The sequence below is a fragment of the Geodermatophilus obscurus genome, from assembly GCF_900115395.1.
GTDB lineage: Bacteria > Actinomycetota > Actinomycetes > Mycobacteriales > Geodermatophilaceae > Geodermatophilus > Geodermatophilus obscurus_B.
Map to the genome: position 1 here is coordinate 115,344 of NZ_FOWE01000006.1, position 115,343 is coordinate 230,686.

Below are 115,343 nucleotides of genomic sequence, written 5' to 3' on the forward strand. Positions count from 1 at the left end.
TCGGCTCCTCCGGGGAGGACCGCACCGCCGTCCTCGTCGCCCAGCTCGAGCACGGCACCATCGGCACCGCCGCCGCGGTCGAGCGGGTGCTGCGCGAGGACGTCCTCGGGCCCGAGCAGATCGCGGCCGCGGAGGCCGGCGAGCGCGTCCGCGAGCTCGCCGCCGAGGTGCTGGCCGACGCCGTGGTGGGGGAGTGGGCCGCCGGCGTTCTGCCGCCGATCGTCCGCCGGGAGCTGGTGCAGCCGTTCGCCACCGCCGTCCCCGACGCCCGGACGCGGGGAGCCGGCACCGACCTCGGGCCGGCCACGCCGGAGCTCTCCTCCCTGTTCGCCACCCTCGCCGCGCTCGACGCCCGCGGCCGGGAGCGCTGGCGCACCGCCGTCGACGACGGCCGGGCCGAGCAGCGCCCGTGGGCCGCCGCCATGCACGAGGCGTCCTGGGCCGCGCACGTCTCCGGCCGCACCCGCACGCTGGCCACCGCCCAGCTGCTCGCCGTCCGTGCGTTCGCCGCCGCCGGGTTCGACGCCCGCGACGGCGCCTCCGGCTCGTGGAACGCCCTCGCCGGCGTCGTCCAGGGGCTCACGATGGGCGACCTGCTCGACAGCAGCGCGCTGGGCGTCCTCATGGCGCCCTGGCACCGCGTCACCGGCCGCTAGCCCCGCCGCGCGCCCGGGCCCGCCCGTGGCGGCGGTCGCCGCCCCGGTGTCGACATCGCAGTCGTGGTCGCCGACACGCGACGACGCGCCGCCGCGGGCGGCACGTACTGCTCAGTCGGCCGGGCGCGACGCCGCGGCCACGCGCGCCCCGGGACGACCGACCGCCGCCGGCGGCGCGTCGCCCGCGACCGGGCGGGGTCCGCGCTGGTCAGGCACCCGCCTGCCCCGACGGCCGCGGGCGGCCGGGTCGACATGTGCCCGCGCGCCCGGTGGTGACCGCACACCGCCGTAACGGTTGCGCGCCCCGCGTCAACACGGCGCCCGGGGCGGCCGACAACTCCTGGGACAGGTGGTGCGGGCGGGACGTCCGGGACCGCCGCGGACCGGCTCCGGGGCTGACCTTGAAGCGCCCCGCGCCGGTGCCGAGACCCCGATGAACGGCCGCCGGTCGTTGCCGGCTGGAGCAGGAGGACGTGCGTGGACCCGATCCGGGTGCTGGTGGTCGACGACTCGGTCGTCGTCCGCAAGATCGTCACCGACGTGCTGTCCTCGGACCCCGCCATCGAGGTGATGGGGTCGGCGGTGAACGGCAAGCTCGCCCTGGGCAAGGTCGAGGCGCTCAAGCCCGACCTGGTGACGATGGACATCGAGATGCCGGAGATGAACGGCATCGAGGCGGTCCGGGCCATCCGCGCACGCCGCAACCGAGTGCCGATCGTCATGTTCAGCACGCTGACCGAGCGCGGCGCCTCGGCGACCCTCGACGCGCTCTCCGCCGGCGCGAACGACTACGTGACCAAGCCGGCCAACGTCGGCAGCGTGGCGCAGTCGATGGAGAGCGTGCGCGAGCAGCTCATCCCCAGGATCAAGGCCCTCACCGGCCGCCCGGCCGGTCCCGGCGCGGGTGCCGCCCGCCTGCCCGCGGCCCCCGTCGCGGCCCGCCCGCCGGCGCCCCGGACGGCGCCGACCAAGGCCCCCGCCGTGCTGGTGATCGGCTCCTCCACCGGCGGCCCCGAGGCGCTGGCCCGCGTGCTGCCGGCCCTGCCGGCGAGCCTGCCGGTGCCGGTCCTGCTCGTGCAGCACATGCCGCCGGTGTTCACCCGCCAGTTCGCCCAGCGCCTCGACCGGCTGAGCGCGCTGCGCGTGGTCGAGGCCGTCGACGGCACGCCGCTGCGGCCGGGCACCGTGCACCTGGCCCCCGGCGACCACCACCTCACCGTCCGCGGCAGCGGCCGCGGCGCCACGACGACGCTGTCGCAGGGCCCGCCCGAGAACTTCTGCCGCCCCGCGGTCGACCCGCTGTTCCGCTCCGCGGTCACCGCCTACGACGGCGCCGTCCTGTCCGTGGTGCTCACCGGCATGGGGTCCGACGGGCGCGCCGGTGCGTCGGCGATCCGCGACGCCGGCGGCACCGTCGTCGTCCAGGACCAGGCCACCTCCGTCGTCTGGGGCATGCCCGGCGCCGTCGCCACGGCCGGCCTGGCCGACGAGGTGCTGCCCCTGGACCGGATCGCCGAGGCGATCACCCGCCACCTCGCCCGCGCCCTGCCCGCCCCCCTGACCCTCGCGACGGGAACCGCACGATGACCCTCACCGCCACCCGTTTCGACTGGGTGCGCCAGCTGGTGCACCGGGAGAGCGCGATCGTGCTCGCCCCGGGCAAGGAGTACCTGGTGGAGGCCCGGCTCCTCCCCCTCGCCCGCAAGATGGGCCTGTCCGACGTCGACCAGTTCGTCGACACCGTGCGCAGCCGCCCGCGGCCCGACGACACGCGGTCCATCGTCGAGGCGCTCACCACCAACGAGACCTCCTGGTTCCGCGACGGCGACCCGTTCACCGCGCTCACCTCGACGGTGCTCCCGGCGCTGCAGGCCGCCCGCGGACCGGCCGAGCGGCTGCAGATCTGGTCGGCGGCCTGCTCCAGCGGCCAGGAGCCCTACACGATCGCGATGCTGCTCGAGGACGCGATGCCCAGCGCGGCGTCGCGGGTCTCGATCACCGCCACCGACATCTCCCGCGAGATGGTCGAGCGGACCCGCGCCGGGCGCTTCAGCCAGCTCGAGGTCAACCGCGGCCTGCCCGCGCCGATGCTGGTCCGCCACCTGCAGCGGGCCGGCAGCGAGTGGGAGGTCGCGCCGAACCTGCGCCGGATGGTCACCGCCCGCGAGTGCAACCTCGCCGCCCCGCTGCCGCGGATGGGCCCCTTCGACGTCGTGTACCTGCGCAACGTCCTCATCTATTTCGACCTGCCTACCAAGCAGGCGATCCTCCGCCGGGTGCGCGAGCTCATGCGCCCCGACGGCTGGCTGTTCCTCGGCGCCGCCGAGACGACGCTCGGCGTCGACGACTCCTGGAGCCGCGTCGTCCTCGGCCGGACCTCCGCCTACCGCCCGCTGAAGGGGGCATGACCGTGCGCGCTCTGGTGATCGACGACTCCCGCGCCATGCGGCGCATCGTGACCGGGACCCTCGAGGGGTTCGGCTACGAGACGCGCCAGGCCGGGAACGGGCAGGAGGCGCTCGACGTCCTGCGCGAGGGCTGGCTGCCCGACCTGTGCACGATCGACTGGAACATGCCGGTGATGGACGGCCTGCAGTTCGTCAACGCCGTCCGCGCCAACCCGGCCTGGCGGACGCTGACCCTGATGATGGTCACCTCCGAGAGCGAGCACGGCCAGATCGTGCGCGCCCTGGCCGCCGGCGCCCACGAGTACGTCATCAAGCCGTTCACCGCCGACGCGATCCGCGACAAGCTCGCGCTGCTCGGCCTGCTGCCGCAGGAGGCCTCGCTGTGACCCACCCGACCGACACCGGGGTGCGCCGCCGTGCCTCCGACCGGCCGCCGGCCCTCGCCGACCTGCTCGGCGAGGCCACGGTCCTGGAGATCACCGAGCAGGCCTGGACGGCCCTGGTCGGCGAGGACGAGGTGCTCGTCCCGCTGCCGGCCCCGCTGCCGGCCGTCACGCGCAGCTCCTGGGTCGAGATCGTCGGCCCGTGGACCGGCACCGTGGTGCTGACCTGCGGCGCCGACACCGCCGTCGAGCTCACCGGCGCCCTGCTGCGTGAGCACGCCCCCGCCGTGCTCGAGGACGAGGACGTCGACGACGCCCTCGGCGAGCTCGCCAACGTGGTGGGCGGCAACGTCAAGGCCGTCCTCCCCGGACCGTCCGTCCTCGGCCTGCCCGAGGTCGGCACCACCCCACCCGCCGGCCGCGAGGCCAACACCTGCCGCGTCGCCGTCCTGTGGCGCGGCCAGCCCCTGACCGTCTCCGTGCAGTCCCCCGCCGTCTAGAGACACGGCCCGACCGAGAGAACGAGGTGCCCCTGTGAAGATCCTGGTCGCCGACGACAGCCGCGTCATGCGGCAGATCGTCATCCGCACCCTGCGGCAGGCCGGTTACGACGACCACGACATCGTCGAGGCCGAGGACGGCCGCGACGCCTACGACAAGGTCCGGTCGGAGAACCCCGACCTGGTCCTGTCGGACTGGAACATGCCCAACATGACCGGCCTGGAGTGCCTGGAGGCGCTACGCGGCTCGGGCTCGGCGGTGCCCTTCGGCTTCGTCACCTCCGAGGGCTCGGCGGAGATGCGGCAGAAGGCCGCCGACGCCGGCGCGCTGTTCCTCATCGCCAAGCCGTTCACCGAGGAGACCTTCCGCGAGAACCTCGAGGGGGTGCTGGCGTGACCGCGCCGCTGACGGTCGTCCTGCCGGACGCCAAGGCCGTGAAGGACATGCTGTCGGGCCTGGTCGGCAAGCCGGTGGGCGTCGCCCCCGGCGCCCCGGTCACGCCGACCGAGAAGGACCCCGTCTCGGTGGCCGTCTACGTCAGCCCGACGATGGCCGTCAACGCCCTGTGCGTCATGGACCTGCCCCTGGCCGCCTGGACCGGCGGCGCGCTGGCCCTGCTGCCGCCCGGTGGCGTCCAGGACGTCGTCGAGGAGGACGGCGAGCTCACCACGATGCTCACCGAGGCCCTCCACGAGGTCGTCAACGTCCTGTCGGCGCTGTTCAACGTGCCGGGTGCGCCGCACTCGAAGCTGCACGCCTCGTACGCGCCCGGCGACGACCTGCCGGGCGACATCGCCGGCATGCTCGCCGCCTTCAACCGGCTCGACCTCGCCGTCGACGTCCCCGGCTACGGCAAGGGCCGGCTCTCGCTGGTCGTCCCCTGACACGGTCGTCCTACCCGCATGACCGCCCCGGGGCGGCGCAGGGACTCCCGTCCCCGCCGCCCCGGGTGCACCCACCTCACGGCCCGGCCAGCCACGACAGCGTGCGGCCCCGCGACCAGCAGCGGCCGACCACCTCCGTCCGCAGGGCCGACCCCTCCGACACCGTCACACCGACGGTGCTGTGGCCGGAGGCCGGGCGGTCGCCGAGCGTCGGCACCCCCGGCGCCACCGCGACGCCCTCCACCGACACCCACGCCACGGCCCGGCCGGCCGCGGCCTCCTCGAGGCGGTGCCGGAAGCGCTCCCGGCCAGTGGGCGACAGGCCCGACAGCACCCACGTCGTCGTGACGACCGGCAGGGCGTCCCCGGGCACCCGGGCGAGGGCGTCGGGCAGCACCTCGACGACGTCCCCGCGCAGCAGCAGCGGGGGATCGCCCGCCGCCAGCGCCAGCTCCGCGGCGAGCCGCGCCGCCTGCTCCGGCCGGTCGGGCGGCAGGCAGGCGCGCAGCCACCGGGCGTCGTCGGCGTCGGTGACGTCGAGCGGGGCGCGGTCGACGCCGACCCGCGCCACGACCGCCGGGAGCGCGTTCCCCGGGACGGGCCGCGCACCCACGACCGACGCCGACAGCTGCACCGGCGACGAGGGGTCGCCCAGCCGCCGCCCGTCGTCGTAGGCGATGCCGACGCGGTCGGCATGGAGCCGGAGCCCGGCCGCGCAGCCCACGTCGACCAGCCCCACGGCCTCCGCCCCGGCCCGGCGCGCCGCCTCGGCGAGGGCCGGGTACAGCACGGTGCAGGGGCCGGTGCCGTCGGTGCGCACCCGCCGGCGCGCCACGACGGCGCCCACGTCGCCGGTCATCCGCAGCAGCGTGTCGACCGCCGCACCCGCGGCCGCGTCACCGTCGGCGGCGGCGAGGGCCGCGGCGAGCACCGGGGCGCGTCCGGCGAGCGCGAGGTCGTGCAGCGCGGCGAGGACCACCGCCGGGTGCCGCCCGCGCGCCGGCAGGGTCCCGATCGCCCGCAGCGCCTCCTCCGACGTGCCGAGGGCGACGGCGACGCGTCCCCGCAGCGGCGAGGTCCCGGCGGCGTCGGCCTCGCCGGAGCGGCGGTAGACCTCGGCGAGCGTGCGGGACCGGCTCATGCGCGGTGGCCGTCAGGCGGTGGTCGCCGCCCAGTCCTCGTCCGTCATCGGCAGGCAGGCCCAGACGTGCTTGCAGCCCTGCGCCACGTACCAGCCGTGCGCCACCGACAGGCGGGCCACCAGGTAGAGGCCCAGGCCGCCCTGGGCCGGGTCGCGGTCGACCGCCGGCGTCGGCGAGGTGTCCGCGTCGCGGTCGCTCACGTCGAGCAGCCACCCGCCGGTACCGGCGACCACGGTCGCCACGACCGGCCGTTCCCCGTGCCGCAGCGCGTTGGACGCCAGCTCCTCGAAAGCGAGGACCAGCCGGTCGACGACGGGGTCCTCGCCGTCGCGCCGCAGGCCGAGGGAGGTGAGGTGGTCGCGCAGGTCGGCGCGCGCGGCGGGGAGCTCGGACACGTCCTCGAGGTCCCGGCGCCACGGCCGGCCGTGCCCGGCGGGCAGTGGCCGCACCGGCCACGTGAGTCGGCCCATGACCTCTCTCCGTCGTCGCCCCGTCCCGTTCCCGACGTCTCCGGGGTGCCCAGCCTCCCGTCGGTTAACCCCCTCGGGCCCCTCCGGAGGCAGGTGGCCCTCGACACGGGGGACCGGCTCAGGACCGGGCGTCGCCCCCGACGGTGACGGCCACCAGCGCGACGTCGTCCTGCGGCGTGCCCTCCAGCAGGCGGACGAGCAGCTCGTCGCACAGCTCCGGCAGCGGCCGCCCCGCGAGCTCCGCGAGCACCCGGTGCAGGCGGGCCGTGCCCTCGTCGAGGGTGCTCCCGCGCCGCTCGACGAGCCCGTCGGTGTGCAGCAGCACCGTGGACCCCGGCGGCAGCGCGAGGCTCCACTCCCGCCGCTCGGCGGTGGCGTCCACGCCGAGCATCAGGTCCCCCTCGTCGTCCCCCAGGGCCGTCACCCGTCCCTCCGGGGACACCAGCACCGGCGGCGGGTGCCCGGCGTTGGCCCAGCGCAGGCGGGTGGCACCGGCCTCCAGCCGGGCCACGGCCGCGGTGGCCAGCGTGCCGGGGTGCATGGTCGCCATCGCCTCGTCCAGGCCGCGCAGCACCTCGGCCGGCCCGGCGCCGCGGGAGTGCGCGATCCCCCGGACCAGCCCGCGCAGCTGCCCCATCGCGGCCGCGGCGGCCGTGTCGTGCCCGACGACGTCGCCGATGACCACCACCGCGTCGCCGTCGGGGTGCCGGAAGGCGTCGTACCAGTCGCCGCCCACCCGGGCCGCCTCGGCGGCCGGCACGTAGCGCACCACCACCTCGACGCCGGGGAAGGCCGGCGGCGCGGTCAGCAGGCTGCGCTGCAGCGCCTCGGCGAGCTGGATCTGGCGGCTCTGCCGGCCCACGCGGTCGATCGCCCGCCCGGCCTGCGCGGCCACTGCCCGCACGGTCGCGAGGTCCTCGGGGCCGAGCTCCCGCCCGGGGTCGAGGTAGAGGGAGAGGACGCCGACGGTGCGCGACTCGGCCGGCAGCGGCAGCACCAGCACCGACTCGGCGCGCAGGTCCTGCAGCATGCCGCGCGACCGGTCGTCGGACATGAGCCCCAGGACGTCGGCGACCCGGGCCGACACCGGCGTCCCCGACGCCAGCGCCTGCCCCACGGGCGACGACGGCGGCAGGGTGTCCAGCCGCACCCGCGCGTAGCGGGCGAGCAGGTCGCGGCGCTCGGGGTCGGCGTGCCACGAGCCGACGTCGCGGGCGCGGCCCTCCCGGTCGACGACGGTGACCACGCAGCCGTCGGTGAGCACCGGGACGACGAGGCGCGCGAGCCGGCCCAGCGCGGAGACGCCGTCGAGCGCCCCGGACAGCTCGGCGGCCACCCGGACCAGCAGGGTCGCGCGCGCGGTCGCCCGGTCGGCGCGCTCCTGCACCGTCCGGCGCTTGGACACGTCGGAGACCGTCAGGGCCAGGCCCTCCGCCGCCCGCGCGGCACGGACCTCGAACCAGCCGCCGCCGGCGAGCACGGTGACCGGCTCGCCGGAGTCCGCGGCCTCGGTCCCGGCGGCGTGCAGGGCCCGCCCGGTGCCGCCGGGCACCTCGGTCAGGACCCGGCCGAGCAGGTCGGCCTGCAGGTGCCCGAGCAGGCGCTCGGCGGCCGCGTTGAGCCAGGTCAGGCAGCCCTGCGGGTCGAGGGCGAGGACGGCGGCCGGGAGCCGGTCGACGAGCGCCGCGAGCGCCGCCGGGTCGCCGGGCGGCGGCGTGCGGCGGGGCAGCGGGACCGTGGGCATCGGACCGGGCACCCCGCCGGGCAGGGGGACGAGCGGTTCGGCCATCGTCAGCGGTCCTCCCGGCGCCGTCGGGGCGTTGTCAGCTCCCGCGGCCACCCCGTGATCGTGGCGGCTGCCGCCCGCGCTGCCAACCGCCCGCTGCGCCGTGCCGGTCACCAGGACGGGGTGCGCCGCCTCCCGCCCGGGACCCGCCGGGGCGCGGATGCGGCAGCATGTGCCCCCGTGATCGGGGAGGGGGCGGCACCGCCGCCGGGCGACTTGCTGGTGCAGGCCGTCGAGGGGATGGACCGGCCGCTGTTCGTCCTCGACGAGGAGTGGCGGTTCGCCTACGTCAACCCCGCCGGCGCCGCCGTCCTCCGCCGCGACGTCGCCGGCCTGACCGGCCGGGTCGTCTGGGAGGAGTTCCCCGACGCCGCGGGGAGCGCCTTCGAGGACGTGCTCCGGCAGGTGCGCGTGACGGGCGCCCCGGGCACCGCCGAGGCCCTCTACGCCCCGCTGGACAGCTGGTTCCGCGCCGACGCCTTCCTCACCCCGGCCGGCCTCGTCGTCACCTACGACGACGTCACGGGGCGCCGGCGGGTGGAGGAGGAGGCGGCGGCGGCGATCGCCGCCCGCGAGCAGGCCGCCGCTGCAGCCGCGGCCGCCGCGGAGGCCGAGGCCGCCGGGCGCCACCTCGTGCTGCTCGCCGACGTCAGCGAGGCCATGACCGCCAGCACCGACGTCGACGAGGCCGTCGCCCGCTTCGCCGGGCTCGTCGTGCCGCTGCTGGCCGACTGGTGCCTGGTCAGCGTCGTCGACCCCGACGGCACCCGCCGCGACGTCGGCCGCGCCCACAGCGACCCCTCGATGGTCGAGGCGATGCACCGCTACGCCGACCTGCGGGTGCGCACCAACCGGCCGACCGCACCGGTGCCGACGGCGCTGGCCAGCGGCCGGCCCGTGGTCATCCCGCACCTGACCGACGACGACGTCGTGGCGATGACCGCCGACGAGGCGAGCCGAGCCGCCCTCGCCCCGCTCCGGGTCTCCGCCGTCGCCACCTTCCCGCTCCTCGCCCGCGGGGAGCTCTTCGGCGCGTTCACCCTGGTCAACGGGTCCGAGCGCGGGCCGCACACGGAGACCGAGCTGCGCACCGCCGAGATCGCCTCCCGGCGGGCGGCGCTGGCGCTGGACAACGCCCGCCTGGCCGGCGCCGCGCAGCGCATGGCGCAGCGGCTGCAGCGCAGCCTGCTGTCCCCGCCGGTGCAGCCCGACCACCTGCAGCTCGCAGTCCGCTACCGGTCGGCCACCCGCGGGGTCGCCATCGGCGGCGACTGGTACGACGCGTTCCTCCAGCCCGACGGCGACACCGTCCTGGTGATCGGCGACGTCATGGGCCACGACATCGAGGCCGCCGCGGCCATGGGCCAGGTCAAGACGCTGGTCCGCGGCATCGCCTTCGACCGCCTCGAGGAGCCGGCCGGGGTGCTGCGCCGGGTCGACCACGCCCTGGTGGGCCTCGCCGTCCCGGCCATGGCCACCGCGCTGGTGTGCCGGGTGGAGCAGGACGCCGCCGACCACGGGGCGGGGCTGCGCCGGCTGCGCTGGTCCTCGGCCGGGCACCCCGACCCGATGATGCTGCTGCCCGACGGCACCGTGCAGGACCTCAGCGCGCCGGTCGGGCCGCCGCTGGGCATCGGCTGGCGCGGCCCGCGCGCCGACGGCCGGGTGGCCGTGCCGGAGGGCGCGACGCTGCTGCTGTTCACCGACGGTCTCTTCGAGCGCCGCGGCAGCTCCCTCGACGAGGGCCGCGACCAGGTGCGCACGCTGCTGGCCGCCGTGGCCGGGCTCTCCCTCGAGGCGCTGTGCGACCGGCTGCTGACGGCGATGGTGGGGGAGGGCGCCGAGGACGACGTCGCGGTGCTGGCCGTCCGCGCGCACCCGACGTCGGGGGAACGGCCGGCCGAGGTCGGGCCCGAGGTGCTGCCCGGCGGCCGGACCTAGGTGCGGGTGGCCGCGGCGCGGACCGCGCCGGCGATCGCGGCCACGCCCTGCTCGGTCCACAGGATCGAGTAGTGGTCGGTGTCGGGGACCTCGTGGGCGGTGATCCCGGACGGCTCCAGCCCCAGGCCGGCGAGCCGGACCTCGTCGTAGAGCCCCGGCCGCTGGCCGAGCAGGCCCCGGGTGGCCCACAGCAGCGTCGCCGGAACCGGCAGGGACGCGGTGGCCTCCAGCACCCGCTCGTTGAGCAGCACGTCGCCGCCGTCGACCCGCACCGCCTCGGGCACGACCGCGCTGCGCAGCGGCACCTCGTCGGGGACGAGGTCGCGGGCGAGGAAGGCGGCCACCGCCGGCACGTCGACCCACGGGCCGACGGCGGGGTGCCCCGCCCAGAACGACCGGACGGCGGCGAGGTCGGGGAAGGTCGTGGTCAGCCGGGCCAGCGAGGGGCCGAGCAGCGCGGCGAGCTTGGCGTCGACGTCGGCTCCGGGCGGCTCGGGGAGGGCCAGGCCGCCGTCGACGAGGACCAGGCCGTGCACCCGGTCGCGGGCGGTCCCGGCGGCGGCCAGGGCCGCGACGAAGGCGCCCATCGAGTGGCCGACGAGCACGGTGGCGTCGGCGCCTGCGTCGCGGTCGGCGCCGAACCGGTCGAGCAGCGTGGCGACGTCGTCGGCGTGCCGGTTCAGGCCGTACGGGCCGGGGAGGCCCGCCGACCGCGCGCGGCCGCGCAGGTCCGGGGCGAGCACCTCGAACTCGCCGGCCAGCGCGGCGGCCACCGGCGCCCAGGCCATGGCGTTGGCGGTGATGCCGTGGACGAGGACGGCGATGGGGGAGCCGGGGGCGTCGGCGCCCCAGTGCAGGGCCGCGAGCTCCCCGCCGTCGACCGGGACGCTGACCTGCACGGGTTCACGCACGCCCCCACCCTGCCCGCTCAGGCGCCGACCCGCCCGATCGGCAGGACACCCCCGCCCAGCAGACCCCACGGTCCCGCTTCGACGGCTCCCGGCACGGGCCGCTGGTGCCCTCCCCCGGCCGGGCCGACCCTCGACGCGGGGTCCTGCCGACCGGCACAGTGCGCACGTGCGCGCCCTCGTCCTCACCGGGCCCGGCCGGCTCGCGTGGCAGGAGGTGCCCGACCCCGCGGTCGAGCCGCACGGGGCCCTCGTCCGGCCGCTGGCGGTCGCCCGGTGCGACCTCGACGCCCCCATGGCCGCCCTCGGCATCTTCCCCGGCCCGTTCCCGGTCGGGCACGAGGTGGTGGCCGAGGTCGTCGAGGTCGGTGCCGACGTCGCGCTGCGCCCCGGCGCGCGGGTGAGCGTGCCGTTCCAGGTCTCCTGCGGCGCGTGCGGGCCGTGCCGGTCCGGGCGGACCGCAGCGTGCAGCACGTATCGGGCCCCCGCCGGCGCGGCCTACGGGTTCGGCCCGCGCGGTGGCGGTCACGGCGGGGCGGTGGCCGACCTGCTCGCCGTCCCGCACGCCGACCACGCGCTCGTCCCCGCACCGCCGGAGCCGTCCGACGTGGCGCTCGCGACCCTGCCGGACAACGCCGTCGACGCCTGGCGCACGGTCGGGCCGCAGCTGCGGGAGCGCCCCGGTGCCGACGTGCTGGTCCTCGCCGGCGCGGTGCCCTCCATCGGGCTCTACGCCGTCGCGCTGGCCCGGGCCCTGGGTGCCCGGCGGGTCCGCTACGTCGACGACGACGCCGGCCGGTGCACCGCGGCGGCGGGGCTGGGCGCGGAGGTGACCCGGCGCGAGGGCCCGTGGCCGCGGCGGTACGACCGGGCCGAGGTCGTCGTCGACGGCACCGCCGACCCGGCCGGCCTGGCCTGCGCGGTGCGCTCGGCGGAGGACGAGGGGCTGCTCACCGTCGTCGGGATCGTCTTCGGCGAGGTGTCCCTGCCCCTGCTGGAGATGTACACCCGCGGGATCACCGTGCACCTGTCGCGGGCCGACTCCCGGCGGCACCTGCCGGAGGTCCTCGCGCTCGCCGCGTCGGGGGCGTTCGACCCGCTGGCGGTGCCGACCACCGTGGTGTCGTTCGAGGACGCCGCCGACGCGTGGCTCGAGCCCGCGACCAAGCTCGTCCTGCGCCGGTGAGCGCCCGGCGCTCCCGCCGGGGACCGTCCGGATCCCCACACTGCCCTCGTGTCCGTGCAGGCGGCTCCAGGGAAGGGGCGCCGAGGGACGATGTGCGGATACGTGCACCTTCCGGTTCCGGAAGTACCTGTGAGCGCACACCGTCCGGTCGCCGGCCCGTCCCGGGAGCGGGCCGGGGCGCTAGTCGGGGTGGCTCAACAGGTAGCGGCCGAAGTGCGGCACGGTGAAGGCGATCTGCCCGCGCTCGGCGGAGTAGACGAGGCCCTTCTTGATCAGCGAGTCGCGCGCCGGGGACAGCGACGCCGGCTTGCGGCCCAGCGTCGCGGCGACCTCCGACGTCGCCACGGGGGCGCCCGACGGCCCGCCCAGCTCGGCCATCGCGTGCATGTACTCGCGCTCGGCGGGCGTGGCGCGGTCGTAGCGGGAGCCGAAGAAGCCCACCGCCAGCTCGGCCTCGGCCACCGGCGCGGCCATGGCGACGTCGGCGGCGGTGACGGGGGAGGCCGCGGCGACGTCCCAGGTGACCTTGCCGTAGGCCTGCACGAAGTAGGGGTAGCCGTCGGCGGCGGCGTAGAGGGCGTCGAGGGCGGCCGGCTCGAAGGTGACGTCCTCGCGTTCGGCCGGCGCCAGCAGCGCCCGGTCGGCCGCGGGCCGGTCGAGGCGGTCGATGCGCAGGTAGCGGAACAGCCGCTCCGAGTAGCTCTTCGACGCAGACAGCACCGCCGGCAGGTGCGGCAGCCCCGCGCCGACCACGATCAGCGGCGCGCCCTGCTGGGACAGCTCGTGGCAGGCGGCGCAGATGGCCGAGACGTCGGGGGCCTGCACGTCCTGCATCTCGTCGATGAACAGCGCGATGCCCTTGCCGACGTCGGCGGCCAGCCCGGCGGCGTCGCTGAGCAGCTCGACGAGGTCGATCTCCATGTCGCCGGAGTCGGCCCGTCCGGTCGACGCCGGGACGTCGATGCCCGGCTGCCAGCGGTCGCGCAGCTTCGCGTCGGCCGGGGTGAGCCGCTGGGCGAAGGCCTTGAGCGTGCCGAGGACGGCGTCCATCGACTCCTGGTCGGGGTGGCGCAGCTCGCGCAGCGCCATGTGCAGCGCCGAGGACACCGGCCGGCGCAGCGACTGGTCCGGCCGCGCCTCGATCTTGCCGGTGCCCCACCCGCGGCCGATCGCCGCCGAGCGCAGCTGGTTGAGCAGCACCGTCTTGCCGACGCCGCGCAGCCCGGTGAGCACCAGCGACCGCTCGGGGCGGCCCCGGGCGATCCGCTCCAGGACGACGTCGAAGGCCGACAGCTCGTCGTCGCGACCGGCCAGCTCGGGCGGGCGCTGGCCGGCACCGGGCGCGTAGGGGTTCCGCACGGGGTCCACGTCGAGCACCGTATGACCCCGTCTAGCCGTTAGCCTAGAGATCGGTAGAAGACGGTAGTGCGTGTCGGCTCCCGCGCAGGTGCGCGGACGGGCGCGGGAGAGGGGTGTCTGCCGCTCTCTAGCGCCGACGCGAGAGAGGCGTAGAGGCGGGCAGAGGCAGGGAGTTGCCAGGGAGCGCGGCTAGCGTGGCGGCCGTGATCAGGTTCGCGCTCAAGGTCGTCCTCATGGCGGTCGTCTTCTACCTCGTCGCCCGCTACGTGCCGGGCATCGAGGTGCAGACCAACCCCAACGCGGTGCTCGGCATCTCGGTCACGTTCGCCTGGCTGGCGCTGCTGTTCGCGGTGGTCAACGCGGTCGTCGGGCCGGTCCTGCGGTTCCTGTCCTTCCCCGCGATCCTGCTGAGCCTGGGCCTGTTCCTGCTCGTCATCAACGCCGCGCTGTTCGGCCTCACGGCCGCGCTGTCGAGCCGCCTCGACGTCGACGGCTTCGGTGCCGCCGTCCTCGGCGGCCTGTTCGTGGCGCTGGCCAGCTGGTTCCTCGACCTGGTCCTCGACCGCCGGTGACGGGGACCTCCCCGCCCCCCACCACGCCGGGCCGCAGGGTCGCCATGACGGCCGTCCCCGGCCGCACTAGCGTCGGGTGACATGAGCACCACCGGCGTGGACACCGTCGTCCCGAGCCGACCGGAGGACGGTGCCCCTCCGGGGCTGGTCGCCCTCGAGGCCGCCAACGACCGCAAGCGCGAGCTCCTGGCCGAGGCCGCCGACGCCGCCGTCGGCGCCCTGGAGGGCGGTCCGGGGCTGCCCGCCGGCTGCGGCCGGGCCGACCTGCCGGCGCTGCTGCAGCGCTACTACTGGAGCGAGCCGCCCGCCGAGGTCCTCGGTCACGCACCCGACGACCTCGCCGCGCTGGCCCTGCGCCACCTGCGGGTGGCCGCGGTCCGCGCCCAGGGCGCGGCCACCGTCGTCGTCGAGCGGCTCGGGGACGGCCGCGGGCTGCTGATGACCGTCACCGACGACATGCCCTTCCTCGTCGACTCGGTCACCGCCGAGGTGGTGCGCCAGGGCGTGGGCCTGCAGCACGTCGTGCACCCGGTGGTCGTGGTGCGCCGCGACGTCTCGGGGGCGCTGCGCGCCTTCTGTGACAGCCAGGGCACCGACGCCGCCGCGTGCGGGCCCGACGCGCTCGCCGAGTCGTGGATGGCCGTCGTCCTCGACGGCCCGCTCGACGACGAGGCCGCCGCCGACCTGGTCGCCGGGCTCCGCACCGCGCTGGCCGACGTCCGCGCCGTCGACGAGGACGCCCCGCGCATCGCCGCCCGCGCGCTGGAGCTGGCCACCCGGCTGGAGGAGATCGGCACGGTCGACACCGGCGACCCCGCCGACGACCCCGCCGAGGTGGCCGCGCTGCTGCGCTGGCTGGCCGACGGCAACCTCGTCCTGCTCGGCGCCCGCGAGGTGGAGGTCGGCGAGCGCGTGTGCGCCGTCCCGGGGACCGGGCTGGGGGTGCTGCGCAGCGACACCGCGGCGGGCCTGCCCGAGGCCGCCGGGCCGCTGGGGTCGACCCTGGTCACCGTCACCAAGGCCGACATCCGCTCGACGGTGCACCGACGCGCCTGGCTCGACCTGGTCGCGGTCACGCTCCCCGGCGAGGACGGCGGCCCCGCCCGCCAGCACCGCCTGGTCGGCCTGCTCCCCTCGGCGTCGGCCGCGGCCGGCGTGCGGGACGTGCCGCTGGTGCGCCGCCGGGTCGACGAGGTGGTGGCCGGCTCCGGCGTGCCCGCCGACAGCCACACCGGCAAGGAGCTCGTCGGCGTCCTGGAGACCCTGCCGCGCGACGAGCTGTTCCAGGCCTCGGCCGGCGAGCTGCTGCCGGTGGCGATGGCCGTGGTCTACCTGCAGGAGCGCCGCCAGACCCGGCTGTTCCTCCGCCGCGACCCCTACGGCCGGTTCTGGTCGGCGCTGGTCTACGTGCCGCGGGACCGGTACACGACCGAGGTCCGGCTGGCGATGCAGCGGATCCTGCTCTCGCGCCTGGGCGGCCGCGAGATCGAGTTCACCGCCCGATCCACCGAGTCGGTGCTGGCCCGGCTGCACTTCGTCGTCCGGGTGCCGGTGGGCCGCGGCGGCGCGCCGGCGCTGCCCGAGGTCGACGCCGAGGCGCTCCAGCAGGAGCTGGCCGCGGTCGCCCGCAGCTGGACCGACGACCTCGCCGAGGCGCTCGCGGCTACCCACGGCGCCGGCGCCGAGCAGGTGCTGGCCCGGGTCGCCGACGCCTTCCCCGGCTCCTACCAGGAGGACTTCCCGGCGACGACGGCCGTCGAGGACCTGGCCCGCCTCGACGCCCTGCAGCCCGGGGAGCTGGGCCTGCGGCTGCGGCGTCCCCGCGGCGCCGGCGCGGCCGAGCCGCGGCTGACCGTCTACCGCGTGGGTGAGCGGCTGCTGCTGTCCGACGTGCTGCCGGTGCTGCAGAACATGGGCGTCGACGTCGTCGACGAGCGGCCCTACGAGATCGACCGGATCGGCGCCCGGCCGGCCTGGATCTACGACTTCGGCCTCACCGTCCCCGGCGGGGAGCTGCCCTTCCCCGGCTCGCTGCCCGAGCGGTTCACCGAGGCCGTCGCGGCCGTCTGGCGCGGGGACGCCGAGGACGACGGCCTCGGCGCGCTGGTGCTGCTGGCCGGGCTCAACTGGCGGCAGGTCACGGTCGTGCGGGCCTACGTGCAGTGGCTGCGCCAGGCCGGGCTGCCCTTCGGCCAGGACTACGTCGAGACGACGCTGGCCGCCCACCCCGACGTCGTCGCCCGGCTGGTCGCGCTGTTCGAGACCCGCTTCTCGCCCGACCGCGAGTCCGGCCGGGAGCGCCGCCAGGCCGACCTCGCCGCGTCGCTGCGCGAGTCGATCGGCCGGGTCGACTCCCTCGACGCCGACCGGGTGCTCAGCAGCCTGCTCGCCGCCGTCACCGCCACCCAGCGCACCACCTACTACGCCGCGTCCCCCACCCGGTCCACCCCGCTGGCCGTCAAGCTCGACCCGCACGCCGTCCCCGACCTGCCCGAGCCGCGGCCGGCCCGCGAGGTGTTCGTCAGCTCCCCGCGGGTGATGGGCGTGCACCTGCGCTTCGGGGCGGTCGCGCGCGGCGGGCTGCGCTGGTCCGACCGGCGCGAGGACCTGCGCACCGAGGTCCTCGGTCTGGTCAAGGCGCAGATGGTGAAGAACACCGTCATCGTCCCGACCGGCGCCAAGGGCGGCTTCGTCGTCCGCAACCCGCCACCGGAGGGCGCCTCCCGCGAGGAGGTCCTGGCCGAGGGGCAGGCCTGCTACCGGCTGTTCATCGGCGCTCTGCTGTCGCTCACCGACGACATCCGCGGCGGCGCCGTCGTGCCGCCGGAGCGGGTCGTCCGGCACGACGGCGACGACGCCTACCTCGTCGTCGCGGCCGACAAGGGGACGGCGACCTTCTCCGACCTCGCCAACTCCGTCGCGCTCGAGCGAGGGTTCTGGCTGGGTGACGCGTTCGCCTCCGGCGGCTCGGTCGGCTACGACCACAAGGCCATGGGCATCACCGCCCGCGGCGCGTGGGAGTCGGTGACCCGGCACTTCCGCGAGCTCGACCTGGACGTGCAGAGCCAGGAGTTCACCGTCGTCGGCATCGGCGACATGTCCGGCGACGTGTTCGGCAACGGCATGCTGCTGTCGGAGCACATCCGGCTGGTGGCGGCCTTCGACCACCGGCACGTCTTCGTCGACCCGACGCCGGACGCCGCGACGTCCTCCGCCGAGCGGCGGCGGCTGTTCGACCTGCCGCGCTCGTCGTGGGCCGACTACGACCCGACGCTGATCAGCGCCGGGGGAGGGGTGTGGCCGCGGACGGCGAAGGCGATCCCGGTGAGCGGGCCGATGCGCACCGCGCTCGGCCTAGACGACGACGTCGACACGCTGACCCCGCTGGAGCTGGTGCGGGCGGTGCTGCTCGCGCCGGTGGACCTGCTCTTCAACGGTGGCATCGGCACCTACGTCAAGGCCGCGACCGAGAGCCACGTCGACGTGGGCGACAAGGCCAACGACGCCGTCCGGGTCGACGGCGGCGAGCTGCGGGTGCGCGTGGTGGGGGAGGGCGGCAACCTCGGCCTGACCCAGCGCGGGCGGATCGAGTACGCGCTGGCCGGCGGCCGGGTCAACACCGACGCCATCGACAACTCCGCGGGTGTGGACACCTCCGACCACGAGGTGAACATCAAGATCGGGCTCAACGGGGTGGTCGAGGCCGGCCGGCTCGACGCCGAGGGCCGCGCGGCGCTGCTGGAGGAGATGACCGACGAGGTCGCCGCCGCCGTCCTCACCGACAACCACGCCCAGAACGCCACCCTGGCGACGGAGGTCGCCTCGGCGCGCAGCCTGCTCGACGCGCACGGGCGCTTCATCCGGCACCTGGAGCGCACCGGCCGGCTGGTGCGCGCGGTGGAGGCGCTGCCCGAGGACCGGGCGCTGACCCAGCGGCGCCGCGACGGCCACGCGCTGACCGGCCCGGAGCTGTCGGTGCTGCTGGCCTACGCCAAGCTCGAGGTCGGCGACGCCGTCCTGCACAGCGACCTGCCCGACGACCCCGCGCTCGACCGGCTGCTGCAGGAGTACTTCCCCGCCCCGCTGCGGCAGCGGTTCCCGGAGGCCGTGGACGCCCACCCGCTGCGCCGGGAGATCGTCACCACCGCGGTGACCAACCGGGCGGTGAACCTGGCCGGGGTGACCGGGCTGTACCGGCTGGCCGAGGAGACCGGCCTGGACCTCGCCACCGTCGTCCGCGCGCACGCGGTCGCCCGCGCGGTGTTCGACGTCGACCGGCTGTGGGACGCCGTCCGGCCGCTGGACAACCGGGTGCCCGCGCCGGTGCAGGTCGAGCTGCGCACCGAGGCGACGCGGCTGGCCGAGCGGGCGGCGCGCTGGCTGCTGCGGCTGCCCGAGCTCACCACCGGCCGCCCGCCGGGCGGCATCGCGGCCGTGACCGAGCGGTTCGCCGCGCCGGTGGCCGCGGTGCGCGCTGGCCTGCCCGGCTGGCTGCTCGGCGACGAGGCCGCCGCCCACGCCGCGCGGGCCGAGCGGCTGCGCGCCGCCGGGGTGCCCGCCGACCTGGTGGAGGAGGCCGCCGCGGCGGCGCTGCTGCCGGGGGCGCTGGACCTCGTCGTCGTCGCCGAGCGGACCGGGGCGCCGATCGAGCTGGTCGGGCAGGTGGCCCAGGAGCTGGCCGAGCGGCTGTCGCTGGTGCCGCTGCGCGAGCTGGTCATCGCCCTGCCGCGGGACCACCGCTGGCCGTCGATGGCCCGCGCGGCCCTGCGCGACGACCTCGCCGCCGAGCAGGCCGAGCTCGCCGTCGAGGTGCTCAGCGGGCGGGGGAGCGGCGGGGACGCCGCCTCGGCGGATGCCGCGGGGCTCGTGGGCGCCTGGGTGGACGGCTGGGACGCCACCCAGCGCCGCGCGGCCGCCCAGCTCGCCGACATCGCCGCCGGTGAGAGGCACGAGCTGCCCGAGCTGGTGGTCGCCGTCCGCACCCTGCGCGGCCTCCGCGGCCGGTAGGAGCGGCTCGGAACGGTGACGTGACGGAACGGAACCGGTCCGTCACACCGGTGGCCGACCGGCCGCCCGCCGACCGGACTCCGCGGGAGTCGTCGGGTGGTCGGGTCTGACGTGGCTCACGGTGGGGTCCCGCGCGGCGGTGCGCCCGCGGGATCCCGCGACGAGAGGGTGGACATGGACGACTCCAGGACGGGCCGGCGGCTGCGGACGCTGACGGTGGTGGCGGTGGCGGGCGGCACGCTCGCGCTGCTGCCGCTCACCGGGGCACTCGCCACGGGCGACGGCGACGGCGGTGGCCACGGCGGCCGGGGTGGGGACGGCGGCCACCACCCCCACCAGCAGCCGCGCAGCGTGATCTTCGTCAACGGCGACGGCATGGGCGCCGCCCACCGCGAGGCCGCGCGCCTGGACCAGGAGGGCTTCGACGGACAGCTGGCGATGGACGGGCTCCCGATCGCCGGCCTGCAGACCACCGACGCCCGCGACCCCGAGGACACGGTCACCGACTCCGCCGCCTCGGCCTCGGCGTGGGCCACCGGCGTGAAGACGTACAACGGCGCGATCAGCGTCGACCTCGACGGGAACCCGCTGCCGACCATCGGGCAGCAGGCCGAGGAGGCCGGCCTGGCCGGTGGCATCGTCACCACCGCGCAGGTCACCGACGCCTCCCCGGCGGCGTTCTTCGCCAACAGCGCCCAGCGCGCCGCGCAGGACGACATCGCCCGCCAGTACCTCGAGGTCAGCCGTCCCGAGGTGATCCTGGGCGGCGGCGAGGACTGGTGGCTGCCCGCCGGCGACGAGGGCACCTACCCACCGCGGACCGGCGACGAGGAGGACCCGGAGGTGTCCCGCAGCACGCAGGGCGACCTGGTCGCGCAGGCCCAGGGCCTCGGTTACGAGTACGTCAGCACCGCCGAGGAGTTCGCGGCCGCCGACTCCGACCTGCTGCTCGGCCTCTTCGCCAACGAGGAGATGTTCCAGCAGCGGCCCGAGGGGGAGGGCGACGAGTTCGACCCGGTCGTGTCCCTCGCCGACATGACCACCCGGGCCCTCGACGTCCTCTCGCAGGACGAGGACGGCTTCTTCCTCCTCGTCGAGGAGGAGGCCGTCGACGAGATGTCCCACAACAACAACGCGGCGCGGATGCTCGAGTCGATGCGCTCCCTCGACGCCGCTGTCGAGGTGGCGCGGGCCTACGTGGCCGAGCACCCCGACACCCTGCTCATCGTCACCGGCGACCACGAGTGCGGTGGGCTGTCGATCGAGGACGTCGACGGCGAGGACGAGAGCGGCCCCGGCGGCACGCTGCCGCAGGAGGTCGCGGTCGAGGGCGAGACGGAGTCCGGCGAGGACGGCCCCTTCGTCGTCGCGGGCACCGACGGTGCCTACGACTTCGCGCTCGACTGGACGACGACCGGGCACACCGGCGTCCCGACCGTCGTCACGGCGGAGGGCCCGGGCAGCGAGGAGCTCACCGGCTACTACCCGAACACCCACCTGTACGACGTCATGACCTCGGTGCTGTTCGACTGAGGACCCCGGCCGGAGCCCGGGGCCGGTGCCGAGCCGGTCCCGGGCTCCCCCGGACGGAGGACGCCCGGGCAGGAGTGCACACCGCCGACGGGCGACCGCTGCACGACCGTCACGGAACGGACACCTGTACCGCCGACCCTGGCCCCCGGAACACCCCGCACCCGGGAGGCCCGATGGACGCCCCGACCGCCGCTCCGATGCCCGCCGCTCCGATGCCCGCCGCTCCGATGCCCGCCGCTCCGATGCCCGCCGCTCCGACGCCCGCCCTGACCCCCGTGCTGGCCCGCACCGCCGTCCGGGCCGCCACCGCGACCTGGGGCGGTGACCGGCGCCGCCAGCGGCTGCTGGTCTGCACCGCCGCCGAGCTGCTCACCGCCCGGGGGCTGCGCGTGCGCGTCGTCTCCTCGCCCACGGCCTGGCCGCGCGGCCCGCGCCTGGTGGTCGCCAACGCCTCGTGCTGGACCGACGTGCTGGCGCTGGCCACCGTCGTCCCCGGCACACCGGTGGTCGACGCCGCGCTCGTGGACAGCCCGCTGCTGCGCTCGCTCGCCCGCCGCGGCGGGCTGCTCGTCGACGACGGCAGCGGCGCGGTCCGCGGCGAGGTCGCCGAGCTGCTGCGCCGCGGCGCCACCGTCACCTCCCACCCCGGGGGCGCGGCCGCCGACGGCGAGCCCGGCCGCTTCCGCGCCCGCGCGGTGGCCGCCGCCGTCGACGCGCAGGCCGTCGTCTGCCCGGTCGCGGTGCGGCAGGTCGGGGACGTCGTCGAGGTCCACCTGCTGCCCGCGCTGCAGCCCGGCGGCGACGCCCGCGCCCTGGCCTCGCTCGCCGAGTACGCGGTGGCGCACGTGCTCGAGGACGGCGCGCGCGTGGCGCCCGCGGCCCGGCCGCCACGCCGTCGCAGGACTGTCCGCGCCCGTTCGGGGTACGGCCGCGCCCGTCCCTGACCCCACCGGAGGAGGCTCCCGTGCAGCCCGACACCCTCGTGGACCGCGACGGCGCCGACGACGGCGCGCCCCCGGTCCGGGTGCCGGCCACGGCCGAGGTCCTCGACCTGTCGAAGTGGCGGCTCAACGCGCTGCCCGACGTGAACAGCGACGAGGACTGGGACGACGACCGCGAGCTGTTCGGCCCCGACGGCCTGCGGGTCGAGACCTGGCGCGAGGGCTACCCCTACACCGAGCGCATGGAGCGCCGGGAGTACGAGATCGAGAAGCGCCGGCTGCAGATCGAGCTGCTCAAGCTGCAGGGCTGGGTGAAGGACACGGGGCAGAAGCTGGTCATCGTCTTCGAGGGCCGCGACGCCGCGGGCAAGGGCGGCACCATCAAGCGCGTCACCGAGCACCTCAACCCGCGCGGGAGCCGCGTCGTCGCCCTGGACAAGCCGTCGGAGCGCGAGCAGAACCAGTGGTACTTCCAGCGCTACGTGCAGCACCTGCCCGCGGCCGGCGAGATCGTGCTGTTCGACCGGTCCTGGTACAACCGCGCCGGCGTCGAGCGGGTGATGGGCTACTGCACCGAGGAGCAGTACCAGCAGTTCCTCGTCCAGGCGCCCGAGCTGGAGCGGATGTTCGTCGACAGCGGCGTCCTGCTGTTCAAGCTGTGGTTCTCCGTCTCGCGCGGCGAGCAGCGCTCCCGCTTCATCGTCCGCCAGATCGATCCCGTGCGGCAGTGGAAGCTCTCGCCCACCGACCTGGCCAGCCTCGACAAGTGGGACGCCTACACCGAGGCCAAGGAGGCGATGTTCCTGCACACCGACACCGCCCACGCGCCGTGGACGGTGATCAAGAGCAACGACAAGAAGCGCGCCCGGCTCGAGGCGATGCGGCACGTGCTGTGCCGGCTGGACTACGAGGGCAAGGACTGCGACGTCGTCGGTGACCCCGACCCGCTGATCGTCGGCGCGGCCGCCGACGTGCTGGAGGAGCACGCCGACACCGCGGTCGCCCCGCCGCTGCCGCGGTACGCGCGCCGCTGACCGGTTCCATACCCCCCCGTCTGCGGCTCTCTAGCCGGGGAACGAGAGAGCCGCAGACGGCCTCAGAGAGGTGGCCGCCGGCGACCGTGCCCGGTGGCCTGCTCGACGGCGTGCGCCATCTCCAGCAGCCGCCGGTCCGCGCGCGGCGCGGCCACCATCTGCAGGCCCACCGGCAGCCCGTCGTCGGTGAAGCCGCCCGGCAGGGATAGCGCGGGGCAGCCGGTGGCCGAGACCAGCGTGCAGGAGCGCATCCAGCCCAGGTAGTCCGCCTGCGGGACGCCGGCGACCTCCGCCGGGTACTCCTGCTCGACGGGGAAGGGCAGCACCTGCGTGGTCGGCGCGAGCAGCACGTCGTGGGTGTCGAAGAAGCGCACCACCCGCTCGTGCAACCGGGTGTGGGCGAGCTCGGCGCGGGCGACGTCGGCGCCGGTGAGCGCCGCCCCGACCGAGGCGTTGCCGCGGATGGCGGCCTTCACCTGCTCCGGCGAGCGGCGGACGACGTCGCCGAAGGTGGCCTCGAACAGCCAGGCCCGCAGCGTGCCGAACACCTCGTCGGCCTCGCGGAGGTCGGGGCAGGCCTCCTCGACCGTGGCGCCCAGCGACTCGAGCACCGGCAGCACGCCGCGCAGCACCGCCGGGATCGCCGGGTCCACCGGCACCAGGCCGCCGAGGTCGGGCGCCCAGGCCACCCGCAGGCCGCGCAGGTCCTCCGGCAGCGCCGCGGCGAACCCGGCGGGGTCGTCGGACAGCGAGATGGGCACCCGCGGGTCCGGCCCGGCGATCGCCGACAGCGTCAGCGCGACGTCGGCCACCGTGCGGCCCATCGGCCCCTGCACCGACAGCGTCGACCAGCCCATCGCGGCCGGCCAGGTGGGCACCCGGCCGGGTGTGGGCCGCAGCCCGACGACGTTGCAGAACGCGGCCGGGTTGCGCAGCGAGCCGCCCATGTCGCTGCCCTCGGCCAGCGGCACCAGCCCGGCCGCCAGCGCCGCGGCCGCGCCGCCGCTGGAGCCGCCCGCCGACAGCCCGTGCCGCCAGGGGTTGTGCGTCGCGCCGAACAGCGTGTTGAACGTGTGCGACCCGGCCGCGAACTCGGGCACGTTGGTCTTGCCCACCCGGACCGCCCCGGCCAGCCGCAGCCGCTCGACCACCAGCTCGTCGCGCGCCGGGACGGTGTCGGCGTGCAGCGGCGAGCCCCAGGTGGTGCGCATGCCGCCGGTGGCGTGGGTGTCCTTGTGCGCCACCGGGAGCCCGTGCAGCGGCCCGACCTCCTCCCCGGCCGCGAGCGCGGCGTCGGCGGCATCGGCCGCGGCCCGGGCACCCTCGACGTCGAGGGTGACGATCGCGTTGACCTGCGGGTCGACCCGCTCGATCCGGGTCAGGTGCGCCTCGAGCAGCTCGCGCGCCGACACCTCCCGCGCCCGCACCAGGGCGGCCAGCTCGGTGGCCGGGCGCAGGCAGAGGTCGTCGTCGGCGGCGCGGTCGGCGGCGCGGTCGGCGGTGCGGTCGGCGGTGCGGTCGTCGTGAGCGGCGGAGGTCACCGGGGGAGGGTGCCACGGCGGGCGCCGTCGGGCGGCACGATCACCGCGTGGAGCCCGTGATCGAGGTGACGACGAGCGGGGACCCGGCACTGCTGGCGCTGGTGGCGGCGCAGGAGCGGGAGGTGATGAGCCGCTACGGCGTGGCGGACGCCGGCCCGGGCCTGTCCCCGGACGCCGCGTGCCTGCTCGCACGCCTGGAGGGCCGTCCGGTCGGGTGCGTCGCCCTCGGGTCGCTGGGCGGTGGCGTCGGCGAGGTCGAGCGGATGTACGTCGACCCCGCGGCCCGCGGGCACCGCATCGGACGCCTCCTGCTGCAGGGCGTCGAGGACCTGGCGGCCGCGCGGGGGGACCGGCTGCTACGCCTGGAGGCCGGCACGGAGCAGCCGGAGGCGCTGCGGCTCTACCGCGGCAGCGGCTGGCGGGAGATCCCGTGCTACGGGTACTTCCGGGACGACCCGACCACCGTCTGCTTCGAGAAGTCCGTCGCCCCCACCGGCCACGTCCCGGCCGGCTGACGACCACCCCGGGAGTCGCCGCGGTGCACGCGCCGGGGACGATCGGGCCCATGACCCCTGAGGCGGAGACGACCCCCGAGGCGGAGCCGACCCCCGAGGCGGGGACCGCCCCGACCGCACCGGACGAGGGGGCCACCTTCGCCGACCTCGGCCTGCGCCCGGAGCTGCTGGCGGCGCTGTCCCGGCTCGGTTACGAGGAGCCCACGCCGATCCAGCGCGAGGCGATCCCGCCGATGGCGGCCGGCCGCGACCTCCTCGGCCAGGCGGCCACCGGCACCGGCAAGACGGCGGCCTACGCGCTGCCGGTCCTGCAGCGCCTGCCCGACGAGCGCCCCGGCGGCGACCCGCTGGCGCTGGTCCTCGTCCCGACGCGCGAGCTGGCCATCCAGGTGTCGGAGGCGCTGCACCGGTACGGCCGCGACCTCGGCGCCCGGGTGGTGCCCGTTTACGGCGGGCAGCCGATCCCGCGCCAGCTGCGCGCGCTGGAGGCCGGGGTCGACGTCGTCGTCGCCACCCCCGGCCGAGCGCTGGACCTCCTGCAGCGCGGCAGCCTGCGCCTGGGCGGCGTGGCCACGGTGGTGCTCGACGAGGGCGACGAGATGCTCGACATGGGCTTCGCCGAGGACCTCGAGGCGCTGCTCGACGAGGTCCCCGAGGAGCGGCAGACGGTGCTGTTCAGCGCCACCATGCCGCGCCGGCTCGACAGCATGGCCCGCCGCCACCTGCGCGACCCGCTGCGCATCCAGGTGGCCCGCGAGGTGCCCACGGAGGGGGAGGCGCCGCGCGTCCGGCAGACGGCGTTCGTCGTCGCCCGTGCCGCCAAGGCCGCCGCGCTGGGACGGGTGCTCGACGTCGAGAGCCCGACGGCGGCGATCGTCTTCTGCCGCACCCGCGACGAGGTCGACGACCTCACCGAGACGCTCAACGGCCGGGGCTACCGCGCCGAGGCGCTGCACGGCGGGATGAGCCAGGAGCAGCGCGACCGCGTGATGGGCCGGCTGCGCGGCGGCACCGCGGAGCTGCTGGTCGCCACCGACGTCGCCGCCCGCGGCCTGGACGTCGAGCAGCTCACCCACGTCGTCAACTACGACGTCCCGGCGGCGGCGGAGACCTACGTGCACCGCATCGGCCGGGTGGGCCGGGCCGGGCGCGAGGGCGTGGCTATCACGCTGGTCGAGCCGCGGGCGCACCGCATGCTCAAGACGATCGAGCGGGTCACCGGCGCCCCGATCAAGGTCGAGCGGGTGCCCACCGTCGCCGACCTGCGCGCCCGCCGGCTCGAGCTCACCCGCGCCGCGCTGCGGGAGAGCCTGCTCGGTGACGACCTCGAGCGCTTTCGGGGCGTCGTCGAGACGCTCACCGACGAGTTCGACGTCATGGAGGTGGCGCTCGCCGCGGTCAAGCTCGCCCACGAGGCCACCGGCGGGCCCGACGACGAGGAGGAGATCCCCGAGGTCACCCTGCGGCCCGAGCGGCCCCGGCGCGACGGCGACCGCGGCGACCGCGGTCAGGGGCGGCCGCCGCGGGGCCGGTCGGGCCCGGGCGGGGACACCGAGCGGCTGTTCATCGGTGCCGGGCGCAGCGCCGGCGTCCGCCCGGGCGACCTGGTCGGCGCCATCGCGGGGGAGACCGGGCTGCGCGGCCGCGACGTCGGGGCGATCGAGATCGCCGAGCGGTTCAGCCTGGTCGAGGTGCCCGCGGCGTCCGCCGACGAGGTGATCGCCGCGCTGAAGGCGAGCTCGGTCAAGGGCCGCAAGGTCACGGTCCGCCGGGAGCGGTCCCCGGCCTGAGCGCCGCTCCGGTGACCACGCGCGCATGCCGGGCCACGCTGCGTGCGTACGGGCCGCGCGCCGGAGCCCGATCGGCGTGGCCGGCCGCCAGGCGGTGTGGTCCGGATCACACTCGTGCCCCTGTGAGCCGCCGCCCAGGGCGGTGGGTCGCAGGCGAGCCGGCGCAGCAGCGCGCCGGCCGCCGACCGGGAGGAGCGTCCGTGGCAGGCAACAGAGCGGTCATGTACATGGGTCCGGGCAAGGTCGAGGTCGCCGACCTGGACTACCCGGGGTTGGAGCTCAAGGAGGGGCCGGGCGTCAACCCGGCGAACGTCGGCCGCAAGACGCCGCACGGGGTCATCCTGCGGACGGTGGCCACCAACATCTGCGGCAGTGACCAGCACATGGTCCGCGGCCGCACGACCGCGCCCGAACGTCTGGTCCTCGGCCACGAGATCACCGGGGAGATCGTCGAGAAGGGGTCCGACGTCGAGTTCCTCGAGGTCGGCGACATCGTCAGCGTGCCCTTCAACATCGCCTGCGGGCGCTGTCGCAACTGCAAGGAGGGCAAGACCGGCATCTGCCTCAACGTCAACCCCGACCGCCCGGGCTCGGCCTACGGCTACGTGGACATGGGCGGCTGGACCGGCGGGCAGGCCGAGTACGTGCTGGTCCCGTACGCGGACTGGAACGCGCTCAAGTTCCCGGACCGCGACCAGGCGCTGGCCAAGATCCGCGACCTGACGATGCTGTCGGACATCTTCCCCACCGGCTACCACGGCTGCGTGACCGCCGGGGTGGGCACCGGCTCGACGGTCTACATCGCCGGGGCCGGCCCGGTGGGGCTGGCGGCGGCTGCCTCAGCCCACCTGCTGGGCGCGGCGGTGGTCATCGTCGGCGACCTCAACGCCGACCGGCTCGCCCAGGCGCGCAGCTTCGGCTGCGAGACCATCGACGTCTCCAAGGGCGACCCGAAGGACCAGATCGCCGAGATCCTCGGCGAGCCCGAGGTCGACTGCGGCGTGGACGCCGTGGGCTTCGAGGCCCGCGGGCACGGCGAGGGCGCGCAGCAGGAGGCGCCGGCGACGGTGCTCAACTCGCTCATGGACATCACCCGGGCCGGCGGTGCGCTCGGCATCCCCGGGCTCTACGTGACCGGCGACCCAGGTGCGGTCGACGACGCCGCCAAGGTGGGCGCGCTGTCGATCCGGCTGGGGCTGGGCTGGGCGAAGTCCCACGCCTTCACCACCGGCCAGTGCCCGGTCATGCGCTACAACCGCCAGCTGATGATGGCGATCCTGCACGACCGGGTGCAGATCGCGAAGGCGGTCAACGCCGAGGTGATCCCGCTCGAGGACGCCCCGCGCGGCTACCAGGAGTTCGACCAGGGCGCGGCGAAGAAGTACGTGCTGAACCCGAACGGCCTCGTCCCCGCCTGATCCGGGGCCGGGGGAGGAGCTGGAACGGCCCTCCTGCCCCCTGCCGCGAGCGGTGGGGGGCGGTGAGGTGCTGGAACGGCCCCCTCGCAGGGGCCCGCCGCGAGCTCGCGAGCGGTGGGGGGCGGTGAGGTGCTGGAACGGCCCCCTCGCAGGGGCCCGCCGCGAGCTCGCGAGCGGTGGGGGGCGAGGGGGTCCTTCCTCAGCGCCGGATGGGGCCGGCCGGGTCCTCGGGGACGACGTCGGGGATCCGGTTCGGGCCGGCGACCAGCGGCCGCGGGACGTCCTGCCGGTGCAGCCGGACCGCGACGAGGGCGACGTCGTCCTCCGGCGTGCCGTCGACCAGGCGGTGCAGGACCTCGTCGAGCAGCTCCTGCAGCGGACGGTCGGCCAGCTCGCGCAGCGCCTCGCGCAGCCGGGCCATGCCGGCGTCGAGGTCGGCGTCGCGCCGCTCGATGAGCCCGTCGGTGAACAGCAGCACGGTCGAGCCGCGGTCGAGGGTGACCACCGACTCCTCCCGGCGGGTCGCCGGGTCGACACCCAGCAGCAGGTCGCCGCGCCAGGACGCCAGCTCGGCCACGCTGCCGTCGGGGTTGGTCACCAGCGGCGGCAGGTGGCCGGCGTTGGCCCAGCGCATCCGCGTGACGCCGCGGCGGCGCTCGTCGTCGGTCTGCTCGAACCGGGCGACGGTCGCCGTCGCCAGCACCCGCGTCTGCAGCAGGGCCATCGACGCGTCCAGCCCGCGCAGCACCTCGCCGGGGCCGGCGTCGCTGTAGGTCGCGATGCCGCGCAGGAGCCCGCGCAGCTGCCCCATGGCCGCGGCGGCCTCGGTGTCGTGGCCGACGACGTCGCCGATGACCAGCATCGTCGCCCCGCCCGGCTGCAGGAACGCGTCGTACCAGTCGCCGCCGACGCGGGCGGCCTCCGCCGCCGGCAGGTAGCGGACGGCGATCTCGGCGTGGTCGGGCTCGGGCGGCTCGGTGAGCAGGCTGCGCTGCAGGCCCTCCGCCAGCGCCTGCTGCTGCCCGTAGAGGCGCGCGTTGTCCAGCGCCAGGCCGGCGCGGTCGGCGACGTCCTGGGCGGTGGCGAGGTCCTCCTCGCGCGGGGCCCAGCCGCGGCGGTAGTACAGCGTCATGACGCCGAGGGTCCGGTCCCGGCCGCGCAGCGGCAGCGCGACGCCCGACTCGGGGCCCAGGGCGGCCAGCAGGTCGCGCGCCTCGCCGTCACCGAGCAGGTCGAGCACCGTGGTGGCGCGCTCGACGACCGCCTCGCCGGTCAGTAGCGCCCGCATGAGCGGCGCGGTGGCCGGCATGGCGTCGAGCCGGGCGGCGACGTAGCGGTCGAGCAGCGGGCGGGCCGAGGGGTCGGCGTGCCAGTGGCCGACGTCGCGGGGGCGGCCGTCGGGGTCGACGACGGTGACGATGCACCAATCGGCCAGCGCCGGGACCACCAGCCGGGGCAGGTGCGCCGTCGCGGTGTGCGCGTCCAGGGCACCGGCGAGCTCGGCGCTGACCTGCGCCAGCAGGGCCAGCCGCTGGGCGCCGCGCTCGGCCCGGTCCTGCACCCGCCGGCGCTCGGTGACCTCGAGGAAGTAGACGCTCAGCCCCTCGGGGCTCGGCCAGGCGCGCAGCTCGTACCAGCCGTCGAGCGGTGCGGGGTAGTGCGCGTCGAACTGCACCGGCGTGCCGGTTCGGACGGCGGTGCGGTAGTTCTCCTCGAAGGCGCTGCCGACGGCGGCGGGGAACGCCGTCCACAGCTCCTGGCCGAGCAGGTCGTCGCGCTCGCGCCCCAGCAGGCGCTCGGCCTCGGCGTTGACGTGGGTGAAGCGCCACTGCCGGTCGAGGGAGTAGAAGCCGGCCGGCATCGCCTCGAGCACCCGGGTCACGCGCAGCCCCGAGGCCCGCTCGGCGGTGGTGTCGTAGGCGGCGCCCAGCATGCGGGTGGGCGCGCCGTCCTCGTCGCTGAGGGTGCGCCCGCGGGCCTGCACCCAGCGGGTCTCACCGCCGGGCCACACGACCCGGTACTCGGCCTCGTACTCGCCCCGGGAGTCGATGCTGCCCTGGATGGCGTCGCCGACCCGCGCCAGGTCGTCGGGGTGGATGCGCTCGTTGAAGGCCTCGATCGTGCCGTTGAAGGACTCCGCGTCGTGGCCGAACATCTCGATCAGGCGGGCGTCCCAGACCAGCTCCCCGGTGCGCAGGTCCCAGTCGAAGGTCCCGATGCCGGCGGCGTCGATGGCCAGCCCCCAGCGCAGCCGGTCGCTCTCGTACTCGGTGCGCAGCGCCGCCAGCTCGAGTTCCGTCATCGCGGCGGAGGCCAGCTGGCGCAGGACGGCGACGTCGGTGTCCGACCACGGCCGCGGGGTGGGGGTGACCACGCAGAGGACGCCGACGACCTGCCCCTCGGAGTCGAGCAGGGGCGCGCCGAGGTAGGCGCCGACCATGCCCGCGGCGACCGGCTCGAGGTCGGCGACGCGGGGGTCGGCAGCGGCGTCGGGGACGGCGAACGGCGTGCGGTCGGCCGCGGCCACCGCGCACGCCGTGGACTCCAGCGGCACCTCCGCGCCGACGGTCCCTGCCGGGAGGCCGACGGCGGCGACGACGACCTGGACGTCGTCGATGAGGGAGAGCTGGGCGATCGGCGCACCCAGCAGCCGGGCGGCGAGCCCGGTGAGCCGGTCGAGCGCGGAGCTGGCGTCCCGCAGCCGCAGCCGCCGGGCGGACCGGGTGCGGCCGCGGTCCTCGGTCAGTGCCTGCACCGCGGCGCGCCGGTCGGCCGCCGGTGCCGGGACGTGGGGGCGCGACGTGTCGTCCACCGAACCTCTCCGTGCGGCTCGTGGCCGACTCGATGCAGCGCTGCACTCGGCCGGCTGGCTCTGGTCGGGCGCGGTTGACACTGTAAGCGACCCTGTTCGTCGCGCACAGGCCTGACGGGCGGTGCGACGAGGCACACCGACGGTGACGCACGCCCGTCAGGACGGTCGCAGCACCAGCGTCAGCGCCGTCCCGCCGTCGTGTTCCACGTGCAACCCCGCCCGGCGCAGCAGCGCCCGCACCCGGACGACGCCGTCCGGCTCGGCGGTCGTGGTGGCGAGCAGGCGGGCGACGAGGCCCTTGTGCGCCTTGTTCGCGTGGCTGACCACCGTGCGGCTGCCGTCGGCGCGCACGCTGACGACGTCGACGGTCACCGCGCCCGGCACGGGGGCCAGGGACTGGTACGCGGCGCTGCGCAGGTCGACGACGAGCTCACCGGACCCGGCCAGCACCGGCCCGAGCGCCCGGCGCCACAGCGCCCGCAGGGGCGGCAGGCCGGGGAGGGTGCAGCCCGCCGAGAGCCGGTAGGCGGGGATGGGGTCGCCCGCGCGGACCAGCCCGAACAGCGCCGACCCCACGGCCAGCCGCCGGTCGGCGCGGGCCCGCTGGGCGCGGGTCAGCGTGCGGACGGCGAGGGCGTCGTAGAGGACGCCGGTGTAGCGCTGGATCGCCGGCGTGGTCGGGCTCGTGCACAGCGCGGCGTTGCGGGCGAGCTCGGCGTCCTGGCCGGGGGAGAGGCCGAGCGCGGTGCGGGCGGCGGGCGGGTCGGCGGCCAGGTCGACCAGCGCCCGCACCAGCCGCTCGCGGACCGGTGTCAGCTCCGGTGTGCCCAGCGCCGCCAGGTCAAGCGGGGCGCCGTCGCCGTCCGGCGCCTTGGTCTCCGAGGGCGGCAGGAGCACGAGCACGGCCGGTCAGGCTACGTCCGCGCCCGGTGACGTGCTGGAACGGCCCCCGTGCAGAGGACCGCCGCGAGCCTGCGAGTGGCGGGGGGCACGGGGGTCCTTCGTCAGGTCCAGTAGAGGAGGCGGGCGCCGGGGAGGCGCTCGGCGACCTCGCGCTCGAACCAGCCGCGCAGCTCGGTCATCGTCTCCTTGCGGTAGACGTGCTTGACCGAGCCGAACTTGCCGCGCTTGGTGGTGCGGCGGGACTCGTCCATCTCCAGCTTGGTGCGCGGGTACCAGTCGAGCAGCGTCTCCTTGCTGCCCGGCGTGAACCGGTGGGTGATGCACTCGACGGTGAGGTCGTGGCCGGCCGGGACGGCGGCGGCGATGCCGTCGAGCAGCTCGGCGTACTGCTCCCGCCAGCCGTCGACCGGCATGATCGGCGCGATCGTGACGCCGACCGGGTAGCCGGCCGCGGCCACGGCCGCCAGCGCGCGCAACCGGGCGGGCACCTTCGCCGTCGCACCCTCGAAGCGGCGGTCCACCGACGTCGCGTTGACCGAGAACCGCAGCCGGGTGCGCCCACCGTGGGGGAGCTCCAGCAGGTCCGCGACGTCGTCGAACTTGGTCGTGGCACGCAGCTGGACGGGGCCGGGCCACTCGTGGGTGCCGAAGTGCTCGACCATCCGCGCCAGGCCGCCGGTCAGGTGCTCGATGGCCAGCGGGTCGGTGTAGCAGGACGCCTCGAACGTCGTCCCCTCGCCGCCGCGCTCGAGCGTGCCGGAGGTGACGGCGCCGCGGCCGACGTAGTCGTCGAGGCCCTCGAGCACCTCGTCGAGGTCGGCCCACACCCGGGTGATCGGCGGGCCGGACAGCGAGCCGGCGAGGTAGCAGTACTGGCAGTGCGCGGGGCAGCCCTCGGCCAGGTCGAGCCGGAAGTCCGCCGACGGCGGGATGGGCTGCAGCTTCCGCTTGGACGGCGGCGGCACGACCAGGGCCATCGTGTCCTTGGCGGCCATGAACGCGGCGCGGTCGTCGTCCCCCTTGAGCGACGGCAGCCGGTCGCCGGGGAGCAGCTCGATCGCGTCGACGCCGGCGGCCTCGAGCCGGGCGAGCACGCGCTGCCCGTGCGGGCGCTCGGCGGCCGAGCGGGTGACGAGGACGCGCTTCGGCGTCCAGAGGCGGGACGGCCCGGGAGCGGCCGGAGCGGGGACGGCGGACGGGGCGGGCGGTGCGAGCAGCGCGGTCATCGCCGGGTACAACACCGCGCGGCCGGCCCCGATGCCCCGGCGGGGCGCATCCGTGCAGGTCGGCCGGTGAGGTGGGCCACCCGGGGGAGCGGTCGCCGCGGCGTCGTCCCGGGGAGGCGACCGGGGCACTGGACCGCCGGGCTCCGCGCGGGGGAGCATGCGGCTCTGTTATCGCTCCGGACATTGGACAGCCCGCGACCCGCGGAACGAGGCTCCGGGGCGACAGCGAGGAGGCTCGAGTGCCGGGACGTGCACGCCGGCCGGCCGGCCGTGGTCGCTGAGGAACCGGCGGCCCCGGATCCGGCCCTGCTCTCCGGGCCTGCCCAGACCGCCGGGCTGCGCATGGGCACGCCCCGTGGCCGCTGGGTGCTCTTCACGACCGTGCTCGGCTCGAGCCTGGCGATGCTCGACGCCACCGTCGTCAACGTCGCCCTGGAGCGGATCGGGGCCGACCTGGGCGCCGGCTTCAGCGGCCTGCAGTGGACGGTCAACGCCTACACGCTCACCCTCGCCTCGCTGATCCTGCTCGGCGGGTCGCTCAGCGACCGGCTGGGCCGGCGGCGGGTGTTCCTCGTCGGGGTCGTCTGGTTCGCCGCGGCGTCGCTGCTGTGCGGGCTGGCGCCGAACATCGAGACGCTGGTGGTGGCCCGGGCGCTGCAGGGGGTCGGGGGAGCGCTGCTGACCCCGGGCAGCCTGGCGATCATCTCGGCGTCCTTCGCCGGTGAGGACCGCGCGGCCGCCGTCGGCGCCTGGTCGGGGCTCGGCGGTGTCGCGGGCGCGATCGGACCCTTCCTCGGCGGCTGGCTGGTGGAGTGGAGCTGGCGTGCGGTCTTCCTGGTCAACCTGCCGGTCGCGGTGCTCATCCTGGCCGTCGCCGCCCGGCACGTCCCCGAGACGCGCGACCCCGACGCCGCGCCCGGGCTCGACTGGACCGGGACGGTGCTCGTCGTCGCGGGCCTCGGCGGCCTGACCTACGCGCTCACCGCGGCAGGGGAGGACGGCCGCAGCATCCAGGTCGTGCTCTGGGGCGCCGTCGGCGTCGTCGCGCTCGTGGCCTTCACCGTCGTGCAGCGCCGCTCCCGGCACCCCCTCGTGCCGCCCGTGCTGTTCCGCAACGCGCAGTTCTCCGCCGCCAACGCGGTGACGCTGCTGGTGTACGCCGCCCTCGGGGTGGTGTTCGTGCTGCTGGTCCTGCAGTTGCAGGTGGTGTCGGGCTACAGCCCGCTGCTGGCCGGCACCGCGCTGCTCCCGGTGACCGCGCTGATGCTGCTGTTCTCCGCCCGCGCCGGTGCCCTCGCCCAGCGGATCGGGCCGCGGCTGCCCATGACCGTCGGGCCGCTGCTGGCCGCGGCCGGGCTGCTCCTGCTCTCGCGCACCGGCCCCGGGGCGTCCTACGTGGCCGACGTCCTGCCCGGCGCCCTGGTCTTCGGCGCGGGGCTCACCCTGCTCGTCGCCCCGCTCACCGCGACCGTGCTCGCCTCGGCCGAGGACCGCTTCGCCGGGGTCGCCTCGGGCGTCAACAACGCCGTCGCCCGCGCCGCCGGCCTGCTGGCCGTCGCGGTCGTCCCCGTGGCGGCGGGGATCGGCGGCGACGACTACACCGACCCGGACGCCTTCGGGTCCGGCTTCCGGACGGCGATGCTGATCTGCGCCGGCCTGCTGCTCGCCGGCGCCGTGGTCGCCGCCGCGGCCGTCCGCCGCCCGCTGGACCGGGCGGCCGTCCCCGCCGGCGACGCGGGGTGGGGTGAGGCCCGGCTGCCGCTCGAGGAGTGCCTGCACTGCGGCGTCGACGGCCCCCAGCTGCACCCCCGCGGGACGACCGCGGGCCGGCCCCGGGACGACACGCCGTGAGCACCGCCAGCGAGGTCCGGCCGCCGGCCGCCGCCCCCGGGCCCGACGGGCAGTCGCGCGCCGCCGGACGGGGCCTGCTCGCCCGCATCGCGCCGCTGCGCCGGTCGCTGCGCACCGAGGCGGGCAGCGCCGGGCTGCTCCTGGCCGCGACCGTCGTCGCGCTGGTGTGGGCCAACTCCCCGATGGGCGACAGCTACTCGACCTTCTGGCACACCGAGTTCGCCGTCCGCATCGGCGGCACCGAGCTCGCCCTGGACCTGCAGCACTGGGTCAACGACGGCCTGATGGTGTTCTTCTTCTTCGTCGTCGGCCTGGAGATCAAGCGCGAGCTGGTGATCGGCGAGCTGACCGACCGGCGGCGGGCCGCGGTGCCCGCGCTGGCGGCCGTCACCGGGCTGGTCGTGCCGGCGCTGGTCTACGTGGCGTTCAACCTCGGCGACGAGGCCGCGGCGGCGTGGGGGGTGGTCATCTCCACCGACACCGCGTTCCTGCTCGGCGTCCTGGCCCTCGTGGGCCCGGCCTGCCCGGCCCAGCTGCGGCTGTTCCTGCTGACGCTGGCCATCGCCGACGACGTCGGGGCGCTCACCGTCATCGCGTTCTTCTACACGGAGGACCTGCGGCCGCTCCCGCTCGGCCTCGCCGTCCTCGGCCTGGCCCTGATGGTGGGACTGCGGTACCTGCACGTGTGGCGCGGCCCGGCCTACATGGTGCTCGGCATCGCCGTGTGGGTGGCCATGTACGAGTCCGGCGTCCACCCGACGCTGGCCGGGGTGGTCATCGCGCTGTCCACCCCGGCCTACGCGGCCCGGCGCGAGGAGGTCGCCGACGCCGCCCGGCTGGTGCGGGCCTACCAGCAGTCGCCCAACCCGCAGTTCGCCCGGGCGGCGCGGCTGTCGATCGACCGGTCGGTGTCGGCCAGCGAGCGGCTGCAGCAGCTGTGGCAGCCGTGGACGAGCTTCGTCATCGTGCCGGTGTTCGCACTCGCCAACGCCGGGGTGCCGCTCACCGGGGAGACGCTGCGGGCCGCGGCGTCCTCGCCGGTCACGCTCGGCGTCGTCGCCGGGCTGGTGCTGGGCAAGCTGGTGGGCATCCTGCTGGGCACGGGCCTGGCGGTGCGGCTGCGGCTGGGGGAGCTGGCGCCGGGGCTCAGCGGTCTGCAGGTGGCCGGGGGCGCCGCCCTGTCGGGCATCGGCTTCACCATCTCGCTGTTCATCGTCGACCTCGCCTTCGACGACGGGGACGCGGCCGGCGACGACGCGCGGGTCGGCGTCCTGGCGGCCTCGGTGCTGGCCGCGCTGCTCGGCTGGGCGCTGTTCCGGCTCGCCGACCGCCGCCGCCCCGCGGGCACCGGCCGCCCGCTCCTGCTCGACCCGCCCGTCGACCCGGAGCGCGACCACGTCCGGGGGCCGGCCGACGCGCCGCTCACCCTGGTCGAGTACGGCGACTTCGAGTGTCCCTTCTGCGGCCGGGCCACCGGCACGGTCGAGGAGCTGCGCGAGCGGTTCGGCGACCGGCTGCGCTACGTGTTCCGGCACGTGCCGCTCACCGACGTCCACCCGTACGCGCAGCTGGCCGCCGAGGCGGCCGAGGCCGCCGCCGCGCAGGGCCGCTTCTGGGAGATGCACGACCGGATCTTCGCCGGCCAGGACCGGCTCACCCCCGCCGACCTGCTCGAGCACGCCGCGGAGATCGGCCTGGACCTGTCGCGCTTCGCGCGCGACCTCGGCTCGGGCCGCTACGCCCGCCGCGTCCAGGAGGACGTCGACTCCGCGGAGTCCAGCGGCGTGGAGGGGACGCCGACCTTCTTCGTCGGCGGGCGCCGGCACACCGGCCCCTACGACGCCGACACGCTGGCCGCCGAGCTGCTCGCCGCCGCCGGGGACGACGACCGGCCGGCGGCGCCCCCCGCGGACGGCGTGCCCGCCGGCCCGCCGGTGCCCGCGCTCGGCCCGCACGCCGGCGCGCGGCGGGCCGTCCCCGACGCGGCACCGGTCCCGCTCCCGCCCGACCTGCCCGAGACGGCCGACCGCTACGGCGCCTTCCCCCGCCTCGACGACGCCCAGCTCGAGCTGCTCGGCCGGTACGGGACCCGCCGGACGTGGCAGCCGGGCGAGACGCTGTTCCGCGAGGGCGACCCCGGCTACGACTTCCAGGTGGTGCTCTCCGGCGCCGTCGCCGTCGTCGAGCACGCCGGCGCCGCCGACCAGCGGGTGGTCTCCGTGCACGGCGAGCGGCGCTTCCTCGGCGAGCTCGACCTCTTCAGCGACCGGCCGGTGTTCCTGACCGCCGTCGTGCTGCGCCCCTCGGAGGTCGTCACGGTCCCCGACGCGCAGATGCGGACGGTCTTCGGCCAGGACCGCGCGCTCAAGGAGACGGTCCTGCGCGCGTTCCTCATCCGCCGCTCGATGCTGCTCGAGCTCGCCGCCGACCTGCGCGTCGTCACCCGGGGCCCGTCCGCCGGCGTCGAGCGGCTGCGCCGCTTCGCGCGGGACCACGGCCTGACCGTCGTCGTCGTCGACCTCGAGGACGAGGACGAGGACGACGACGACGCGACCGCACTGCTGGCCGACCTCGGGGTGACCGAGGACGACCTGCCGGTGGCCGTGTGGCGGTCGGAGCAGGTGCTGCGCGACCCCACCGACGCGGAGCTGGCCGCCCTCGTCCAGACCCCGCACCCCGTCGTCCAGGAGGACACATGACCCAGCCCGCGGAGACCGCCGGCCGGCCCGGCGGCCGGGGCAGGCCCGTCCTGCTCACCGTCGACGACGACCCCGGCGTCTCGCGCGCCGTGGCCCGCGACCTGCGCCGCCGGTACGGCGACCGCTACCGCGTCGTGCGCGCCTCGTCGGGGGAGGAGGCGCTGGAGGCCCTGCGGGAGCTGAAGCTGCGGGGGGACCCCGTCGCCGCGCTGCTGGCCGACTACCGGATGCCGCAGATGAACGGCATCGAGTTCCTCGAGCAGGCGATGGACCTCTTCCCCCGCGCCCGCCGCGCCCTGCTCACCGCCTACGCCGACACCGACGCCGCCATCCAGGCGATCAACCTCGTCGACGTCGACCACTACCTGCTCAAGCCGTGGGAGCCGCCGGAGGAGAAGCTCTACCCGGTCGTGGACGCCATGGTCGAGACCTGGCTGGCCAGCCCCGACGCCGCGCTGGCCGACGTGCGGATCGTCGGGCACCCGTGGTCGGCGCCGTCCTTCGCCGCCCGGGACTTCCTCGCCCGCAACGCCGTCCCCTACCGCTGGTACAGCGCGGAGGAGCCCGAGGGTCGCCGGCTGCTCGAGGCCGCCGGCGCCGGGCCCGACGACGTCCCGGTGATCGTGCCGCCCAGCGGGGAGGCGCTGTTCTCCCCGACCGAGGCCGAGCTGGCCGCCGCGGTCGGGCTCACCGTCGAGCCGAGCACCGACTTCTACGACCTGATCGTGGTCGGCGGCGGGCCGGCGGGGCTCGGCGCGGCCGTCTACGGCGCCTCCGAGGGGCTGCGGACGGTGCTGGTGGAGCGGCAGGCGACCGGGGGACAGGCCGGGCAGAGCAGCCGGATCGAGAACTACCTGGGGTTCCCCGACGGCGTCTCGGGCGGGCAGCTCGCCGACCGGGCGCGGCGGCAGGCCGCCAAGTTCGGCGCCGAGGTGCTCACCGCCCGCAAGGTGACCACGCTGGAGACCCAGGGCCCGGCCCGCGTCGTGCGCTTCGCCGACGGCGGCTGCATCGCCGCGCACGCCGTCATCCTCGCCACCGGCGTCGCCTACCGGCAGCTCGAGGCCGAGGGGGCCGGCGCGCTGACCGGCCGCGGCGTCTACTACGGGTCGGCGATCACCGAGGCCGCCGCGTGCGCCGGGGAGCACGTCTACATCGTCGGCGGCGCCAACTCCGCCGGGCAGTCCGCGGTCTTCTTCGCCCGGCACGCCAACTGTGTCACGCTGCTGGTGCGCGGGACCTCGCTGGAGGCGTCGATGTCGCACTACCTGATCCAGCAGCTGGCCGCGATCCCCAACGTCGTGGTCCGGACGGGCACCACCGTGGTCGCGGCCCGCGGGGAGGACCACCTGCAGGAGCTGGACCTGCGCGACACCACGGGCGCGGTCGAGACGGTGCCGGCGTCGCACCTGTTCGTCTTCATCGGCGCCGCACCGCGCACCGAGTGGCTCGACGGCGTCCTCGCCCGCGACCGCCTGGGGTTCCTGCCGACCGGGCCGGACCTCGTCGTCGACGGCGCCCGGCCGCCGGGCTGGCCGCTGCAGCGCGACCCCTACTTCCTGGAGTCCAGCGCCCCGGGGGTGTTCGTGGCCGGCGACGTCCGCGCCCAGTCGGTGAAGCGGGTCGCCTCCGCCGTCGGCGAGGGCGCCATGGCCGTCACCCTGGTGCACCGCTTCCTGGGGGACCGGTGACCGCGCATACCGCCGACGACGCGGCCGCGGCGCACGCCCGGCTCTCCCCGGCCGAGCTGCGCGAGCTGTTCCTGTTCGCCGACCTCGACGACGCCCAGCTGGCGTGGGTGTCCGAGGCCGGCGACGTGGTCTCCCAGCCGGCCGGCAGCGACGTCTCGGTCGAGGGGGAGCCGGCCGAGTGTTTCCACGTGCTGCTGTCGGGGACGCTGCGCATGACCCGCCTCGTCGGCCGCGACGAGGTGGAGACGGTGCGGACCGACTCCCGGGGCGTCTACAGCGGCGCGGTCCAGTTCTACCTCGGCGACCAGATCGAGCAGGTCTACCCGGCCACCGTGCGGGCGGTCACCGACTGCACCTTCCTGGCGCTGCCCGCCGCGGAGTTCGCCGCGCAGTTCCGCCGCTGGTACCCCATGGCCGTCCACCTGCTGCAGGGGCTCTTCCTCGGCATCCGCAGCTCGAACGAGCTGGTCGGTCAGCGGGAGCGGCTGCTGGCGCTCGGCAAGCTGACCGCCGGGCTCACCCACGAGCTCAACAACCCGGCGGCGGCGGCCTCGCGCGCCACGTCGGCGCTGCGCGAGCGGGTGGCCGGCATGCGGCACAAGCTGGCGCTGCTGGCGGAGGGCCGCTTCGACGGCGGGCAGCTGCGCCGGCTCACCGAGCTGCAGGAGCGCTTCGTCGACCGGATCGGCACCACCGGCGAGCTCAGCGCGCTGGAGCGGTCGGACCGCGAGGACGAGCTCGGCGACTGGCTCGACGACCACGACGTCGCCCGGCCGTGGGAGCTGGCGGCGGTGTTCGTGCCGGCGGGCCTCGACGTCGAGTGCCTGGAGGCGGTCGCCGAGGCCGTCGAGGACGACTTCCTCGAGCCGGCGCTGCGCTGGCTGGCCTACACGGTGGAGACCGAGATGCTGCTCGGCGAGATCATCGACAGCACCGGCCGCATCTCGCACCTGGTCGGGGCCGCCAAGCAGTACTCGCAGCTCGACCGGACCCCGAACCAGCCGACCGACGTGCACGCCGGCCTCGACGCCACCCTGGTGATGCTCAGCGCGAAGACCGGGCCGGGGATCCGCGTGGTCAAGGAGTACGACCGCAGCCTGCCGCTGGTGCCCGGGTACGCCGCCGAGCTCAACCAGGTGTGGACCAACCTCATCGACAACGCCCTCGACGCCATGGCCGGCTCCGGGACGCTCACCCTGCGCACCTCCCGGTCGGACGACTCCGCCGTGGTGGAGGTGGGGGACACCGGCCCGGGCATCCCCGAGGAGGTGCGCCGGCGGGTGTTCGAGCCGTTCTTCACCACCAAGCCGGTGGGCCAGGGGACGGGCCTGGGGCTCGACGTCGCCTGGCGCATCGTCACCCAGCGGCACCGCGGGGTGCTGAAGGTGCGGTCCCGGCCCGGGGACACCTGGTTCGTCGTCCGGCTGCCGCTCTCGGAGGCCCCGGCCGCCGGCTGAGCCGGCGCCGCCCGCCCGGCCCGGCGGTCACCGGGCGCCGTCGGCCACGAGGAACGGCGCCGCGGACAGCCACTCCCGGCCCGCGGCGAGGTCGAGCATCGCCGCCGCGACGTCGGCCTTGGGCACCGGAGCCGCCCGCAGGCCGGGCGCGGTGTCGGTGAGCCGGGTGCGGCCGGTGCCGGGCCGGTCGACGAGCCGCGGCGGGCGGACCTGCGTCCAGTCCAGCGACGACGCGGCGAGGACGGCGTACTCGCCCTCCTTGTCCTCCACCAGGTCGCGCGCCAGCCGGTGGGTGAGCGCCGAGATGAAGCGGGCGCTGCCGGTCTTGCGGTCCCCGGGCACGTCCGCACCGGCCCCCGAGACGCCGACGAAGCGGCGCACCCCGGCCGTGGTCATCGCCGCGACCAGCCGCGGCACCGCCGTCCGGCCGACGTCCCCGCCCGAGGTGCGCGTGACCCCGACGCACCACAGCACCGCGTCGGCGCCCTCGACCGCCCGGGTGAGCAGGTCGCCGTCGCGGACGTCGCCGGTCAGCCGGGTCGCCGCGTCCCCGGACGTCCCGGCGCCACGGGCCACCGCGACGACCGTGTGCCCGCGCTCGGCCGCCAGCCGCACTGCGTGCCGGCCCACACCACCGGCCGCTCCCAGCACCACCACGCGCATCCCGACTCCTCTCGTCGCGTCAGGTTCCCTGACGTATTCAGGATGCCAGTTAGTGTGACGGTGTGCAGCGGGCGGACGGGCGCGGGCGGTTGCCCCTGGCCCACGTGCTGCTCACGGCCGGCCGGTCGCTCGACGCCCTGGCCCGCGAGGAGCTCGCCGCCCGGGGCTGGCCCCGCCTGTCGGGCGCGCAGTCGCTGGTGTTCGCCTACCTCGACGCGGACGGGACGCCGCCCGCCGAGCTGGCCCGCCGGCTGGGCACCACGCGGCAGGCCGCGCAGGACCTCGTGGGCGGCCTGGCGCGGACCGGCCTGGTCGAGGTGGTCGCCGACCCCGCGCGCCGGGCGGGCCGGCTGGTCCGCCTGACCGCCTCGGGCCGCGACCTCACCGCCGACGCGGTCGCCGTCTTCGCCGACCTGGAGGCCGGTCTCGGCGACCGGGCCGCGGATCTGCGGCGCCTGCTGACCGGCCTCCCGGAGGGGGCCGCCGCGGAGCCACGGCGCGAGGAGACCGGCACGGGCTGAGGGTCCCCTGGGCGCGTGTCGGTGCTGCGGGCTGGACGTCCTCGACGCGGAGGTGGAGACCGTGTCCGGTGGAACGCCTGATCAGCGGCGGCACCTGGCAGTCGGTGTCGTCGCTGCTCACCATCCCGGAGGCCGGTGAGGCGAGGTCACTCCTCGTGCGGTGCTAAGCTCGTCCCACTCGACCCTCACGTCACAGTCGAGATCTCGGCGGGCCGACTCGGCCCTTGCGACACCGCCCTCCCTGCACCGGTGAGCCCCACCGGCTCGTTCGGCCGAGTCCGCTGCACGACCTCGCTTCGTGTGCCTGGTGCACCGACGCACCGCCCATGACCCGGCGCCGCCTCTGGTGCTGCCCATCCGCGCCGGCTGTGGCGCGCTGAACGAGACGGACCCATGTCTCCAGTCCTGCGCTCTGTCCCCAGGCCGCGCCTGAGCCGACCCGCATGGCTCTCCCCGTCGGTCGCCCGCACCGAGGTCCTCGCCGGCCTCGTCGTCGCGCTGGCCCTGATCCCCGAGGCGATCAGCTTCTCCATCCTCGCGGGCGTCGACCCGCAGGTGGGCCTGTTCTCCTCCTTCGTCATGGCCGTGGTCATCGCCTTCACCGGCGGCCGCCCGGCGATGATCACCGCCGCCACCGGCGCGGTCGCCCTCGTGGTCGCCCCGCTGGCCCTGGAGTACGGCGTCCAGTACCTGTTCGCCGCCGTGATCCTCGGTGGCATCTTCCAGGTGCTGCTCGGTCTGTTCGGGTTCGCCCGGCTGATGCGCTTCATCCCGCGCAGCGTCATGGTCGGCTTCGTCAACGCGCTGGCGATCCTGATCTTCACCGCGCAGCTGCCGCAGCTGCGCGACGTCCCATGGCTGGTCTATCCGCTGGTCGCCGCCGGCCTGGCCATCATCTTCCTGCTGCCCCGGCTCACCACCTCCGTCCCTGCGCCGCTGGTCGCGATCGTCGTGCTGACGACCCTGGCCGTGGCCGCCGGCTGGGAGATCCCCGACGTCGGCGGCGAGGGCGAGCTGCCCGACAGTCTGCCGTTCTTCCTGCTGCCGGATGTGCCCGTCACCTTCGAGACGCTCGGCATCATCGCCCCCTTCGCCCTCGGCGTCGCCCTCGTCGGCCTGATGGAGTCGCTCATGACGGCGAAGCTGGTCGACGACATCACCGACACCCACTCGGACAAGACCCGCGAGTCCTTCGGCCAGGGCGTGGCGAACGTGGCCTCCGGCTTCTTCGGCGGCATGGGTGGGTGCGCCATGATCGGCCAGACCATGATCAACGTGAAGTCCGGTGCCCGTACCCGGCTCTCGACGTTCCTCGCCGGTGCCCTCCTGCTGGTCCTCGTGGTCGCCCTCGGTGACATCGTCGCGGTGATCCCGATGGCCGCCCTGGTCGCCGTCATGATCTTCGTGTCGATCGCGACCTTCGACTGGTACTCGCTGCGGACGATCCACAGGATGCCCAAGAGCGAGACGACCGTGATGCTCTCGACGGTCGCGGTCACGCTGTTCACGCACAACCTGGCGATCGGCGTGGGCGTGGGCGTCCTCGTGGCCTGCGTGCTCTTCGCCCAGCGCATCGCCCACCTCGTCGACGTCGACCGGGTGGTCCAGGGTGAGACGGCGCGCTACACCGTGGACGGCGCGCTGTTCTTCGCGTCGAGCAACGACCTCTACACCCAGTTCGACTACGCCGGGGACCCGGAGAACGTGGTCATCGACCTCTCCAGGGCCCACGTCTGGGACGCCTCCACCGTTGCCGCCCTGGACGCGATCACCCACAAGTACCGGACGCGCGGCAGGAACGTCGAGATCGTCGGACTGCAGGGCCATTCGGCGGATCGCTTCGACCGGCACACCGGTCAGCTCGACGGCGCCCACTGATGGCCACACCGGCGACTCGGGACGGCCGTGCAGAAGGCCGTCGCAGCGAGCCCTGTGACGAGGGAGTGACTGACACCCCGCGCGGCGCACTGATGCAGATCGGCCAGGTCGCCGACCGCACCGGCCTGAGCCTGCGGACGATCCGCTTCTACGAGGAGAACGGGCTGGTGATCCCCCCCGCCCGCTCCGAGGGTGGGTTTCGGCTCTACAGCGACGACGAGGTCGCCCGCCTCGAGACGATCAAGCGCATGAAGCCGCTGGGCTTCAGCCTCGAGGAGATGCAGCAGGCGCTCACCCTCCTCGCCGATCTCGAGTCCGGCACCGGTGACCGAGCACAGCTGATCGACCGTCTGCAGATGTTCCATGCTGCGGCCATCGCCCGGGTCGCCGCGCTCAGGGAGCATCTCGCCGTTGCCGAGGGGTTCGCCGAGACCCTCGTGAGGCACCTCGACGCCGGCCGTGGAGAAGACGTTGCGGGAGGTCCGACTCGGCGTACCAGGCCGACCGAAGGCAGGTGAGGCAGTGGTGGACGGTTCGCCAACCCCGCTGACGTACGTGGCAGCGACCTCTCGGTTCGTCGGCGGCGCCGCCGACGACGAACGTGCGACGCAGGTCAGCCGTCGTCGCGGGTGGCGACGGCCGGCCCCGCGGCGCTGTCAGGTGTCCACGTCGGACGAGATGGTGCTCCGTATCTCCACTGCAGCGCCGACTCGAGCGTCTGTCGTGGCGTGGCGAAGTGCCCCTCGGGCTGGACGGTGTAGGAGCTGGACGGTGTACGAGGTGCAGGTGCGGGCAGGTCGCGTGGCTCCTGCCGGCCAGGTGCCAGTGCATCGCCCACCCCGCGTGGATGTGTACCTCTCGGGTTCGGTCGGGACGCGATGTTCGGCGACTGCTCCGCCACGCCCGCCCGGAGACCACCTCGGGCAGCGACGACGTCACCGGCGAAGCGCTGGAACGCCACGCCTGCCACCAGGTCGCCGGCGTCCCACCGGCTGGGCTGCCTGAGCTGTGTCCTCGAGCGGCCCACTCGGACGTCACCGGGGCCCAGAGGGCCGCCGGCGCGAGTAGCGTCAGCCCTGACGCCGGGATCGTTCCGCGTCGATGGCACGTCACACAGCCGGCGTCTCATGCACGGCCCTCAGATCGAGGGCCGCGGCCGAGGTCACCCCTTCGGTATTCGCAGACCGGAGGCCGCCGTGGCCCGTGACCAGACCTCCTCACCGCCTCCCGCCGTCCGAGCACTGGAGCGCCTCGGCGCGCTGTCCCTGCGCCGGGTGTCGATGGACGAGCTGCTGCAGACCATCGCCGACCTGGCCAAGACCGTGATGCCCGGCAGCCCCGAGGCGTCGGTGACGCTGCTGGTCAGGGACCGCCCGAGCACGGTGGCGTCCACCGGCCAGCTGGCCACCGACCTGGACGAGAGCCAGTACGAGCGGGGCCACGGCCCCTGCCTGCACGCGGCCCGCACCGGCGAGCTGATCGAGATCGCCGACACCCGCACCGACAGCCGCTGGCCGGACTACCTGCCCCGGGCCGCCGAGCACGGCAACCTCAGCTCCCTGTCGATCCCGCTGGCCGTCGACGAGGATGAGCAGGTCTCCGGTGCACTCAACATCTACGCGCGCGAGCCGCACGCCTTCGACGAGGACAGCCGGACCGCCGCCACCCGGTTCGGTTCCTACGCGACGGTCGCCGCCGGCGACCTGCACGCGTACCGGAGCGCCCGCGACCGGGCCGACGACCTGCAGGCCGCGCTGGAGACCCGGGGGGTCATCGACCAGGCCAAAGGCATTCTGATGGACCGGCACAAGCTGACCGCCGACCAGGCGTTCCAGGTCCTCGCACAGATGTCGATGAAGGCCAACCGCAAGCTGCACGCGATCGCCGACGACCTGGCGCACACCGGCGAGTCGCCCTCGGGGAACTGGTTCTCCGGGACGCGCTGACGTCGTCCACCACCCACCGGGTCTCCGGACCCCGCGGCCTCCGGAGACCCACGAGCAGCCGCAGCGGGTCGTGCCGCTGTCGGTCGAGCAGGTCGCGGCGCTCGCCCGGGCCATGCCGGAGCGCTACCGGGCCATGGTGTTCACCCAGGCCGGGCTCGGGCTCCGGATCGGTGAGCTGCTCGCGCTCCGCGCCCAGGACGTCGACTTCGTGCGCCGCAGCGTGCGCATCGAGTGGCAGTCCACCCAGGGGTCGAAGGGCGAGCGGAGCGAGCCGAAGACTCCTCGGTCGAGGCGGACGATCCCGCTGCCTCGGCTGGTCGCCGAAGGCTGACCTCCCACCTGGCGGCATCCCCACCGGCCCCGGACGGAACGATCTCCACCACCCGCAGGGGAGACCCGCTCGGGCACGAGTACCACGGCCACGACCTGAGGGCCGGGCGGTGACCGGGGCGGGGCCACCGAAGGGGACGACGAGCCACGACCTGCGGCACCACGACGTCAGCGTCCTGCTGACGGCCGGTGAGTCGGTCGTGGCCGTCGCCGAGCGGCTGGGCACGAGGACGCCCCGCTCGTCCTGAGCACCGACGGGCATCTGGTGCCGGACTCGGACGAACGGACGCGCAGCGCTGTCGACGCGGCGTGGGACGCGGTCGGTGCCCCGGGTGTGCCCCAGATGTGCCCCGGAGCGCTCCCTCGGTCCGCTAGTCGGCCAGCTCGACGACGACGGGAGCGTGGTCGCTGGCGCCCTTGCCCTTGCGCTCCTCCCGGTCGATCAGCGCGTTCGTCACCCGGCCGGCCAGCGCCGGCGTCCCGAGGACGAAGTCGATGCGCATGCCCTCGCGGCGGGGGAAGCGCAGCTGCGTGTAGTCCCAGTAGGTGTAGACCCCCGGGCCCGGTGCCAGCGGCCGGACGACGTCGGCGTACCCGGCGTCCACGACCGCGCGGAAGGCGGCCCGCTCGGGCTCGGTGACGTGCGTGGAGTGCGCGAAGACGCTCATGTCCCAGACGTCGTCGTCCTGCGGCGCGATGTTCCAGTCGCCGACCAACGCCACCTGGGCGGCGGGGTCGGCGGCGAGCCAGCCGCCGGCCGCAGTGCGCAGCGCGGCCAGCCACTCGAGCTTGTAGTCGTAGTGCGGGTCGCCCAGCTGCCGGCCGTTGGGCACGTAGAGGCTCCACACCCGCACGCCGCCGCAGGTGGCGCCCAGGGCGCGGGCCTCCGCGGCCGGCTCGGCGCCCTCCTTCGCCGCCCAGGTGGGCATGCCGGGGAAGCCCACCTCGACGTCGGTCAGCCCGACTCGCGACAGCACGGCCACGCCGTTCCACTGCGAGTGGCCGACGTGGGCCACCTCGTAGCCCAGCTCGCGGAAGCGCGCCTCCGGGAACTGGTCGTCGCGGCACTTGGTCTCCTGGAGGGCCAGGACGTCGACGTCGCGGCGCTGCAGCCAGGCGACCACCCGGTCGGCGCGGGTGCGGATGGAGTTGACGTTCCAGGTCGCGAGGCGCACGGCACCCGACCCTATGCCGCACCTCCCGGCCCGGCCCGGTCACCGCCCGGGCAGACCCGGAACACGGCCGGGACACGGCCGTGGCCTGCGGAGACGCAGCTCACGCCCGACCGGGTGTCCGGCGGGTACGCGGGGTACGCATCACCCGTGACAGTCAGCCGTGAGTGGGATCATGGCCGGATGACCACGACCCGGACGAGTGGAGCCGGCAGGAGCGAGTCCGCCCCGTCGCGGGTGTGCCCGTGAGCGACGACACCCACAGCACCCGCCCGATCGGCGAGGCGCCGCCCCTGCCGCCCGTCCCCCGGGGCGCGGGCACGGTGGGGCGCGGGCGGCCGGAGACGCGCACGCTCGGCTCCGTCCTCGGGTGGACAGCCCTCAACGCCGTCGTCCCCGGCACCGCCTTCCTCGCCGCGGGGCGCCGCCGGCTCGGCACCGCCGTCCTGGTCGTGACCGCGCTGCTCGTCGCCGGAGGCGTCTGGCTGGCCACCGTCGGCCGCCGCAGCGCCCTGCGCCTCGCCGTCGACTCCGACAGCCTGGTCTGGCTGATCGCCGGCATCGCCGTCCTGGCCACGGCCTGGATCGCGGTCATCGTCGCCGGCCACCGGGCACTGCTGCCCCGCCGCAGCACCCGCCCGCGGCTGGCGCTGGGCGGGCTCCTCGTCCTCGCGCTGGTGGCGGCCGTCGCCTATCCGGCCTACCGGGTCGGCACCGTCGCCGTCGCACAGCGGGGCCTCCTCGACGGCGTCTTCGCCTCCGACCGCGAGTCGGCCACCGTCGTCGACACCCCCGACCCCTTCGGCACCAAGGAGCGGGTCAACGTCCTGCTCCTCGGTGGCGACGGCGGCGAGGGCCGCGAGGGCGTGCGCACCGACACGGTCATCGTCGCCAGCATCGAGACGGCCACCGGCGAGACGACGCTGTTCAGCCTGCCGCGCAACCTCCAGGACCTGCCCTTCCCCGCCGACAGCCCGCTGGCCGAGGTCTACCCCGACGGGTTCGAGGGGGCCAACGAGTCCGACAGCCTGCTCAACGCCGTCTACCGCACCGGGCCGGCCTGGTACCCCGGCATCCTGGGCCCCACCGACGACCCGGGCGCGGACTTCCTCAAGCTGGGCGTCGGCGAGGCCCTCGGCCTGCCCATCGACTACTTCGTGCTGGTCAACCTCGACGGCTTCAGCCGACTGGTCGACGCCCTCGGCGGCATCACGGTCAACGTCAACTACTACGTGCCGATCAACGGCGAGCCGACACGGGGCATCCTCCCCGACGACTACATCGCCCCCGGCCCGAACCAGCGGATGGACGGCGCGACCGCGCTGCACTTCGCCCGCGGCCGCTTCGGCCTCACCGACTACGACCGCATGGACCGCCAGCGCTGCACGATCAATGCGATCATCGCCGAGGCCGACCCGATCACCCTGCTCGACCAGTACCAGGAACTGGCCGCCACCACGCAGGACATCGTCAGCACCGACATCCCGCAGTCGGCCCTCGACGACTTCGTCGACCTGGCGTTCCTGGTCAAGGACGCCGAGATCCGCAGCGTCGTCTTCGACACCAGCCTGATCGACCCGGCCTACCCCGACTACCCGCGGATCCGGCAGATCGTCCAGGAGTCGATCGCCCCGGTGGCGACGACGACCGCGCCCCCGCCCGCCCCGGGTGACTCGGCCTCGGGCTCCGGCGCGGCGACCGACCAGACGCCGGCTCCCCCGCCCGCGGCGCCCGCAGCCGACGTCGGCGACGCGTGCGCCTACGACCCGGCGCAGGCGCAGGCGGCACTGGACGAGGGGGAGCCGCCCACCCGCAACGGGTGACCGGCACCGCGCCCCACCGCTCGCGGGCTCGCGGGGACCCCGCAGCGGGGTCGCCCGCCTCCGTCGGGTCCGGGCGTCGCGGTCGGCCGTGGTCTGGTTGGCTCGTCGTCAGGCCGGTCCCACCGGCCGGGAGCGGAGGCGACATGGCGGGCGGACCGGCACGGCGGGACGACGGCGGCGCGGCGCGGCGCAGGCGGCTGGTGGCGCTGCTCGTCCTCGGCGTCGGGGTGGTGCTGCTGGTCTCCGCGTCGACCTGGTTCGTCGCCCAGCGCACCGGCATCGGGGCCGCCCAGCTGTCGGTCGGGGTGCTCCTGCTGGGCGTGGCCGCGTTCCTGTTCGGGCGGGCCCGTCCCCGCTGACCCGTCGCTTTGCGGTCGGGCGTGACGCGCACCACACTCCGGAGGACCGAGCGGTCCGAGGACAGGAGACGCGCGTGCAGCTGGACAAGCAGGAACTGCTGCGGGTGCTGCGCACCCAGGGTGACAACGACACGGCCCAGAAGGTCGAGGCCCAACTGCCCGACGAGATCGACACCGACCGGGACGGCGACGCCCTGGCCGGCGTGGGACTCGACCGCACGCAGCTGATGGCCAAGCTGGCCGGCGGGGGTTTCGGCTCCTCCCTGACCCCGTGATCCCCCACGACGACGGGCCGGCACCTCGGAGGTGCCGGCCCGTCGTCGTCCGGGTGTCCTCGTCTCAGCCGACGTAGGGGCGCTCGCGGGCGAGCTCCTCCTTGGCCACGCCGCGGATGTGCACCGCGTCGGGACCGTCGACGATCCGCAGGGTGCGGCCCGAGGCGTAGAAGCGGGCCAGCACGGTGTCGTTGCTGACGCCGGCACCGCCGTGCACCTGGATGGCGCGGTCGATGACGTCGAGGGCCACCTTCGGCGCGGCCACCTTGATCGCGGAGATCTCGGTGCGCGCGCCCTTGGCGCCGTACTTGTCGATCAGGTCCGCGGTCTTCAGCACGTAGAGGCGGGCCTGGTCGATCTCGATCCGCGAGAGGGCGATCGCCTCGCGGACGGTGCCCTGGTCGGCCAGGGGGCGGCCGAAGGCGACCCGCTTCTGCGTGCGGTCGACCATCAGCGCGAGCGCCCGCTCGGCCATGCCGATGGCGCGCATGCAGTGGTGGATGCGGCCGGGGCCGAGCCGGGCCTGGGCGATCATGAAGCCGTCGCCCTCGCCGGAGAGGATGTTCGACACCGGCACCCGCACGTCGGTGAAGCGCAGCTCCGAGTGGCCGTGCTGGTCCTGGTAGCCGAACACCGGCAGGTGCCGGACGATCTCCAGGCCCGGGGTGTCGCGGGGGACGAGCACCATCGACTGCTGCCGGTGCGGGGCGCCGTCGGGGTCGGTCTTGCCCATGACGATGAAGATCTGGCAGCGCTCGTCGGCGGCACCGCTGGTCCACCACTTGCGGCCGTTGATCACGTACTCGTCGCCGTCGCGGACGATCGAGGTCTGGATGTTGCGCGCGTCGGACGAGGCGACGTCGGGCTCGGTCATCGCGAAGCCGGAGCGGATCTCGCCCTCGAGCAGCGGGTCGAGCCAGCGCTGCTTCTGCTCGGGGGTCCCGAACAGCATGAGGGTCTCCATGTTGCCCGTGTCCGGGGCGCCGCAGTTGGTGACCTCGGGGGCGATCGTCGGCGACCAGCCCATAATCTCGGCGACGGAGGCGTACTCGAGGTTCGTCATCCCCCCGAGCTCGTGGTGGAAGAGGTTCCAGAGGCCGCGCGCGCGGGCCTCCTTCTTGAGGTCCTCCAGGACCGGCGGGTGCTCGTGGTTGTCGTGACCGCGCTCGGCGCGCCAGGCGTCGTAGACCGGCTCGGCGGGGAAGACCTGCTCACGCATGAAGTCCCACATCCGGCCGCAGACGTCCTCGGCTCGGGCGGAGAGGGCGAAGTCCATGCCTCGGACGGTAGCCCGCGGCGTGACCGGTGTCGCACCGGGGTCACCTCGTGCCGGAGGCCGGGTCCCGTGCGGGACCCGGCCTCCGGAGGGCCCCTGCGGGGCCCTGCTTCACACGCGCGAGGAGCGGGCGACCGTGTTGACCGGGCCGAGCGCCATCACCAGGCCGACGACGGCGGTGGCGATGTGCAGCACGTTGTCGGCGGCGTTGATGTTCAGGAAGTCCCAGTCCTTGCCGACGGCGATCAGGCCGTAGACGAAGGCCGCGCCGTAGCCGACGGCGAGCAGCCACCCGTAGGTGCGGGCGCCGGACAGCGTGCGGGACAGCGCGATGCCGGCCAGGCCGATCACGATGTGCACGATGTTGTGCAGCGGGTTGATCATGAAGACCAGCAGCTTGTCCATGTTGCCGTCGGTCTGGTTGCTGGTGAACCCGTCGAAGCCGGTGATGAAGAAGCCGACGATGCCGACGAGGAGGTACACCACCCCGAAGGCGAGGGCGAGCATCTGGGGCCAGGTCATCCCCGACCGCGCGCCGGTGTTCCCTGTCGTAGCCATGGCGTTCGTTCCTCCGAGTGAGTGGCGCCCCGCCGGGTGGTGGGCGTCGGACGTCCGGTACCCCGCCGTGACCACCCGGAACGAGTCAGCCCCCGTTCGGGGGACTCTCGTTACCGGATCGTCATCGACCGGGACCGCTGTGCACCCGGACTTCGCAGGGACCGGCCTGTGCGGTTCGCCCCTCGCCCGGACGGAGGAGGGGCGGACCGCTCAGGGACGCGGCGTGCGGCGCGGCCGGCGGACGACGAACGGTCCGATGGCCAGCAGGTCGACCGGGGCCGAGCCGAAGCACTCCAGGGCGTCCCGGGGGTCGTCGACCATGGGCCGTCCCGCGGTGTTGAGGCTGGTGTTCACGACCACCGGCAGGCTGGTGCGCCGCTCGAAGGCGCTGATCATCCGGTGCACCAGCGGCTCGGTCGCCGGGTCGATGGTCTGGATGCGCGCCGTCCCGTCGACGTGGGTGACGGTGGGGATGCGCTCGCGCCACTCCTCGGCGACGTCGTGGACGAAGAGCATGTAGGGCGACGGGATGGGGCCGCGGCTGAAGATCTCCGGGGCCCGCTCCAGCAGGACCATCGGCGCCACCGGGCGGAACTGCTCGCGGCCCTTGACGTCGTTCATCCGCTCGAGGTTGGCCTCGAACCCCGGGTGGGCCAGCAGCGACCGGTGGCCCAGCGCGCGCGGGCCGTACTCGCTGCGGCCCTGGAACCAGGCGACGATGCCGTTGTCGGCGAGCACCTCGGCGACGGCCTCGGCGACGTCGTCGGGCCGCTCGTAGTCGATGGCCGCGGTGTCGAGCCACCGCTGGATCTCGTCGTCGCTCCAGCCGCGGCCGAGCGCCGCACCCGGCATCGGCTCGGTGCGCTCGCCGAGCTCGGCGGCCACGTGCAGGGCCGCGCCCAGGGCCGTCCCGGCGTCGCCGGCGGCCGGCTGCACCCAGACCTCCTCGAAGGGGCTCTCGGCGAGGATCCGGGTGTTGGCCACGCAATTGAGCGCGGTGCCGCCGGCCATGGTGAGCGTCTTCTCGCCGGTCCGGGCGTGCACCCAGCGGGCGAGGTCGACCAGGACCTCCTCCAGGCGCTGCTGGACGCTGGCGGCGAGGTCGGCGTGCGCCTCGGTCCAGTCGTCGCCCCTGCCGAGACGCGGGGCGAACTCGGTGAAGTCGATCCGCTCGGTGCGGAAGCCGCCGTCGTCGGTGGCGCGGATGAGCTCGGACAGCTCGCCGAGGAAGCGCGGCTTGCCGTAGGAGGCCATCGCCATGACCTTGAACTCGTCGGAGCTGCGCAGGAAGCCGAGGTGGTCGGTGAGCTCCTCGTACATCAGGCCGAGGGAGTGCGGGAGCGACTGCCCGGCCAGGATCTCCAGCTGCCCGTCGACGTAGCGGCCGGCGAGGTGGCTGTGCGCCTCGCCGCGGCCGTCGAGCACCAGCACGGCGTTGTCCCGCTGCGGTGCGGCCTTGCCCGCCGACGCCGCGTGCGCGACGTGGTGCTTGACGAAGTGCACCTTCGCCGGGTCGAGGCCGGGCAGCGCGTGGGCGAGGAAGTCCGGCGCCATCTCCGCGTAGCGCTTGCGCATGGTGTCGCCGTCGTCGAACAGGCCGGTCTCCTCGGGGGTGACCATGAGGCCGGGGTCGAAAGAATAGGCGACGGCGTCGAGCTCCTCGGGGCGGATGCCGGCCTCGGCCAGGCACCAGGCCGCCGACAGCTCGGGCAGCTCCCAGGCGCTCCACGGCAGGGGGCGCTTGCCGTGCTTGCGCCGGCTGAAGCGCTCCTCCTCGGCCGCGGCCACGACCCGGCCGTCGACGACCAGCGCCGCTGCGGGGTCGTGGTAGATGGCGTTGATGCCGAGGACCTTCACGTGCGCACTCCTCCCGCCCGGGCACCACGCCCCGGCTGTCCGTGGTTGATCATCGAGGCGGTGCCGCGGTCCCGCAGGGCGAGCACCCGATGAGGTGGGCAGCTCCTCAGCCGCCGCGGACCCGCAGCAGGTCGTTGGCCTCGACCGCCCGGAGCGCGAGCGTCTTGTAGCCCACTTCCTCGAACAGGACGACGAGACGGTCGTCCTCCACCCGCATGACCACGCCCGGGCCCCACTCGGTGTGCTCGACCGCGGTCTCGGGCGGGAAGGGCGTGTCGGCGTCGTCGCCGACGTGCTGCTCGTGCGCGGTGCCGGCCGAGCAGTTGTCGCAGTTGCCGCACGGCTCCTCGAGCTGCTCGCCGAAGTAGCCGAGCAGGTACTGGCGGCGGCACCCGGTGGTCTCGGCGTAGCCGCGCATCATCTCGACGCGGCTCTGGTCGACCCGCTCGTGGTGCTCGGCGAGCTCGCGCGCCGCGGTCGCCGCCTCCCCGGGCGGCGGTGCGCCCTCGGCCGGGTGTGCGGCGCCCTCCTCGTCGAGGACGACCGCCGAGACCTGTTCGAGCAGGTTGAGGTCGCGGGCCAGCGGGGTGGCGGCGCGGCCGGTCTCCTCGCGCAGCTGCCCGACGTCGACGCCGTCCTCCATCCCGGCCGCGGGTGCCGCCGCGACCAGTCCGGCGACCTGCTGCAGCTCCTCCTCGGCCGGGGCGCCGGCGGCGAAGAAGCGCCGCAGCCCGAGGTCCTCCTGCCGGTAGACCAGGACGGCGAGGGCGGGCTCGCCGTCGCGGCCGGCCCGGCCGATCTCCTGGTAGTAGCTGTCGACGGAGTCGGCGGGCTCGGCGTGGACGACGAAGCGGGTGCCGGGCTTGTCGATGCCCATGCCGAAGGCGGTGGTCGCCACCACGACGTCGAGCTCGTCGTCCATCCACGCGCGCTGGGCGTCCTCGCGCTCGGACCTCCTCAGGCCCGCGTGGTACGGCCGGGCGCGCAGGCCGCGCTCGGTGAGGGCGTCGGCGAGGTCGGTGGTGCCCTTGCGGGTGGCGCTGTAGACGATGCCGGGGCCGCGGCCGGCCTCGACCTCGGCGGCCGCGCGGTCGATCACGGCGGTCCGCTTGGCGTGCGCGTCGGCGTGGTGGTCGACCTCGAGGCGGATCTCGGGCCGGTCGAACCCGGCGACGACGACCTCGGGGTCGCGCATGGACAGCCGCTCGACGATCTCGGCCCGCACCGGGGGCGCCGCCGTCGCGGTCAGGGCGAGCACCGTCGGGTGGTCGAGCTGCTCGACGACCTGCCCGAGCCGCAGGTAGTCCGGGCGGAAGTCGTGACCCCACGCGGAGACGCAGTGCGCCTCGTCGACGACGAACAGCACCGGGCCGGCGTCGCGGATCGCGTGCACCACGTCCGGCTTGGCCAGCTGCTCCGGCGCGAGGAAGAGGAAGCGGACCGTTCCGTCGCGCAGTCCCTCGAGGGCGGCGTGCTGGTCACCCGCCGACAGGCTGGAGTTCAGCTGCGCGGGGCGGCCGGCGTCGGCGCCGAGCTCGGTGAGCCGCTCGACCTGGTCGCGCTGCAGGGCGATGAGCGGCGAGACGACGACGACCGGGCCGTCGAGCAGCTGACCGGCCACCTGGTAGACCGCGCTCTTGCCGGCGCCGGAGGGCAACACCGCCAGCGTGTCCCGGCCCGACAGCACCGCCTGCATGGCGCGCTCCTGGCCGGGGCGGAAGTCGCCGAAGCCGAGGACGTCGCGCGCCGTCTCGCGCAGCCGGCGCGTGCGGACCGAGGGCGAGGCGCCGGCGGGGTTGTGGCTGGAGGTGCGTGACACCGCCCGCCGCTGCCCGGGCCCCGGGATCGGCAAACGGGACCCGGCGCGTCGGGCGCTCGGGCGTCCCGGGGTTCCCCTGACGGGTTGCCGGTCACCACGAGCCGCCGATCCGGTGCGGTACCGGGTGGGCCCGGTACCGCCTCACCTCCGCGCCGTGGTGTACCGGGAGGGGAGCCACACCCGCAGCACGGTCTCGCCCGGTCGCAGGTCGATGGCGATGTCACCGCCGTGGCGGCCTGTGACGATGCGACGGGAGATGTCCAGGCCGAGCCCGGTGCCCTGGCCGACGCCCTTCGTCGTGAAGAACGGCTCGAACGCGCGGTCCTTGGCGGCCGGGTCCGACCACGTCCCCGTGTCACCGACCTCCACCACGACGCCGTCCCGCTCGGGCCGGGTGGACAGCCGCAGCGTCCCGCTTCCGGCCATGGCGTCGAGGGCGTTGCCGATGAGGTTCGTCCACACCTGGTTGAGCTCGCCCGGGATCGCCTCCACCTCCGGGGTGTCCGGGGAGTAGTCGCGGACCACCGTGACGCCGGCCGGGATCTGGTGTCCCAGGACGGCCAGAGTGCTCTCGAGGCCCTCGGCGAGGACGGTCCGCTGGACCGCGGCGCGGTCGAGCTGTGAATAGGTCCTCACCGCCCCGACGAGGTCGGAGATGCGGCGGGTCGCCTCCTTCACCTCCGAGAGCAGCGTGCCGACGGCCAGGGTGCTCACCACCCAGGTCAGCCCCGGCTCGAGGGACGGGCCGAGCACGTCGGCCGCCCGCTCGCACCAGTCGACGTCCGCACCGGCGGTCGCCAGCGGGCCGGCGACCGTCCAGCTCTCCCCGACGTCGTGGTCGGCGAGCCAGTCCGACAGGGCGTCCTCCTGGTCGGCCAGGGCCATCGGGTCCGCGTGTGCGGCGGCCGGGCTCCGGTCGAGCTCACGACGCAGCCGGTCGAGCGTGACCAGTTGCGCCGCCGACACCGAACCGCCCGCCAGGCCGGTCAGGGTCTCCAGCAGCCGGTCGGAGGCGCTGCCGAGCGCGTCCACCGCCCGTGTCGCCGCCGCCGCGGGGTTGTTCAGCTCGTGCGCCAGCCCGGCTGCGAGGGTCCCCAGGGCGACGAGGGCGTCCCGCTGCCGAGCGGCGGACTCGACGGTGCGTTGCGTGCGGAAGACGCCCTCGATGAGGTGGGCGCCGAAGGGGTCCCGCGTCCGCGTCCACTCCTTGAGGGCCGCCGACCCGACGCGCAGCGCCCGCCCGTCCGCCGACGCCCGGCCCGTGGCCAGGTACACGGCGTGCTCGTCCCATGCCCGGAAGCCCCCGGCCCACCGGCCGGGCGCGTCCATCGCGCCCAGCAGCGTCTCCTCGTGCCCGACGGTCCGGACGAGGTCGATGCGCCCCTCCAGCAGGACCCACCAGCACTCGGCCGGCCCACCCTGGGTCCAGAGCTCGTCCCCGGCGGTGAACGCGGCCTCCTCACCGACCGCGATGAGGTCCCGCAGCTCGTCCTCGACCACCCTGCCGAACAGCGGCAGGGAGCGGAGGTCCCCGGCGGAGATCACGCCGTCGCCAGGTAGCGGTGCACGAGGTGGATGGCCATGGCACCCTCACCGACCGCGGAGGCCACGCGCTTCATGGAGTCCAGCCGCACGTCCCCGGCGGCGAACACCCCGGGGACGCTGGTCTCCAGCGCGTAGGGCGCACGCGCCAGCGGCCACGGGGTCGTCGCCGACGCCGCCAGCAGGTCCGGCCCGGTGAGCACGAAGCCCCTCGGGTCGCGGACGACGCTCGAGCCGAGCCAGTCCGTCCGCGGCGAGGCGCCGATGTAGACGAACAACCAGTTCGTGGCCACCTCCTCCGGTGGCGCGCCCTGGGTGCACAGCGTGATCGACGACAGGTGGCCGGCCCCGCGGGCGGCCACCACCGAGCTGCGGAGGCGGACCTCGATGTTGTCCGTGGCCGCGATCTGGGCGACGAGGTACATCGACATGGTGTCCTCGAGGGCGGTGCCGCGGACGACCATCACCACCCGCTTGGCATGGCTGGCGAAGTTCAGCGCCGCCTGGCCGGCCGAGTTGGCGCCTCCGACGACGTACACGTCGTCGTCCTGGCACTGACTGGCCTCGCTCGCCGACGAGCCGTAGTAGACGCCCTGGCCGGCGAGCTCCTCGAGGCCCGGACCCTCGAGCCGCCTGTAGGAGACACCGCTCGCGACCACCACCGCCCGAGCCTCGAGATCCCCGGAGTCGTCGAAGCGCACGGCGCGTACGGGGCCTCGCGTCTCGAGCCCCACGACGTCGCGTGCCAGCAGCATCTCCACACCGAAGCGCTCGGCCTGGGCGGCGGCGCGGTGCGCGAGGTCTGCACCGGACAGGCCCTTGGGGAACCCGAGGTAGTTCTGGATGGAGGCGCTCTGCCCGGCCTGTCCGCCCGGTGCCTCCCTCTCGATGACGACCGTGCGCAGCCCCTCGGACGCGCCGTACACCGCGGCGGCCAGTCCCGCCGGACCCCCACCGACGATGCACAGGTCGTACAGGGGTTGCTCGGCACGCGTGCGCAGGCCGAGCGCGCTCGCGAGGTCGAGGTTCGACGGCGCGCGCAGGGGCTCTCGGTCCGGCACGAGGACCAGGGGCAGGTCCTCGGGACCGGCGTCCGCGAGTTCTGAGAGCCTGCGCGCCTCGTCGTCCCGGTCGATCTCGAGCCACTGGTAGAGGACGTGGTTGCGGGTGAGGAACGTCTTCACCTCGTGGCTGCGCTTCGACCAGCGGTGGCCGACCACCCGGAGCTCCCCGGTGTCCTGCGGGTGAGCCTGCCGCCAGTCACCCAGCAGGTCGTCGATGACGGGATAGAGCCGGTCCGCCGGCGGGTCCCAGGGCTTGAGCAGGTAGTAGTCCAGCCCGACGTCGTTGATCGCCTGGATGGCGGCGTCCTTGTCCGCATAGGCCGTGAGCAGCACGAACTTGGCGTCGGGGGCGTGCCGTCTGGCCTGGGTCAGCATCTCGGTGCCGCTCATCCCCGGCATCCGCTGATCGGTGGCGATGAGGGCGACCGGTCGAGCCCGCAGCGCGAGCTCGGCGAGCACCTCGAGGGCCTGGGCGCCCGACGAGGCCCGCATGACGCGGTAGTCGCGCCCGTACCGGGACCGCAGGTCGCGGAAGATGGACGCGAGCACCTCCGGGTCGTCGTCCACGCTCAGGATGGTCGGCTTGGTCACTGCCCCTCCCCCGTCCGCCACGATCCGGACCGGGTGCTCCCGGCAGAGGATGGCGCAGATGTGGCGGGAGCGTAGGCCCGGTGGAGCGCTTCCGGTCAAGGGGAAGACACTGGTCAGACAGGCATTCCGCACGGTGTCGTGCCGTACCGGCGGCCCGGGCGAGGGGATGCCCCGGCGACTAGGGTCGCGCGGCGTGAGCGCGAGCTACCGGATCGCCGAGGCGGCGGCCCTCCTCGGCGTCAGCGACGACACGGTGCGCCGGTGGATCGACGGCGGCCGGCTCCCGGCGTCGCGGCAGGGCGGCGGCCCGGCCCACGTCGACGGCGCCGACCTCGCCCGCCTGGCCACCGAGCTGCACGAGGCGCCCGAGCCGGGGACCACCCGCGGCTCCTCGGCGCGCAACCGGCTCGCCGGGATCGTCACCCGCGTCCTCCGCGACACCGTCATGGCGCAGGTCGAGATCCAGGCCGGGCCGTTCCGGCTGGTCTCGCTGATGTCGCGCGAGGCGGCCGACGAGCTCGGCCTGGAGGTCGGCGTCCGCGCCGTCGCCACGGTCAAGGCGACCCAGGTGAGCGTCGACGTCCCCTAGTCGACGACGCGAACACGACCAGGCCGCGGGTCCGCGGACGTACGGCGCACCTCGGACCCGCAGATCCGCCCTGATCGTCGGATATGGTCCCGCAGGTGCGGATCTGCTAGTCCGCCCGGCGGGGAGGAGACCCGGATGCGCAGGCGGCTCGCGGCGGTGCTGGTGACGGTGGCGCTGGGGACCGCCGCCTGCGGGAGCAGCGAGGACGACGCCGGTGCCGGGCCGGGCGGCTCCGCGGACGCGGGCCTCACCGGCACCCTCACCGTCTTCGCCGCGGCCTCGCTGACCGACGTCTTCACCGGCCTGGGGCGGCAGCTGGAGGAGGAGAACCCCGAGCTGACGGTCCGGTTCAACTTCGCCGGCAGCTCCGCCCTGGCCACCCAGCTGACCCAGGGCGCCCCGGCCGACGTGTTCGCCTCGGCCAACCCGGCCCAGATGGCGGTGGTCACCGACGCCGGCCTGGCCGAGGGCGGGCCGACCGTCTTCACGGCCAACGTCCTGCAGATCGCCGTCCCGGCGGGCAACCCGGCCGGGATCACCGGCCTGGCCGACTTCGGCCGGGAGGAGCTCGCGCTCGCCGTCTGCGCGCCCGACGTGCCCTGCGGCGCGGCGTCGGAGGACGTCTTCGCCGCCGCCGGCGTCACGCCGCGACCGGACACCCAGGAGGAGGACGTCCGCGCCGCGCTGACCAAGGTGGAGCTCGGTGAGGTCGACGCCGCCCTGGTCTACGCCACCGACGTGACCGCCGCCGGGGACGCCGTCGAGGGCGTCTCCTTCCCCGAGGCGGAGGACGCCGTCAACGACTACCCGCTGGTCACCCTGGGCGCGGCACCCAACGCCGAGGCCGCGGAGGCGTTCGTCGACCTGGTGCTCTCCGGCGAGGGGCAGCAGGCGCTGGAGGACGCGGGCTTCCGGGCCCCGTGAGGCGCGCCCGCACCCCGGCGCCGCTGCTCGTCCCGGCGGCGCTGGCCGTCACCTTCCTCGTCCTGCCGCTGGCCGGGTTGCTGGTCCGGACGCCGTGGTCGCAGCTCGGCACCCTGCTCACCGCCCCGGGCGTCGGGCAGGCGCTGCGGCTGTCGCTGGTCTCGGCCACGGTGGCGACGCTCGTCTCCGTGGTGCTGGGCGTGCCACTGGCCTGGGTGCTCGCGCGGTCCCGGGCCCGCGGGCGGACGGTGCTGCGCGCGCTAGTCACCGTGCCGCTCGTGCTGCCCCCGGTGGTCGGCGGCGTCGCGCTGTTCCTGGTGCTGGGCCGCCAGGGGATCGTCGGCCGGTGGCTGGCCGAGGCCACCGGGATCACCATCCCGTTCACCACCACGGCGGTCGTCATCGCCGAGACGTTCGTGGCGATGCCGTTCCTCGTCATCAGCGTCGAGGGGGCGCTGCGGGCCGCCGACGCCCGCTTCGAGGACGCTGCCGCGACCCTCGGCGCCGACCGGTGGACCACCTTCCGCCGGGTCACGCTGCCGCTGGTGGCGCCGGGCGTGGCCGCCGGGGCCGTGCTGTGCTGGGCGCGGGCGCTGGGGGAGTTCGGCGCCACGATCACCTTCGCCGGCAACTTCCCGGGGACGACGCAGACCATGCCGCTCGCGGTCTACCTGGCGCTGCAGCGGGACCCGCAGGCGGCGATCGTGCTCTCCCTCGTCCTGCTCCTGGTCTCGGTGGCCACCCTGCTGCTGCTGCGCGACCGCTGGCTGGGGCGGTCCGGGGCGGCGGCGTGACCCTGGACGCGCGGGTCGTCGTCCGGCGCGGCCCGCTCACCGTCGACGTCGTCCTGCAGGTCGCCGACGGCGAGGTGCTCGCCGTCCTCGGCCCCAACGGCGCGGGGAAGTCCACCGCGCTGCGGGTGCTCGCCGGACTGCTGCCGCCCGACGCCGGGCGGGTCGCCGTCGACGGGAGGACCTGGGACGACGTCGCGGGCCGCGTGCACCTGCCCACCCACCGGCGGCCCCTGGGGATGGTCTTCCAGGACCACCTGCTCTTCCCGCACCTGTCGGTGCTGGAGAACGTCGCCTTCGGCCCCCGCACCCGCGGGGCGTCGCGGGCCGCCGCCCGGGCCGCGGCCGCCGGCTGGATCGAGCGGGTCGGCCTGGCCGGGCTCGGCGACCGGCGGCCCGGGCAGCTGTCCGGCGGGCAGGCGCAGCGGGCCGCGCTGGCCCGGGCGCTGGTGGGCGACCCGGCGCTGCTGCTGCTCGACGAGCCGCTGTCGGCCCTCGACGCGCGCACCCGCCTCGCCGTCCGGGCCGAGCTGCGCCGCCACCTCGCCGACTTCGGCGGCAGCACCGTCCTGGTCACCCACGACCCCGTCGACGCCATGGCCCTGGCCGACCGCGTGCTGGTGGTGGAGGACGGCGTCGTCGTGCAGGCCGGGACGCCGGCGGACGTGGCCCGCCGGCCGCGCACCGACTACGTCGCCCGCCTGGTGGGGCTCTCCCTGCTCCCGGGGGTGGGGGAGGGGACGGCGGTGTACCTCGACGGCGGCGGGACGGTCGCCGTCGCCGAGCCCGCGGCCGGCCCGGTGCTCGTGGCGATCCGCCCCGAGTCGGTGGCGCTGTACCCGTCGCGGCCCGGCGGCAGCCCGCGCAACGCCTGGCCCGCGACGGTGGCCGGGGCGACACCGCACGGGTCCACGGTGCGGGTCGAGCTCGACGGCCCCGTGCCGCTGCTCGCCGACGTCACCGCGACGGCGTTCGCCGAGCTCGGGCTGGCGCCGGGCTCGCCGGTGTGGGCGGTGGTCAAGGCCTCCGAGGTCGCCGTCTACGCGCGCTGAGGGGTGGGCGCACGATCAGGTGGGATCACCGCAACGCGTCCTGGCTCACCGTGGACCGTGAGCCAGGACGCGGCACGATCAGCCCACCTGATCGTGCGGTGACAGGGTGGCCGGCATGAGCACGGTCGCCGGAATGGTCCTCGCCGCGGGTGGGGGGCGCCGCTACGGCATGCCCAAGGCGCTGGTCGAGTACGAGGGCAGCCTGCTCGTCGAGCGGGCGGTGCGGACAGCGCGGGCGGTGTGCGACCCGGTGCTCGTCGTCCTCGGGGCGCGGGCGGTCGACGTCTGGCGCACCGCCGACCTCGACGGCGCGACGGTCCTGGCCAACCGCGACTGGGAGACCGGCATGGCGTCGAGTCTGCGCACCGGCCTCGACGGCCTGCGCGGCTGGCCCGGGGCGGTCGACGCCGCCCTCGTCACGCTCGTCGACATGCCGGGGATGACGCCGGCGGCCCTGCGCGCGGTCGCCACGCACGCCGCCCCGGACGCGCTCGCCGTCGCCACCTACGGCGGCGTCCGCGGCCACCCGGTGCTGCTCGGCCGCGAGCACTGGGCCGGGGTGGCGGCGACGGCGACCGGCGACGAGGGCGCCCGCCGCTACCTCGCCGCGCACGCCGTCACCGAGGTCGACTGCACCGGCCTGGCCGACCCGGTCGACCTCGACGTCCCGCCCGGCGGGGTAGCTTCGGCGCCGTGATCGCACGGGTCGTCGACGAGCCGCTGTCGGTCGCCGAGCACGAGCAGGCGGTCGCCGACCGCGGTGCCGGCGCCGTCGTCTCCTTCTCCGGCGTCGTCCGGGACGTCGACGGCGGCCGGTCGGTGACCGAGCTGGAGTACGTCGGCCACCCGACGGCGGAGCAGGTGATCGCCGAGCTCGCCGAGGAGTTCGCCGCCCGCCCCGAGGTGCGCGCGGTCGCCGTCTCGCACCGGGTCGGCCTGCTGGGCATCGGCGACGTCGCGCTGGCCTGCGCGGTCAGCGCCGCCCACCGCGGCGAGGCGTTCGCCGCCTGCGCCGACCTGGTCGACGAGGTGAAGCGGCGGCTGCCGATCTGGAAGCGGCAGGTCTTCGCCGACGGCGGGGAGGAGTGGGTGGCCTGCCCCTGAGGCGCGGGGCGCCGGGTCAGCCGACCGGCGCCTGACCGTCCTCGTCGGTGGGCCGCGTCGTGCCGTCCCCGCGGGCCGCCTCCTCGGCGCGCTCCTCCTCCAGCTCCACCTCGGCCTCCAGCCGGTGCGCCTCGCCGGCAACCTGCGCCGCGGCGTCGCCGTGCGACTCGCCGTAGACCTCCTCGGCCCGGCCCAGCAGCTCCTCGGCCTTCGCCTTCGCCTTGTCGATGAAGCTCATCGCGGTCCCGTCCTCCCCGGCTCCCGAGCGGGCGCCCTGTGTGCAGCATCGCGGATCTCGCCGACCAGCTCCTCGAGGATGTCCTCCAAGGCCACGACGCCGACCACCCGGCCCCCGTCGGTGACCGCGGCGAACTGGGCCCGGCCGGCCTGCATGACGCCCAGGGTCTGCCGCAGGTCGTCGTCGGCGGCGACGCGGGGCAGCGGGCGGGTGATGTCGCGGACCCGCGGCTCCGGTGCGCCGTCGGCCACCAGCACGTCCTTGACGTGCACGTACCCCAGCAGCCGGTCGCCGTCGGCGACGGGGAAGCGGGAGAAGCCGGTGGTGGCCGCGGCCCGCTCCACGGCGGCGGTGTCGTCGCCGGGCGCGACGACGGTCAGCGCCGCCCGCGGGATGAGTACCGAGCGGGTGTCGCGCTCCTCCAGCTGCAGCGCGCCGGTGAGCAGCTCGAAGCCGCGCTGGTCGAGCAGCCCGCCGGCCCGCGACTCGTCGATGAGGCCGGCGACCTCGTCCCGGGTGAACGCGCTGGTCACCTCGTCCTTCGGGGTCACCCCGAGCAGCCGCAGCACCCCGTTGGCCAGCGCGTTGAGCGTCACGATGACCGGCTTGAGCACCGTGACGACGGCGGCCAGCGGCGGAGCGAGCGCGAGCGCGGCGCGGTCGGGTCCGGCCAGCGCGAGGTTCTTCGGCACCATCTCGCCGATCACCACGTGCAGCGCGACGACGGCGGTCAGGGCGATGACGAAGGCGATGGGGTGCACCATGGCCTCGGGCACCGCCAGCGCCTCGAACACCGGCTCCAGCAGGTGGGCGACGGCGGGCTCGCCGATCGCGCCGAGGCCCAGCGAGCAGACGGTGATGCCCAGCTGGGCGCCGGCCATCATCAGCGACACCCGCTCCATCGCCGCCAGCGTCGTGCGGGCGCGGCGGGAGCCGGCCTCGGCCAGCGGCTCGATCGAGGAGCGCCGGGCGGAGATCAGCGCGAACTCCGCGCCGACGAAGAAGGCATTGGCCAGCAGCAGCACGACCGCGACGAGGACGCCGACCCAGTCACCCACGGTCGTCGTCCTCCTCGTCGCCGGTGGTGGCCGGCAGCTCCCCGACGACGGCGCGCTCCACCCGGGTGCCGTCGACCCGCTCGACCCGCACCCAGACGCCGGCCGGCAGGCCCTCGGCCTCGGCGGCCAGCTCCGGCGGCAGGGCCGGGCGGGCCTCGATCCGGTCCCCGACCTCGGGGATGCGGCCGAGCTCGTGCAGCACCAGCCCGCCGACGGTCTCCCAGTGCCGGTCGGAGGGGACGGCGAGGCCGGTGGCCGCGGCCACCTCGTCCGGGCGCAGCAGGCCCGACACCGACCAGGTGCCGTCCCCGCGGTCGACGACGTCGTCGCCTGTCTCCTCGTCGTGCTCGTCGGCGAGGTCGCCGACCAGCTCCTCGACGAGGTCCTCGACGGTCACCACGCCGTCGGTGCCGCCGTACTCGTCGACGACGACGGCCATCTGCAGGCCGCCGCGGCGCAGGTCACCGAGAAGGTCGTCCAGGCGCCGCGACGTCGGCACGAACAGCGCCGGCAGCATGACCGCCGACACCGGGGTGGCCGCCCGCCGGTCGCGCGGGACGGCGAGGGCGTGTTTCACGTGGACCATGCCGACGACGTCGTCGACGCCGGCCACCGAGACGACCGGGAATCGCGAGTGCCCGGAGTCGCGGGCGGCGGCGAGGACCTCCGCGACCGGCGCCCCGTCGTGCACCGTGGTCATGCGGGTGCGGGGGGTAGCGGCGTCGCTGGCGCGCAGCTCGCCGAAGGCCAGCCCGCGCTCGAGCAGGACGGCGGTCTCGGTGGGCAGCGTGCCCTGGCGGCCCGACCGGCGGACCAGCGAGGTCAGCTCCTCCGGCGAGCGCGCCGACGCGAGCTCCTCCTGCGGCTCGACGCCGAACAGCCGGCGCAGCAGCGCGTTGGCCCAGCCGTTGAGGAACCGGATGACCAGCGCGGTGGCCCGGGTGAAGCCGCGCTGGAAGCCGGCGACGGCGCGGGCGGTGCGCAGCGGCTGGCTGATGGCCACGTTCTTCGGCACCAGCTCGCCGAACACCATGGTGAGCACGGTGGCCAGCACCAGCGCCAGGGTGATCGACACCGAGCGGGCGGCGCCGCCGGACAGGCCCGCCGACTCCAGCGGGTCGCGCAGCAGTGCCGCGATGGAGGGCTCGGCGACGAAGCCGATGGCCAGGTTGGTGACGGTGATGCCCAGCTGGGCACCCGACAGCTGGGTGGACAGCGTGCGCAGCGCGTCGAGGACGCCGGCCGAGCCGCGGACGCCGGCGGCGGCCTCCCGCTCGACGGTGGGCCGGTCGACGGTCACCAGGGAGAACTCGAAGGCGACGAAGGCGGCGCAGGCGAGCACGAGCAGGACGCCGACGAGGACGAGCAGCCACTCGATCATGCGGGGGTCCGCGGGAGCGGGAGGGAACGGGAGGGGCTCGTATGGTGAGGCGAGCTCACGGGGGTGCGGTCATCCTCCGGCGAAGGGGGGCAGTACGTCGACGACCGCCCCGGGTGCCAGGTGCAACGCGCGGTCGCGCGTCTGCGTTCCGTCGACGAGGAACGAGCAGGCGGTGAGCACCCGCTCCAGCCGCTCGCCGTGGGTCTCCACGATCCGGCCGACGAGCTCCTCGAGCGTGCCGGCCGCGCAGGTCTCGGTGTCGACGCCGGCGGCGGCACGGGCCCCGGCGAAGTAGCGCACGGTGACCGTGCCGGCCACGGGGCTCAGCCGCCGATCGCCGACATCGGCCGGCTCGGCTGCAGGAAGCTCGGGTCGTCGATGCCGTGGCCGGGCAGCTTGGCCAGGGTGGCGATCCGCCAGCGGTCGGCCAGCTCGGCGTCGGTGGCGCCCGCCCGCATGGCCGTCCGCAGGTCGGACTCCTCGCGGGCGAACAGGCAGTTGCGGATCTGGCCGTCGGCGGTGAGCCGGGTGCGGTCGCAGGTGCCGCAGAACGAGCGGGTGACCGAGGCGATGATGCCGACGGTGGCGGGGCCGCCGTCGACGAGCCAGCGCTCGGCGGGCGCCGAGCCGCGCTCCTCGGTGTCGGGCGCGAGGTCGTGCGCGGCCGACAGCCGGGCCAGGATGTCCTCCGCGGTGACCATCTCGCCGCGGGTCCAGGCGTGGTGGGCGTCGAGCGGCATCTGCTCGATGAAGCGCAGCTGGTAGCCGTGCTCGAGGCAGAAGTCGAGCAGCGGGACGGCGTCGTCCTCGTTGACCCCGCGCAGCAGGACCGCGTTGACCTTGACCGGGGTCAGGCCGGCGTCGTGCGCGGCCCGCAGGCCGGCGAGGACGTCGTCGAGCCGGTCGCGGTGGGTGAGAGCCGTGAACCGCTCGCGGTCGAGGGTGTCGAGGCTGACGTTGATCCGGTCCAGGCCGGCCGCGGCCAGCGCCGGCGCGACGCGGGCCAGGCCGATGGCGTTGGTGGTGAGGCTGACCTCGGGGCGCGAGGTGAGCGCGGTGGCCGCCTCGACGATGCCCACCAGGCCGGGGCGCAGCAGCGGCTCGCCGCCGGTGAAGCGGACCTCGCGGATGCCGAGGTCCTCGACGCCGATGCGCACCAGGCGCACGACCTCGTCGTCGGTGAGCTGCTCGACCTTGGGCAGCCACTGCAGGCCCTCGGGCGGCATGCAGTACGAGCAGCGCAGGTTGCACCGGTCGGTCAGCGAGACCCGCAGGTCGGTGGCGACCCGGCCGTGCCGGTCGACCAGCCCGCCGCTGCCCGGGGCGCCGTCGGCCGGACGGGTCCGCGGGTCGGGCAGGGAGGTGGGGCTCACGCGGGCCAATGTATGCGGCACCCGGCCGTCCGTCGCCGGTTCCTCCGGGGCCGGCTCCCGGGACGCCGCATCCGCGGACGCGACCGGGGTATCCGGCCGCGCCCGCGGATGCGGGAGGTGTCACCGGCGCGGGGCGCCGGCGGGGCGTTCAGCCGATCGGGGTCGGCGCGGTCGGGTCCGGCGGGACCGGGACCGAGCCCTGGATGCGGTTGCGCGCCTGGCAGTCGCTGGTGCAGTTCGTGGCGCCGGCCGACAGCTCGACCGCGTCCTCGCCGAGCACGCCGCCCATGCGGCCGCCCGAGGCGACCGACCAGCGGGTCGTGGTGGCCGTCTGCTCGAGCTTCGTGGCCACCTGCGGGCTGTCCTTGCCGAGCAGCATCTGGTGCGTGGCGTCGGCGGGGACGCCGTCGCCGAAGTTCACCTTCCCGGTGAACTCGTTGACGAAGTAGAAGAGGCCCGGGCCGAGCGTGTGCACGTACTCGACCGCGGTGCCGAACTCCTGCTCCATCTGGAAGATGCCGCCCTGGGGGGCGTCCTTCGCCTGGACCTTGAACGCGCCGGCCGCCGTCGTGAAGCGGACGACGAGGACGTCGTCGCGCAGCCGCAGCTCGCTGATCCGGACGCCGCGCAGCTGGGCGGCGGTGAGCACCGGGACCTTCGAGGCGAAGACGACGGTCGGCGCGGTCACCATGCGCTGCGCGTCCGGGGCGCCGGTGAGCGTGTAGTCGTGGACGCCGAGGGTGGCCGGGTCGATCCGGAAGGCGACGTGCCGGCCGCGGACGGCGATCGGCCCGGTGGGGGTGACGTCGCGCAGGCGCGCCTCGCGGCCCGCGGCGGGGTCGGTGGTGCGGCCGTTGACGGTGACCGCGAAGTCGCCGCCGGAGGCCGCCCCCTCGGTGCCGCCGTCGTCACCGCCGGAGGCCGACGCGGTCCCGGGTGCCAGCAGGGCGGCGAGCGCGAGCAGCAGGACGAGCAGGAGGCGCAGGGGCAGCGGCCGGGCGGCGCGCTGGACGTTCGGGGCCACGGGGCTCCTCGGGTCGGTGGGGTCGGGCGCCGCCAGGGTGCATGAAGGTTCATGTACTCGGCGTGACGACACGCACACGTTCGGAAACCCGGACGACGGTGTCGCGCGCCGTTGTTACGGTCGGGTCGCCACCCGAGAGTCCGGCGGGCAGTCCCGCACTCGCCTGTGGCCAGGAAGCACGAGAGAAGCCCGTGTCACCCCGCACCGTCCTCCGTCCCCTGCTCCGTCCCCTGCTCGGGCCTTACGCCCGCCTGTTCACCGTCCCCGGCTCGGCGTGGTTCTCCCTCGCCGGCTGGGTTGCCCGGCTGCCGCTGCCGATGCTCGGCCTGGGTGCCGTCCTGCTCGTCGAGGGGGAGTCGGGCAGTTATGCGCTGGCCGGTGCCGTCTCCGGCACGCTGGCGCTGGCGGCCTCCGTCGGCGGGCCCCAGTGGTCGCGCGTCATGGACCGCCGCGGCCAGGGCACGGTCCTGCGGGTCGCGATGGCCGCCTACCTGGTCACCGGCCTGGCGTTCGTCGCGGTCGTCGTCGCCGACGCCCCCCGCTGGAGCTGGTTCCTCCTCGCCGCCCTCACCGGCGCCAGCGTGCCCAACATCGGTGCCCTGGTCCGCGCGCGCTGGGCTGCCCTGCTGGAGGACGCCGAGCGACGGCAGACCGCGTTCGCCTTCGAGTCCGTCGTCGACGAGGTGGTGTTCGTCGTCGGGCCGCCGCTGGTGACCGTGCTCGGCACGATGATCGCCCCGGCCGCGGGGTTCACCACCGGCATCGTGCTCGGCACCGCGGGCGGGCTGTGGCTGGCGCGCCAGCGCGACACCGAGCCGGTCCCCGTCCAGGCCCCGGCCGGCGGCGGGTCGCTGCGTCGCGCGGCACTGGGCCCCGCGGTGCTCGTCGTCTGCGCCGCCTACCTCGGCGTCGGCACGGTGTTCGGCGCGATGGACGTCGTCGTCGTGGGGTTCGCCGAGGCGGTCGGGCAGCCCGCGCTGGCCGGCCTCGCGCTGGCGCTCTACGCGGGCGGCAGCCTGGTCGCCGGGCTGGCCTACGGCGTCGCGCGGCTGCCCGGCACCCTGGCCGCGCGGTTCGTCGGCACGGCCGTCGCGTTCGGCGTGGCCGCGCAGGGGCTGTGGCTGGTCTCGTCGCTGCCGCTGCTCGTCGGCGCCGGGTTCCTCGCCGGCCTCGCCGTCGCCCCGGTGCTGGTGTCCGGGGCCTCGCTCGTGGAGTCGCGGGTGCCGAGGGCGGCGCTCACCGAGGCGCTGTCGTGGACCAACACCGGGCTGACCCTCGGCGTCACCGCCGGCTCGGCCCTGGCCGGTGCGGCGGTCGACGCGTGGGGCGCGCAGGCGGCCTTCGCCGTGCCCGCGGTGGCCGCCGCCGCGGCCGGCCTCATCGGCCTCGCCGGGGCGCCCCTGCTGCGGCGCGTCCCGGAGCCCGCGGCACGGGTTGACGGTCCGGTCGGCGGGTAGCCGGTCGGCGAGGGACGGGCGGCGCGCCATCGAGCGGTGTGCCGCCCGTCCTCCGTCCGGAACCGAGAGGGAGTGCCCGTGGCCACCGTGCCCACCATCCGCCTGAACAACGGCGTCGAGATCCCGCAGCTGGGCTTCGGCGTCTACCAGATCGAGCCGCAGGACACCGTCGAGGCCGTGCGCACCGCGCTCGAGGTCGGCTACCGGCACATCGACACCGCGGAGATGTACGGCAACGAGAAGGAGGTCGGGCAGGCCGTCCGGGAGTCGGGCATCGACCGGGCCGAGGTCTTCGTCACCAGCAAGCTGAACAACGGCTTCCACCGCCGCGACGACGCGCTGCGGGCCTTCGACCAGACGCTGGCCGACCTCGGCTTCGACCAGCTGGACCTGTTCCTCGTCCACTGGCCGCTGCCCACGATCGACGTCGACTACGTCGAGACGTGGAAGGCGATGGAGGAGATCTACGCGAGCGGCCGCTGCCGAGCGATCGGCGTCTCCAACTTCAACCCGCACCACCTGCGCCGGCTGTTCGCCGAGACCACGGTGCGCCCGGCGGTCAACCAGATCGAGGTGCACCCCTACCTCGCCAACGACGAGGTGCGGGCCTTCGACGCCGACCACGAGATCGTCACCGAGGCCTGGTCGCCCATCGCGCAGGGCAAGGTGCTCGACGACCCGGCCGTCGTCACCGTCGCCGAGGCGCTCGGCCGGACGCCGGCGCAGGTCGTGCTGCGGTGGCACGTGCAGCGCGGCGACGTCGTCTTCCCGAAGTCGGTGACCCGCGAGCGCATCGAGCAGAACTTCGCGATCTTCGACTTCGAGCTCGACGAGGGGCAGATGGCCACCATCAGCGCCCTCGACCGCGGCGAGCGCACCGGGCCGGACCCGGACACGTTCGACTACATCCCCCGCTGACGCCCGCGACGGCCGCCACCCCGACCGGGGCGGCGGCCGTCGTCCTCGGGACCCCGGACGCGGCGCACGCGGCCCTGGACGGAGGCATACCGCGTATGCATACTCCGTATCCATGTCCATCCGGCACGGGCTGCTCGCCCTCCTCGAGCGCGGTCCCCGACACGGGTACCAATTGCGGGCGGAGTTCGACGCCGCCACCGGGTCCACCTGGCCGCTGAACGTCGGGCAGGTCTACACGACCCTCGACCGGCTCGAGCGCGACGGCCTGGTGGTCCAGGACGGCGCCCCGGACGCCGACGGGCGCATCGCCTACCGGCTGACCGACGACGGCCGCGTCGAGGTGGGCGCCTGGTTCCGGTCGCCGGTGACCGCCAAGGGCGCGCCGCGCGACGAGCTGGCCATCAAGCTCGCCCTGGCCGTCACCACGCCGGGTGTCGACGTGCTCGCGGTGGTGCAGGCGCAGCGCACCGGCACGATGCGCCAGCTGCAGGAGCTCACCCGGCTCAAGGCCCGGGCGCACGACGCACCCGACGAGCTCGCCTGGTCGCTGGTGCTGGAGTCCCTGGTCTTCCGCGCCGAGGCCGAGATCCGCTGGCTCGACCACTGCGAGGCGCGGGTGGTCCGCGCCGCGTCCCGCCGCCCCGCCCCCGCGGTTACCGGTGCCCCGGCCCGCCAGGGGAGCCGGCGGTGAGCGCGCCGGTGCTGGTCCTCTCCGGCGTCACGCGCGAGCACCGCCAGGGGGAGACGGTGGTCCGCGCCCTCCGGGGGGTGGACCTGTCCGTCTCGCTGGGCGAGCTGGTCGCCGTCATGGGGCCGTCGGGCTCGGGCAAGTCCACCCTGCTGCAGCTCGCCGGCGGGCTGGACACCCCGACCGCGGGCCGGGTCCGCGTGGAGGGCCGCGACCTCGCCGAGCTCTCGCGCCGGCAGGTGGCCGCCGTCCGCCGGCGCAGCGTCGGGTACGTCTTCCAGGACCTCAACCTGCTCCCGTCGCTGTCGGCGCTGGAGAACGTGGCGCTGCCGCTGGAGCTCGACGGCGTCCGCGGCGGCCTGGCCCGGCGTGCGGCGCGGGCAGCGCTGGAGGAGGTCGGCCTGGGCGTGCTCGCCGGGCGCTTCCCCGACGAGATGAGCGGCGGCCAGCAGCAGCGGGTGGCGATCGCCCGCGCACTCGTCGGCCCGCGGCGCCTGCTCCTGGCCGACGAGCCCACCGGGGCGCTGGACTCCACGACCGGCGAGCAGGTGCTGCGCGTCCTCCGCGCGCGCTGCGACGCCGGGGCCGCGGGGGTCCTGGTCACCCACGACGCCCGGCACGCCGCCTGGGCCGACCGGGTGGTCTTCCTCCGCGACGGCGTCGTCGTCGACCAGAGCGGACCGGGCGCCGGTGCGGAGTCCCTGCTCACGGGGGACGGCGCGCGGTGACCGCGCTGGCCAGCCCGCCGCGGCCGCCGGAGGCGCGCGGGCCGGCGGGGGACGGGCGCCGGTCCGGCCGGGTCGCCGGCTGGCTGGTCCGCTGGGGGCTGGCGCTGCGACTGGCCCGCCGCGACGCCCGGCGCTCCCCGGGCCGCACCGCGCTGGTGCTGCTGATGGTCGGGCTGCCGGTGCTGGTGGTCGTCGCGGGCGCCACCCTGGTGCGCACTGCCGACGTCAGCCCGGTCGAGGCGCTGCCGGGACGCCTGGGCGCAGCCGACGCTAGGATCGAGGGCCTCGCCCGTGAGCCGGTGTACGCCGACCCGGTGCTCGGCGAACCCCTCGCGATCCCCGGGGAGGACCAGGCGCCCTGGTCGGCGGCCGAGGTCTCCGCCCTCCTCCCGGCCGGCTCGGACCTGGTCGAGCGGCGGACCGGCTCCGTCGAGTACCGCACCGGCGCCGGCTACGCGCGCGCCGACGGCTCCGTCGACGACCTGACCGACCCGCTCCGCGAGGGCGCGGTCACGGTGGTCGAGGGCCGGGTGCCCGAGCGCGACGGCGAGGTGGCGGTCACCCCGGCGCTCGCCGAGCGGGCCGGCGTCGGTGACGAGCTGCTGCTGACCCGCGACGACGTGCCGGTGACCGTGGTCGGCGTCCTGCGCTCGACCGGGCTCGGGTCGTCCGCCGTCGTCCTGCCGCCGGCCTCGGCCGACCTGCTCCGCGGGGCGACGGCCGAGTTCTTCGCCGCGGTCCCCGGCGGCCTCGACTGGCCCGCGGTGCAGGAGCTCAACGCCCGGGGCCTGCTGGTGGTCTCCCGCGAGGTCGTGCTCGACCCGCCACCGGCGGAGGAGTGGCTGCCCCCGGGCGGCAGCAGCGGGAGCAGCGGCACCGCGGCGCAGACCGCCGTCGTCGCGCTCGTCGTGGCCGCGCTGCTGCTCGAGGTGGTGCTGTTGGCCGGGCCGGCGTTCGCGGTCGGGCTGCGCCGCCGGCGTCGCGACCTCGCGCTCCTCGCCGCCAACGGGGCGACGCCGGCCGACCTGCGCCGCGCGGTGCTCGCCTCGGGCCTGCTCCTCGGGGGCGGCGGCGCGCTCGCGGGGGCGCTCCTCGGGTCGGCACTGGCGTGGCCGGTGGCACCGGTCCTCGAGGACCGCTTCGACGTCACGTTCGGGCCGTTCGACGTCCCGGTCCGCGACGCGCTCGTCGTCGTCACCGCCGGGGCCCTGGCGGGACTGGCGGCCGCCTACGTCCCGGCGCGGCAGGCGGCGCGCACCGACGTCGCCGTCACGCTCGCCGGGCGCCGGGGGCAGGTGCGCTCCTCGCGGCGGCTGCCGGTGCTCGGCCTGCTGGTGGCGGCGGCCGGGCTGGTCCTCACCGTGCTCGGCGCCCGGGGCACCGAGTTCGCCGTCGCCGGCGGCGCCGTCCTGCTCGTGGTCGGCCTGCTGCTGGCGACGTCCTGGCTGGTCGGGCTGCTCGCGCCGCTCGCCCGCCGGCTGCCCGTGTCGGGGCGGCTGGCCGTCCGCGACGCCACCCGCAACCGCACGCGGACCGCGCCGGCCGTCGCCGCGGTCATGGCCACCGTCGCGGGCGTGACCGCGCTGGCCGTCGGCAGCGCGAGCGACAGCGCGCAGTCCGAGCGCGACTACCTCCCCCGGGCCCCGATGGGGGCGGCCGTCGTCACCGGCGTCGGGGGCACCGACTGGGACGCCGTCACGGCGGCGGTCGGCCGCGGGCTGCCGGGGCGCGATGTCGCCGGCATCCAGGGGGTGAGCTGGAGCGACCCCGAGGGGCGCCTGCTGCGGGTGGCCCGTCCCGGCTGCTCGGGGCCGGTCGACGACTGCGGCTGGTCCGACGACGCGGGCGTCCCCGTCGCCCTGAGCCTGGCCGACGTGCTCGTCGGCGAGCCGGGCGCGCTCGCGGACCTGCTCCCCGCGGACCTGGCCCCCGGCGTCGCGGCGGCGCTGGCGCAGGGGCGGGTCGCCGTCCTGGGGACCGGCGCGGTCGACGCGCAGGAGGTGGTCCGCCTCGAGGCGGTGCGGTACGACGAGGCCACGGGACGGCCGGAGTCCCTCGGCGCGGTGGACCTGCCCGGCGCGGAGGTGCCGCTGACGGGGAGCGCGCAGGCCGACCTGCCCGCACAGGTGTTCGTGCCGGCGTCCCTCGCCGGGCAGCTGCCCGTGCCGGTGGAGACGCTCCAGCTGGTCGCCGGGGGGCCGGACGCGCCGGTCACCGCGGCGGAGGAGACCCGCCTGCGCGAGGCGCTGGCCGCGCTGGACGCGACCGTCGGCCTGTACGTCGAGCGCGGCTGGTCCGACGACCTCTCGATCGCCCGCCTCGTCCTGCTGCTCGTGGGCGGGACGCTGGTCCTCGTCGCCACGCTGACGGCGACCGGCCTGGCGGTGGCCGACGCCCGGCCCGACGCCGCCACGCTGGCCGCGATCGGGGCGCCCCCGCGGATCCGGCGGCTGGTGGCGATGGGCTCGGCCGCGGTGATCGGCGGGTTCGGTGCGCTGCTCGGGGTGCTCGCGGGGCTCCCGCCCGGGATCGCGGTCGCGTACCCGCTCACCACCACCGACTACGGGGCGGGCGCGGACCCGGTCGTCGTCGTGCCGTGGGACCTGCTGGCCGCCGTCGCGGTGGGCGTGCCGCTGCTCGCCGTCGTCGTCAGCGGCCTGGCCGTGCGGTCCCGGCTGCCGATGACCCGGCGGGAGGTGGGCTGAGGCCCGGCGGGACGTCCTCCCTCACCGCGGCGCGTCCTCCCTCACCGCCCACCGCGAGGGAGGACGCGCCACGATCAGGTCACCTGATCGTGGCGCGGCTCCCTCAGTCCGTCGTGACGAAGTCGATGAGCTCCTCGACGCGGCCGATCAGCGCCGGCTCGAGGTCGGTCCAGGTGCGCACGCGGGCCAGGATCCGCTGCGCCCACACGTAGCCGGTGTCGTCCTCCCAGCCCAGCCGGCGGCAGACGCCGGTCTTCCAGTCCTCGCCCCTCGGCACGTCCGGCCAGGCGCGGATGCCGACGACGGAGGGCTTGACCGCCTGCCAGATGTCGATGAAGGGGTGTCCCACGACCAGGGCGTGCTCCCCGGTCACCTGCCCGGCGATCCGCGACTCCTTCGACCCGCGCACCAGGTGGTCGACCAGGACGCCGAGCCGCCGGCCCGGGGACGGGCGGAACTCCCGGACGATGCCCGGCAGGTCGTCGACGCCGTGCAGCGGCTCGACGACGACGCCCTCGATGCGCAGGTCGTGTCCCCAGACCTTCTCCACGAGCTCGGCGTCGTGCTTGCCCTCGACGTAGATGCGGCCCTCGCGCGCCACCCGGGCGCGGGCGCCGGCCACGTAGGTCGAGCCCGACGCGCTGCGGGTCGGCGTCGCCGGTCCCCTCGGCGTGGGGCGCACGAGCACCACGGGCCGGCCGTCCACCCAGAAGCCGGGGCCCAGGGGGTAGGCGCGGACCTTGCCGAACCGGTCCTCGAGGTGGACGACGTCCTTCTCGCAGCGCACGACGGCGCCGACGAACCCGGAGCTGGGGTCCTCGACGACGAGGTCGCGTTCGGCGGCCACCTGAGGCGGTGGTCTCTCCACCGTGCGCGGGTGCACCAGGTCGTCATAGGGGGAGCGGGGCGGCACCCCTCCAGGAGAGCTGATGACGGCGCGCCGGTGGTGCCGACGCGCCGGGGACGGCCGGCGGAGTGGCCTGCGACACGCCCGGGCGACGAGATCGTCACGTGGTGTCACTGGTCATCGCCAACCGATCCGCCTGCCGCAGATCCGGGACACACCGCGCTGACCTGCCCGTATGTGTGGCCGGTGGACGCTCCGCCGGGTCTCGGCCGGGACGACGCTCAGCGACCGGAGTGTCCAGTTGGATCTAGTTCGTTTCGCGCCGCCCAGACCGGACACCCCTCTCTACGACCGTTACACCTGAGCTCAGATGGGAGCGCGAAACGACGATGATCGGCACCGACACCATCAGCCGTGTGATCGGGCAGGACGTGTACGACTCGTCCGGCGACAAGATCGGCTCGGCCTCCGAGGTCTACCTGGACGACGAGACCGGCCAGCCGGAGTGGGCCACGGTGCGCACCGGTCTGTTCGGCACGAAGGAGTCCTTCGTGCCGCTCCGTGACGCCGACCTGACCAACGAAGGCCTGCGCGTGAACGTCAGCAAGGCCAAGGTCAAGGACGCCCCGAAGATCGACACCGACGGGCACCTGTCCCCGCAGGAGGAGCAGGAGCTCTACCGCTACTACGGCCTGGGCTCCGGCACCGGCACGCAGACGCAGGGCATGGCCCAGCAGGGCATGACGCAGCAGACCACCACCGACACCACGACCACCGGTACCGCCGGGATGGGCGCGGGCACGGGGACCACGGGCATGGGCACCGGCCGGGCCGACCGCGACGGTGACGGGGTCCCCGACGACCTCGAGGCCCGCCGCGGCACCGTGGGTCACGACACCTCCGGTCCGACGACGGACAACGCGATGACCCGCTCGGAGGAGCACCTGCAGGTCGGCACCCAGCAGGTCGAGGCCGGCCGGGCGCGGCTGCGCAAGTACGTGGTGACCGAGAACGTGACGCAGACCGTGCCGGTGTCGCACGAGGAGGTCCGGGTCGAGCGCGAGCCGATCACCGACGCCAACGTGGGCAACGCCTACGACGGCCCGGCGATCTCGGAGGAGGAGCACGAGGTCGTGCTGCACGCCGAGCGCCCCGTGGTCTCCAAGGAGGCCACCCCGGTCGAGCGCGTGCGCCTGGACACCCAGACGGTGACCGAGCAGCAGCAGGTCTCCGAGCAGGTGCGCAAGGAGGAGATCGAGGTCGACACCGACGGCGTCACCGGCACCACCGGCGGGGACAACCGGGGCTTCGTGCAGAAGGCCAAGGACGCCCTCGACCGCGACAACGACGGCCAGGTCGGCCGGTAACGACAGCAGCGCACCACGGCCCGGGTGACCCGGGCGCAGCACAGTCGGCGGTGGCCGGCCGGAGACCTCTCTCCCGGCCGGCCACCGTGGTGTCCGGGGTGTGACCGCGCTCGCGCGCGGGTGGGATGCTCGGCGGCGTGACCGACACGACGGCTGCACCGCCCGGGACGCCGCCCCGGATGCCGCCCGCCACCAGGCCCGGGGCCGACGGACTCCCGGGTGGGCCCGGTGAGCTGGCCTCCGCCCTCGAGGCCACCGGGTACCTGCCCGACGAGGGGCTGGCCACGGCGGCGTACCTGGCGCTGGTGATGCGCCGCCCGCTCTTCCTGGAGGGGGAGGCCGGGGTCGGCAAGACGGCGCTGGCCCGGGCGCTGGCCGAGGTCACCGGCCGGCCGCTGTACCGGCTGCAGTGCTACGAGGGCCTCGAGGCCAGCCAGGCGCTCTACGACTGGGACTTCGGCCGCCAGCTGCTGCACCTGCGCGCCGCCGAGGCGGCCCACGCCACCGGCGACACCGAGGCGCTCGAGGCCTCGCTCTACGACCGCCGCTTCCTGCTCGCCCGCCCGCTGCTGCAGGCGCTGGAGGACTCCCCGAGCGTCCTGCTCGTCGACGAGGTCGACCGGGCCGACGACGAGTTCGAGGCGTTCCTGCTCGAGGTCCTCTCCGACTTCACCATCTCCATCCCGGAGCTCGGCACCGTGCGCGCCGACGTGCCGCCCCTGGTGGTGCTGACCTCCAACCGCACGCGCGAGGTGCACGACGCGCTCAAGCGCCGCTGCCTCTACCACTGGCTGGAGCACCCCGGCTTCGACCGCGAGGTCGCCATCCTGCGCACCCGGCTGCCCGAGGTCACCGAGCAGCTCGCCCGCGAGGTGGCACGGGCGACCGGCACGCTGCGGTCGCTGGACCTGCTCAAGCCGCCGGGGGTGGCCGAGGCGATGGACTGGGCCAGCGCGCTGCACGCCCTCGGCGCCCGCGACCTCGACCCCGACCTCGCCGCCCGCACGCTCGGCGCGGTGCTGAAGTACCGCGAGGACACCGACCGCGTGCACGCCCTCGCCCGCGGAGCGCTGTTCGGTGGCGCCTGAGCGATGCACAGGAAGCTCTCCGCACGTCCCCGGGGCGAGAACGTGGGGATAGCTTCCCATGCCTCCGAGCCACGCGACGTCGTCTCCACCGTCCTGGGCTTCGCCCGCACCCTGCGCGCCGCCGGGGTCACCGCCTCCCCGGACCGCGTCGAGGCGATGCTCTCGGCGGTGTCGGTGCTCGGCGTCCTCGACGCGACCGCCGTCTACTGGGCCGGCCGGCTGACGCTCTGCGCCGGCCTCGACGACCTCGACCGCTACGACGCCGCGTTCGCCGCGTACTTCGGCGGGGAGGCGCCCCGCCGGTCCACCGCGACGTCGGCGTCCCCGCCGCCGCGGGTGTCCTCCACCGCACCGCTGGAGCAGGGCCGCGGTGCCGGCGAGGAGGGCGAGGACCCCTCCGACCTGGCCGTCGCGGCGTCCGGGGACGAGGTGCTGCGCCACCGCGACGTCGCCGACCTGACCCCGGCCGAGCGCGAGCACCTGCGGCGGCTGTTCACCCTGGTCCGGCCCGCCACCCCCATGCGGGCCTCGCGCCGGCGCCGGCCGTCCCTGCGCGGGGCGGTGCACCCGGCGCGCACCGTGCGCCGTGCCCTGCGCGACGGCGGGGAGGTGACGCGGCTGCTGCGCCGGCGGGCGCGGCCCCGGCCGCGGCGGGTGGTGCTGCTGGTCGACGTCTCGGGGTCGATGAGCCCCTACGCCGACGCGCTGCTGCGCTTCGCCCACGCGGCCGTGCGGTCGCGGCCGGCGTCCACCGAGGTGTTCACCATCGGCACGCGGCTGACGCGCGTCACCCGTGAGATGCGGCTGCGCGACCCCGACCGGGCCCTGACCGCCAGCGGCGAGGCGATCCCCGACTGGTCGGGCGGCACCCGGCTCGGCGAGGTGCTCAAGGCCTTCCTCGACCGGTGGGGACAGCGGGGGACGGCGCGCGGCGCGGTCGTGGTCGTGTGCAGCGACGGCTGGGAGCGGGGCAGCCCCGACCTGCTGCGCGAGCAGATGGCCCGGCTCCGCCGCCTCGCGCACGCCGTCGTCTGGGTCAACCCGCACAAGGGCCGGTCGGGCTACGAGCCGCTGACCGGGGGGATGCAGGCGGCCCTGCCGTCCGTTGACGCGTTCGTGTCGGGCCACAGCCTGGCCGCTTTCGAGGAGCTGTCAGGGGTGATCTCGCGTGCCTGAGGGACCCTCCTGCCCCCCGCCACCCGCAGGCTCGCGGCAGGCCCCTGCAGGTGGGCCGACGTCCGAGGTGGAGGAGCCGTCACGTGCGTGAAGTCCTGGATGACCTGGTCGGCTGGTGGCAGGCCGGGGAGACGGTCGGCATGGGGACGGTCGTGGCCACCTGGCGCTCGGCGCCGCGCCCGGCCGGCGCCGCGATGCTGGTCGGCCCCGACGGGACGGCGGTCGGCAGCGTCTCCGGCGGCTGCGTCGAGGGCGCGGTGTACGAGGAGGCCAAGGACGTCGTCGAGTCCGGCGTCCCCACGCTCGAGCGGTACGGCGTCAGCGACGACGACGCCTTCGCCGTCGGCCTGACCTGCGGCGGCATCCTCGACGTGTTCGTCGAGCCGGTGTCGCGCGAGTCGTTCCCCGAGCTGGGGGAGATCGCCGGGTCGGTGGGCCGCCACGAGCCGGTCGCCGTCGTCACCGTGGTCCGCGGACCCGACGACCGCATCGGCCGGCGCCTGGTGCTCTGGCCCGACCGCAGCTCGGGCACCCTCGGCCTGCAGCGCCTCGACGACGCCGTCGCCGACGACGCCCGCGGCATGCTCGCCGCCGGCCGCACCGGCACGCTGACCTACGGCCACGACGGCGAGCGGCGCGGCGACGAGCTGACGCTGTTCGTCTCCTCGTTCGCCCCGCCGGCGCGGATGGTCGTGTTCGGCGCCATCGACTTCGCCGCGGCCGTCGCCCGCGTGGGCGCGTTCCTCGGGTACCGCGTCACCGTCTGCGACGCGCGGCCGGTGTTCGCCACCGCCCGCCGCTTCCCCGACGCGCACGAGGTCGTCGTCGAGTGGCCGCACCGCTACCTGCAGGCCGAGGTCGACGCCGGGCGGATCGACGAGCGCACCGTGCTGTGCGTGCTCACCCACGACCCGAAGTTCGACGTCCCGCTGCTGGAGGTCGCGCTGCGGCTGCCGGTGGCCTACGTCGGCGCGATGGGCTCGCGGCGCACGCACGACGAGCGGCTGGAGCGGCTGCGCGAGGCGGGCCTGTCCGAGGCCGAGCTGGCCCGGCTGTCCTCGCCGATCGGGCTGGACCTCGGCGCCCGCACGCCCGAGGAGACCGCCGTCTCGATCGCCGCGGAGATCATCGCCGGGCGCTGGGGTGGCTCGGGTGAGCGGCTGACCGGGATCGAGGGCCCGATCCACCGGACGGCGGAGCGCTGATGGCCCTCGTGCAGGGCCCCGCCGCGAGCTTGCGAGTGGTGGGGGGCACGGGGGTCCTTACTGACGTCGACGTCGTCGGGCTGCTCGTCTCGCCGGTGCACCGCTACGACGGGCGGCCGGGCGGCGTCGTGCCCCCGCAGGACGGCGACCGGGTCGACCGCGTCGAGGTGCGCGCCGCGCACGGCATCACCGGCGACCGCTACGCCGGCCGGGCCGCGCACCGCGACGCCGCCGTCACCGTGCTCGCCGCCGAGTCGGTGGAGGCGCTGGCCGCCGAGCTCGGCACCGGCCCGCTCGACCCGCTGCTGACCCGCCGCAACGTCGTCCTGCGGGGCGCGGAGGTCGAGGCGCTGCGCGGCGAGGTGTTCTCCCTCGACTGCGGGGAGGGCGTCGTCGTCCTGCGCGGCGGGCGGCCGGCCAACCCCTGCGCGTGGCTGGACACCGTGCTGGCGCCGGGCGCGCACCGGGGCATGCGCGGCCGCGCCGGGATCCGCTGCGCGCCCCTGACCGGCGGCGTGCTGCGGCTCGGCCCGGCCGTGCTGCGGAGCGCGGTGCCGCTCGACCCGGCGCGGGCAGGGGAGGCCCGCCGTCCGGCGCTGCGCCCGCGCGGCTGACCCGGTCCCCCCGTCCGGGGGTGGCCCCGGTTCCACCCGCCTCCGGACGATGGCCCATCCGAGGACGTGCCGTCGAGCAGCGGCGGCCGGGAACGGGAGGGTCGATGAGGACCAGGGCAGCCGTACTGCGGGACATGCACCAGCCGTTCGAGATCGTCGAGCTGGAGCTGGACGAACCGAAGGCCGGTGAGGTGCTGATCCGCTACGTCGCCGCCGGCCTGTGCCACTCCGACGAGCACCTGCGGCACGGCGACATCGTCCCGCAGTTCCCCATCGTCGGCGGGCACGAGGGGGCCGGGGTCATCGAGAAGGTCGGGCCCGGCGTCACCCGCCTGCAGCCCGGCGACCACGTCATCTGCTCGTTCCTGCCGGTGTGCGGGCACTGTCGCTGGTGCTCGACGGGCAAGTCGAACCTCTGCGACATGGGCGCCTCGATCCTGATCGGCAACCTCCCCGACGGCACCTACCGCTTCCACGACGACGACGGCAACGACTACGGCGGCATGTGCATGCTCGGCACGTTCTCCGAGCGCGCCGTCATCAGCGAGAACTCCGCGGTGAAGGTCGACCCCGACCTGCCGCTGGACAAGGTCGTGCTCATCGGCTGCGGCGTCCCCACCGGCTGGGGCGCGGCGGTGCACGCGGCGGAGACCGAGGCCGGCGACACGATCGTCATCTACGGCATCGGCGGGATCGGCATCAACAGCGTGCAGGGCGCGGCGCTGGCCGGCGCCCGCAACGTCGTCGCCGTCGACCCGCTGCCCAACAAGCGCGAGGCCGCCGAGCAGTTGGGCGCCACGCATTCCTGCGAGACGGCCGAGGAGGCCCAGGAGCTGGTGCAGCAGCTGACCCGCGGGGTCGGCGCGGACAAGGCGATCATCACCGTGGGCGTCGTCGACTCGAAGGTCGTCTCCGACTCGGTGAACGTCATCCGCAAGGGCGGCACGGCGGTCATCATCGGCCTCGCCGACCCGACCAAGCCCAACATCGAGCTCAACAGCGCCATGCTCACGCTGTTCGAGAAGACGGTGAAGGGCAGCCTGTTCGGCTCCGGCGACCCGTTCCACGACATCCCGAAGATGGTCGAGCTGTACCAGTCCGGCGACCTCAAGCTCGACGAGCTGATCACCCAGACGTACACGCTCGACCAGGTCAACCAGGGCTACGAGGACCTCGTCGCCGGCAAGAACATCCGCGGCGTCATCAGGTACGACACCCCGCCGCTGGAGGGCGCCCCGGCCTGAGCGGTCCCGGGCCGGGGTCTGCACACTGGTCGTCACGACCGGCGGGCGGACCCCGGCCGCACCCTCCCGAGAGGAGTCGCGTGGCCGACCCCACCGCGCCGCACCCGGTCATCGGCCTGCGCCGGGAGCGCGAGGTGCTCACCGTCGCGCTGCGGACCAACCGGCACGTCGTCCTCGAGGGACCGCCGGGGACCGGCAAGTCCACGCTGCTGCGCTCCATCGCCGCCGACGTCGGCCAGGAGGTCGTCTTCGTCGAGGGCAACGCCGAGCTGACGCCGGCGCGGCTGATCGGCCAGTACGACCCCGCCGCCGTCCTCGCCGACGGCTACGTGCCCGGCAGCTTCACCGACGGGCCGCTGCTGACGGCGATGCGCGGGCACGGGCTGCTCTACCTCGAGGAGCTCAACCGGATCCCCGAGGAGACGCTCAACGTCCTCATCACCGTGCTCACCGAGGGCGAGATCACCGTGCCCCGGCTCGGCCACGTGCGGGCAGCCGCCGGGTTCCGGCTGATCGCGGCGATGAACCCCTTCGACGCCATCGGCACCGCGCGGGTCGGGCAGGCGATCGCCGACCGGATGTGCCGGGTGGTGCTCGGCTACCAGGACGCCGCGGCCGAGCGGGCGATCGTCGGGGCCGTCACCGCGGCACCGCCGGCCCTCATCGGACTCGCCGTCCGGCTGGTGCGGGCCACCCGGGAGCACCGGGACGTCCGGATGGGGTCCTCGGTGCGCGGCGCGACCGACCTGGTCCTGCTGCTCGGCGGCCTGCTCGACGTCCGCGGCCAGTCGGGCCTCGGCGCCGAGGGCGCCCGGGAGACCGCGCGCGACGCCGCCTACGCCGCCCTGTCGGGCCGGATCCGCATCACCGACGGCGTCGAGCGCACGGCCGAGGCGGTCATCGACGAGATCCTCGACGGCGTCTGGCCGGAGGAGGGGCCTCCGCCACCGGACGGGGGAGACCCGCCGGCCGAGTCCCCGGGCGGTGACGACCAGGGAAAAGGTGAGGGCCCGCCGGAGTCCCCGGCGGGCCCCGACTCCGCGTCCTCGCTGCGCCGGGACCGCCGCTCGGGCGGCGGCCGGCGGCAGACCAGCCGGCGGGAGATGGCGGCGCGGCACGAGGCGTTCGAGGAGGTCAGCCCCGAGGTCGGCGAGCTCGACGAGGAGGCCTTCGCCGCGCTGATGGCCGAGGACGCCGACGCCGCTGCCGCGCTGCTCACCGACCTCGCGGCCGCCACCGACCGCGACCTGCGCTCGGCGGCCCAGCGGCTGGCCGGGCGGGTGTTCGTGCAGGTCGGGCGCGTGGGCCGCACGCGGACGCGGGGCACGCGCCGGCTGGTGCCCGACCGCCGCGGCGACGGCGACCTCGACCTCGACCGCACGCTGGACCGCTGGGCCGTCGGGACGCCGCTGGCCGAGGGGGACCTCGTCACGCGCCGCTGGACCGGGCACCGGCGGTCGGTGTGCCTCGCCGTCGACACGTCCGGCTCGATGACCGGGCTGGGGGTGGCGATCGCGGCGGTGGCGGCGGCCGGCGTCGTCCTCACCGGGGACGAGCGGCTGCGGACCGGCCTGATCACCTTCGGCCGGGAGGTCGACGTGGTGCAGCGGCCGGGTCAGCGCCGCGCCGCCGAGGACGTCGTCACGCACCTGCTGGGCCTGCGCGGGCACGGGATGACCGACCTCGCCGCAGCGCTGCGGGCCGCCCGCCTGCAACTGGCCGCCCAGGTGGCCGACGAGCGCGTCGTGGTGCTGCTCTCCGACTGCCTGCACACCACCGGGGACCCGCCCGAGTCGGCGCTGGGCGGCATCGACCGGCTGCACGTGCTGTGCCCGCTGCCCACCCCCGAGGCCGAGCAGGCCGCGCGGGAGCTGGCCGGGCGCGGGGGCGGCACCGCGCAGATGGTGCGGACGCTGCGCGACCTCGGTCCCGCGCTCACCCGCCTGCTCGGCTGATCGCCGCGACGAGTGGGGGCCGGAGGCCTCTGCGAGGAGTGGCGGGTGGGGCTCAGCTGCGGTCGGGTACGGCACCTGGCCGCGGTGCGGTCCGGTAGGACCGCGGTGTCACGGCAGCAGGCCGAGCCCCCGGGCGCGGACGACGGCCTCGAGCCGCGTGTGGGCGTCGAGCTTGGTCATGGCCGAGCCGAGGTAGCTCTTCACCGTCTCCGGGCGCAGGCACAGGCGGGCGGCGGTCTCCCGGTTGCTGCAGCCCAGCGCCACCTGCGTGAGGACGTCGACCTCCCGCGCCGACAGGTGCACCGGCGGCGGCGGTGTGTCCGGTGCCGCTCCCAGGGCCGCCAGCCGTCCGCACGCCGACAGCAGGCGGTCGCGCAGCGCGGCGTCCGCGGTGGTCTGCGCGGCCAGCCGCAGCTCGGCGTGCACCGCGCGCACCTCCTCCCACCGCGCCGGGTCGCCGGGCGCGGCGGGGGCGGCCGGGGCGGCGGCGACCAGCGCCAGCCGGCGGTCGACCTCGTCCCGGACGGAGAGCTCGGCGGCCGCGCGGGCGGCGGCGCGGACCAGCGCGTCGCGCACCCGGTCGCCCACCGACCCGCCCTCGCGGCTGGCCGCGTACAGGACCGCCCGCCCGTGCCCGCCGACGAGCACCGGTGCCGCGGCCACCGTGCACAGCCCCTCGGCGAGCACCGGGCCGTCGTACTCGTGGGTGATGTCGAGGGCCTGCCCGTAGTCCTCGACGCCGGCCGGCCGGCCCTCGCTGAGCACCCGCCCGCCGAGCCCGGCACCCGAGCGCACCCGCAGCCCCTGCAGGTGCCGCGTGCGGGCCCCGACGAGGTGCCCGATGCAGAGGTCACCGTCCTGCACCGGGCCGGCGAAGACCACGCCCATGCCCGAGCGGGCGTGTACCTCGCGGACGGCGGCGCGCAGGACGTCGCGGTCGTCGGGACGTGTCGTCGCCGGGAGGGACACCGGGCCTCCTCACGCCTCCGGCACCACGGTGGGCCGGGTCACGTCGTCGCAGGTCGGGACGGTGGGCCGGTCCCCCCGGGCGCCGTCGTGCCCCGCCCCGTGCGGCGGGCGGGGCGCGACGGCGCGGCGGAGGGCTGCCGGCTCAGCGGTCGGCGTCGGTGTAGACGACCATCCCGCGGATGTTCTTGCCGTCGCGCATGTCCTGATAGCCCTGGTTGATGTCCTCGAGCGCGTACTTCGTGGTGGCGAGCTCGTCGAGCTTGAGCTGGCCCTCCTGGTACAGCGCGAGCAGCTCGGGGATCGCCGCCCGCGGGGCCAGGCCGCCGAAGATGGCGCCCTGCAGGTCCTTCTGCAGCAGCGTGAGCTCGAAGAGGCTGAGCTTGACGTCGGTGTTGGCGTAGTTGCCCATCCCGGTGACCACCGCCCGGCCGCCCTTGCCGGTGAGGCTCAGCGCGGTCTGGATGTCCTCGCCCTGGATGTCGCCGACGGTGATGATCGTCTTGTCGGCCATGCGGCCCCAGGTCAGCTCGTTGACCTTCCCGGTGGCCTCCTCGGCCGACTCGAAGGTGTGGGTGGCGCCCATGTCCATCGCCCACTCGCGCTTCTTCGCGACCGGCTCGATGACCATGACCCGCTTCGCTCCTGCCGCAGCTGCGCCCTGGACGGCGTTCATGCCGACGCCGCCGGCGCCCATGACCACCACGTTCTCGCCCGGGCGGACGTCGGCGACCTTGGTGGCCGACCCCCAGCCGGTGGTGACGCCGCAGCCGACCAGCGCGGCGATCTCCAGCGGGATGTCGGGCTCGACCTTCACCACCGACGCCTGGTGCACGGTGATGTAGGGCGAGAACGTGCCGAGCAGGCACATCGGGATGACGTCCTTGCCGCGCGCCTGCACGCGGTAGCTGCCGTCGGAGATCGACGTCCCGGCCAGCAGGTTGGCGCCGAGGTCGCAGAGGTTCTGCATCCCCTTCGAGCACGGCGGACACTGCCCGCACGCGGGGATGAAGGCGGTGACGACGTGGTCGCCCTCCTGCAGCCCGGTCACGCCGGGGCCGACCTTCGTGACGACGCCCGCGCCCTCGTGGCCGCCGATGACCGGGTAGAACGCCACGGGCGTGCCGCCGGTGACCAGGTGCTCGTCGCTGTGGCAGAGCCCCGAGGCGGCCAGCTGGACCTGGACCTCACCCGCCTTCGGGTCGCCGAGCTCGATCTCCTCGATCGACCACTCCTCGCCCACGCCCCACAGGATCGCGCCCTTGGTCTTCACCCGGTGTCCTTCCGTCAGTGCCGTGTCACCGCCCGTCGCCGTCGACGGGCCGCCGCGTCGGCTGTGCGCCGCGCCACACTGTCGGTCCGGCACCGGGTGCCGTCAAGCGCACGGCAACGGTTGCGCCGCCGGGGCCGTCAGCGGGCGGGGTCGACCGTCACGGAGGTGAAGGGCAGGTGCGGCTCCACGGCCGGGAAGACGACGAACAGCAGCAGGGCGCAGGCGGCGAGCGCGAGCAGCAGCGCCAGCACCGAGCGGGTCGCCGTCCCCCCGGGGAGGGAGTGCCAGATCCAGCGGTACACGCGGGTCCTCAGTCCTCGGTCAGGGCCGGCGGCCCGTCGGGTGCGTCCGCCCGCGTCACGCCGGGACCGTCGAGCACGGCGTGCACGACCAGCCGCTGCCGGGCGGAGTAGCGCGGGTGGCAGGTGGTCAGCGTCAGGTAGGAGCCGGTGGGGGCGGCGTCGGCCGCGCCGCCGGGGGTCGGCGCGATGACGTCGATGCGGTCCGGCGTCACGATCTGCCGGCCGGGGACGCCCTGGGGGTCCTGCCCGTCGGCGAGCACCCGGTAGGTGAACCAGCCGTCGGCCACCTCGACGACGATCGGGTCGCCCGACTGCAGCGCGTCGAGCTCCAGGAACGGCGAGCCGCGCCCCACCCGGTGCCCGGCGACGGCGACGTTGCCCGGCTCCCCGGGCAGCGCCGTCCCGACGTAGTGACCCGGCCCCTGGGCCAGCTGCTCCTCGGCGGTGCCCTCCAGCACCACCCGCGACCAGTCCTCGCCCAGCCGCGGCACGTGCAGCACCGCCAGCGGCTCGCCCACCCCGGGCGCGGCCGGCGCGCCGGGGACGCCGACCACCGGGGCGTCGGCCGACCAGCCGGTGCGCAGCTCGTCGGCCAGCCGGTCCTGCTCGCGGGCGGCGAACAGCCCCGTCACCCACAGCTCGTAGACGACGAACAGCAGCAGCACGATGCCGGCGGTGAGCAGGGTCTGACCCAGACCGCTGACCAGCGTCCGCCAGCGGTCCCGGCGGGGGCGGCCGTACCGGTGCCACTCGGGAGGCGATGCGACCGCGGACGGTGATGACATGACCACGCAACGATGCCAGGCGGGCCGCGGGAACGGGGTCCGGGAGACTGGCGGCGTGTCGCGCCTGCCCGTGGTCGTCGTCGGCGCCGGCCCGGTCGGCACCACCGCCGCCCTGCTGCTGGCCCGGCGCGGGTGCCCGGTGCTCCTGCTGGACCGCCGGCCCGCCCCGCCCGCCGTCCCGCGGGCGGTGCACCTCGACGACGAGGCGCTGCGGGCGCTGGCCGACGCCGGCGTGGTCGAGGAGTTCCTCGCCGTCAGCCGGCCGATGGCCGGGCTGCGGCTGGTCGACGCCGGGCACCGGGTGCTCGCCGAGTTCCGCCGCGAGGCGGGCGCGGGCCGGCACGGCTGGCCGCAGGCCTCGATGTTCCACCAGCCCGACCTCGAGGCGGTGCTGCGGGCCGCCGTCGACCGCACGCCGGGGATCACGTCGTGCGCCCCGGCCGACGTGGTCGGGCTGGCGGAGGGGGACCGGTCCGTCACGGTGACGACGGCCGACGGTGCCTGCCTGGAGGCCGCGGCGGTGCTCGGCTGCGACGGTGCGCACAGCACCGTGCGGCGGCTGGTGGGCGGGCGGATGCGCGACCTGGGCCGGCCCGACCGGTGGCTCGTGGCCGACCTGCGCTCGCCGGCGCCGCTGCCGGTCTGGCCGGGCGTCCAGCAGGTGTGCGACCCGGCGCGCGCGGCGACGTTCATGCCGGTCAGCGGCGACCGCTACCGGTTCGAGGCGCGGCTGCGGCCGGGAGAGACCGCGGCCGGCCTCGCCGCCGACCTGCCGGCGCTGCTGGCCCCGTTCGGCGCCGAGCGGGCCGAGGTGGTCCGCGCCGCGGAGTACGTCTACCGGGCGCAGGTCGTCGACCGGTGGCGTCGCGGCCGGGTGCTCCTGGCCGGCGACGCCGCGCACCTCACCCCGCCGTTCGTCGGCCAGGGCCTGGGGCTGGGCCTGCGCGACGTGCACCAGGTGGCGTGGAAGCTGGCCGCCGTCGTGTCCGGGGAGGCCGGGGAGGACCTGCTCGACACCCACGGGGCCGAGCGCGGCCCGCACGCCCGCACGCTGGTCCGGCTCGCCGCGCTCGTCGGGCGGCTGATGACCGGCGGGGGAGCGGGCGCCGTCCCGGTGCGCCGGACGGTGCTGGCCGCCGTCGGGCGGGTGCCGGCGCTGGCCGCCTACGCCACCGACAGCCGGACGCCGCCCCTGCACCGCGGCCCGCTGGTCGACCGGGGCGGCCGGGCTGGGCGCCGGCTGGTCGGCACCCTCGTGCCGCGGGCCCGGGTCCGCGTCGACGGGCGGGAGTGCCGGCTCGACGACGTCCTCGGCACCGGGACGGCCGTGCTCGCGGCGGTCGCGGCCGGCCGGGTCGCCGTCACCGCGGGCGGGCGGCGCACCGAGGCCGACGACGTCGACGGCGTGCTCACCGCGTGGCTGCGCGCCGGGCGGGCGCGCTTCGCCGTCGTCCGTCCCGACCGGGTGGTGCGTGCGGCGGGCTGAGTGGGTAGGGGCCGGTCATGCAGATCGACAAGGCACAGATCCTCCAGCTGCTGCAGTCCCAGGGGCAGGACGACAAGGCGCAGCAGGCCGACCAGGAACTGCCCGGTCAGGTCGACACCGACCAGCACGCGGGCATCCTGCAGAAGCTCGGCCTCGACCCGATGGACCTGGTCAAGATGCTCGGCGGTGGCGGTGGCGGCGGGGGCGGCGGCCAGGGCGGCGGCATCGGCGGCGCGATCGGCGGCATCCTCGGCAGGTAGCCAGGACCCTCCCGTGCACTTCCGCGGATCTGCACCGTGCAGGTCCGCGGAAGTGCACATCCCCGTGACCGCCGCACCGGCCGGTGGTCACGCCGGGACACAGGCACCCCCTAGCGTGTGATGCACGGCGGCCAGCGAGGACGAGACGTTCCGCGGCGGGTTCGTCGCCTCCCTGGGCAAGCCGTGGGCCTGGGCGGACGGACTGCAGCACTTCCCCGTCCACCACGAGGTCTGGTCCCGCGACCTCCACCAGCACGCGACCGCCCTGATCGCGATGGGCGACGAGGCGGCCGCCGAGCGCGCGCTGGACCACCTCTGGACGGTGCAGCAACGCCCCGACGGGTCTGCCAGGACTGACCGGGACCGGCCTCCCGGGCACGTCCGCGGACGGGCCCGGACCGGGCGCCCGTGAGCGTGCACCCGTCGGGGCTTCCGCCCCACCCGGGACCCCGACGGGTGCACAGCCGGCGACCGCGTCAGGCCTCGGCGATGCGCTTGACGGCGGCCAGCGTCGCCGGGATGCCCTCGTGCGCCGCCCGGGTCCGCGCCTGCACCTGGGCGGGCGCGTCGTCGCCGTAGCGCTCCGCCATGAACGCCAGCCCGTCGGGCAGGAACGCCCACGACTCGGTGAGCCGGGTGCCGCCCCCGACCGGCTCGAGCGTGTAGCCCCAGCGCGCCCGCGAGCCGCCGACCAGCCAGGCGAACTCCCGGCCGCGGTCGGCCGCGGCCACCAGGCTGCGCGTCTCCCACGTCCGCTCCGGCGTCACGTTGCGGCCGGTGAACCAGTCGCCCACCCGCCCGGTCGCGCCCTCGTCCCACCAGCAGGCCACGCAGACCGGGCTCCACTCACCGGTGCGGGTCACGTCGCTGACGAGGTCGTAGAGCTCCTCCGGGCCGACGGCGACGACGACGGAGTCCGAGTGCGTCAGGTCGGGCATGCCGCCGAGTCTGCCGTCGGCCGTGCTCGGCGGCAGACTCGGTGGCGATGAGCACCCTGAGCACGGCCTACGACGTCGCCGCCGTCCGGGCGGACCTCCCCGCGCTGGCCGCCGGCGCCGCGCACTTCGACGGGCCCGGCGGCTCGCAGGTGCCGCGCCAGGTCGCCGAGGCGGTGGCCGCCACCCTCACCTCGCCGATCGCCAACCGCGGGCAGGTCACCGCGGCCGAGCGCGCCGCCGACGCGATCGTGCTCGCCGCCCGGGCCGCCGTGGCCGATCTGGTCGCGGGCGACCCGGGCGGGGTCGTGTTCGGCCGGTCGATGACCGCCCTGACCTACGAGTTCTCGCGCACGCTGGCCGCCGGCTGGGGCCCGGGCGACGAGGTCGTGGTCACCCGGCTCGACCACGACGCCAACGTGCGGCCGTGGGTGCAGGCCGCGGCCGCGCGGGGGGCCACCGTCCGCTGGGCCGACCTCGACCCGGCCACCGGCGAGCTGACCCCCGAGGCGCTCGGGACCGTGCTGTCCGACCGCACCCGGCTGGTCGCCCTGACCGGGGCGAGCAACCTCATCGGCACCCGCCCCGACGTCGCCGCGCTCACCGCCCTGGCCCACGGGGCCGGGGCGCTCGCCTACGTCGACGGTGTGCACCTGACCGCGCACGCGCCGGTCGACGTCGCCGCGCTCGGCGCCGACCTCTACGCCTGCTCGCCGTACAAGTTCCTGGGCCCCCACCTGGGCTGCCTCGTCGCCGCGCCGTCGCTCCTGGAGACGCTGCACCCGGACAAGCTGCTGCCCTCCACCGACGCCGTCCCCGAGCGGTTCGAGCTCGGTACGCTGCCCTACGAGCTGCTGGCCGGCACCACCGCCGCGGTCGACTTCCTGGCCGCGCTCGGCGGGACCGACGGCGACCGGCGCGCGCGGCTGGTCGCGGGCATGTCCGCCGTCGAGGCGCACGAGGACCGGCTGCGCGAGCGCATCGAGGCCGAGCTCGCGGAGCTGCCCGGGGTGACGCTGTGGTCGCGGGCGCGGCACCGGACGCCCACCCTGCTGCTCACCGCCGCCGCCCGGCCCGCCGCCGAGGTGTCCCGGGCGCTGGCCGCGCGGGGGGTCAACGCGCCGGCGGGCAGCTTCTACGCGATCGAGGTGTCCCGGCGGCTGGGGCTCGGCGACGCCGGCGGGCTGCGGATCGGCCTGGCGCCCTACACCGACGACGCCGACGTCGACCGCCTGCTCGAGGGGTTGCGCGCCGAGCTCGGCAGCGCCTGACGGGGAACGGGACCGACCGCCTCGGGGGGCTGCGGACGGGCACGACGCGAGCTACCGTCAGTGACCGACCACGCACGGGGGGGTCGCCCTCGGTCCGTCGACGCCTGTCCGCGCGGAAGGTCGGTCATGCCCTCCCCGTCCCCTGCCGTGCTCCCGTGAGACTCGAGCTGCGGCACGCCGACGTCGTGACGTGCATCGCCGCCGCCGGCAGCATCTCCGCGGCCGCGGCGGAGATGTCGGTGCCCCAGCCGAGCCTCACCACCCAGCTGCGCCGGATCGAGCGGGTCCTGGGCGGGCCGCTGTTCGTGCGCTCCCGGACCGGCGTCTCGCCCACCCCGCTCGGGGAGCGGCTGATCCCGATGATGGCCGACCTCGTGCGCCGGTCGGAGGCGATCGTGCTGGCCGCCCGGGACCGGACGCCGGTGCTGCGCCTGGGCGTGCCCGAGTGGACGCCGGTGGCGCTGCGCCGGGCCGTCGACGCCGCGCTCCCGGGCGTGGAGGTCCAGTCGACGACGCTGCGCGCCGGCACCGCCGTGGCCGCCGTCGCCCAGGGCGCGCTGACCGCCGCGCTGCACGTCCGGGCCGACCCCGACGGCGGGTCACGGCCGGGACCGGCCGAGGGCACGCGCAGCGTCGTGGTCGGGGCCGAGCCGGTGTGGCTGGCGCTGCCGGACGAGCACCCCTGGGCCACCCAGCCCGCCGTCGTCCCCGAGCAGCTCGGCGAGCTGCGCTGGGTGCTGCGGGCCGGCGACTCCTGGTTCGGCCCGGTCGAGACCTGGCTGATGCGCCGCTTCGGCGTCGTCCCCTCCCCGGTGGTGCACCGGGCCGGCGGCCAGCGCGAGGCGCTGGAGTGGGTGGCCTCGGCCTCGGTCGCCGCGCTGGTGGGCGGGGCGGCGTCCGCGCCGGGCGTGACGGTGGTGCCCCTGCCGTCACCGGCCGTGCTCGAGGTGGTGCTGGTGCACCGCGACGACGGGCTCGCCGAGCCGCTGCGCGGCCGGCTGGTCGGTGCGCTGCGGGGCCACTGGTCCGGGTGGGCGCACGAGCGGCCGCCCTACGGGCGGTGGCTGCGCGACCACCTGCACGAGCACCCCGAGCTCGCCGGGTCCCTCGGCGGGCTCCGCTGAGGCCGGCCCGGCTGCCGGCTCAGGCGGTGCCGTAGCGCTCGAGGACGGTGGCGCCGATGCGCCGCCCGCACGCCAGCCCCTGCTCGTTGGCGTTGCGGTAGTGGATGCCGCCGTAGAGACGCGACACCGCGGCCTCCTCCGCGGCCGCCCCGAAGGTCGGGTAGGAGCGGGCCGGGGCGCCGGTGGGCGACGGGTCGCTGAACGGCGCGTCCCCCAGGACGCCGCTGAGCACGGTCGCCGCGGCGCCGGACTGGGTCGCGTGGCCGCTGGTGTACTCCGGGAAGCACGGCGTGGGCACCGGGGAGAGCCACTGCGGGTCGCCGAGGTGGCGGCGGACGTAGGTCAGCGGCCGCAGCACGTCGGTGCGGAACTTGCTGGCCCAGCAGGACACGAACGCGTCGTGCTGGGACACCCCGAGCAGCAGCAGCGTGTGGGCGGCCAGGTCGAGGTCGGCGCCGCGCTCCTGCAGGGCCCGCGAGGTGATGCACAGCCAGTGCCCCGGCGGGCTGATCGTCCACTTCCCGTCGGCCCAGTGCCGCGCGATCGCCCGCTGGTCGTCGGTGAGCGCCGCCACGGTGTCCCGGACCTCGACGGCCAGCCGGTACCGCTCGCTGCCCGGGTCGGTCGAGAAGGGCGGCGGGTCGGCGGGGACGTCCACCTCCGCCAGCGCCAGGGTGGGCTTGGCGCCCCAGTGCGGGAGGACGGCCTGCTCGTGGTCCGGCGGGGTCGGCTCCCAGGAGTGCGGGCCCGGCGGTCGCACGGGCCGCACCTCGGCCGCGGGCACGGCCATGACCCGCACGTACCAGTCGAGGACGGCGGCCCCGATCGCCGCACCCGCCTCGCGGGCGGGTCCGCGGGACGCGGCCGGAGCCCGCTCGATCGCCGCCTCGGCCTCGGTGACGGCGGTGACGAGGACGGGGCCGGCGGAGTCGAGGTAGCGGCGCGGCAGCAGCCAGGCCAGGGCCGCGTCGGCGGTGAGCGCCGGGTCGGCGGAGGTCGGGCCGGGCAGCCGGAGCTGCTCCAGCGGGCCCGGGACGACGACCGCGCCGGGGCGGGCCGCGGCGGCCAGCACGATCCCCAGGACGGCGAACATCTCCGCCGCCGCCGGTGCCGGCGCGCCGTGCGCCTTCACCAGCGCCAGGTGGTGGCCGACCCAGCGGTGGGCGACGTCGGCCGGGACGCCGACCGCCGGCCGGGCGTCGGCCCGGGGTCGCGGGCGTACCGGCGCCGTGTCCTGCCCGGCCAGCCAGGCGCCGGTGCCGATCCCCGCCACCCCCAGCAGCCCGGCGCCGAGCAGGGTGCGCCGGGTGAGCACGCGGCGGCCGGCCGGGGCGTCGTCCCCGGGACGGCCCGCCGGGTCCGGTGGCACGGGCGCACCGGTCACGGGGTCGCCGGTCACGGAGTCGCCGGTCACGGGGTCACCGTCCCGCCGGCGCGGTCCCAGTCGCCGAGGTCGTCCCGGACGTCGACGTCGACGCCGGCGCGCACCCCGGCCACCCACTCCGCGTAGGCGGCGTCCTGCTGCTGCTCGGCGAGCTGCTCGGTGATCAGCCCGGACACCTCCTCGAGCGTCGCGGGTGCGCGCACCTCGATGACGTGCCAGCCGAAGGGGGTGGACACCGGCTCGAGCAGGCCCGGACCGGTGGCGTTCTCCACCGCCTGGTCGAAGGCCGCGACGTACTGGTCCTCGATCCAGGGACCGAGGTCGCCGCCGGAGGCCGCCGAGGCCTGGTCCAGCGACCGCTCGCGGGCGAGGGTGGCGAAGTCGGCCCCGGCGCGCAGCTCGGCCAGCGCGGCCGCGGCCTCCTCCGGCGAGGCCACGAGCACGTGCGCGACGCGCTTGCGTCCCTGCCACTCCGCGGCGTGGGCCTGCGCGACCTGCTCGGGCGCGACGGCCGGCGCGCCCAGCAGGTCCTCGACCTCCTCGCGCAGCAGGTCCTCGCCCAGCTGGGCGCGGACCTCCTCCTCCGGGTAGCCGCGCTCGGCGAGGAACGCCGCCCAGGCGTCCGGCCCGCCGCCGAGCTGCTCCTCGGCGAGCCGGTCGACGTGGGCGTCGAGCTCCTCGTCGGTCACCTCGGCACCGAGGTCGGGAGCGGCCGCCGACACCACGCGGACCTCGATGAGCTGGGCGAGGACGTCGGCCCGCAGCCGGTTCTCGACGGCCGCGTCGGTGGCGATCGCGGCCGAGACGTCGGGGTCGGAGGTCACCGTGGCCAGCCGGCGGTCGAGCTCGGCCTGTTCGACCGGCCGCCCGTCGACGACGGCGGCCGGCCCCGCGCTCCCGGCCGCGTCGCCGCCCGACGTGCAGGCGGTCGTGAGCAGGACGGCGGCGGTCAGGACGGCGGGCAGGACGGCGGCAGGGCGGCGGGAGAGGGCGGTGGGGCGCGGTCGGAGGTGCGACATGGGACGGGGCACGGCTCCTCTCGGGTTCCGGAGGTGCCGGGGCGGGTCGACCCGCCCCGGCACCGGCCGGGTCAGTTGACCTTGACGATCTGGCCGCAGGAGCGGATCTGGAACGTCTGCGGCCGGATGTCGCCCGGCTGCGGCAGGATCGGCACGTTGGCCCGGCGGATCGACACCGTGTTGACCTGGTCGATCGTCGTGGTCGGCTGGGTGCCGGCCAGGCTGCGGTTGCTGCCGAGGACCGGCAGCCAGGCGCCGATGAACATCCGCAGCGTCGAGGTGTTCGGGTCGCCGAGCGTGCCGTCGTCGGCGCACGGCGGGACGCCGTTCGTCGCGACCGGCACGGAGTTCACGCCGTAGCCCAGCGACACGTACTGGCTGAGCGGGTTGAAGCCGGTGCCGCTGCCGACGGCGCTGTAGCCGAGGCCGCCGGGGTTGGCGACGAGGGTCACGGTCGCCCGCTCCACCGCGCCGGCGGCCACCGGGACGATGTCCACGGTCGCGGTCTGGGTCGGGGCGGCCGAGGCGGGCGAGGCGAGGGCCAGCGGGACAGTGCAGGCCGCGGCGGCGAGGACGGACAGGAGCTTGGTGCGCATGACGGGGGACCTCTCGGGGAGAGCGGGCGACGGGGGAGCGGTGGTGTCCGGCTGCGAGGGGAGGGGAGCCGGGCGCCTGCCTCAGGCGGATGCCGGGTCGGTGGACCGGCGGTCCTGAGGGCGAGACGACGCATCCCGGAGGGGGCGCTGGGCGTCGCTCGGGGTCGTCTGCGCCTCACGGGCGAGAGGACGACGGGACACGCGGACGGGACGGTGGTGGTCCGCGGGGACGCGCAGCGGGGGAGCCGGTGCGACGCCCGGGGAGGTGCCGCCCGCCTCACCCCCCTGCGAGGAGTGGGAGAGGGCGTCGGACGGGACGGGGCGGGGCCCGCCGGGGACGTGGGCGAGGACGTCGCGGGCGACCGCGGTGACCGTCTGGCGCCGGTTGCGGGCCTGGGCGCGGAGCAGGCCGAAGGCCTCGGCGACGCCGATGCGGTACCGCTCGGCGAGCGCGCCCTTGGCCTGCTCCACCGGCGCCCGGGAGGTCAGCACCTCGGTCAGGTGCGCGGCCGTCTCCGCGCTGCGCCGGTAGAGGTCGGTGTTGGCCGTGACCGTCCCGAGCACCCGGGCCAGCGCCTCGGCGCCGGCCACGAGGTCGGCGGTGGGGGAGCGGTCGGCGTCGAGGTAGAGCTGGAGGGAGCCGAGCACCCGGTCGGAGCAGCGCAGGGGGGTGGCCACGGTCGCCCCGACCCGCAGGACCAGGGCGCGCGCGGTGTGCGGGTCACGGGCCAGCCGGTGCAGGTCGGCCTCGACGACGGTGCGCCCCTCGGTGACGGCCCGCAGGGCCGGGCCGTCCCGCTGCTCGGCCTGCAGGCAGGCGAGGGACCAGGCCCGCGGGTCCGACCAGCCGGCGACCACGACGCGGTCGGAGTCGCACAGCAGGCACGCCGCCCCGGCCACCCCGAGCGCGTCGGCCACCTCGCCGCAGACCGATCCGGCCAGGTCGCCGGACAGCAGCTCGGACAGGGGGGTCGAGGCGAGGTCGACGACGAGGTCGGTGATCGTGGCCGGGACTGCGCGGACGGCGCTGTGCATGGGTGCTCCGGCGGGGGAGGCGGTGCAGCGGTCACTGACCGTCTGCCCGCAACTCCGGCGCGTCATTCGGTTCCCGGGCATACCGGCGGCCGGCACCGCGGATGCGCCGTCGCGTATGGCAGTCGCGTATGGCAGGTGCCGGTCCCGTCCGGACGGCCCGTGGCCGTGTCCGTTGGAGGGGGTACGGCGGCCACCGCGCCGGCGTTCACCGCGGCCGGCCGGCCCGCTCGTCACCCGGCGGGTGACGCGGCCGGGGCGTCCGGCGGCCCGTCAGCGGAGGCCGGGGAAGCCCTCGGCGAGCTGGCCGAACGCCGTCCGCAGGGCGTCGGCGAGCGACGGCGCGGCACCCGACAGCCACGCCTCGAACGCCGTCGTGGCCGCGGCGCGGGTGGCCGTGGCGACCAGCCGGGGCACCAGCGCGGTGGGGCTCTCCCCGCCGCGACGCGCCACGTAGCCGGCGACCACCCGGTCGACGTCGGCGTAGCGCAGCTGGGAGTGCGCCTGTAGTGCCGGCTCGGTGAGGATCAGCCGCATCCGCTGGCGCAGGACCGGCAGGTCCTCCGGGGCGTAGTCGTTGACCTCGACGTAGGCGGCGAGGACGGCGGTCAGCACCGGGACGTCGTCGCCGGAGCGCTCGAGCAGCGTGGCCAGCCGGTCGACGTGCCCGTCGAAGTCGCCCCAGACCGCGTCGGCCTTGCTGCCCACGCTGCGGAAGAACGTGCGCCGGCTGGTGCCGGCGGCGGCGGCGATCTCCTCGATCGTCACCTGCTCGAAGCCCGCCGCGGTGAACAGCTCCAGCGCCGCCTGCTCGATCCGGGCGCGGGTGTCCTCGCGGGGGTCGTCCCGGCGGACACCGCGGACGGGACCGTGCAGCACGCTCACCGGCACATCCTGCCCCGCGACGGGGCGGAGACCGTACGTCCCGTGCCCACGGCTCCCCCTCGGTTGCTGGTGGCACCGGGTGCCCCTACGGTCCTCGGCATCCCGCTCTCCTGTGCTCCGGAGGTCCGCATGCCCGAGACGACCGCCCACACCGAGACCCAGGCCCGGACCGAGGCCCCGACCCCGGAGGTGGTGACCGAGGAGGCGCTGGTCGAGGAGTCCCTCGTCGAGGAGGTCTCCATCGACGGCATGTGCGGCGTCTACTGAGCCGACCGGCACCCTCGCCGTGACGAGCCCGACCGCGCCGGCCGCGGGCGCTCCCGCCCCGGCCGTCTTCGACTCCGCGCGCCCCTGGCGGCGGGCCCGCTCGGTGGCCCTGCGGCCGGAGCCGTTCGGGGCGCTGGCCTACCACTTCGGCAACCGGAAGCTGTCCTTCCTCAAGTCGAGGACGCTGGTCACCGTCGTGCAGGCGCTGGCCGACCACCCCAGCGCCGACGCGACGCTGGTCGCCTGCGGCGTCCCCGAGGTGCAGCGGCCCGCCTACGTCAGGGCGCTGGCCGACCTGGCCCGCTCCGAGATGATCGAACGGAGGACCTCGCCGCCCCCCACCGCTCGCACGCTCGGGGCGGGCCCCTGCAGCGAGGCCGAGACGAACGAGGAGCTCCTGTGACCGCCGTCGTCCCCGACCGGCCGGTGGGTGGCCGCCTCGTCGACCAGTTCGAGTACGGCCTCGACGCCCCCATCTGCCTGACCTGGGAGCTCACCTACGCCTGCAACCTGGCGTGCGTGCACTGCCTGTCCTCCTCGGGACGGCGCGACCCCCGCGAGCTCAGCACCGCCGAGGCGGAGGCCGTCGTCGACGAGCTGCAGCGGATGCAGGTCTTCTACGTCAACGTCGGTGGCGGCGAGCCCACCGTGCGGCCGGACTTCTGGCACCTGCTCGACTACGCCGTCGGCCACGACGTCGGCGTCAAGTTCTCCACCAACGGCGTCAAGCTGACCCGGGAGCGGGCCGCGCAGCTGGCGGCCACCGACTACGTCGACGTGCAGATCTCCCTCGACGGCGCCACGGCGGAGGTCAACGACCGCGTCCGCGGCACCGGCTCGTTCGCGACCGCCGTGCGGGCCCTGGAGAACCTCGCCGAGGCGGGGATGGAGGACTTCAAGGTCTCGGTGGTGGTCACGCGGGAGAACGTCTCCCAGCTGGACGCGTTCCGGGCGCTGACCGACCGCTACGGCGCCCAGCTGCGGATCACCCGGCTGCGCCCCTCCGGTCGCGGTGCCGACGTCTGGGACCAGCTGCACCCCACCCAGGCGCAGCAGCGCGAGCTGTACTCCTGGCTCCTGGCCAACGGCGACCGCGTGCTGACCGGCGACTCGTTCTTCCACCTGTCGGCCTACGGCGAGGCGCTGCCCGGGCTCAACCTCTGCGGTGCCGGTCGGGTGGTCTGCCTGATCGACCCGGTCGGTGACGTCTACGCCTGCCCGTTCGCCATCCACGAGCAGTTCCTCGCCGGCAACGTGCGGGGCGAGGGCGGCTTCCAGCGGGTGTGGCAGCAGTCGGACCTGTTCCGGGAGCTGCGCAGCCCGCAGACCGGCGGCGCGTGCACGAGGTGCGCCCACTTCGACGCCTGCCGGGGCGGCTGCATGGCGGCGAAGTTCTTCACCGGCCTGCCGCTGGACGGGCCCGACCCCGAGTGCGTGCAGGGCTACGGCGAGACCGCGCTGGCCGCCCGCGACGCCGCCCTCGCGACGCCGAGGAGCTCCCTCGACCACTCGCACACCGGGCCGGTGCGCGGCCAGCCGACGCTGCTCGGCATGCCCGCGCTGCCGCCGGCGAGGGCCTGCGACGAGTCACCGCTCGCGGGCGTGCCGCTCACCTGACCCCTCAGCGGGTCGGGGCCACCACGGTCGGCCCCGACCCGTCGGGCAGCAGGCCCGGGGCGAGGTCGGCCAGGGTCATGGTGAGGAGCAGGACGGCGAGCAGGGCGACGGTGAGCACGGGGCACCTCCGGTTGACGTCCCCCCAGCCTGGCCGCCGTCCCTGACCGGGCCCGGTGTCCCGCCTGGCAGTCCGCTGGGTGCCCCCGGCCCCCTCGCAGGGCCCCGGCCCGCGCGGAGCGTGGGCCGGGGGGCGAGGGGGTCCTTCATCAGGGCAGGTCGACGACGTCCTTCTCGCCGGTGTCGGGCCTGGCGCCGGTGGCCTTGGCCTTCACGAAGCTCAGCGCCGTGGCCAGCCGGTTGCCGGGGCTGTCCCAGTACTCCGCCGTGTCGCCGTCGACCTTCACGAGCACCACCGACGGGTCCTCGGGCCCCTGCGGCAGCCAGGCCTCGACGCCGCTGTTCCACAGCTCCTTCTTCTTCGCGACGTCGCCGACCACACGGGCGGTGCCGGTCAGGGAGATCCACGTGCCGCCGGAGCCGACGCCGACGTTGACCTGCGGCGACGCCGTGATGTGCGCCAGCCAGGGGGCGTCGTGCTCGGCGAAGAACCAGAGGTCGCCGTCGAACTCGACCTCCTGCAGCGCCATGGGCCGGCTGGTGAGCCGGCCGTCGGGCATCGTCGTGGTGAGGAAGCCGAACTTCTGGCCCTTCATGAGCTCGGCGACCTTGCGGGTTGCGTCGGGGGAGTCGGTGGTCATGCCCCTGCCCTTCCCCGATCCCGCCTGACGACACCGGAACCGCCGCGTGTCGGTGCGGCGACGGTCCCGTGAACTCGGCGGCGCGGCGGAATGGACCACCGCCGGGGCGACTTCGCCCTTCCGTGACGACGATCCAGGACCGGCCGACGACCGCACCACCCCCGACCACCGGCCGGCCCGGGACGGCGCGCACCGCCCTCACCCTCGGCGCCTTCGTGGCGCTGGGCCCGCTGACCGTGGACATGTACCTGCCGGCACTGCCGGCCATCGCCGACGACCTGCGGACCAGCGCCGCCACGGTGCAGCTCACCCTCACCGGCACGCTGGTCGGCCTGGCGCTGGGGCAGCTCGTCCTGGGCCCGCTGTCGGACGCCCTCGGCCGCAAGCGCCCGCTGCTGGCCGGCACGGCGCTGCACGTCGTCGCCTCGCTGCTGGTGCTCGTCGCGCCGTCGATCGAGGTGCTCGGCCTGCTGCGCTTCCTGCAGGGCGTGGGGACGGCGGCCGGCGCGGTCATCGCCCTCGCCGTCGTGCGCGACCTGTTCGAGGGACGCGCCGCGGCGACGATGCTCTCGCGGCTGTTCCTCGTCCTCGGTGCCGCGCCCGTGCTGGCGCCGACGATCGGGGGTGAGTTGCTGCGCGTCACCTCCTGGCGCGGCATCTTCCTGGTGCTGGGCGCCTACGGCGTGGCGCTGCTGGTCATGGGCCGGTACGCGGTGCACGAGACGCTGCCGCCCGCGCGGCGCCGCAGCAGCGGGATCGCCGGGACGCTGCGCGGCTACCGCGCGCTGTTCCGCGACCGCGTCTACGTCGGCCTGGTGCTCGTCGCCGGGCTGACGATGGCCGGCCTGTTCAGCTACGTGTCGGGCTCCTCCTTCGTCTTCCAGGACGAGTTCGGCCTCGACGAGCAGCAGTTCGGCCTGCTCTTCGGCGCCGGCGCGGTCTGGCTGATCGCGGCCACCCAGCTCAACCCGGTGGTGCTGCGGTGGTCCTCCCCGGCGCAGGTGCTCGTCACCGCGACCGTCGCGGGCGCCCTCGCCGGCGGGGTGCTGCTCGCGCTGGCCGGCACCGGCACCGGCGGGCTGTGGGGGGTCGTGCTGCCGCTGTGGGCGGTGCTGTTCGCCTCCGGGCTGGCGCTGCCCAACGCGCCGGCGCTGGCGCTGTCCCGGCACGGCGAGGCGGCCGGCACCGCCGCGGCGCTGCTCGGCGCGGTGCAGTTCGGCGTCGGTGCCGCGGTGGCCCCGCTGGTCGGCGTCCTGGGCAACGACGCGGTCGCGATGGGCGCCGTCGTGGTGGCCGCGCTCGTGCTGGCCATCGCCGTCCTGGCGGCCGTCGTCCGGCCGTGGCAGCTGCCCGTGGACGACGAGGTCCCCGCCGCGGTCCCTGCCTAGGCTGCCGCGGTGACCGACCTGGCCCGCGCCGTCTGGCCGGAGCTGCCCGGGCGGCCGCTGCTGGCCGTGCCGCTCGGCTCGGTCGAGCAGCACGGTCCCCACCTGCCGCTGGCGACCGACACCGTGGTGGCCGAGGCGGTGGTCCGGGCGGCGCGCCTGGACGCCGTCGTCGCGCCGGCGGTCCCGTACGGCGCCAGCGGCGAGCACGAGGGCTTCCCGGGCACCGTCTCGGTCGGCACGGACGCCCTGACGACGATGCTGGTCGAGTACGGCCGCTCCGCCTGCCGCTGGGCGGGCCGGCTGCTGGTCGTCAACGGCCACGGCGGCAACCTCGACGCGCTGCGCTCCGCCGTCCCGCTGCTGCGCGCCGAGGGCCGCGACGCCGCCTGGTTCCCCTGCGGCGTGCCGGGCGGGGACGCGCACGCCGGCCGCACCGAGACCTCCCTGCTGGCGCACCTGGAACCGGGGTCGGTGCGGACCGACCGGTCCGTCGCGGGCGTGACCACGCCGGTCGGCGACCTGCTGCCGCGGCTGCGTGCCGAGGGCGTGCGGGCGGTGAGCCCCACCGGCGTGCTCGGCGACCCGGCCGGCGCCTCCGCGGAGGAGGGCGCCCGGCTGCTCGCGGGGCTGGCCGCCCGCCTGTCGGCCGCGGTGGCCCGCTGGGACGTCGCCGAGGACGGGCGGCTGCGCTGAGTCGCGTCGGGGGCAGCAGGATGGCGGGGCAGCAGTCGAGGAGGAGACGCCGATGAGGCAGCAGCCGGCCGTGCAGCAGGGCCCGGGCACCGAGGCGCCTCCGCCCCGCGTCGCCGTCGAGGCCAACGGCATCAACGTGATCGCCGAGGAGGAGCGCCGCGGCGCCCCCCGCTCGCTGTTCTGGCCGTGGTTCGGCGCCAACGTCAGCGTGCTGGGCCTGGCCTACGGCTCGTTCCTGCTCGGCTTCGGCATCTCCGCGGTGCAGGCGCTGGTGGCCGGCGTCGTCGGGATCGTCGTGTCGTTCCTGCTCTGCGGCCTGGTCGCGATCGCCGGCAAGCGCGGCTCGGCGCCCACGCTCGTGCTCAGCCGCGCCGCGTTCGGCGTGCACGGCAACCGGGTCCCCGCGGCGCTGTCGTGGATCCTCACCGTGGGCTGGGAGACGGTGCTCGTCTCACTCGCGACGCTGGCCACCGCCACGGTGTTCGGCCAGCTCGGCTGGAGCGGCGGGACGGCGACCCAGGTCGTCGCGCTGCTCGTCGTCGCCGCGCTCGTCGTGGTCGGCGGCGTCCTCGGCTTCGACGCGATCATGCGGATGCAGGCGGTGATCACCGTGGTCAGCGGGGTGCTGACCGTCGTCTACGTGGTCCTGGTGGCCGACCGCGTCGAGTGGTCGGCCGTCACCGCCGTCCCGGCCGGCCCGGCGGCGGCCGTCGTCGGTGCCCTGGTCCTGGCCATGACCGGCTACGGCTTCGGCTGGGTCAACGCGGCCGCGGACTACTCCCGCTACCTGCCGCGCACGGCCTCGACCCGCGGCGTCGTCGGCTGGACGACGTTCGGCGGGGCGCTGGCCCCGGTGGTGCTGCTGGGCACCGGGCTGCTGCTGGCGGCGTCGGACCCGGAGCTGTCGGCCGCGATCGGTGCCGACCCGATCGGTGCGCTGGCCGCCCTGCTGCCCACGTGGTTCCTCGTGCCGTTCGTGGTCGTCGCGGTGCTCGGCCTGGTCGGCGGCGCGCTGCTGGACATCTACTCGTCCGGCCTGTCGCTGCTGGCCGCCGGGGTGCGCGTGCCCCGCGCGGTCGCGGCGGGCATCGACGGCGCCCTGATGGTGCTCGGCGCGATCTGGGTCGTCTTCCTCGCCGACGCGAGCTTCTCCGTGCAGTTCCAGGGCTTCCTGATCACCCTCGGGGTCCCGATCGCGGCCTGGTGCGGCGTCTTCCTGGCCGACCTCGCGCTGCGCCGCCGGGCCTACGCCGAGGCCGACCTCTACGACGCGCGCGGCCGCTACGGCGCCGTCCCGCCGGTGCCGCTGCTGCTCCTCGCCGCCGGGACGGTGATCGGCTGGGGGCTGGTCACCAACACCCTGGCCGGCTGGCTGGACTGGCAGGGGTACCTGCTCGGCCCGCTGGGCCTCGGCGGCCGGGAGGGCGACTGGGCGTTCGCCAACCTCGGCGTGCTGGCCGCCTTCCTCGTCGGGCTGCTCGGCACCCTGGCGCTGCGCCGCGGCGCCGTGCGGACGCAGGAGGCCGCCCCGGCGGTGCCGGGACGGCCTCCGGGGGCGTAGCGGGTCAGCCCTGCAGCGCCTCGGCGAACAGCGGCACCGCGTTGTCCAGGGCGTACCCCGTGCCGAGCACCGAGCCGCTGGAGAAGGCGTTGGCCAGCGTCTCGTCGAGCAGCACGGCGTTGCCCTGCTGCACCGAGCCCAGCGTCTGCCACAGCGGGTTGCCGGTGATCTGCGACGGCTCGACGAAGATCGGGAAGACGACGGTCAGCGGTGCGTCGAGCAGCGCGACCTGCTCGTCGGACACCGGCACGAAGAAGCTCTCCGTGGCGAGGTCCTGGACCGCCTGCTTGTTGGTGAAGCCGAGGGACTCCATGAAGTCGACGCGGGTGTCACCGCGGACGTAGGCGCCGAAGCCCTCGGAGGAGTAGGCGCCGACGGCGACCTCGGTGCCGTCGAACCCGGGGTTGGCGGCCGCGGCGTCGGCGATGCGCTGCTCGAGGTCGCTGCGCAGCTGCTCGGCCTCCTCGGTGCGGCCCAGCGCCTGCCCGACCAGGTCCAGCTGCTGCTGCCAGGTGGTGAGGTAGGCGTCCACGCCCTCGGGCTGGCCGATGGTCGGCGCGATGGCGCTCAGGGCCTCGTAGCGCTCCTCGGTGGCCGGCGAGCGGGTGTCGAGGATCAGGTCGGGCTCGAGCGCGGCGACCGCCTCGAGGCTCGGCTCGAGCGTCTCGACGATCTCCGGTGCCTCGTCGTAGCGCCCCTCGGCCCACGGGCCGACGCCCTCGCCGCCGAAGGCGAGCCAGTCGCTGGCGCCGACCGGCTGCACGCCGAGGGCGAGCGCGGTCTCGGCGTCCGACCAGCCCAGCGCCACCACCCGCTGCGGCTCCTCGGGGACCTCGACGTCGCCGAAGGCGGTGCTCACCGTGACCGGGAACGCACCGCTCCCGCCGCCGGTGGAGGACGACGGCGCGTCGGCCGCCGAGCCGTCGTCGCCGGACCCGCACGCGGCCAGCGCCCCGGCGGTCGTGAGGGTGGCCGCGACGAGGGCGGCGGACCGGAGCAGGGGTCGGGGCATGGCGGTTCTCCTCGATCGGTAGGAAGGCAAGCCTAACCTGACCCCGGTCGGCGTCCGCGGGCCGCTAGGGTCCGGCTGTGGCACCGCTCCCCGGCTGGCTGGTGGTCGTCGACCTGCAGCGGGTCTTCGGCGACCCGGACTCCCCGTGGACGACGCCGCGCTTCGGCGAGGTCCGCCCGCGCGTCCGCCGCCTGGCCGCCGCGTTCGGCGAGCGGGTGGTGTTCACCCGGTTCGTCGCCCCTGCCGAGCCCACCGGCGCCTGGGTCGCGTACTACGAGCAGTTCCCCTTCGCGCTGCAGCCGCCCGACGACCCGCTCTACGACCTGGTCGAGGACCCCGGCCCGGCCCGCGTGCTGACGGCCACCACCTTCGGCAAGTGGGGCCCCGGGCTCGCCGGGATCGTGGGTGAGGGGCCGGTGACGGTGGCCGGCGTCGCCACCGACTGCTGCGTCGTGTCCACCGTCCTGCCCGCCGCCGACGCCGGCGTGCCGGTCCGCGTGGTCACCGACGCCTGCGCGGGGTCCACCGACGACGAGCACGACCGCGCCGTCCACCTCATGGGCCTCTACGCCCCCCTGGTCGAGCTCACCACCACCGCGGCCCTCCTCGACGGGTGAGCACCCCGCCGCCACCGGACGCCCGCCTGCCCGACGGGTACGCCGTCCGCCTGGCCGCCGCCACCCGCCGGCTGGAGGGCGGGGCGGCGCTGCTCGGCGGCTCGCCGCTGCGGCTGCTGCGGCTCGCGCCGCGCGCCCGCGACCTGCTCGACGGCGACCGGCTGACCGTGCGCGACCCGGCGACGGCGGTGCTGGCCGCCCGCCTGCTCGACGCCGGGGTCGCGGTGCCCGAGCCGGCCGGTCCCGCGCCGGGTCCGGAGGAGGTCACCGTCGTCGTCCCGGTGCGCGACCGGCCGGACGGGGTCGCGCGGCTGCTGGCCGCGCTGCGCGCCGACCCGGCGACGGCGGGCGTGCGGGTCCTGGTCGTCGACGACGGCTCGGCCGACCCGGCCGCACTGGCGGCGGCCGCGGCCGGTGCCGAGGTGCTCCGGCACTCGCGGTCGCGCGGCCCGGCCGCCGCCCGCGACACCGGGCTGCGCGCCGCGACGACCGCGGCGGTGGCCTTCCTCGACTCCGACTGCGTGCCCCTGCCCGGCTGGCTCGACGTGCTGCTGCCGCACCTGGCCGATCCCCGGCTGGCCGTCGTCGCGCCGCGCGTCGTCGCGTTGCCCCCGGCCCGGCCGGGCTGGGTCACGCCGTACGAGACGGCGGTCAGCGCGCTGGACACGGGGCCCGAGCCGGGACCGGTGGCGCCGCTGACCGGCCTGTCCCACGTGCCCGGCGCCGCCCTGCTCGCCCGCCGCACGGCCCTCGGCGGGGGCTTCGACGAGCGGATGCCGGTGGCCGAGGACGTCGACCTGGTGTGGCGGCTGGTCGCGGCCGGCTGGCGGGTCCGCTACGACCCCGCGGCGCGGGTGGCGCACGAGCACCCGTCCACCACCGGGGCGTGGCTGCGCCGCCGTGCCGTCTACGGCACCGGGGCGGCGCCGCTGGCCACCCGGCACGGCGCCCTGGTCGCTCCGGTGGTGATCAGCCCGTGGTCGGCCGCCGCGCTCGGGCTGGGGCTCGCCGGCGGCCGGCCCGGCCGGGCGGCGGCCGCGGGCGTCCTGGGCGTCGCGGGCGCCCGCCTGGCGCGGCGCCTGGCCCCCGCGGGCGGCCCGCCGCCGTACGTGCTGGCGTGCGCGCTCGTCCTGCGCGGCACCGCCGCGGCCGCCCGCACGCTCGCCCGCTCGGCCACCCGCCACCACTGGCCGCTCACGGTCGCGGCCGCCGTCGCCTCCCCCCGGGTCCGGCGGGCCGCGGCCGCCGTCGCCGTCGCCGACGCGGTGCTGGCCTGGTGGCCGCACCGGGCCGCGGTGGGCCTGCTGCGGTTCGCCGCCGCCCGGCGCCTGGAGGACCTCGCCTACGGCGCCGGGCTGTGGGCGGGCGCGGTGCGTGCCCGGGACGCCCGCGCGCTGCTGCCGGCCCGCCCACCGGGCGGCTGACCTGCGGAGCGGGGTGTGGCGCGTACCGGGGAGCAGGGGTCACCATGGGCAGACCATGGGGTACACGTCGGGGAGCGCGCCGTGACCGGCGTCCGCCCGGAGCTGGCGCTCCCCGAGGGGCGGCCGACGCCCGGCCTGACCCGGCAGCTGCGGGCCGCGCACGAGATCCTGGTGACCCGCGGCGCGCCCGCGCCCCGGACCGCGGTGCGGCCGCTGGTGTGGGACTCCTGGCGGCGCAGCCTGGGCAGCGGCGTGGACCCCGACGGCCAGGGCCCGCCGGTCGACCTCCTCGACGACGACCTCGCCGCCTACCGCGCCGCCCACCCGCTCGCGCCGGTGCTGCCGGTCATCCGGCGGCTGCTGGTCGAGGACGCCGAGGCCGACCGGATGATCGTCGCCGTCACCGACGCCCACGGCCGGATGCTCTGGGTCGAGGGCGACCGCCGGCTGCGCGGGCTCGCCGAGACGATGAACTTCGTCGCCGGCGCCCGCTGGTCCGAGGACGTCGCCGGCACCAACGCCCCCGGGACGGCGCTGGCGCTCGACGCCCCGGTGCAGATCTACGGCAGCGAGCACTACCGCCGCCCGGTGCAGCCGTGGAGCTGCTCGGCCGCCCCGGTGCACCACCCGGTGACCGGCGTGCTGCTCGGCGCCATCGACGTCACCGGCGGCGACCACGTCGCCACGCCGCACGTGCTCACGCTGGTGCGCGCCACCGTGGCCGCCGTCGAGTCCGAGCTGCGCTGGCTGCACCGCGAGGAGCAGCGCACCGAGCCCCGCGCCCCCCGGCCCGTGCCGGTGCGGGCGGTCCCGCCGCTGCTGGAGGTGCTCGGCCGCGAGCGGGCGCGCCTCACCCTGCCGGCCGGTCCCGTCGAGCTCTCGCTGCGCCACTCGGAGCTGCTCCTGCTGCTCGCCGAGGCCGCCGCGGCGGGGGAGGGCCGCACCGCCGAGCGCTTGGCCGCCGAGTGCCACGCCGGCGGCACCGCCGCGGTCACCGTCCGCGCCGAGCTGTCCCGGCTGCGCCGCCTGGTCGGCGCCGACCTCCTCGGCTCGCGCCCCTACCGGCTGCTCGGCCCGGTGGAGACCGACCTCGCCCGGGTCCGCGGGCTGCTCGACCGCGGCGCCGCCGGCGCGGCGCTGGACGCCTACGCCGGGCCGGTGCTGCCCCGCTCGACCGCGCCGGGCGTCGTCGCCGCCCGCCGCCGGGCCGCCGCCGCGCTGCGCGGGGCGGTGCTGCGCAGCCGGCGCCCGGAGCTGCTGCTGCGCTGGACCGCGCTGCCCGAGGCCCGGGACGACGCCGCCGCCTGGCAGGCCTGCCTCGAGGCGCTGCCCGCGGGCTCCCCCCGCCGGCCCGCGGTGGCGGCGCACCTGCTCGCCCTGCGGCGCGCCCCCCGCGGCTGACCGGCGGTCGCCCCTCCGCGTCGGGAACAGCGGCGGCCCGCGGTGCCTTGCCAGGGTCACGTGAGTGCCCGCACCGCCGCCCCGCCCACCGCCGGCACCACGCTCGCGACCCCGCGGGTCGCGCCGGCGCTGGTCGCGCTGGGGCTGGGCGGCTTCGCCATCGGCACCAGCGAGTTCGTCACCATGGGCCTGCTGCCCGACATCGCGGCCGGCGTCGGCGTGGACATCCCGACGGCCGGCCACGTCATCTCCGCCTACGCCCTCGGCGTGGTGGTGGGCGCCCCGGTCCTCGCCGCGCTCGGCGCCCGGCTGCCGCGCCGGGGCCTGCTCGTCGGGCTGATGGCCGCCTTCCTCGCCGGCAACGTCGCGACGGCGATGGCGCCCGGGCAGACGACGCTGCTGGTCGCCCGCTTCGTCACCGGCCTCCCGCACGGCGCCTACTTCGGGGTGGCCTCGCTGGTGGCCGCCGCGCTGGTGCCGCCGGCGCTGCGCGGGCGCGCGGTCAGCTCGGTGATGCTCGGCCTGTCCGCGGCCACCCTCGCCGGCGTCCCGGCGGCCACCTGGCTGGGACAGGCGCTGGGCTGGCGCTCGGCGTACTGGGCGGTGGTCGTCGTCGCCGCGCTCACCGTGGCCACCGTCGCGGCCGTCGTCCCGGTCACGCCACAGCCGGCCGACGCCGGCATCCGCACCGAGCTCGGTGCCCTGCGGCGGCCGCAGGTGCTGCTCACCCTCGTCGTGGCCACCGTCGGCTTCGGCGGCATGTTCGCCGTCTACACCTACATCGCGCCGATCACCACCGACCTCGCCGGGCTCGCGCGCGGCACCGTGCCGGCCGTGCTGCTGGCCTTCGGCGTCGGCGGGTTCGTCGGCACCGTGCTGGGCGGCCGGCTGGCCGACCGGGCGCTGTTCCGCTCGCTGGTCGGCGCCATGGTCACCGTGCTGGTGCTGCTCCTGCTGGTGGGGGCCGCCGCGTCGGCCGGCGCGCTGCTGTTCCCGGCGGTCTTCCTGCTCGCGATGAGCGCCTCGGTGCTGGTCGTCTGCCTGCAGCTGCGGCTCATGGAGGTCGCCGGGGACGCGCAGATGCTCGGCGCCGCGCTCAACCACTCCGCGCTCAACGCCGCCAACGCGCTGGGGGCGTGGCTCGGCGGCGTCGTCATCGCCGCCGGGCTCGGCTACACCGCGCCGGGCCTGGTCGGCGCCGGCCTCGCGGTGCTCGGGCTGGTGGCCCTGTCGGCCAGCGCGCTGCTGCGGCGCCGCGAGCCGCGCGCCGCCTGAGACCGCCCTGCAACGGGGGTGCAACCTCGGCGCTGCGGCCGTCCGGGCGACCGGCCTCCGCAGGCGCGGACGCTGGAGCGCCCAGGACCCGCAGCCGCGGACCGGCAGCGGATCCCGGTGCAGGTAAGCGTGGCCTAAGTCACTCCCGCGTTGTCAGACTCCGCCGTGGAGCGCCCGCTCGGCCGGGCGCGATCGCCCCCTGCAACGAAGCGGAGGTCTCATGGCACGGGTGAGCATGCGGGTCGACGGCGTGACCTACACCGACGAGGTCGAACCCCGGACCCTGCTGGTCCACCACCTGCGCGAGGCGCTGGGCAAGGTGGGCACCGTCGTCGGCTGCGACACCAGCAACTGCGGCTCCTGCACCGTCCACCTCGACGGTCAGGCGGTGAAGTCCTGCACCGTCCTGGCCGTCCAGGCCGACGGCGCCGAGGTCACCACCATCGAAGGCATCGCGGCACCCGGCGGTGCCCTGCACCCGGTGCAGAAGGCCTTCCACGAGATGCACGGGCTGCAGTGCGGCTTCTGCACGCCCGGGATGATCATGGCCTCGATCGACCTGCTGAAGGACAACCCGCGGCCCAGCGAGCACGAGATCCGCGAGGGCATCGAGGGCAACCTCTGCCGCTGCACCGGCTACCAGAACATCGTCCGCGCGGTGCAGCAGGCCGCCGGCGAGATGTCCGGCACCACCGACACGCTGGGAGCGCAGGCATGACGGTCACCGAGGACGCCGCGACGCTGACCCCGCAGTCGCCGGAGAAGGAGGTCGGGAAGGCCCGCCGCCGCAAGGAGGACGCCCGCCTGATCACCGGGCGCACCACCTGGACCGACAACATGGTCCTGCCCGGGATGCTGCACATGTCCGTGGTCCGCAGCCACGTCGCCCACGGCAAGATCACCAACGTCGACGTCAGCGCCGCCCTGGAGGCGCCGGGCGTCGTCGCCGTCCTCACCGGCCGCGACCTCGCCGACGAGCAGGGCTCCATCCCCTGCGCGTGGCCGGTGACGGCGGACATGGTCAACCCCGGGCACCCCTCCATCGCCGTCGAGGAGGTCAACCACGTCGGCGAGGCGGTGGCGGTCATCATCGCCCGCTCGCGGGACGCGGCCGCCGACGCGATCGAGCTGGTCGACGTCGACTACGACCTGCTCCCGCCGGTGCTCGACATGGAGCAGGCGGTGGGTGGCGAGGCCGACCTCTGCCACGACCACATCGACTCCAACACCGCCTACCACTTCGTCTTCGACGCCGGTGAGGCCGGCACCGGGGCCGACACCGAGCAGGCGTTCGCCGACGCCGACGTCGTCGTCAGCCGCCGGTTCGTCAACCAGCGGCTGATCCCGGCGTTCATGGAGCCGCGCTCGGTCGTCGTCCAGCCGCAGGGCGAGAACTTCACGATGTGGTCGGCCACCCAGATCCCGCACGTGCTGCGGGTCATGCTGGCCATGGTCACCGGCATCCCCGAGCACAAGCTGCGCGTCGTCGCGCCCGACGTCGGCGGCGGCTTCGGCGGAAAGCTGCAGGTCAACCCCGAGGAGGTCCTCGCGCTGCTGATCGCGCGGCGCCTCGGCAAGCCGGTCAAGTGGACCGAGACCCGCAGCGAGTCGCTGATGACCGCCCACCACGGCCGCGACCAGATCCAGTACATCGACATCGCCAGCGACCGCGAGGGCAACGTCAAGGGCCTGCGCTGCCGGATCCTCGCCGACATGGGCGCCTACCTGCGGCTGATCACGCCCGGCGTGCCGGCGCTGGGCGCCTTCATGTTCCCGGGCATCTACAAGTTCCCGGCCTACCGGTTCGAGTGCGACGGGATCTTCACCAACAAGGTGCCCACCGACGCCTACCGCGGCGCCGGCCGGCCCGAGGCCACCTTCGCCGTCGAGCGGATCATGGACGAGCTCGCCGTCGAGCTGGGCATGGACCCGCTGGAGCTGCGCCGGAGGAACTGGATCCGGGCCGAGGAGTTCCCGTTCACCACCGTGGCGGGCCTCGAGTACGACAGCGGCGACTACGACGCCGCCACGCAGCAGGCCCTCGACCTCATCGGCTACGACGAGCTCCGCGAGGAGCAGCGCCGCCGCCGCGAGTCGGGCGACCCGGTGCAGCTGGGCATCGGCTTCTCCACCTTCACCGAGATGTGCGGCCTGGCCCCCTCCCGGGTGCTGGGCTCGCTGTCCTACGGCGCGGGCGGCTGGGAGGCGGCCTCGATCCGGATGCTGCCCACCGGCAAGGTCGAGGTGGTCACCGGCTCCACCCCGCACGGCCAGGGCCATGAGACGGCGTGGAGCCAGCTGGTCGCCGACCAGCTGGGCGTGCCGTTCGAGGACGTCGAGGTCCTGCACGGCGACACCGCGGTCTCCCCCCGGGGCATGGACACCTACGGCTCGCGCTCGCTGGTCGTCGGCGGCACCGCCGTCGTCAAGGCCGCCGACAAGGTGATCGCCAAGGCCCGCAAGGTCGCCGCCCACCTGCTGGAGGCCAACGAGGACGACCTGGACTTCTCCGGCGGGAAGTTCACCGTCCGCGGGACGCCGGGGACGGCGCTGTCGATCCAGGAGATCGCGCTCGCCGTGTTCGCGGCGCACGACTACCCCGAGGACGTCGAGCCCTCGATCGACGCCGACGCGACCTTCGACCCGGTGAACTTCTCCTTCCCCCACGGCACGCACATCTGCGCCATGGAGGTCGACACCGACACCGGTTTCGTCAAGATCCGCAAGTACGCGTGCGTCGACGACGTCGGCACGATCGTCAACCCGCTGATCGTCGAGGGCCAGGTGCACGGCGGCCTGGCGCAGGGCATCGCGCAGGCGCTGTACGAGGAGGCCGTCTACGACGCCGACGGCAACCTCACCACCGGCACCTTCGTCGACTACCTCGTCCCCTCGGCCGCCGATCTGCCGCACTTCGACACCGGCAACACGGTGCACGTGGCGCCGGGCAACCCGATCGGCGCCAAGGGCGTGGGCGAGGCGGGGTGCATCGCCAGCACCCCGGCGGTGGTCAACGCCGCGCTCGACGCCGTCCGGCACCTCGGGGTGCAGGACATCCGGATGCCGCTGACGCCCGAGCGGGTGTGGCGGGCCGTCCACCAGGGCGGCGACGGCGGGGACCGGGCCGCGGCCCCGACCAACGCACAGGCCGTGGACTCCGCCGGAGCACCGGGCACGTCGTCCCAGGGAGGAGACCTGTGATCCCCGCCGCGTTCGAGTACGTCCGGCCCACCACCGTCGACGAGGCCGTCCAGGCGGTCGCCGAGGGCGGCGAGGACGTCAAGGTCATGGCCGGCGGGCAGTCGCTCATCCCGGTCATGCGGCTGCGCCTCGCCGCGCCGTCGACGGTCGTCGACCTCGGCCGGGTCGCCGAGATGCGCGGTGTCCGCGACGAGGGTGACGTCCTCGTCATCGGCGCCATGACCACCCACGCTGAGGTGATCGCCGACCCGCTCGTCGCACAGCACGCGCGGCTGATCGCCGAGGCGACGGAGACGGTGGCCGACCGGCAGACCCGCCGGCGCGGCACCTTCGGCGGGGCGCTGGCGCACGCCGACCCCGCGGGCGACCTGCCGGCCGTGGCGCTGGCGCTCGACGCCGAGATGGTGGTCGCCGGCCCCGGCGGGCGCCGCACGGTGCCCGCGCGGGACTTCTTCGTCGACTACCTGACCACCACGCTCGACGAGGGCGAGGTGCTCGTCGAGATCCGGGTGCCCAAGCTCGCCGGCCAGTGGGGCGTGCGCTACGAGAAGTTCAATCGCGTGGCGCAGGCGTGGTCGATCGTCGCGGTCGCCGCGGCGGTCCGGCGGGAGAACGGGTCCATCGCCGAGGCCCGGATCGGGCTGACCAACATGGGCCCGACCCCGCTGCGGGCCTCGGCCACCGAGGCGGCGCTGGCCGGGGCGGGCGCGTCGCCGGACGCGATCGCCGCCGCGGCCCGGTCGGCCGCCGAGGGCACCAGCCCGAGCAGCGACCTCAACGCCCAGGCCGACTACCGCGAGCACCTCGCGCAGGTGCTCACGCGCCGGGCGGTGACCGCCGCCGCCGGGCTGTAGTTTCGCCCCAACCCCGGCACCCGCCCGTCCCCTCGGCCGGCCCGCCCTCCCCGGGCGGACCGGCCGAGGTCCGTTCCCACCCCGGAGGTCGCACCGTGCAGCTGGAGAACTCCTTCACCGTCCCCGTCCCGGTCGACGAGGCCTGGCGGGTGCTGCTCGACATCGAGCGCATCGCCCCCTGCATGCCCGGCGCGGCGCTGGACTCGGTCACCGGTGACGACTTCACCGGCCGGGTCAAGGTCAAGCTCGGCCCGATCAACCTCACCTACCAGGGCAAGGCGTCGTTCGTCGAGAAGGACGAGGCCGCGCACCGGGCGGTCATCGACGCCCGCGGCAAGGACCAGCGCGGCAACGGGACGGCGGCCGCGACGATCACCGCGAAGCTCCTCGGCGAGGGCTCGACCACGCGGGTCGACGTCCTGACCGACCTCAACATCACCGGCCGGCCCGCGCAGTTCGGGCGCGGCGTCATGACCGACGTCGGCAACAAGCTGCTGGGCCAGTTCGCCGACAAGCTCGCCGCCCAGCTCGGCGAGGGCGACGCGCAGGGCGACGCCGAGCGGGCGTCAGTGGCGGCCGGCGCGGCGGCCACCGCCACCGGGGTGGCCGAGGAGGTCGCCCAGTCGGTCGAGCAGACCCCCGGCGACAACGCCGTCGCCGAGACCGTCCGCAAGGCGGGGACGGCGGCGCGGGAGAAGGCCGCCGCGGCCTCGGACCGGCTCTCCGACACGGGGTCCGGCACGGGGTCGGACGCCGCCCCGTCCCCCACCGACACCGCGGAGATCGCCGCCGTGGGCGCGACCGACACCGTCTCCATCGCCGCCGTCGGTGCTCCCGACGCGGCGTCCCCGGCCTCGGACGCAGCGCCGTCGGGCTCCGACACCGCCCCGGTCGCCGCCGTGGGCCGGGCGCCGAGCGCGCCGCCGTCGGGCCCCACCGCCCCGCCGCGCCGCCCGGCCACCGGCGCCCCGCCGCGCAGCACCCCGGCCGGCCCGCCGGCCAGCACCCCGGCCAGCACCCCGGCCAGCACCCCGGCCAGCACCCCGGCCGTGGCCGACACCGTGCGGGACCGGCCGCTCGCCGACCCGGAGCCGATCGACCTGCTCGAGGTGGCCGGCAGCGCGGCGCTCACCCGCTACGCCGGCCCGGCCACCGCCGCGGCCGCGGTGCTGCTGCTCGTGGTGCTCGCGTTCCGGCGCCGCCGCCGCTGACGCCGGAGCAGGTCCTCGAGCCAGGACGTCGCCGCGGCGGCCACCACGTCGGGCGCCTGCCGCAGCGAGTGGTCGCCCGGCACCGCGTACACCGACGCCGTCACCACGCCGGTGAGCACGGCGGCGACCTCCGCGGGCCGGCCGGAGGCGTCGGTCCCGCCCTGCACCACGCCCACGGGCACCCCGGCGCCGGTCAGCTCGGCGCCGCGGCTCCTGTCGGGACGGCCTGGCGGGTGCAGCGGGAACGCCAGGCACAGCACGCCGTCCGCGCCGAGGGGCACCGCCGTCCGGCAGGCGACCCGGGCACCGGCGCTGCGCCCGCCCAGCACCAGCGGCCCGGACAGCGCGCCGCCGGTCCGCAGCGCGTCGAGGACGGCGGTCCAGGCGACGTCGAGCCGCGGCGGCGCCGGGGCGATCCGCTTCCCGGCGACCCGCCACGGCTGCTCGACGCGCAGCACGCGCCACCCGGCCGCGACGGCGGAGGAGCCGACGGCGACGAGGTCGGCGGAGTCCACCCCGCCGCCGGCGCCGTGGCCGAGCACGAGGGTGCCGCGGGCGCCGGTGACCGGGCCGTCGGCGTGCACCGCGGCCGGGCCGAGCGGGGTGTCGACGGGGTCCGCGGCGCTCACAGGGCCAGCAGGGCGTCGACCGCGCCGGCCAGGTCGCCGGCGACGACGGCCGGGGCGGGGAACGCCGGCGGGTACACACGCTCCGCGCGCGGGAACCACGCGCCGGTCAGGCCCGCGCGCTCGGCGCCGAGGACGTCCCAGCCGTGCGCGGCCACCAGCGCCATCCGCTCGGGGGTGACGTCGCAGACCCCGGCTGCCCACAGGTAGGCCTCGCGGGAGGGCTTCCAGGCGCGCACGGTCTCGCTGGTGAGCGTGCGCTCGACCAGCGGCGTGACGCCGCCGCGCTCCAGCCCCGCCTCGGCG

At 75.9% G+C, this 115,343-nt stretch carries 104 protein-coding genes (2 of these 104 cut by a window edge); 66 read left to right on the forward strand and 38 right to left on the reverse strand.

Annotation, left to right across the window (positions count from 1 at the left end):
- The 7 genes from BM165_RS13090 to BM165_RS13120 form a co-directional block, all read left to right on the forward strand.
- On the forward strand, positions 1–656 hold the 3' portion of the coding sequence (locus BM165_RS13090; protein ID WP_075013984.1) for a hypothetical protein. The gene continues 235 nt to the left of window position 1, outside the view; 656 of the gene's 891 nt are visible here — the last part of the coding sequence; its start codon lies off the left edge, out of view; its stop codon occupies positions 654–656.
- Between the two features lie 477 nt (positions 657–1,133).
- Positions 1,134–2,243 carry a protein-glutamate methylesterase/protein-glutamine glutaminase gene (locus BM165_RS13095; protein ID WP_075013985.1) on the forward strand — a complete coding sequence of 370 codons (1,110 nt, stop codon included), beginning with the start codon at positions 1,134–1,136 and terminating at the stop codon, positions 2,241–2,243.
- Complete coding sequence (locus BM165_RS13100) at positions 2,240–3,064, forward strand: CheR family methyltransferase (protein WP_075013986.1); 825 nt, start codon at positions 2,240–2,242, stop codon at positions 3,062–3,064. The genes BM165_RS13095 and BM165_RS13100 overlap by 4 nt, the downstream gene beginning before the upstream one ends.
- The gene (locus BM165_RS13105) at positions 3,061–3,450 is read left to right on the forward strand and encodes a response regulator (RefSeq protein WP_244274213.1); all 390 of its coding nucleotides are present in this window, start codon (positions 3,061–3,063) and stop codon (positions 3,448–3,450) included. Before BM165_RS13100 ends, BM165_RS13105 begins: the two co-directional genes overlap by 4 nt.
- On the forward strand, positions 3,447–3,947 hold the full coding sequence (locus BM165_RS13110; protein WP_143108154.1) for a chemotaxis protein CheX: 501 nt from the start codon (positions 3,447–3,449) through the stop codon (positions 3,945–3,947). The genes BM165_RS13105 and BM165_RS13110 overlap by 4 nt, the downstream gene beginning before the upstream one ends.
- Before the next feature lie 34 nt (positions 3,948–3,981).
- On the forward strand, positions 3,982–4,344 hold the full coding sequence (locus tag BM165_RS13115; protein WP_075013987.1) for a response regulator: 363 nt from the start codon (positions 3,982–3,984) through the stop codon (positions 4,342–4,344).
- Positions 4,341–4,832 carry a hypothetical protein gene (locus BM165_RS13120; RefSeq protein WP_075013988.1) on the forward strand — a complete coding sequence of 164 codons (492 nt, stop codon included), beginning with the start codon at positions 4,341–4,343 and terminating at the stop codon, positions 4,830–4,832. The genes BM165_RS13115 and BM165_RS13120 overlap by 4 nt, the downstream gene beginning before the upstream one ends.
- 76 nt (positions 4,833–4,908) lie before the next feature.
- Here the strand turns inward: BM165_RS13120 and BM165_RS13125 are convergent, their stop codons facing one another.
- From BM165_RS13125 to BM165_RS13135, 3 genes are all read right to left on the reverse strand, one after another.
- Complete coding sequence (locus BM165_RS13125; RefSeq protein ID WP_075013989.1) at positions 4,909–5,973, reverse strand: DUF2332 domain-containing protein; 1,065 nt, start codon at positions 5,971–5,973, stop codon at positions 4,909–4,911.
- 12 nt (positions 5,974–5,985) lie between these two features.
- Positions 5,986–6,444 (reverse strand): ATP-binding protein, encoded by a 459-nt coding sequence (locus BM165_RS13130; protein ID WP_075013990.1) that lies wholly within the window; start codon positions 6,442–6,444, stop codon positions 5,986–5,988.
- 118 nt (positions 6,445–6,562) lie between these two features.
- The gene (locus BM165_RS13135) at positions 6,563–8,233 is read right to left on the reverse strand and encodes a SpoIIE family protein phosphatase (RefSeq protein ID WP_075013991.1); all 1,671 of its coding nucleotides are present in this window, start codon (positions 8,231–8,233) and stop codon (positions 6,563–6,565) included.
- Between the two features lie 177 nt (positions 8,234–8,410).
- Between BM165_RS13135 and BM165_RS13140 the strand changes: the two genes are divergently transcribed.
- Positions 8,411–10,171 (forward strand): SpoIIE family protein phosphatase, encoded by a 1,761-nt coding sequence (locus tag BM165_RS13140; protein WP_075013992.1) that lies wholly within the window; start codon positions 8,411–8,413, stop codon positions 10,169–10,171.
- Here BM165_RS13140 and BM165_RS13145 read toward each other — a convergent pair.
- Positions 10,168–11,082: an alpha/beta hydrolase gene (locus BM165_RS13145; RefSeq protein ID WP_075013993.1), complete on the reverse strand. Its 915-nt coding sequence runs from the start codon at positions 11,080–11,082 to the stop codon at positions 10,168–10,170. The two genes, BM165_RS13140 and BM165_RS13145, sit on opposite strands and share 4 nt — an antisense overlap.
- Positions 11,083–11,248: 166 nt before the next feature.
- On the opposite strand from BM165_RS13145, the gene BM165_RS13150 reads away from it, so the two are divergent.
- On the forward strand, positions 11,249–12,265 hold the full coding sequence (locus BM165_RS13150) for an alcohol dehydrogenase catalytic domain-containing protein (RefSeq protein WP_075013994.1): 1,017 nt from the start codon (positions 11,249–11,251) through the stop codon (positions 12,263–12,265).
- Positions 12,266–12,445: 180 nt separating this feature from the next.
- On the opposite strand, the gene BM165_RS13155 is transcribed toward BM165_RS13150, so the two are convergent.
- Entirely contained in the window at positions 12,446–13,633 is a 1,188-nt protein-coding gene (locus BM165_RS13155) for an ATP-binding protein (RefSeq protein WP_075014218.1), read from the reverse strand.
- Positions 13,634–13,827: 194 nt separating this feature from the next.
- Between BM165_RS13155 and BM165_RS13160 the strand changes: the two genes are divergently transcribed.
- From BM165_RS13160 to ppk2, 5 genes are all read left to right on the forward strand, one after another.
- Positions 13,828–14,196: a phage holin family protein gene (locus tag BM165_RS13160; protein ID WP_244274214.1), complete on the forward strand. Its 369-nt coding sequence runs from the start codon at positions 13,828–13,830 to the stop codon at positions 14,194–14,196.
- 81 nt (positions 14,197–14,277) lie between these two features.
- Positions 14,278–19,203 carry an NAD-glutamate dehydrogenase gene (locus BM165_RS13165; RefSeq protein WP_083427322.1) on the forward strand — a complete coding sequence of 1,642 codons (4,926 nt, stop codon included), beginning with the start codon at positions 14,278–14,280 and terminating at the stop codon, positions 19,201–19,203.
- A gap of 174 nt (positions 19,204–19,377) precedes the next feature.
- The gene (locus tag BM165_RS13170) at positions 19,378–20,736 is read left to right on the forward strand and encodes an alkaline phosphatase (protein WP_083427323.1); all 1,359 of its coding nucleotides are present in this window, start codon (positions 19,378–19,380) and stop codon (positions 20,734–20,736) included.
- A 242-nt stretch (positions 20,737–20,978) separates the two neighbouring features.
- A complete protein-coding gene (locus BM165_RS13180) occupies positions 20,979–21,680 on the forward strand; it encodes a 1-acyl-sn-glycerol-3-phosphate acyltransferase (protein WP_177225191.1) in 702 nt (233 codons plus the stop codon).
- A 20-nt stretch (positions 21,681–21,700) separates the two neighbouring features.
- Positions 21,701–22,711, forward strand: a complete 1,011-nt coding sequence (gene ppk2, locus BM165_RS13185; protein ID WP_244274215.1) for a polyphosphate kinase 2 — start codon at positions 21,701–21,703, stop codon at positions 22,709–22,711.
- Positions 22,712–22,773: 62 nt separating this feature from the next.
- Here the strand turns inward: ppk2 and BM165_RS13190 are convergent, their stop codons facing one another.
- A complete protein-coding gene (locus BM165_RS13190) occupies positions 22,774–24,252 on the reverse strand; it encodes an amidase (protein WP_075013997.1) in 1,479 nt (492 codons plus the stop codon).
- A 47-nt stretch (positions 24,253–24,299) separates the two neighbouring features.
- Here BM165_RS13190 and BM165_RS13195 point away from each other — a divergent pair, with 47 nt between their 5' ends.
- The 3 genes from BM165_RS13195 to fdhA all read left to right on the forward strand — a co-directional run bounded on the left by BM165_RS13195 (position 24,300) and on the right by fdhA (position 27,975).
- Positions 24,300–24,767, forward strand: a complete 468-nt coding sequence (locus BM165_RS13195; RefSeq protein ID WP_083427324.1) for a GNAT family N-acetyltransferase — start codon at positions 24,300–24,302, stop codon at positions 24,765–24,767.
- A gap of 50 nt (positions 24,768–24,817) precedes the next feature.
- Positions 24,818–26,557: a DEAD/DEAH box helicase gene (locus BM165_RS13200; protein WP_075013998.1), complete on the forward strand. Its 1,740-nt coding sequence runs from the start codon at positions 24,818–24,820 to the stop codon at positions 26,555–26,557.
- A 200-nt stretch (positions 26,558–26,757) separates the two neighbouring features.
- On the forward strand, positions 26,758–27,975 hold the full coding sequence (gene fdhA / locus BM165_RS13205) for a formaldehyde dehydrogenase, glutathione-independent (RefSeq protein ID WP_075013999.1): 1,218 nt from the start codon (positions 26,758–26,760) through the stop codon (positions 27,973–27,975).
- 199 nt (positions 27,976–28,174) lie between these two features.
- On the opposite strand, the gene BM165_RS13210 is transcribed toward fdhA, so the two are convergent.
- The 3 genes from BM165_RS13210 to BM165_RS13220 form a co-directional block, all read right to left on the reverse strand.
- On the reverse strand, positions 28,175–30,787 hold the full coding sequence (locus tag BM165_RS13210; RefSeq protein WP_075014000.1) for a SpoIIE family protein phosphatase: 2,613 nt from the start codon (positions 30,785–30,787) through the stop codon (positions 28,175–28,177).
- 156 nt (positions 30,788–30,943) lie between these two features.
- Complete coding sequence (gene yaaA, locus BM165_RS13215) at positions 30,944–31,690, reverse strand: peroxide stress protein YaaA (RefSeq protein WP_075014001.1); 747 nt, start codon at positions 31,688–31,690, stop codon at positions 30,944–30,946.
- A 101-nt stretch (positions 31,691–31,791) separates the two neighbouring features.
- Positions 31,792–32,916 carry an SPL family radical SAM protein gene (locus tag BM165_RS13220; protein WP_075014002.1) on the reverse strand — a complete coding sequence of 375 codons (1,125 nt, stop codon included), beginning with the start codon at positions 32,914–32,916 and terminating at the stop codon, positions 31,792–31,794.
- A gap of 342 nt (positions 32,917–33,258) precedes the next feature.
- Between BM165_RS13220 and BM165_RS13225 the strand changes: the two genes are divergently transcribed.
- From BM165_RS13225 to BM165_RS13240, 4 genes are read left to right on the forward strand one after another with little or no spacing between them, the layout of a single operon-like run.
- Positions 33,259–34,767, forward strand: coding sequence for an MFS transporter (locus BM165_RS13225; RefSeq protein WP_075014224.1), 1,509 nt, complete (start codon positions 33,259–33,261; stop codon positions 34,765–34,767).
- Positions 34,764–37,466 carry a Na+/H+ antiporter NhaA gene (nhaA, locus tag BM165_RS13230; RefSeq protein ID WP_075014003.1) on the forward strand — a complete coding sequence of 901 codons (2,703 nt, stop codon included), beginning with the start codon at positions 34,764–34,766 and terminating at the stop codon, positions 37,464–37,466. The genes BM165_RS13225 and nhaA overlap by 4 nt, the downstream gene beginning before the upstream one ends.
- Complete coding sequence (locus tag BM165_RS13235) at positions 37,463–39,157, forward strand: FAD-dependent oxidoreductase (RefSeq protein WP_075014004.1); 1,695 nt, start codon at positions 37,463–37,465, stop codon at positions 39,155–39,157. Before nhaA ends, BM165_RS13235 begins: the two co-directional genes overlap by 4 nt.
- The gene (locus BM165_RS13240; RefSeq protein ID WP_075014005.1) at positions 39,154–40,614 is read left to right on the forward strand and encodes an ATP-binding protein; all 1,461 of its coding nucleotides are present in this window, start codon (positions 39,154–39,156) and stop codon (positions 40,612–40,614) included. The genes BM165_RS13235 and BM165_RS13240 overlap by 4 nt, the downstream gene beginning before the upstream one ends.
- A gap of 27 nt (positions 40,615–40,641) precedes the next feature.
- Here the strand turns inward: BM165_RS13240 and BM165_RS13245 are convergent, their stop codons facing one another.
- Positions 40,642–41,277 carry an NAD(P)-dependent oxidoreductase gene (locus BM165_RS13245; protein WP_075014006.1) on the reverse strand — a complete coding sequence of 212 codons (636 nt, stop codon included), beginning with the start codon at positions 41,275–41,277 and terminating at the stop codon, positions 40,642–40,644.
- 62 nt (positions 41,278–41,339) lie between these two features.
- Between BM165_RS13245 and BM165_RS13250 the strand changes: the two genes are divergently transcribed.
- The 6 genes from BM165_RS13250 to BM165_RS25190 all read left to right on the forward strand — a co-directional run bounded on the left by BM165_RS13250 (position 41,340) and on the right by BM165_RS25190 (position 46,200).
- The gene (locus BM165_RS13250) at positions 41,340–41,798 is read left to right on the forward strand and encodes a MarR family winged helix-turn-helix transcriptional regulator (protein ID WP_075014007.1); all 459 of its coding nucleotides are present in this window, start codon (positions 41,340–41,342) and stop codon (positions 41,796–41,798) included.
- 393 nt (positions 41,799–42,191) lie between these two features.
- The gene (locus tag BM165_RS13255) at positions 42,192–43,676 is read left to right on the forward strand and encodes a SulP family inorganic anion transporter (protein WP_075014008.1); all 1,485 of its coding nucleotides are present in this window, start codon (positions 42,192–42,194) and stop codon (positions 43,674–43,676) included.
- A gap of 65 nt (positions 43,677–43,741) precedes the next feature.
- Entirely contained in the window at positions 43,742–44,194 is a 453-nt protein-coding gene (locus BM165_RS13260; RefSeq protein WP_244274216.1) for a MerR family transcriptional regulator, read from the forward strand.
- Positions 44,195–44,872: 678 nt separating this feature from the next.
- Positions 44,873–45,622, forward strand: coding sequence for a GAF and ANTAR domain-containing protein (locus BM165_RS13265; RefSeq protein WP_075014009.1), 750 nt, complete (start codon positions 44,873–44,875; stop codon positions 45,620–45,622).
- 70 nt (positions 45,623–45,692) lie between these two features.
- On the forward strand, positions 45,693–45,953 hold the full coding sequence (locus tag BM165_RS25185) for a tyrosine-type recombinase/integrase (protein ID WP_075014010.1): 261 nt from the start codon (positions 45,693–45,695) through the stop codon (positions 45,951–45,953).
- Between the two features lie 109 nt (positions 45,954–46,062).
- On the forward strand, positions 46,063–46,200 hold the full coding sequence (locus BM165_RS25190) for a hypothetical protein (protein ID WP_208976734.1): 138 nt from the start codon (positions 46,063–46,065) through the stop codon (positions 46,198–46,200).
- 123 nt (positions 46,201–46,323) lie between these two features.
- On the opposite strand, the gene BM165_RS13275 is transcribed toward BM165_RS25190, so the two are convergent.
- Positions 46,324–47,127, reverse strand: coding sequence for an exodeoxyribonuclease III (locus BM165_RS13275; RefSeq protein ID WP_075014011.1), 804 nt, complete (start codon positions 47,125–47,127; stop codon positions 46,324–46,326).
- Between the two features lie 242 nt (positions 47,128–47,369).
- Here BM165_RS13275 and BM165_RS13280 point away from each other — a divergent pair, with 242 nt between their 5' ends.
- From BM165_RS13280 to BM165_RS13290, 3 genes are all read left to right on the forward strand, one after another.
- Positions 47,370–48,947, forward strand: a complete 1,578-nt coding sequence (locus BM165_RS13280; protein ID WP_083427327.1) for an LCP family protein — start codon at positions 47,370–47,372, stop codon at positions 48,945–48,947.
- A gap of 143 nt (positions 48,948–49,090) precedes the next feature.
- Positions 49,091–49,306, forward strand: coding sequence for a hypothetical protein (locus BM165_RS13285; protein ID WP_075014012.1), 216 nt, complete (start codon positions 49,091–49,093; stop codon positions 49,304–49,306).
- A gap of 74 nt (positions 49,307–49,380) precedes the next feature.
- A complete protein-coding gene (locus BM165_RS13290; protein ID WP_075014013.1) occupies positions 49,381–49,581 on the forward strand; it encodes a hypothetical protein in 201 nt (66 codons plus the stop codon).
- A gap of 64 nt (positions 49,582–49,645) precedes the next feature.
- On the opposite strand, the gene BM165_RS13295 is transcribed toward BM165_RS13290, so the two are convergent.
- The 6 genes from BM165_RS13295 to BM165_RS13320 all read right to left on the reverse strand — a co-directional run bounded on the left by BM165_RS13295 (position 49,646) and on the right by BM165_RS13320 (position 58,288).
- A complete protein-coding gene (locus BM165_RS13295) occupies positions 49,646–50,857 on the reverse strand; it encodes an acyl-CoA dehydrogenase family protein (RefSeq protein WP_075014014.1) in 1,212 nt (403 codons plus the stop codon).
- Positions 50,858–50,968: 111 nt separating this feature from the next.
- Positions 50,969–51,415: a DUF4383 domain-containing protein gene (locus BM165_RS13300; RefSeq protein WP_075014015.1), complete on the reverse strand. Its 447-nt coding sequence runs from the start codon at positions 51,413–51,415 to the stop codon at positions 50,969–50,971.
- Positions 51,416–51,625: 210 nt separating this feature from the next.
- Complete coding sequence (locus BM165_RS13305; protein ID WP_075014016.1) at positions 51,626–53,272, reverse strand: carbamoyltransferase family protein; 1,647 nt, start codon at positions 53,270–53,272, stop codon at positions 51,626–51,628.
- A 106-nt stretch (positions 53,273–53,378) separates the two neighbouring features.
- Positions 53,379–55,091, reverse strand: coding sequence for a RecQ family ATP-dependent DNA helicase (locus BM165_RS13310; RefSeq protein WP_075014017.1), 1,713 nt, complete (start codon positions 55,089–55,091; stop codon positions 53,379–53,381).
- 141 nt (positions 55,092–55,232) lie between these two features.
- Complete coding sequence (locus tag BM165_RS13315; RefSeq protein ID WP_075014018.1) at positions 55,233–56,636, reverse strand: sensor histidine kinase; 1,404 nt, start codon at positions 56,634–56,636, stop codon at positions 55,233–55,235.
- Complete coding sequence (locus BM165_RS13320; RefSeq protein ID WP_075014019.1) at positions 56,633–58,288, reverse strand: NAD(P)/FAD-dependent oxidoreductase; 1,656 nt, start codon at positions 58,286–58,288, stop codon at positions 56,633–56,635. The genes BM165_RS13315 and BM165_RS13320 overlap by 4 nt, the downstream gene beginning before the upstream one ends.
- A gap of 193 nt (positions 58,289–58,481) precedes the next feature.
- On the opposite strand from BM165_RS13320, the gene BM165_RS13325 reads away from it, so the two are divergent.
- The 6 genes from BM165_RS13325 to BM165_RS13350 all read left to right on the forward strand — a co-directional run bounded on the left by BM165_RS13325 (position 58,482) and on the right by BM165_RS13350 (position 62,748).
- A complete protein-coding gene (locus tag BM165_RS13325; protein ID WP_208976735.1) occupies positions 58,482–58,877 on the forward strand; it encodes a TOBE domain-containing protein in 396 nt (131 codons plus the stop codon).
- A 135-nt stretch (positions 58,878–59,012) separates the two neighbouring features.
- Positions 59,013–59,801, forward strand: a complete 789-nt coding sequence (modA, locus tag BM165_RS13330) for a molybdate ABC transporter substrate-binding protein (RefSeq protein WP_075014021.1) — start codon at positions 59,013–59,015, stop codon at positions 59,799–59,801.
- Positions 59,798–60,595: an ABC transporter permease gene (locus BM165_RS13335; protein ID WP_075014022.1), complete on the forward strand. Its 798-nt coding sequence runs from the start codon at positions 59,798–59,800 to the stop codon at positions 60,593–60,595. The genes modA and BM165_RS13335 overlap by 4 nt, the downstream gene beginning before the upstream one ends.
- Positions 60,592–61,644: an ABC transporter ATP-binding protein gene (locus BM165_RS13340; protein WP_075014023.1), complete on the forward strand. Its 1,053-nt coding sequence runs from the start codon at positions 60,592–60,594 to the stop codon at positions 61,642–61,644. The genes BM165_RS13335 and BM165_RS13340 overlap by 4 nt, the downstream gene beginning before the upstream one ends.
- 115 nt (positions 61,645–61,759) lie before the next feature.
- A complete protein-coding gene (locus BM165_RS13345; RefSeq protein WP_075014226.1) occupies positions 61,760–62,341 on the forward strand; it encodes a nucleotidyltransferase family protein in 582 nt (193 codons plus the stop codon).
- Positions 62,338–62,748 carry a molybdenum cofactor biosynthesis protein MoaE gene (locus tag BM165_RS13350; RefSeq protein ID WP_075014024.1) on the forward strand — a complete coding sequence of 137 codons (411 nt, stop codon included), beginning with the start codon at positions 62,338–62,340 and terminating at the stop codon, positions 62,746–62,748. Before BM165_RS13345 ends, BM165_RS13350 begins: the two co-directional genes overlap by 4 nt.
- A gap of 16 nt (positions 62,749–62,764) precedes the next feature.
- On the opposite strand, the gene BM165_RS13355 is transcribed toward BM165_RS13350, so the two are convergent.
- From BM165_RS13355 to BM165_RS13380, 6 genes are all read right to left on the reverse strand, one after another.
- The gene (locus BM165_RS13355) at positions 62,765–62,986 is read right to left on the reverse strand and encodes a hypothetical protein (RefSeq protein WP_075014025.1); all 222 of its coding nucleotides are present in this window, start codon (positions 62,984–62,986) and stop codon (positions 62,765–62,767) included.
- A complete protein-coding gene (locus tag BM165_RS13360; RefSeq protein ID WP_075014026.1) occupies positions 62,983–64,044 on the reverse strand; it encodes a hemolysin family protein in 1,062 nt (353 codons plus the stop codon). Before BM165_RS13360 ends, BM165_RS13355 begins: the two co-directional genes overlap by 4 nt.
- Positions 64,037–65,425, reverse strand: a complete 1,389-nt coding sequence (locus BM165_RS13365) for a hemolysin family protein (protein ID WP_075014027.1) — start codon at positions 65,423–65,425, stop codon at positions 64,037–64,039. Before BM165_RS13365 ends, BM165_RS13360 begins: the two co-directional genes overlap by 8 nt.
- 69 nt (positions 65,426–65,494) lie before the next feature.
- Positions 65,495–65,743 (reverse strand): MoaD/ThiS family protein, encoded by a 249-nt coding sequence (locus BM165_RS13370; protein WP_075014028.1) that lies wholly within the window; start codon positions 65,741–65,743, stop codon positions 65,495–65,497.
- Positions 65,744–65,748: 5 nt separating this feature from the next.
- Positions 65,749–66,798 (reverse strand): GTP 3',8-cyclase MoaA, encoded by a 1,050-nt coding sequence (gene moaA, locus BM165_RS13375; RefSeq protein ID WP_208976736.1) that lies wholly within the window; start codon positions 66,796–66,798, stop codon positions 65,749–65,751.
- Between the two features lie 148 nt (positions 66,799–66,946).
- Complete coding sequence (locus tag BM165_RS13380) at positions 66,947–67,822, reverse strand: hypothetical protein (RefSeq protein WP_075014029.1); 876 nt, start codon at positions 67,820–67,822, stop codon at positions 66,947–66,949.
- A 191-nt stretch (positions 67,823–68,013) separates the two neighbouring features.
- On the opposite strand from BM165_RS13380, the gene BM165_RS13385 reads away from it, so the two are divergent.
- The 5 genes from BM165_RS13385 to BM165_RS13405 all read left to right on the forward strand — a co-directional run bounded on the left by BM165_RS13385 (position 68,014) and on the right by BM165_RS13405 (position 74,318).
- The gene (locus BM165_RS13385; RefSeq protein WP_083427328.1) at positions 68,014–69,279 is read left to right on the forward strand and encodes an MFS transporter; all 1,266 of its coding nucleotides are present in this window, start codon (positions 68,014–68,016) and stop codon (positions 69,277–69,279) included.
- 78 nt (positions 69,280–69,357) lie between these two features.
- Positions 69,358–70,197, forward strand: coding sequence for an aldo/keto reductase (locus BM165_RS13390; RefSeq protein ID WP_075014030.1), 840 nt, complete (start codon positions 69,358–69,360; stop codon positions 70,195–70,197).
- Between the two features lie 112 nt (positions 70,198–70,309).
- A complete protein-coding gene (locus BM165_RS13395) occupies positions 70,310–70,888 on the forward strand; it encodes a PadR family transcriptional regulator (protein ID WP_075014031.1) in 579 nt (192 codons plus the stop codon).
- Positions 70,885–71,613: an ABC transporter ATP-binding protein gene (locus tag BM165_RS13400; protein WP_075014032.1), complete on the forward strand. Its 729-nt coding sequence runs from the start codon at positions 70,885–70,887 to the stop codon at positions 71,611–71,613. Before BM165_RS13395 ends, BM165_RS13400 begins: the two co-directional genes overlap by 4 nt.
- Positions 71,610–74,318, forward strand: coding sequence for an FtsX-like permease family protein (locus BM165_RS13405; protein ID WP_075014033.1), 2,709 nt, complete (start codon positions 71,610–71,612; stop codon positions 74,316–74,318). Before BM165_RS13400 ends, BM165_RS13405 begins: the two co-directional genes overlap by 4 nt.
- Positions 74,319–74,421: 103 nt before the next feature.
- Here the strand turns inward: BM165_RS13405 and BM165_RS13410 are convergent, their stop codons facing one another.
- Positions 74,422–75,231, reverse strand: coding sequence for a DUF3097 domain-containing protein (locus BM165_RS13410; protein WP_075014034.1), 810 nt, complete (start codon positions 75,229–75,231; stop codon positions 74,422–74,424).
- A gap of 323 nt (positions 75,232–75,554) precedes the next feature.
- On the opposite strand from BM165_RS13410, the gene BM165_RS13415 reads away from it, so the two are divergent.
- The 7 genes from BM165_RS13415 (at position 75,555) to BM165_RS13445 (ending at position 83,814) form a co-directional block, all read left to right on the forward strand.
- Positions 75,555–76,532, forward strand: coding sequence for a PRC and DUF2382 domain-containing protein (locus BM165_RS13415; protein ID WP_075014035.1), 978 nt, complete (start codon positions 75,555–75,557; stop codon positions 76,530–76,532).
- A 137-nt stretch (positions 76,533–76,669) separates the two neighbouring features.
- Positions 76,670–77,620 (forward strand): AAA family ATPase, encoded by a 951-nt coding sequence (locus BM165_RS13420; protein WP_244274217.1) that lies wholly within the window; start codon positions 76,670–76,672, stop codon positions 77,618–77,620.
- Between the two features lie 3 nt (positions 77,621–77,623).
- Positions 77,624–78,796, forward strand: a complete 1,173-nt coding sequence (locus tag BM165_RS13425; RefSeq protein ID WP_083427330.1) for a vWA domain-containing protein — start codon at positions 77,624–77,626, stop codon at positions 78,794–78,796.
- 83 nt (positions 78,797–78,879) lie between these two features.
- Positions 78,880–80,001 (forward strand): XdhC family protein, encoded by a 1,122-nt coding sequence (locus BM165_RS13430; protein WP_075014036.1) that lies wholly within the window; start codon positions 78,880–78,882, stop codon positions 79,999–80,001.
- Positions 80,001–80,615 (forward strand): MOSC domain-containing protein, encoded by a 615-nt coding sequence (locus BM165_RS13435; RefSeq protein ID WP_083427331.1) that lies wholly within the window; start codon positions 80,001–80,003, stop codon positions 80,613–80,615. Before BM165_RS13430 ends, BM165_RS13435 begins: the two co-directional genes overlap by 1 nt.
- Before the next feature lie 104 nt (positions 80,616–80,719).
- A complete protein-coding gene (locus BM165_RS13440; protein ID WP_075014037.1) occupies positions 80,720–81,859 on the forward strand; it encodes an NDMA-dependent alcohol dehydrogenase in 1,140 nt (379 codons plus the stop codon).
- Between the two features lie 80 nt (positions 81,860–81,939).
- Positions 81,940–83,814, forward strand: a complete 1,875-nt coding sequence (locus BM165_RS13445; protein WP_075014038.1) for an AAA family ATPase — start codon at positions 81,940–81,942, stop codon at positions 83,812–83,814.
- A gap of 108 nt (positions 83,815–83,922) precedes the next feature.
- Here BM165_RS13445 and BM165_RS13450 read toward each other — a convergent pair whose 3' ends face one another.
- The 4 genes from BM165_RS13450 to BM165_RS13460 all read right to left on the reverse strand — a co-directional run bounded on the left by BM165_RS13450 (position 83,923) and on the right by BM165_RS13460 (position 87,140).
- On the reverse strand, positions 83,923–84,783 hold the full coding sequence (locus BM165_RS13450) for a response regulator transcription factor (RefSeq protein WP_075014039.1): 861 nt from the start codon (positions 84,781–84,783) through the stop codon (positions 83,923–83,925).
- A 142-nt stretch (positions 84,784–84,925) separates the two neighbouring features.
- The gene (locus tag BM165_RS13455; RefSeq protein WP_075014040.1) at positions 84,926–86,053 is read right to left on the reverse strand and encodes an NDMA-dependent alcohol dehydrogenase; all 1,128 of its coding nucleotides are present in this window, start codon (positions 86,051–86,053) and stop codon (positions 84,926–84,928) included.
- A gap of 137 nt (positions 86,054–86,190) precedes the next feature.
- The gene (locus tag BM165_RS24775; RefSeq protein WP_177225192.1) at positions 86,191–86,355 is read right to left on the reverse strand and encodes a hypothetical protein; all 165 of its coding nucleotides are present in this window, start codon (positions 86,353–86,355) and stop codon (positions 86,191–86,193) included.
- Positions 86,356–86,363: 8 nt separating this feature from the next.
- On the reverse strand, positions 86,364–87,140 hold the full coding sequence (locus tag BM165_RS13460; RefSeq protein WP_083427364.1) for a class E sortase: 777 nt from the start codon (positions 87,138–87,140) through the stop codon (positions 86,364–86,366).
- 55 nt (positions 87,141–87,195) lie between these two features.
- Between BM165_RS13460 and BM165_RS13465 the strand changes: the two genes are divergently transcribed.
- Together BM165_RS13465 and BM165_RS24295 are read left to right on the forward strand one after the other, a co-directional pair.
- A complete protein-coding gene (locus tag BM165_RS13465; protein WP_075014041.1) occupies positions 87,196–88,626 on the forward strand; it encodes a bifunctional 3-(3-hydroxy-phenyl)propionate/3-hydroxycinnamic acid hydroxylase in 1,431 nt (476 codons plus the stop codon).
- A gap of 17 nt (positions 88,627–88,643) precedes the next feature.
- Positions 88,644–88,886 carry a hypothetical protein gene (locus tag BM165_RS24295; protein ID WP_075014042.1) on the forward strand — a complete coding sequence of 81 codons (243 nt, stop codon included), beginning with the start codon at positions 88,644–88,646 and terminating at the stop codon, positions 88,884–88,886.
- A gap of 476 nt (positions 88,887–89,362) precedes the next feature.
- Here BM165_RS24295 and BM165_RS13475 read toward each other — a convergent pair whose 3' ends face one another.
- Entirely contained in the window at positions 89,363–89,824 is a 462-nt protein-coding gene (locus BM165_RS13475) for an SRPBCC family protein (protein WP_075014043.1), read from the reverse strand.
- Between the two features lie 47 nt (positions 89,825–89,871).
- Here BM165_RS13475 and BM165_RS13480 point away from each other — a divergent pair, with 47 nt between their 5' ends.
- Entirely contained in the window at positions 89,872–91,092 is a 1,221-nt protein-coding gene (locus BM165_RS13480; protein ID WP_075014233.1) for a cysteine desulfurase-like protein, read from the forward strand.
- A 155-nt stretch (positions 91,093–91,247) separates the two neighbouring features.
- Positions 91,248–92,216: a LysR family transcriptional regulator gene (locus BM165_RS13485; RefSeq protein ID WP_075014044.1), complete on the forward strand. Its 969-nt coding sequence runs from the start codon at positions 91,248–91,250 to the stop codon at positions 92,214–92,216.
- Between the two features lie 19 nt (positions 92,217–92,235).
- On the opposite strand, the gene BM165_RS13490 is transcribed toward BM165_RS13485, so the two are convergent.
- From BM165_RS13490 to mftR, 5 genes are all read right to left on the reverse strand, one after another.
- The gene (locus BM165_RS13490; RefSeq protein WP_075014045.1) at positions 92,236–93,630 is read right to left on the reverse strand and encodes a vanadium-dependent haloperoxidase; all 1,395 of its coding nucleotides are present in this window, start codon (positions 93,628–93,630) and stop codon (positions 92,236–92,238) included.
- Positions 93,627–94,619: a peptidylprolyl isomerase gene (locus BM165_RS13495; protein WP_075014046.1), complete on the reverse strand. Its 993-nt coding sequence runs from the start codon at positions 94,617–94,619 to the stop codon at positions 93,627–93,629. The genes BM165_RS13490 and BM165_RS13495 overlap by 4 nt, the downstream gene beginning before the upstream one ends.
- A gap of 71 nt (positions 94,620–94,690) precedes the next feature.
- Positions 94,691–95,215, reverse strand: a complete 525-nt coding sequence (locus tag BM165_RS13500; RefSeq protein ID WP_075014047.1) for a hypothetical protein — start codon at positions 95,213–95,215, stop codon at positions 94,691–94,693.
- Positions 95,216–95,296: 81 nt separating this feature from the next.
- Complete coding sequence (locus tag BM165_RS13505; RefSeq protein ID WP_075014048.1) at positions 95,297–96,250, reverse strand: GAF and ANTAR domain-containing protein; 954 nt, start codon at positions 96,248–96,250, stop codon at positions 95,297–95,299.
- A 270-nt stretch (positions 96,251–96,520) separates the two neighbouring features.
- Positions 96,521–97,132 (reverse strand): mycofactocin system transcriptional regulator, encoded by a 612-nt coding sequence (gene mftR / locus BM165_RS13510; RefSeq protein WP_244274219.1) that lies wholly within the window; start codon positions 97,130–97,132, stop codon positions 96,521–96,523.
- Between the two features lie 129 nt (positions 97,133–97,261).
- Here mftR and mftA point away from each other — a divergent pair, with 129 nt between their 5' ends.
- Genes mftA through mftC form a run of 3 tightly spaced genes read left to right on the forward strand, consistent with a single transcriptional unit; the run spans position 97,262 to position 99,016 of the window.
- Positions 97,262–97,399 carry a mycofactocin precursor MftA gene (gene mftA, locus BM165_RS25195; RefSeq protein ID WP_075014049.1) on the forward strand — a complete coding sequence of 46 codons (138 nt, stop codon included), beginning with the start codon at positions 97,262–97,264 and terminating at the stop codon, positions 97,397–97,399.
- Positions 97,400–97,418: 19 nt separating this feature from the next.
- Positions 97,419–97,802, forward strand: a complete 384-nt coding sequence (gene mftB, locus BM165_RS13520; RefSeq protein WP_075014050.1) for a mycofactocin biosynthesis chaperone MftB — start codon at positions 97,419–97,421, stop codon at positions 97,800–97,802.
- Positions 97,799–99,016 carry a mycofactocin radical SAM maturase gene (mftC, locus tag BM165_RS13525; RefSeq protein WP_075014051.1) on the forward strand — a complete coding sequence of 406 codons (1,218 nt, stop codon included), beginning with the start codon at positions 97,799–97,801 and terminating at the stop codon, positions 99,014–99,016. Before mftB ends, mftC begins: the two co-directional genes overlap by 4 nt.
- A 266-nt stretch (positions 99,017–99,282) precedes the next feature.
- On the opposite strand, the gene BM165_RS13530 is transcribed toward mftC, so the two are convergent.
- Positions 99,283–99,774, reverse strand: a complete 492-nt coding sequence (locus tag BM165_RS13530) for a pyridoxamine 5'-phosphate oxidase family protein (RefSeq protein ID WP_075014052.1) — start codon at positions 99,772–99,774, stop codon at positions 99,283–99,285.
- Between the two features lie 122 nt (positions 99,775–99,896).
- Here BM165_RS13530 and BM165_RS13535 point away from each other — a divergent pair, with 122 nt between their 5' ends.
- From BM165_RS13535 to BM165_RS13545, 3 genes are read left to right on the forward strand one after another with little or no spacing between them, the layout of a single operon-like run.
- Positions 99,897–101,162 (forward strand): multidrug effflux MFS transporter, encoded by a 1,266-nt coding sequence (locus BM165_RS13535; protein ID WP_075014053.1) that lies wholly within the window; start codon positions 99,897–99,899, stop codon positions 101,160–101,162.
- A gap of 9 nt (positions 101,163–101,171) precedes the next feature.
- Complete coding sequence (gene mftE, locus BM165_RS13540) at positions 101,172–101,855, forward strand: mycofactocin biosynthesis peptidyl-dipeptidase MftE (protein WP_075014054.1); 684 nt, start codon at positions 101,172–101,174, stop codon at positions 101,853–101,855.
- Positions 101,856–101,907: 52 nt separating this feature from the next.
- Positions 101,908–103,416, forward strand: a complete 1,509-nt coding sequence (locus tag BM165_RS13545; protein WP_083427336.1) for a purine-cytosine permease family protein — start codon at positions 101,908–101,910, stop codon at positions 103,414–103,416.
- A 4-nt stretch (positions 103,417–103,420) separates the two neighbouring features.
- On the opposite strand, the gene BM165_RS13550 is transcribed toward BM165_RS13545, so the two are convergent.
- Positions 103,421–104,428, reverse strand: a complete 1,008-nt coding sequence (locus BM165_RS13550; protein ID WP_075014055.1) for an ABC transporter substrate-binding protein — start codon at positions 104,426–104,428, stop codon at positions 103,421–103,423.
- A 77-nt stretch (positions 104,429–104,505) separates the two neighbouring features.
- Here BM165_RS13550 and BM165_RS13555 point away from each other — a divergent pair, with 77 nt between their 5' ends.
- The 8 genes from BM165_RS13555 to BM165_RS13590 all read left to right on the forward strand — a co-directional run bounded on the left by BM165_RS13555 (position 104,506) and on the right by BM165_RS13590 (position 114,411).
- Positions 104,506–105,045 carry a cysteine hydrolase family protein gene (locus tag BM165_RS13555; protein ID WP_075014056.1) on the forward strand — a complete coding sequence of 180 codons (540 nt, stop codon included), beginning with the start codon at positions 104,506–104,508 and terminating at the stop codon, positions 105,043–105,045.
- Positions 105,042–106,469 carry a mycofactocin biosynthesis glycosyltransferase MftF gene (gene mftF / locus BM165_RS13560; RefSeq protein WP_075014057.1) on the forward strand — a complete coding sequence of 476 codons (1,428 nt, stop codon included), beginning with the start codon at positions 105,042–105,044 and terminating at the stop codon, positions 106,467–106,469. The genes BM165_RS13555 and mftF overlap by 4 nt, the downstream gene beginning before the upstream one ends.
- 81 nt (positions 106,470–106,550) lie before the next feature.
- Positions 106,551–107,870 (forward strand): sigma-54-dependent transcriptional regulator family protein, encoded by a 1,320-nt coding sequence (locus BM165_RS13565; protein WP_075014058.1) that lies wholly within the window; start codon positions 106,551–106,553, stop codon positions 107,868–107,870.
- A gap of 60 nt (positions 107,871–107,930) precedes the next feature.
- Positions 107,931–109,145 (forward strand): MFS transporter, encoded by a 1,215-nt coding sequence (locus tag BM165_RS13570; protein WP_075014059.1) that lies wholly within the window; start codon positions 107,931–107,933, stop codon positions 109,143–109,145.
- 220 nt (positions 109,146–109,365) lie between these two features.
- Positions 109,366–109,863 carry a (2Fe-2S)-binding protein gene (locus BM165_RS13575; protein ID WP_075014060.1) on the forward strand — a complete coding sequence of 166 codons (498 nt, stop codon included), beginning with the start codon at positions 109,366–109,368 and terminating at the stop codon, positions 109,861–109,863.
- Positions 109,860–112,346: a xanthine dehydrogenase family protein molybdopterin-binding subunit gene (locus BM165_RS13580; protein ID WP_075014061.1), complete on the forward strand. Its 2,487-nt coding sequence runs from the start codon at positions 109,860–109,862 to the stop codon at positions 112,344–112,346. The genes BM165_RS13575 and BM165_RS13580 overlap by 4 nt, the downstream gene beginning before the upstream one ends.
- Complete coding sequence (locus tag BM165_RS13585; RefSeq protein ID WP_075014062.1) at positions 112,343–113,200, forward strand: FAD binding domain-containing protein; 858 nt, start codon at positions 112,343–112,345, stop codon at positions 113,198–113,200. Before BM165_RS13580 ends, BM165_RS13585 begins: the two co-directional genes overlap by 4 nt.
- A gap of 95 nt (positions 113,201–113,295) precedes the next feature.
- A complete protein-coding gene (locus BM165_RS13590; RefSeq protein WP_075014063.1) occupies positions 113,296–114,411 on the forward strand; it encodes an SRPBCC family protein in 1,116 nt (371 codons plus the stop codon).
- Here BM165_RS13590 and BM165_RS13595 read toward each other — a convergent pair.
- Complete coding sequence (locus BM165_RS13595) at positions 114,336–115,040, reverse strand: alpha/beta hydrolase family protein (RefSeq protein ID WP_208976737.1); 705 nt, start codon at positions 115,038–115,040, stop codon at positions 114,336–114,338. The genes BM165_RS13590 and BM165_RS13595 overlap by 76 nt on opposite strands.
- A protein-coding gene (locus BM165_RS13600; protein ID WP_075014064.1) for an HAD family hydrolase crosses the window boundary here: on the reverse strand, positions 115,037–115,343 show its end. Its footprint extends 356 nt past the window's final position; only the last 307 of its 663 coding nucleotides appear in the window; its start codon lies beyond the right edge, outside the window; its stop codon occupies positions 115,037–115,039. The genes BM165_RS13595 and BM165_RS13600 overlap by 4 nt, the downstream gene beginning before the upstream one ends.

Coding starts and splice junctions, on each gene's coding strand:
- BM165_RS13395 (WP_075014031.1), top strand. CDS start 70,310: ATGTCCATCCGGCACGGGCTGCTCGCCCTCCTCGAGCGCGGTCCCCGA.
- BM165_RS13130 (WP_075013990.1), bottom strand. CDS start 6,444: ATGGGCCGACTCACGTGGCCGGTGCGGCCACTGCCCGCCGGGCACGGC.
- BM165_RS13435 (WP_083427331.1), top strand. CDS start 80,001: ATGGCCCTCGTGCAGGGCCCCGCCGCGAGCTTGCGAGTGGTGGGGGGC.
- BM165_RS13440 (WP_075014037.1), top strand. CDS start 80,720: ATGAGGACCAGGGCAGCCGTACTGCGGGACATGCACCAGCCGTTCGAG.
- BM165_RS13245 (WP_075014006.1), bottom strand. CDS start 41,277: ATGCGCGTGGTGGTGCTGGGAGCGGCCGGTGGTGTGGGCCGGCACGCA.
- BM165_RS13135 (WP_075013991.1), bottom strand. CDS start 8,233: ATGGCCGAACCGCTCGTCCCCCTGCCCGGCGGGGTGCCCGGTCCGATG.
- BM165_RS13125 (WP_075013989.1), bottom strand. CDS start 5,973: ATGAGCCGGTCCCGCACGCTCGCCGAGGTCTACCGCCGCTCCGGCGAG.
- BM165_RS13505 (WP_075014048.1), bottom strand. CDS start 96,250: ATGCACAGCGCCGTCCGCGCAGTCCCGGCCACGATCACCGACCTCGTC.
- BM165_RS13500 (WP_075014047.1), bottom strand. CDS start 95,215: ATGCGCACCAAGCTCCTGTCCGTCCTCGCCGCCGCGGCCTGCACTGTC.
- BM165_RS13295 (WP_075014014.1), bottom strand. CDS start 50,857: ATGGACTTCGCCCTCTCCGCCCGAGCCGAGGACGTCTGCGGCCGGATG.
- BM165_RS13580 (WP_075014061.1), top strand. CDS start 109,860: ATGACGGTCACCGAGGACGCCGCGACGCTGACCCCGCAGTCGCCGGAG.
- BM165_RS13365 (WP_075014027.1), bottom strand. CDS start 65,425: ATGATCGAGTGGCTGCTCGTCCTCGTCGGCGTCCTGCTCGTGCTCGCC.
- BM165_RS13575 (WP_075014060.1), top strand. CDS start 109,366: ATGGCACGGGTGAGCATGCGGGTCGACGGCGTGACCTACACCGACGAG.
- BM165_RS13220 (WP_075014002.1), bottom strand. CDS start 32,916: ATGACCGCGCTGCTCGCACCGCCCGCCCCGTCCGCCGTCCCCGCTCCG.
- BM165_RS13180 (WP_177225191.1), top strand. CDS start 20,979: ATGCCCGCCGCTCCGACGCCCGCCCTGACCCCCGTGCTGGCCCGCACC.
- BM165_RS13255 (WP_075014008.1), top strand. CDS start 42,192: ATGTCTCCAGTCCTGCGCTCTGTCCCCAGGCCGCGCCTGAGCCGACCC.
- BM165_RS13355 (WP_075014025.1), bottom strand. CDS start 62,986: ATGAGCTTCATCGACAAGGCGAAGGCGAAGGCCGAGGAGCTGCTGGGC.
- BM165_RS13415 (WP_075014035.1), top strand. CDS start 75,555: ATGATCGGCACCGACACCATCAGCCGTGTGATCGGGCAGGACGTGTAC.
- BM165_RS13495 (WP_075014046.1), bottom strand. CDS start 94,619: ATGTCGCACCTCCGACCGCGCCCCACCGCCCTCTCCCGCCGCCCTGCC.
- BM165_RS13480 (WP_075014233.1), top strand. CDS start 89,872: ATGAGCACCCTGAGCACGGCCTACGACGTCGCCGCCGTCCGGGCGGAC.
- BM165_RS24295 (WP_075014042.1), top strand. CDS start 88,644: ATGCAGATCGACAAGGCACAGATCCTCCAGCTGCTGCAGTCCCAGGGG.
- modA (WP_075014021.1), top strand. CDS start 59,013: ATGCGCAGGCGGCTCGCGGCGGTGCTGGTGACGGTGGCGCTGGGGACC.
- mftA (WP_075014049.1), top strand. CDS start 97,262: ATGCCCGAGACGACCGCCCACACCGAGACCCAGGCCCGGACCGAGGCC.
- BM165_RS13225 (WP_075014224.1), top strand. CDS start 33,259: ATGGGCACGCCCCGTGGCCGCTGGGTGCTCTTCACGACCGTGCTCGGC.
- BM165_RS13345 (WP_075014226.1), top strand. CDS start 61,760: ATGAGCACGGTCGCCGGAATGGTCCTCGCCGCGGGTGGGGGGCGCCGC.
- BM165_RS13530 (WP_075014052.1), bottom strand. CDS start 99,774: ATGACCACCGACTCCCCCGACGCAACCCGCAAGGTCGCCGAGCTCATG.
- BM165_RS13285 (WP_075014012.1), top strand. CDS start 49,091: ATGGCGGGCGGACCGGCACGGCGGGACGACGGCGGCGCGGCGCGGCGC.
- BM165_RS13105 (WP_244274213.1), top strand. CDS start 3,061: ATGACCGTGCGCGCTCTGGTGATCGACGACTCCCGCGCCATGCGGCGC.
- BM165_RS13300 (WP_075014015.1), bottom strand. CDS start 51,415: ATGGCTACGACAGGGAACACCGGCGCGCGGTCGGGGATGACCTGGCCC.
- BM165_RS13545 (WP_083427336.1), top strand. CDS start 101,908: ATGAGGCAGCAGCCGGCCGTGCAGCAGGGCCCGGGCACCGAGGCGCCT.
- BM165_RS13235 (WP_075014004.1), top strand. CDS start 37,463: ATGACCCAGCCCGCGGAGACCGCCGGCCGGCCCGGCGGCCGGGGCAGG.
- BM165_RS13425 (WP_083427330.1), top strand. CDS start 77,624: ATGCACAGGAAGCTCTCCGCACGTCCCCGGGGCGAGAACGTGGGGATA.
- BM165_RS13550 (WP_075014055.1), bottom strand. CDS start 104,428: ATGCCCCGACCCCTGCTCCGGTCCGCCGCCCTCGTCGCGGCCACCCTC.
- BM165_RS13460 (WP_083427364.1), bottom strand. CDS start 87,140: ATGTCATCACCGTCCGCGGTCGCATCGCCTCCCGAGTGGCACCGGTAC.
- BM165_RS13165 (WP_083427322.1), top strand. CDS start 14,278: ATGAGCACCACCGGCGTGGACACCGTCGTCCCGAGCCGACCGGAGGAC.
- BM165_RS13475 (WP_075014043.1), bottom strand. CDS start 89,824: ATGCCCGACCTGACGCACTCGGACTCCGTCGTCGTCGCCGTCGGCCCG.
- BM165_RS13170 (WP_083427323.1), top strand. CDS start 19,378: ATGGACGACTCCAGGACGGGCCGGCGGCTGCGGACGCTGACGGTGGTG.
- BM165_RS13200 (WP_075013998.1), top strand. CDS start 24,818: ATGACCCCTGAGGCGGAGACGACCCCCGAGGCGGAGCCGACCCCCGAG.
- BM165_RS13100 (WP_075013986.1), top strand. CDS start 2,240: ATGACCCTCACCGCCACCCGTTTCGACTGGGTGCGCCAGCTGGTGCAC.